This window comes from Escherichia sp. HH41S, from assembly GCF_009820115.1.
In the GTDB taxonomy this organism is placed as follows: domain Bacteria; phylum Pseudomonadota; class Gammaproteobacteria; order Enterobacterales; family Enterobacteriaceae; genus Escherichia; species Escherichia coli_F.
Genome location: NZ_VNXE01000033.1, coordinates 1 through 115,001 on the forward strand (window position 1 = coordinate 1; position 115,001 = coordinate 115,001).

General features: G+C 51.2%; 110 protein-coding genes, 1 tRNA gene, 1 other RNA gene and 1 pseudogene (1 of these 113 running past the window's edge). 66 read left to right on the forward strand and 47 right to left on the reverse strand.

Going from position 1 to position 115,001, the window contains the following annotated elements:
* Positions 1-137: 137 nt before the first annotated feature.
* Complete coding sequence (locus tag FQZ95_RS06505; RefSeq protein ID WP_071821827.1) at positions 138-197, forward strand: type I toxin-antitoxin system Ibs family toxin; 60 nt, start codon at positions 138-140, stop codon at positions 195-197.
* A gap of 120 nt (positions 198-317) precedes the next feature.
* On the opposite strand, the gene hldE is transcribed toward FQZ95_RS06505, so the two are convergent.
* Genes hldE through ygiF form a run of 3 tightly spaced genes read right to left on the reverse strand, consistent with a single transcriptional unit; the run spans position 318 to position 5,963 of the window.
* Positions 318-1,751: a bifunctional D-glycero-beta-D-manno-heptose-7-phosphate kinase/D-glycero-beta-D-manno-heptose 1-phosphate adenylyltransferase HldE gene (hldE, locus tag FQZ95_RS06510; RefSeq protein ID WP_000869189.1), complete on the reverse strand. Its 1,434-nt coding sequence runs from the start codon at positions 1,749-1,751 to the stop codon at positions 318-320.
* A 47-nt stretch (positions 1,752-1,798) separates the two neighbouring features.
* Positions 1,799-4,639 carry a bifunctional [glutamate--ammonia ligase]-adenylyl-L-tyrosine phosphorylase/[glutamate--ammonia-ligase] adenylyltransferase gene (gene glnE / locus FQZ95_RS06515; RefSeq protein ID WP_088541763.1) on the reverse strand — a complete coding sequence of 947 codons (2,841 nt, stop codon included), beginning with the start codon at positions 4,637-4,639 and terminating at the stop codon, positions 1,799-1,801.
* A gap of 22 nt (positions 4,640-4,661) precedes the next feature.
* Entirely contained in the window at positions 4,662-5,963 is a 1,302-nt protein-coding gene (gene ygiF / locus FQZ95_RS06520) for an inorganic triphosphatase (RefSeq protein WP_088541764.1), read from the reverse strand.
* 241 nt (positions 5,964-6,204) lie between these two features.
* Here ygiF and FQZ95_RS06525 point away from each other — a divergent pair, with 241 nt between their 5' ends.
* The gene (locus FQZ95_RS06525) at positions 6,205-6,825 is read left to right on the forward strand and encodes a TIGR04211 family SH3 domain-containing protein (RefSeq protein WP_001125332.1); all 621 of its coding nucleotides are present in this window, start codon (positions 6,205-6,207) and stop codon (positions 6,823-6,825) included.
* Between the two features lie 63 nt (positions 6,826-6,888).
* The gene (gene cca, locus FQZ95_RS06530) at positions 6,889-8,127 is read left to right on the forward strand and encodes a fused tRNA nucleotidyltransferase/2',3'-cyclic phosphodiesterase/2' nucleotidase/phosphatase Cca (protein ID WP_088541765.1); all 1,239 of its coding nucleotides are present in this window, start codon (positions 6,889-6,891) and stop codon (positions 8,125-8,127) included.
* A gap of 80 nt (positions 8,128-8,207) precedes the next feature.
* Here the strand turns inward: cca and bacA are convergent, their stop codons facing one another.
* Positions 8,208-9,029, reverse strand: a complete 822-nt coding sequence (bacA, locus tag FQZ95_RS06535) for an undecaprenyl-diphosphate phosphatase (RefSeq protein ID WP_088541766.1) — start codon at positions 9,027-9,029, stop codon at positions 8,208-8,210.
* 90 nt (positions 9,030-9,119) lie between these two features.
* Positions 9,120-9,488, reverse strand: a complete 369-nt coding sequence (folB, locus tag FQZ95_RS06540) for a bifunctional dihydroneopterin aldolase/7,8-dihydroneopterin epimerase (RefSeq protein WP_001295541.1) — start codon at positions 9,486-9,488, stop codon at positions 9,120-9,122.
* A gap of 104 nt (positions 9,489-9,592) precedes the next feature.
* On the opposite strand from folB, the gene plsY reads away from it, so the two are divergent.
* Entirely contained in the window at positions 9,593-10,210 is a 618-nt protein-coding gene (gene plsY / locus FQZ95_RS06545) for a glycerol-3-phosphate 1-O-acyltransferase PlsY (RefSeq protein WP_001272796.1), read from the forward strand.
* A 12-nt stretch (positions 10,211-10,222) separates the two neighbouring features.
* Here the strand turns inward: plsY and ttdR are convergent, their stop codons facing one another.
* The gene (gene ttdR, locus FQZ95_RS06550; RefSeq protein ID WP_000935203.1) at positions 10,223-11,155 is read right to left on the reverse strand and encodes an L-tartrate utilization transcriptional activator TtdR; all 933 of its coding nucleotides are present in this window, start codon (positions 11,153-11,155) and stop codon (positions 10,223-10,225) included.
* A 206-nt stretch (positions 11,156-11,361) separates the two neighbouring features.
* Here ttdR and ttdA point away from each other — a divergent pair, with 206 nt between their 5' ends.
* The 3 genes and pseudogenes from ttdA to ttdT all read left to right on the forward strand — a co-directional run bounded on the left by ttdA (position 11,362) and on the right by ttdT (position 14,387).
* Entirely contained in the window at positions 11,362-12,273 is a 912-nt protein-coding gene (ttdA, locus tag FQZ95_RS06555; RefSeq protein WP_000986806.1) for a L(+)-tartrate dehydratase subunit alpha, read from the forward strand.
* A pseudogene (gene ttdB, locus FQZ95_RS06560) lies at positions 12,270-12,875 on the forward strand (L(+)-tartrate dehydratase subunit beta). The gene ttdA and the pseudogene ttdB overlap by 4 nt, the downstream one beginning before the upstream one ends.
* A 48-nt stretch (positions 12,876-12,923) precedes the next feature.
* Complete coding sequence (gene ttdT, locus FQZ95_RS06565; protein ID WP_088541767.1) at positions 12,924-14,387, forward strand: L-tartrate/succinate antiporter; 1,464 nt, start codon at positions 12,924-12,926, stop codon at positions 14,385-14,387.
* Positions 14,388-14,429: 42 nt separating this feature from the next.
* Here the strand turns inward: ttdT and tsaD are convergent, their stop codons facing one another.
* Entirely contained in the window at positions 14,430-15,443 is a 1,014-nt protein-coding gene (tsaD, locus tag FQZ95_RS06570; RefSeq protein WP_088541768.1) for a tRNA (adenosine(37)-N6)-threonylcarbamoyltransferase complex transferase subunit TsaD, read from the reverse strand.
* A gap of 237 nt (positions 15,444-15,680) precedes the next feature.
* On the opposite strand from tsaD, the gene rpsU reads away from it, so the two are divergent.
* The 3 genes from rpsU to rpoD all read left to right on the forward strand — a co-directional run bounded on the left by rpsU (position 15,681) and on the right by rpoD (position 19,788).
* Positions 15,681-15,896: a 30S ribosomal protein S21 gene (rpsU, locus tag FQZ95_RS06575; RefSeq protein WP_001144069.1), complete on the forward strand. Its 216-nt coding sequence runs from the start codon at positions 15,681-15,683 to the stop codon at positions 15,894-15,896.
* 110 nt (positions 15,897-16,006) lie between these two features.
* Positions 16,007-17,752 carry a DNA primase gene (gene dnaG / locus FQZ95_RS06580; protein WP_160530023.1) on the forward strand — a complete coding sequence of 582 codons (1,746 nt, stop codon included), beginning with the start codon at positions 16,007-16,009 and terminating at the stop codon, positions 17,750-17,752.
* Between the two features lie 194 nt (positions 17,753-17,946).
* Positions 17,947-19,788, forward strand: a complete 1,842-nt coding sequence (gene rpoD, locus FQZ95_RS06585; protein ID WP_000437371.1) for an RNA polymerase sigma factor RpoD — start codon at positions 17,947-17,949, stop codon at positions 19,786-19,788.
* 78 nt (positions 19,789-19,866) lie between these two features.
* Here the strand turns inward: rpoD and mug are convergent, their stop codons facing one another.
* Positions 19,867-20,373 carry a G/U mismatch-specific DNA glycosylase gene (gene mug / locus FQZ95_RS06590; protein ID WP_000228932.1) on the reverse strand — a complete coding sequence of 169 codons (507 nt, stop codon included), beginning with the start codon at positions 20,371-20,373 and terminating at the stop codon, positions 19,867-19,869.
* 124 nt (positions 20,374-20,497) lie between these two features.
* On the opposite strand from mug, the gene FQZ95_RS06595 reads away from it, so the two are divergent.
* Positions 20,498-20,573: transfer RNA gene (locus tag FQZ95_RS06595), tRNA-Ile, on the forward strand.
* A 53-nt stretch (positions 20,574-20,626) separates the two neighbouring features.
* Here FQZ95_RS06595 and nfeF read toward each other — a convergent pair.
* Positions 20,627-21,391 (reverse strand): NADPH-dependent ferric chelate reductase NfeF, encoded by a 765-nt coding sequence (gene nfeF / locus FQZ95_RS06600; protein ID WP_160530024.1) that lies wholly within the window; start codon positions 21,389-21,391, stop codon positions 20,627-20,629.
* A 269-nt stretch (positions 21,392-21,660) separates the two neighbouring features.
* Between nfeF and nfeR the strand changes: the two genes are divergently transcribed.
* The gene (gene nfeR, locus FQZ95_RS06605) at positions 21,661-22,284 is read left to right on the forward strand and encodes a DNA-binding transcriptional regulator NfeR (RefSeq protein WP_000018005.1); all 624 of its coding nucleotides are present in this window, start codon (positions 21,661-21,663) and stop codon (positions 22,282-22,284) included.
* A gap of 106 nt (positions 22,285-22,390) precedes the next feature.
* Here the strand turns inward: nfeR and aer are convergent, their stop codons facing one another.
* A complete protein-coding gene (aer, locus tag FQZ95_RS06610) occupies positions 22,391-23,911 on the reverse strand; it encodes an aerotaxis sensor receptor Aer (RefSeq protein ID WP_032303806.1) in 1,521 nt (506 codons plus the stop codon).
* A gap of 417 nt (positions 23,912-24,328) precedes the next feature.
* Here aer and ygjG point away from each other — a divergent pair, with 417 nt between their 5' ends.
* On the forward strand, positions 24,329-25,708 hold the full coding sequence (gene ygjG / locus FQZ95_RS06615) for a putrescine aminotransferase (protein WP_202384105.1): 1,380 nt from the start codon (positions 24,329-24,331) through the stop codon (positions 25,706-25,708).
* A gap of 41 nt (positions 25,709-25,749) precedes the next feature.
* Here ygjG and FQZ95_RS06620 read toward each other — a convergent pair whose 3' ends face one another.
* Positions 25,750-26,082 carry a tRNA-binding protein gene (locus tag FQZ95_RS06620; RefSeq protein ID WP_000450598.1) on the reverse strand — a complete coding sequence of 111 codons (333 nt, stop codon included), beginning with the start codon at positions 26,080-26,082 and terminating at the stop codon, positions 25,750-25,752.
* Between the two features lie 219 nt (positions 26,083-26,301).
* Here FQZ95_RS06620 and ebgR point away from each other — a divergent pair, with 219 nt between their 5' ends.
* From ebgR to fadH, 7 genes are all read left to right on the forward strand, one after another.
* Positions 26,302-27,285, forward strand: coding sequence for a transcriptional regulator EbgR (gene ebgR, locus FQZ95_RS06625; protein WP_160530026.1), 984 nt, complete (start codon positions 26,302-26,304; stop codon positions 27,283-27,285).
* Between the two features lie 183 nt (positions 27,286-27,468).
* The gene (ebgA, locus tag FQZ95_RS06630; RefSeq protein WP_160530027.1) at positions 27,469-30,561 is read left to right on the forward strand and encodes a beta-galactosidase subunit alpha; all 3,093 of its coding nucleotides are present in this window, start codon (positions 27,469-27,471) and stop codon (positions 30,559-30,561) included.
* Positions 30,558-31,007 carry a beta-galactosidase subunit beta gene (locus FQZ95_RS06635; RefSeq protein ID WP_001219950.1) on the forward strand — a complete coding sequence of 150 codons (450 nt, stop codon included), beginning with the start codon at positions 30,558-30,560 and terminating at the stop codon, positions 31,005-31,007. The genes ebgA and FQZ95_RS06635 overlap by 4 nt, the downstream gene beginning before the upstream one ends.
* A 62-nt stretch (positions 31,008-31,069) precedes the next feature.
* On the forward strand, positions 31,070-32,503 hold the full coding sequence (locus FQZ95_RS06640) for an amino acid permease (RefSeq protein ID WP_001285446.1): 1,434 nt from the start codon (positions 31,070-31,072) through the stop codon (positions 32,501-32,503).
* A gap of 133 nt (positions 32,504-32,636) precedes the next feature.
* A complete protein-coding gene (gene ygjJ / locus FQZ95_RS06645; RefSeq protein WP_160530028.1) occupies positions 32,637-33,707 on the forward strand; it encodes a protein YgjJ in 1,071 nt (356 codons plus the stop codon).
* A gap of 15 nt (positions 33,708-33,722) precedes the next feature.
* Positions 33,723-36,074, forward strand: a complete 2,352-nt coding sequence (gene ygjK, locus FQZ95_RS06650) for an alpha-glucosidase (RefSeq protein ID WP_160530029.1) — start codon at positions 33,723-33,725, stop codon at positions 36,072-36,074.
* Positions 36,075-36,297: 223 nt separating this feature from the next.
* Positions 36,298-38,316: an NADPH-dependent 2,4-dienoyl-CoA reductase gene (gene fadH / locus FQZ95_RS06655; protein ID WP_160530030.1), complete on the forward strand. Its 2,019-nt coding sequence runs from the start codon at positions 36,298-36,300 to the stop codon at positions 38,314-38,316.
* A gap of 44 nt (positions 38,317-38,360) precedes the next feature.
* Here fadH and higA read toward each other — a convergent pair whose 3' ends face one another.
* The 3 genes from higA to rlmG form a co-directional block, all read right to left on the reverse strand.
* Positions 38,361-38,777: a type II toxin-antitoxin system antitoxin HigA gene (gene higA / locus FQZ95_RS06660; protein WP_000560266.1), complete on the reverse strand. Its 417-nt coding sequence runs from the start codon at positions 38,775-38,777 to the stop codon at positions 38,361-38,363.
* Complete coding sequence (gene higB, locus FQZ95_RS06665) at positions 38,774-39,088, reverse strand: type II toxin-antitoxin system toxin HigB (RefSeq protein ID WP_000550189.1); 315 nt, start codon at positions 39,086-39,088, stop codon at positions 38,774-38,776. The genes higA and higB overlap by 4 nt, the downstream gene beginning before the upstream one ends.
* Positions 39,089-39,372: 284 nt before the next feature.
* Positions 39,373-40,509, reverse strand: a complete 1,137-nt coding sequence (rlmG, locus tag FQZ95_RS06670) for a 23S rRNA (guanine(1835)-N(2))-methyltransferase RlmG (protein WP_032185165.1) — start codon at positions 40,507-40,509, stop codon at positions 39,373-39,375.
* A gap of 84 nt (positions 40,510-40,593) precedes the next feature.
* On the opposite strand from rlmG, the gene FQZ95_RS06675 reads away from it, so the two are divergent.
* The 5 genes from FQZ95_RS06675 to sstT all read left to right on the forward strand — a co-directional run bounded on the left by FQZ95_RS06675 (position 40,594) and on the right by sstT (position 45,893).
* Positions 40,594-41,097, forward strand: coding sequence for a M48 metallopeptidase family protein (locus FQZ95_RS06675; protein ID WP_001295542.1), 504 nt, complete (start codon positions 40,594-40,596; stop codon positions 41,095-41,097).
* 76 nt (positions 41,098-41,173) lie between these two features.
* Entirely contained in the window at positions 41,174-41,866 is a 693-nt protein-coding gene (locus tag FQZ95_RS06680; RefSeq protein ID WP_160530031.1) for a SanA/YdcF family protein, read from the forward strand.
* A 78-nt stretch (positions 41,867-41,944) separates the two neighbouring features.
* Positions 41,945-42,931, forward strand: coding sequence for a Gfo/Idh/MocA family protein (locus tag FQZ95_RS06685; RefSeq protein ID WP_105276825.1), 987 nt, complete (start codon positions 41,945-41,947; stop codon positions 42,929-42,931).
* A gap of 282 nt (positions 42,932-43,213) precedes the next feature.
* Positions 43,214-44,179: a TerC family membrane protein Alx gene (gene alx, locus FQZ95_RS06690; RefSeq protein WP_001098830.1), complete on the forward strand. Its 966-nt coding sequence runs from the start codon at positions 43,214-43,216 to the stop codon at positions 44,177-44,179.
* 469 nt (positions 44,180-44,648) lie between these two features.
* On the forward strand, positions 44,649-45,893 hold the full coding sequence (gene sstT, locus FQZ95_RS06695) for a serine/threonine transporter SstT (protein WP_000211655.1): 1,245 nt from the start codon (positions 44,649-44,651) through the stop codon (positions 45,891-45,893).
* Between the two features lie 4 nt (positions 45,894-45,897).
* Here the strand turns inward: sstT and FQZ95_RS06700 are convergent, their stop codons facing one another.
* From FQZ95_RS06700 to uxaC, 3 genes are all read right to left on the reverse strand, one after another.
* Positions 45,898-46,452, reverse strand: coding sequence for a YgjV family protein (locus FQZ95_RS06700; RefSeq protein WP_088541779.1), 555 nt, complete (start codon positions 46,450-46,452; stop codon positions 45,898-45,900).
* A gap of 82 nt (positions 46,453-46,534) precedes the next feature.
* Entirely contained in the window at positions 46,535-48,022 is a 1,488-nt protein-coding gene (gene uxaA, locus FQZ95_RS06705) for an altronate dehydratase (protein WP_001199376.1), read from the reverse strand.
* A 14-nt stretch (positions 48,023-48,036) separates the two neighbouring features.
* Complete coding sequence (gene uxaC, locus FQZ95_RS06710) at positions 48,037-49,449, reverse strand: glucuronate isomerase (RefSeq protein ID WP_000187442.1); 1,413 nt, start codon at positions 49,447-49,449, stop codon at positions 48,037-48,039.
* 482 nt (positions 49,450-49,931) lie between these two features.
* Here uxaC and exuT point away from each other — a divergent pair, with 482 nt between their 5' ends.
* The gene (exuT, locus tag FQZ95_RS06715) at positions 49,932-51,230 is read left to right on the forward strand and encodes a hexuronate transporter ExuT (protein WP_001298326.1); all 1,299 of its coding nucleotides are present in this window, start codon (positions 49,932-49,934) and stop codon (positions 51,228-51,230) included.
* 87 nt (positions 51,231-51,317) lie between these two features.
* Here the strand turns inward: exuT and FQZ95_RS06720 are convergent, their stop codons facing one another.
* The 4 genes from FQZ95_RS06720 to FQZ95_RS06735 form a co-directional block, all read right to left on the reverse strand.
* Positions 51,318-52,403: a CfaE/CblD family pilus tip adhesin gene (locus tag FQZ95_RS06720; protein WP_160530032.1), complete on the reverse strand. Its 1,086-nt coding sequence runs from the start codon at positions 52,401-52,403 to the stop codon at positions 51,318-51,320.
* A complete protein-coding gene (locus tag FQZ95_RS06725) occupies positions 52,400-55,084 on the reverse strand; it encodes a TcfC E-set like domain-containing protein (protein ID WP_160530033.1) in 2,685 nt (894 codons plus the stop codon). Before FQZ95_RS06725 ends, FQZ95_RS06720 begins: the two co-directional genes overlap by 4 nt.
* Before the next feature lie 90 nt (positions 55,085-55,174).
* Entirely contained in the window at positions 55,175-55,675 is a 501-nt protein-coding gene (locus tag FQZ95_RS06730; RefSeq protein WP_032185169.1) for a CS1 type fimbrial major subunit, read from the reverse strand.
* Positions 55,676-55,704: 29 nt separating this feature from the next.
* Positions 55,705-56,421 carry a fimbria/pilus periplasmic chaperone gene (locus FQZ95_RS06735; RefSeq protein WP_157943789.1) on the reverse strand — a complete coding sequence of 239 codons (717 nt, stop codon included), beginning with the start codon at positions 56,419-56,421 and terminating at the stop codon, positions 55,705-55,707.
* A gap of 295 nt (positions 56,422-56,716) precedes the next feature.
* On the opposite strand from FQZ95_RS06735, the gene exuR reads away from it, so the two are divergent.
* The 11 genes from exuR (at position 56,717) to FQZ95_RS06785 (ending at position 62,906) form a co-directional block, all read left to right on the forward strand.
* Positions 56,717-57,493, forward strand: a complete 777-nt coding sequence (gene exuR, locus FQZ95_RS06740; RefSeq protein WP_000406496.1) for a transcriptional regulator ExuR — start codon at positions 56,717-56,719, stop codon at positions 57,491-57,493.
* A gap of 239 nt (positions 57,494-57,732) precedes the next feature.
* Positions 57,733-57,816: a protein YqiM gene (gene yqiM / locus FQZ95_RS26310; RefSeq protein ID WP_211180508.1), complete on the forward strand. Its 84-nt coding sequence runs from the start codon at positions 57,733-57,735 to the stop codon at positions 57,814-57,816.
* A gap of 21 nt (positions 57,817-57,837) precedes the next feature.
* Positions 57,838-58,500, forward strand: coding sequence for a DedA family general envelope maintenance protein YqjA (gene yqjA / locus FQZ95_RS06745; protein WP_000422149.1), 663 nt, complete (start codon positions 57,838-57,840; stop codon positions 58,498-58,500).
* Positions 58,501-58,503: 3 nt separating this feature from the next.
* A complete protein-coding gene (mzrA, locus tag FQZ95_RS06750; protein ID WP_001166773.1) occupies positions 58,504-58,887 on the forward strand; it encodes an EnvZ/OmpR regulon moderator MzrA in 384 nt (127 codons plus the stop codon).
* A gap of 146 nt (positions 58,888-59,033) precedes the next feature.
* Positions 59,034-59,402, forward strand: a complete 369-nt coding sequence (yqjC, locus tag FQZ95_RS06755; protein WP_001352920.1) for a DUF1090 family protein YqjC — start codon at positions 59,034-59,036, stop codon at positions 59,400-59,402.
* A gap of 37 nt (positions 59,403-59,439) precedes the next feature.
* Positions 59,440-59,745, forward strand: a complete 306-nt coding sequence (locus FQZ95_RS06760; RefSeq protein ID WP_000031415.1) for a DUF883 family protein — start codon at positions 59,440-59,442, stop codon at positions 59,743-59,745.
* 2 nt (positions 59,746-59,747) lie between these two features.
* Positions 59,748-60,152, forward strand: a complete 405-nt coding sequence (locus FQZ95_RS06765; protein ID WP_000785722.1) for a phage holin family protein — start codon at positions 59,748-59,750, stop codon at positions 60,150-60,152.
* Positions 60,142-60,441: a YqjK-like family protein gene (locus tag FQZ95_RS06770; protein ID WP_000096086.1), complete on the forward strand. Its 300-nt coding sequence runs from the start codon at positions 60,142-60,144 to the stop codon at positions 60,439-60,441. The genes FQZ95_RS06765 and FQZ95_RS06770 overlap by 11 nt, the downstream gene beginning before the upstream one ends.
* A gap of 186 nt (positions 60,442-60,627) precedes the next feature.
* On the forward strand, positions 60,628-61,020 hold the full coding sequence (locus tag FQZ95_RS06775) for a DoxX family protein (RefSeq protein ID WP_000732238.1): 393 nt from the start codon (positions 60,628-60,630) through the stop codon (positions 61,018-61,020).
* Positions 61,021-61,267: 247 nt separating this feature from the next.
* The gene (gene yqjG / locus FQZ95_RS06780) at positions 61,268-62,254 is read left to right on the forward strand and encodes a glutathionyl-hydroquinone reductase YqjG (RefSeq protein WP_000531185.1); all 987 of its coding nucleotides are present in this window, start codon (positions 61,268-61,270) and stop codon (positions 62,252-62,254) included.
* Between the two features lie 283 nt (positions 62,255-62,537).
* Entirely contained in the window at positions 62,538-62,906 is a 369-nt protein-coding gene (locus FQZ95_RS06785; RefSeq protein WP_032185170.1) for a DUF805 domain-containing protein, read from the forward strand.
* A gap of 206 nt (positions 62,907-63,112) precedes the next feature.
* Here the strand turns inward: FQZ95_RS06785 and yhaJ are convergent, their stop codons facing one another.
* Entirely contained in the window at positions 63,113-64,009 is an 897-nt protein-coding gene (yhaJ, locus tag FQZ95_RS06790; RefSeq protein WP_001041008.1) for a DNA-binding transcriptional regulator YhaJ, read from the reverse strand.
* A gap of 104 nt (positions 64,010-64,113) precedes the next feature.
* Here yhaJ and FQZ95_RS06795 point away from each other — a divergent pair, with 104 nt between their 5' ends.
* The gene (locus tag FQZ95_RS06795) at positions 64,114-64,815 is read left to right on the forward strand and encodes a pirin family protein (protein WP_000633563.1); all 702 of its coding nucleotides are present in this window, start codon (positions 64,114-64,116) and stop codon (positions 64,813-64,815) included.
* A 22-nt stretch (positions 64,816-64,837) separates the two neighbouring features.
* The gene (gene yhaL, locus FQZ95_RS06800; RefSeq protein ID WP_001306007.1) at positions 64,838-65,002 is read left to right on the forward strand and encodes a protein YhaL; all 165 of its coding nucleotides are present in this window, start codon (positions 64,838-64,840) and stop codon (positions 65,000-65,002) included.
* Positions 65,003-65,134: 132 nt separating this feature from the next.
* On the opposite strand, the gene cyuA is transcribed toward yhaL, so the two are convergent.
* The 9 genes from cyuA to tdcA form a co-directional block, all read right to left on the reverse strand.
* Positions 65,135-66,445 carry a cysteine desulfidase gene (cyuA, locus tag FQZ95_RS06805; protein WP_032185172.1) on the reverse strand — a complete coding sequence of 437 codons (1,311 nt, stop codon included), beginning with the start codon at positions 66,443-66,445 and terminating at the stop codon, positions 65,135-65,137.
* A gap of 27 nt (positions 66,446-66,472) precedes the next feature.
* Positions 66,473-67,804, reverse strand: coding sequence for an amino acid permease (locus FQZ95_RS06810; protein WP_032185173.1), 1,332 nt, complete (start codon positions 67,802-67,804; stop codon positions 66,473-66,475).
* A gap of 273 nt (positions 67,805-68,077) precedes the next feature.
* Positions 68,078-69,442, reverse strand: coding sequence for an L-serine ammonia-lyase (gene tdcG / locus FQZ95_RS06815; RefSeq protein ID WP_000622095.1), 1,365 nt, complete (start codon positions 69,440-69,442; stop codon positions 68,078-68,080).
* Between the two features lie 71 nt (positions 69,443-69,513).
* Positions 69,514-69,903: an enamine/imine deaminase gene (locus FQZ95_RS06820; RefSeq protein WP_032185174.1), complete on the reverse strand. Its 390-nt coding sequence runs from the start codon at positions 69,901-69,903 to the stop codon at positions 69,514-69,516.
* Between the two features lie 13 nt (positions 69,904-69,916).
* Positions 69,917-72,211, reverse strand: coding sequence for a 2-ketobutyrate formate-lyase/pyruvate formate-lyase (gene tdcE, locus FQZ95_RS06825; RefSeq protein ID WP_032185175.1), 2,295 nt, complete (start codon positions 72,209-72,211; stop codon positions 69,917-69,919).
* A 33-nt stretch (positions 72,212-72,244) separates the two neighbouring features.
* The gene (gene tdcD / locus FQZ95_RS06830; RefSeq protein ID WP_032185176.1) at positions 72,245-73,453 is read right to left on the reverse strand and encodes a propionate kinase; all 1,209 of its coding nucleotides are present in this window, start codon (positions 73,451-73,453) and stop codon (positions 72,245-72,247) included.
* A 25-nt stretch (positions 73,454-73,478) separates the two neighbouring features.
* A complete protein-coding gene (gene tdcC, locus FQZ95_RS06835; protein ID WP_000107721.1) occupies positions 73,479-74,810 on the reverse strand; it encodes a threonine/serine transporter TdcC in 1,332 nt (443 codons plus the stop codon).
* 21 nt (positions 74,811-74,831) lie between these two features.
* Positions 74,832-75,821 (reverse strand): bifunctional threonine ammonia-lyase/L-serine ammonia-lyase TdcB, encoded by a 990-nt coding sequence (gene tdcB / locus FQZ95_RS06840; protein WP_000548345.1) that lies wholly within the window; start codon positions 75,819-75,821, stop codon positions 74,832-74,834.
* Between the two features lie 96 nt (positions 75,822-75,917).
* Positions 75,918-76,856, reverse strand: coding sequence for a transcriptional regulator TdcA (gene tdcA, locus FQZ95_RS06845; protein WP_000104211.1), 939 nt, complete (start codon positions 76,854-76,856; stop codon positions 75,918-75,920).
* 314 nt (positions 76,857-77,170) lie between these two features.
* Between tdcA and tdcR the strand changes: the two genes are divergently transcribed.
* From tdcR to FQZ95_RS06860, 3 genes are all read left to right on the forward strand, one after another.
* Entirely contained in the window at positions 77,171-77,407 is a 237-nt protein-coding gene (gene tdcR, locus FQZ95_RS06850; protein ID WP_050009867.1) for a transcriptional activator TdcR, read from the forward strand.
* Positions 77,408-77,645: 238 nt separating this feature from the next.
* A complete protein-coding gene (locus FQZ95_RS06855; protein WP_088541802.1) occupies positions 77,646-78,185 on the forward strand; it encodes a hypothetical protein in 540 nt (179 codons plus the stop codon).
* A 21-nt stretch (positions 78,186-78,206) separates the two neighbouring features.
* Entirely contained in the window at positions 78,207-79,376 is a 1,170-nt protein-coding gene (locus FQZ95_RS06860; RefSeq protein ID WP_088541782.1) for a hypothetical protein, read from the forward strand.
* 272 nt (positions 79,377-79,648) lie between these two features.
* Here the strand turns inward: FQZ95_RS06860 and rnpB are convergent.
* From rnpB to garP, 5 genes are all read right to left on the reverse strand, one after another.
* Positions 79,649-80,025: RNase P RNA component class A (gene rnpB, locus FQZ95_RS06865), an RNA gene on the reverse strand.
* A gap of 32 nt (positions 80,026-80,057) precedes the next feature.
* Positions 80,058-81,203 carry a glycerate 2-kinase gene (garK, locus tag FQZ95_RS06870; RefSeq protein WP_088541783.1) on the reverse strand — a complete coding sequence of 382 codons (1,146 nt, stop codon included), beginning with the start codon at positions 81,201-81,203 and terminating at the stop codon, positions 80,058-80,060.
* Between the two features lie 96 nt (positions 81,204-81,299).
* A complete protein-coding gene (garR, locus tag FQZ95_RS06875; RefSeq protein WP_088541784.1) occupies positions 81,300-82,190 on the reverse strand; it encodes a 2-hydroxy-3-oxopropionate reductase in 891 nt (296 codons plus the stop codon).
* Between the two features lie 29 nt (positions 82,191-82,219).
* Positions 82,220-82,990 (reverse strand): 2-dehydro-3-deoxyglucarate aldolase, encoded by a 771-nt coding sequence (gene garL / locus FQZ95_RS06880; RefSeq protein ID WP_160530034.1) that lies wholly within the window; start codon positions 82,988-82,990, stop codon positions 82,220-82,222.
* A 15-nt stretch (positions 82,991-83,005) separates the two neighbouring features.
* Positions 83,006-84,340, reverse strand: a complete 1,335-nt coding sequence (gene garP, locus FQZ95_RS06885) for a galactarate/glucarate/glycerate transporter GarP (protein ID WP_000599651.1) — start codon at positions 84,338-84,340, stop codon at positions 83,006-83,008.
* 375 nt (positions 84,341-84,715) lie between these two features.
* Here garP and garD point away from each other — a divergent pair, with 375 nt between their 5' ends.
* The 3 genes from garD to yhaV all read left to right on the forward strand — a co-directional run bounded on the left by garD (position 84,716) and on the right by yhaV (position 87,235).
* On the forward strand, positions 84,716-86,287 hold the full coding sequence (gene garD / locus FQZ95_RS06890) for a galactarate dehydratase (protein ID WP_001273763.1): 1,572 nt from the start codon (positions 84,716-84,718) through the stop codon (positions 86,285-86,287).
* 148 nt (positions 86,288-86,435) lie between these two features.
* Positions 86,436-86,771 (forward strand): type II toxin-antitoxin system antitoxin PrlF, encoded by a 336-nt coding sequence (prlF, locus tag FQZ95_RS06895; protein ID WP_001296435.1) that lies wholly within the window; start codon positions 86,436-86,438, stop codon positions 86,769-86,771.
* On the forward strand, positions 86,771-87,235 hold the full coding sequence (yhaV, locus tag FQZ95_RS06900; protein WP_000347250.1) for a type II toxin-antitoxin system ribonuclease toxin YhaV: 465 nt from the start codon (positions 86,771-86,773) through the stop codon (positions 87,233-87,235). The genes prlF and yhaV overlap by 1 nt, the downstream gene beginning before the upstream one ends.
* Positions 87,236-87,289: 54 nt before the next feature.
* On the opposite strand, the gene agaR is transcribed toward yhaV, so the two are convergent.
* Positions 87,290-88,099, reverse strand: a complete 810-nt coding sequence (agaR, locus tag FQZ95_RS06905) for an aga operon transcriptional regulator AgaR (RefSeq protein ID WP_000072187.1) — start codon at positions 88,097-88,099, stop codon at positions 87,290-87,292.
* A 248-nt stretch (positions 88,100-88,347) separates the two neighbouring features.
* Between agaR and kbaZ the strand changes: the two genes are divergently transcribed.
* From kbaZ to FQZ95_RS06965, 12 genes are all read left to right on the forward strand, one after another.
* Positions 88,348-89,628, forward strand: a complete 1,281-nt coding sequence (gene kbaZ / locus FQZ95_RS06910) for a tagatose-bisphosphate aldolase subunit KbaZ (protein ID WP_104917761.1) — start codon at positions 88,348-88,350, stop codon at positions 89,626-89,628.
* A 22-nt stretch (positions 89,629-89,650) separates the two neighbouring features.
* Positions 89,651-90,124: a PTS N-acetylgalactosamine transporter subunit IIB gene (gene agaV / locus FQZ95_RS06915; RefSeq protein ID WP_160530035.1), complete on the forward strand. Its 474-nt coding sequence runs from the start codon at positions 89,651-89,653 to the stop codon at positions 90,122-90,124.
* 10 nt (positions 90,125-90,134) lie between these two features.
* Positions 90,135-90,914 (forward strand): PTS N-acetylgalactosamine transporter subunit IIC, encoded by a 780-nt coding sequence (gene agaW, locus FQZ95_RS06920; RefSeq protein ID WP_000406214.1) that lies wholly within the window; start codon positions 90,135-90,137, stop codon positions 90,912-90,914.
* Positions 90,904-91,782 (forward strand): PTS N-acetylgalactosamine transporter subunit IID, encoded by an 879-nt coding sequence (gene agaE, locus FQZ95_RS06925; RefSeq protein WP_001295548.1) that lies wholly within the window; start codon positions 90,904-90,906, stop codon positions 91,780-91,782. The genes agaW and agaE overlap by 11 nt, the downstream gene beginning before the upstream one ends.
* 17 nt (positions 91,783-91,799) lie before the next feature.
* Positions 91,800-92,234: a PTS galactosamine/N-acetylgalactosamine transporter subunit IIA gene (gene agaF, locus FQZ95_RS06930; protein ID WP_032303830.1), complete on the forward strand. Its 435-nt coding sequence runs from the start codon at positions 91,800-91,802 to the stop codon at positions 92,232-92,234.
* Positions 92,231-93,364 carry an N-acetylglucosamine-6-phosphate deacetylase gene (gene nagA / locus FQZ95_RS06935; RefSeq protein ID WP_160530036.1) on the forward strand — a complete coding sequence of 378 codons (1,134 nt, stop codon included), beginning with the start codon at positions 92,231-92,233 and terminating at the stop codon, positions 93,362-93,364. The genes agaF and nagA overlap by 4 nt, the downstream gene beginning before the upstream one ends.
* 350 nt (positions 93,365-93,714) lie before the next feature.
* Positions 93,715-94,869 (forward strand): AgaS family sugar isomerase, encoded by a 1,155-nt coding sequence (locus FQZ95_RS06940; protein WP_160530037.1) that lies wholly within the window; start codon positions 93,715-93,717, stop codon positions 94,867-94,869.
* A gap of 12 nt (positions 94,870-94,881) precedes the next feature.
* Positions 94,882-95,742, forward strand: a complete 861-nt coding sequence (kbaY, locus tag FQZ95_RS06945; protein WP_000022773.1) for a tagatose-bisphosphate aldolase subunit KbaY — start codon at positions 94,882-94,884, stop codon at positions 95,740-95,742.
* 166 nt (positions 95,743-95,908) lie between these two features.
* The gene (agaB, locus tag FQZ95_RS06950) at positions 95,909-96,385 is read left to right on the forward strand and encodes a PTS galactosamine transporter subunit IIB (protein WP_000098012.1); all 477 of its coding nucleotides are present in this window, start codon (positions 95,909-95,911) and stop codon (positions 96,383-96,385) included.
* A gap of 38 nt (positions 96,386-96,423) precedes the next feature.
* Positions 96,424-97,227 carry a PTS galactosamine transporter subunit IIC gene (gene agaC / locus FQZ95_RS06955; RefSeq protein ID WP_000544464.1) on the forward strand — a complete coding sequence of 268 codons (804 nt, stop codon included), beginning with the start codon at positions 96,424-96,426 and terminating at the stop codon, positions 97,225-97,227.
* A complete protein-coding gene (agaD, locus tag FQZ95_RS06960; RefSeq protein WP_000534351.1) occupies positions 97,217-98,008 on the forward strand; it encodes a PTS galactosamine transporter subunit IID in 792 nt (263 codons plus the stop codon). The genes agaC and agaD overlap by 11 nt, the downstream gene beginning before the upstream one ends.
* Entirely contained in the window at positions 98,009-98,776 is a 768-nt protein-coding gene (locus FQZ95_RS06965; RefSeq protein ID WP_077782412.1) for a galactosamine-6-phosphate isomerase, read from the forward strand.
* Between the two features lie 49 nt (positions 98,777-98,825).
* Here the strand turns inward: FQZ95_RS06965 and rsmI are convergent, their stop codons facing one another.
* On the reverse strand, positions 98,826-99,689 hold the full coding sequence (gene rsmI, locus FQZ95_RS06970) for a 16S rRNA (cytidine(1402)-2'-O)-methyltransferase (protein ID WP_160530038.1): 864 nt from the start codon (positions 99,687-99,689) through the stop codon (positions 98,826-98,828).
* 64 nt (positions 99,690-99,753) lie between these two features.
* On the opposite strand from rsmI, the gene lpoA reads away from it, so the two are divergent.
* Genes lpoA through dolP form a run of 4 tightly spaced genes read left to right on the forward strand, consistent with a single transcriptional unit; the run spans position 99,754 to position 103,338 of the window.
* Entirely contained in the window at positions 99,754-101,790 is a 2,037-nt protein-coding gene (lpoA, locus tag FQZ95_RS06975) for a penicillin-binding protein activator LpoA (RefSeq protein WP_160530039.1), read from the forward strand.
* Complete coding sequence (locus tag FQZ95_RS06980) at positions 101,748-102,143, forward strand: YraN family protein (RefSeq protein WP_000246844.1); 396 nt, start codon at positions 101,748-101,750, stop codon at positions 102,141-102,143. Before lpoA ends, FQZ95_RS06980 begins: the two co-directional genes overlap by 43 nt.
* A gap of 19 nt (positions 102,144-102,162) precedes the next feature.
* On the forward strand, positions 102,163-102,753 hold the full coding sequence (gene diaA, locus FQZ95_RS06985) for a DnaA initiator-associating protein DiaA (protein ID WP_001158035.1): 591 nt from the start codon (positions 102,163-102,165) through the stop codon (positions 102,751-102,753).
* Between the two features lie 9 nt (positions 102,754-102,762).
* Complete coding sequence (gene dolP / locus FQZ95_RS06990) at positions 102,763-103,338, forward strand: division/outer membrane stress-associated lipid-binding lipoprotein (protein ID WP_000646033.1); 576 nt, start codon at positions 102,763-102,765, stop codon at positions 103,336-103,338.
* A gap of 113 nt (positions 103,339-103,451) precedes the next feature.
* Here dolP and FQZ95_RS06995 read toward each other — a convergent pair whose 3' ends face one another.
* Together FQZ95_RS06995 and FQZ95_RS07000 are read right to left on the reverse strand one after the other, a co-directional pair.
* A complete protein-coding gene (locus tag FQZ95_RS06995) occupies positions 103,452-104,492 on the reverse strand; it encodes a permease (RefSeq protein WP_032185189.1) in 1,041 nt (346 codons plus the stop codon).
* A gap of 72 nt (positions 104,493-104,564) precedes the next feature.
* Positions 104,565-105,200 (reverse strand): NAD(P)H-binding protein, encoded by a 636-nt coding sequence (locus tag FQZ95_RS07000; RefSeq protein ID WP_001352912.1) that lies wholly within the window; start codon positions 105,198-105,200, stop codon positions 104,565-104,567.
* A gap of 127 nt (positions 105,201-105,327) precedes the next feature.
* Here FQZ95_RS07000 and yhbO point away from each other — a divergent pair, with 127 nt between their 5' ends.
* Complete coding sequence (gene yhbO, locus FQZ95_RS07005) at positions 105,328-105,846, forward strand: protein/nucleic acid deglycase (protein ID WP_160530040.1); 519 nt, start codon at positions 105,328-105,330, stop codon at positions 105,844-105,846.
* Here yhbO and FQZ95_RS07010 read toward each other — a convergent pair.
* A complete protein-coding gene (locus FQZ95_RS07010) occupies positions 105,826-106,269 on the reverse strand; it encodes a YhbP family protein (protein ID WP_000449454.1) in 444 nt (147 codons plus the stop codon). The two genes, yhbO and FQZ95_RS07010, sit on opposite strands and share 21 nt — an antisense overlap.
* A 50-nt stretch (positions 106,270-106,319) precedes the next feature.
* Between FQZ95_RS07010 and yhbQ the strand changes: the two genes are divergently transcribed.
* A complete protein-coding gene (gene yhbQ / locus FQZ95_RS07015) occupies positions 106,320-106,622 on the forward strand; it encodes a DNA damage response exodeoxyribonuclease YhbQ (RefSeq protein ID WP_032303838.1) in 303 nt (100 codons plus the stop codon).
* Here yhbQ and FQZ95_RS07020 read toward each other — a convergent pair.
* Both FQZ95_RS07020 and ubiT read right to left on the reverse strand, forming a co-directional pair.
* On the reverse strand, positions 106,609-107,112 hold the full coding sequence (locus tag FQZ95_RS07020; RefSeq protein WP_000908554.1) for a GNAT family N-acetyltransferase: 504 nt from the start codon (positions 107,110-107,112) through the stop codon (positions 106,609-106,611). The genes yhbQ and FQZ95_RS07020 overlap by 14 nt on opposite strands.
* Complete coding sequence (gene ubiT / locus FQZ95_RS07025; RefSeq protein WP_001295552.1) at positions 107,106-107,630, reverse strand: ubiquinone anaerobic biosynthesis accessory factor UbiT; 525 nt, start codon at positions 107,628-107,630, stop codon at positions 107,106-107,108. Before ubiT ends, FQZ95_RS07020 begins: the two co-directional genes overlap by 7 nt.
* A gap of 208 nt (positions 107,631-107,838) precedes the next feature.
* On the opposite strand from ubiT, the gene ubiU reads away from it, so the two are divergent.
* The 3 genes from ubiU to FQZ95_RS07040 all read left to right on the forward strand — a co-directional run bounded on the left by ubiU (position 107,839) and on the right by FQZ95_RS07040 (position 110,809).
* Positions 107,839-108,834 (forward strand): ubiquinone anaerobic biosynthesis protein UbiU, encoded by a 996-nt coding sequence (ubiU, locus tag FQZ95_RS07030; protein WP_160530041.1) that lies wholly within the window; start codon positions 107,839-107,841, stop codon positions 108,832-108,834.
* A gap of 8 nt (positions 108,835-108,842) precedes the next feature.
* Complete coding sequence (locus FQZ95_RS07035) at positions 108,843-109,721, forward strand: U32 family peptidase (protein ID WP_001296442.1); 879 nt, start codon at positions 108,843-108,845, stop codon at positions 109,719-109,721.
* An 80-nt stretch (positions 109,722-109,801) separates the two neighbouring features.
* Entirely contained in the window at positions 109,802-110,809 is a 1,008-nt protein-coding gene (locus FQZ95_RS07040) for a luciferase-like monooxygenase (RefSeq protein WP_046081284.1), read from the forward strand.
* 117 nt (positions 110,810-110,926) lie between these two features.
* Here FQZ95_RS07040 and mtr read toward each other — a convergent pair whose 3' ends face one another.
* The 4 genes from mtr to nlpI form a co-directional block, all read right to left on the reverse strand.
* On the reverse strand, positions 110,927-112,171 hold the full coding sequence (gene mtr / locus FQZ95_RS07045; protein WP_160530042.1) for a tryptophan permease: 1,245 nt from the start codon (positions 112,169-112,171) through the stop codon (positions 110,927-110,929).
* A gap of 153 nt (positions 112,172-112,324) precedes the next feature.
* A complete protein-coding gene (gene deaD / locus FQZ95_RS07050) occupies positions 112,325-114,214 on the reverse strand; it encodes an ATP-dependent RNA helicase DeaD (protein ID WP_001295553.1) in 1,890 nt (629 codons plus the stop codon).
* A complete protein-coding gene (yrbN, locus tag FQZ95_RS07055) occupies positions 114,207-114,287 on the reverse strand; it encodes a protein YrbN (protein WP_010723222.1) in 81 nt (26 codons plus the stop codon). The genes deaD and yrbN overlap by 8 nt, the downstream gene beginning before the upstream one ends.
* 106 nt (positions 114,288-114,393) lie before the next feature.
* Positions 114,394-115,001: the 3' portion of a lipoprotein NlpI gene (nlpI, locus tag FQZ95_RS07060; RefSeq protein WP_000802080.1), read on the reverse strand. 277 nt of this gene lie beyond the right edge of the window; 608 of the gene's 885 nt are visible here — the last part of the coding sequence; its start codon lies beyond the right edge, outside the window; the stop codon is at positions 114,394-114,396.

Below are 115,001 nucleotides of genomic sequence, written 5' to 3' on the forward strand. Positions count from 1 at the left end.
GCCAACTCGGGGAAGAGAAAACTGCATAAGAGAAAGCATTGCGCGGGGTCTGGCGCTCATCAACAATCGGGGAGTCAGCAAGGGGCTGAAACGGGAAAGCCCCTCCCGAGGAAGGGGCCTTATAGAAGGAAAGGGTTATGATGAAGTTCGTCATCATACTGATTGTGTTGTTACTGTTAAGTTTCCCGACTTACTAACAACCAATTCAGAGGGGGGAGAAATCCTCCCTTACCCTTGTTCCTTTACTTTAGGTTGAAAAAACAACAGCGTCAATAGACCTGCCTGGTTCGAAGCGAGATCTGTGAACCGCTTTCCGGTTAGCCTTTTTTATCCTGTTGGATCTTCTTGATGATGTTGGTCGTTGAGCAACCGTCTTCAAAGTTGAGCACCAGCACTTCGCCACCATTGGCCCAGACTTCTTTACTCCCGGCAATCTCTTCTGGTTTATAATCGCCGCCTTTCACCAGCAGATCGGGCAGGATCCCGGCGATCAGACGCTGCGGCGTGTCTTCTTCAAACGACACCACCCAGTCGACTGCTTCCAGGGCACCCAGCACAATCATACGCTGTTCGAGCGGGTTTACCGGGCGAGAATCCCCTTTCAGCCGTTTGGTGGAGGCATCGCTGTTGACGGCGACAATCAGGCGGTCACCCAGTTTGCGGGCATTTGCCAGATAGGAGACGTGCCCGGCGTGCAGGATGTCGAAGACGCCGTTGGTCATCACCACTTTTTCACCGCGTTTACGCGCCGCCGCTACCGCCAGCTTCAGCTCCTCTTCGGTCATCACACCAAAGCCGGTATCTGCACGTCCACGTACTGCATTTTCCAGCTCGATCGGCGAAACCGTGGATGTCCCCAGTTTGCCGACCACCACGCCTGCCGCCGCATTGGCAAAGAAGCAGGCTTCTTCCAGCGAATTACCCGCAGCCAGCGTTGCCGCCAGCACACCAATCACCGTGTCGCCCGCACCGGTAACGTCATACACTTCCTGCGCCTGGGTTGGCATATGCAGCGGCGCTTTACCCGGTTGCAGCAGGGTCATCCCTTGTTCGGAACGGGTCACCAACAGAGCCGAGAGTTCGTAATCGGCAATCAGTTTCATTCCGCGCTCAACAATCTCTTCTTCGGTCTTACATTTACCGACAACAGCTTCAAATTCCGAGAGATTCGGCGTTAACAGCGTAGCGCCGCGGTAGCGCTCAAAATCGGTGCCTTTTGGATCAATCAGCACCGGAACGCCCGCTTTACGCGCCAGTTGGATCATCTGCTGCACGCTTGCCAGCGCACCTTTCGCGTAGTCAGAGAGCACCAGCGCGCCAATCGAACTCAGCGCCTGATTAATCCGCTCGTGCAGCGGCTGCGGATCAACCCCTTCGAAACCTTCTTCAAAATCCAGACGGATCAGCTGTTGGTTGCGGGAAAGTACCCGTAATTTGGTGATGGTCGGATGCGTCGGTACAGAAACGAAGTCGCATTTGACGTTGACGTCGGCCAGAGATTTACTCAGCGCGCGCGCCGCATCGTCAATGCCCGTCAACCCGACCAGGCGTGCATTAGCACCGAGAGAAGCGATATTCATCGCCACGTTAGCCGCGCCGCCCGGACGTTCTTCGATGGTATTCACTTTAACCACGGGCACCGGCGCTTCCGGCGAGATACGGCTGGTGGGACCGTACCAGTAACGATCCAGCATCACATCACCAACCACCATCACTCCTGCACGTTCAAACTCTGGCAGCGTAACTTTCATTCCTGTCTCCTGAGAGATTCAAAATTTGCGCGCGATAATACCATACTTCATTCTTCCACCAGCCACTTCTGCCAGCTTGCCCGCACCAGATCACGCTCTGCGGTGAAGCAATCCTCCGACACATGGCCCGGCAATTCCTGTAATGCCAGATGATGAAGTTCATCGCGCAGCGTAGTGTAAGCACAGGTCAGCACCATCGCTTCCTGCTCTTCCATAATGTCGTTTTGCGCCAGCAGCTCCAGAATACGCACGTTGTCTGACCAGCGCGTTAACTTCGGTTTTTCATGAGCGTAGCGCAACACCAGATATTGGGTAATAAATTCGATATCGGTAATTCCGCCTTCATCGGCTTTGATATCAAAGCGATCGCGATGTTTATTGCCGAGATGAGCGCGCATTTTCTCGCGCATTTCCCGCACTTCCGTTTGCAGAGTTTTACCTTCACGCGGCAGCGTCATAATCTCGCGACGCACCGCGTCAAAGTGCGCGGTGAGCTGTGGATCGCCATATACTACGCGCGCACGCACCAGCGCCTGATGTTCCCACGTCCAGGCCTCGTTTTTCTGATAATCGGAAAACGCTTCTGCAGAGGTGACCAGCATTCCCGCCGCCCCGGACGGACGCAGTCGAGCATCCACTTCATACAAAATGCCGGAAGAGGTTCGCGTACTGAACAGATGCATAATGCGTTGCGCCAGACGCAGATAAAACTGTCGCCCGTCGATTTCCCGCTCGCCGTCAGTCATCGCATCCATTGGGCAATCATGGAGGAAGATCAGGTCAAGATCGGAACTGTAGCCTAACTCCCAGCCGCCCAGCTTGCCGTAGCCGACCACCGCAAAACCACGCCCTTCGCGTTCGTTCAGGTGATTTGGCTTACCGTAGCGGGCAACCATTTGAACCCATGCCTGTTGTACGACAGCATCTATCATGGCTTCTGCCAGCCAGGTTAAGTGATCGCTCACTTTCATTACCGGTAGCGTACCGGCGATATCCGCCGCCGCGATGCGTAAAAGTTGCGCCTGTTTGAACTGACGCAGCGCCTCAAGCTGTTGCTCTTCGTCATCTTCCGGCACGCGCAGCAAATACTGGCGCAGTTCATCACGGTAGGCATCCGTCGCCGTCGGCTGGTAGAGAGTGTTTGGATCGAGCAGTTCGTCCAGCAATAATGGATAACGCGCCAGTTGGCTGGCAATCATCGGCGATGCGGCACACAGAGAAATCAAATGCTTAAGCGCCGCGGGGAATTCACTAAGCAATTCTAAATAGGTAGTGCGGGTAACAATCCCCACCAGCAAGGCGGTAATGCGCGACAGCGTGACAGCAGCGTCTTCACGCGCACAGACATCACTTAGCAGATGCGGCATCAGATGGTCGAGCACCTGACGTCCTCGCGGCCCAATAGTGCGCTTATCCAGCTCTTTGCGGAAATCAGCAATCAGCGTCAGCACCTGTTTGCGATCATCTTCGCTAAGATGCGCCAGCACTGGCGTAGTGTCATCTTCCTGCAACGCATCCTGCCACAGCTCACGCCACTGTTCCGACAGCGACTCTTCCTGAGTTTCGCTTTCGTCGTCGCCAATCAATTCGTTAAACACCCGGCGCACATTGGTCATATGTCCGGTCAGCGCCCCGGTTAGTTGCGGCCAGTCCGCGAAATCCATTGCCCATGCCAGCCGCGCACGGTTAAGCTCATCCGAAGGAAGCGTCTGAGTTTGTTCGTCGTTAATGCTTTGCAGCAGGTTTTCCAGACGCCGCAGGAAGAGATACGCCACTCGCAATTGTTCGGCATCGTTTTCAGAAAGCAGATGCAGCGCGGCAATGGTGCTGAGAGTGGGTAGTAAAGAGCGGGATTGCAGCGACGGCTCGCGCCCACCGCGAATGAGCTGGAACACCTGAACGATAAATTCAATTTCGCGAATGCCACCCGCGCCAAGTTTGATGTTGTCGGTCAAACCGCGTCGGCGCACTTCACGGGCAATCATCCCTTTCATGTTGCGCAGCGACTGGATGACGCTGAAATCGATGTAACGGCGGAAAACAAACGGGCGCAGCATCGCACGCAACTCGTTAGCATAGACGCCTTCGCTATCCCCCATAATCCGCGCCTTGACCATCGCGTAACGCTCCCAGTCGCGCCCCTGCTCCTGGTAATAATCTTCCAGCGCCGCAAAGCTCAGCACCAGCGGGCCACTTTCGCCAAACGGACGCAGTCGCATATCCACGCGATAGACGAAGCCATCCTGCGTTGGTTGATCCAGCACTTTAATCAGCCGCTGGCCCATGCGGGTAAAAAACTGCGCATTATCCAGTTCCCGGCGTCCGCCCTGCGTACAACCATGTTCCGGCCAGGCAAAAATCAGATCGATATCTGAGGAGAAATTCAGCTCCCCACCGCCCAGCTTACCCATGCCTAAAATCAGCAGCGGTTGCGCTTCGCCCTGCGCATTGCACGGCGTTCCCCATTCGCGGCAGCAGGCGTCATACAGCCAGTCACGCGCCGCAACAATCAGCGTCTCCGCCAGATGACTGAGCTGCTGCAAAATGCTCTCTTCAGTAACCAGTGCCAGCGTTTGCGCCCAGGCAATGCGCACCATAATGCGCCGCCGGAACAGACGCAGCTCGCGCATTAACCCAGCTTCGTCGCTTACATCACTGAGCGCCTTCTGCAACCATGCAGCGTAATGCTGCCATTCGTCGGCCTGCGGCGGCTGGCTTTCCAGTTCCGTCAGCCACTCTGGATGCGCAATTACGCTGTCCTGCACAAAATCACTGAAGGTAAGTACTGACTTCGCCTGTGCGCTAAGTGATTCCTCAGCTAAAGGCGCTGGCAGCCGCTCAACAACGGTCTGCCAGTACTGCTGTAACGGTGAAGAGAGCGGCTTCATAAGCGATTTTATCCTTGCCTGATTAACGTTTTCCGCTGTGCAACCAGAACGGTTCCTGATTGTTTGCCTCATTACGGAAATGTTCAATTTCAATGCGTTGCCCGGTCGCAATGGCATGACGCAGTCCCTGCCAGTTCTCCAGCCAGGCTTGCGCGACGAGAGGATCGTAGTAACCCGCCAGCAACAATATTGAGTCAATGTCACGCGTCAGGCGCGGCAATTGGTCACGGTAGCGATCGCCTAATGGCTGGCAGAAAACGCTTTTCAGTTCAGCGGCATGGCGGGAAAGATGGATATCGGCAAAGCGTTTGAAAGAATCGCTGATTTTGCCCTGCGCTTTGGCATCTAAAAACGGCTGCCAGGCTTTGCTTACCAGCCATTCGGTCAACGCCAGCTTCGCCATCGCCGTTTCGGTAGAGTAGACCGCCGTTACGGCAGACACCGCTGAAGCGATGGTCGCTTCGCATTGAGTCAGCAAATCACGTAAGTGAGTGCTCGCTTTACGCGGCACAATACCGCCGAACAGCATCAGCGTATGACGGACCAGACCGATGGCTGCCAGCACCTGCTCTTTCGCCGTATCGTTGCCACGTACCCACAGTTCTTCATGATACTGCCATTGCGCTAACGCCAGCTCGAGCGCCGCTTCCAGCCCCTGTTCCACATCGGCTTTTGCCGCAACATGCAAAATGGTGGTCGGTTTGATTTCACGCGCGGGATTGCCCTGCGCCAGATGATAGCCACGCGCCGCTTTGCTCAGGCTGCCCTGGCGTAATCCGGTTTGCGATACCAGTTGGTTCGCCAGTTTCAGCACCGCGCGCGTGTCGCCGCTAAGCAGTTCCAGTTCAAGCTCGCAGATAGGCTCAGCAAATTCCCCCGCTTTCACTTCCCCCTGGTCGAGAGCGATTTCAATTTGGCTACCATCGACCTCTACCAGCCACTTTTCGCGATAAAAATCGGTGCTGAACAGTGGCTTCACGCGGGACGCGAGATCGGCTGGTAACTCACCGTTCGGCCAGACTTCCGTCGGTAACTGCGCCAGCTCGAGCGTCGGTTCGCTCAACGCCACGTTATATTCCGGGCGCTGGTGTAAACCGCCAGTCACTCTTCCTGCGACTTTCATGGTCATCTCATAGCGGCCGTTTTCGCCACGAATACGTAAGCCCATATCGTGTTCACGCAACCAGTTATCCGGCGTTTCGTAGTAAATATTCAGCAACTGCACGGGGTCATGGTGCTCGCCGCCCAGCGTATTGAGATGGTCACGCAGCGTCTCAACGGCACTGTGATTAACAATAAACTTTAATTCGATTTCCTGAGCCATGGCCTTTACTTATCGGTTATGTCACATAAGTGACGATGAACGGCGAACTTAATGCGATCTTTTTTGTCAGTAGATAGTATTTTGCGCCAAATTGCCATGCAACGGGCAATTTGACGGGCGTAAAAGTTTGAAGCAGTGGCAAGACCTGACACAGAGGATTCCGATTGATGTCGAATGCTTTGCGTAGCGACACTGATGCCACTACTATCGTTCCACTTTCCATGACAATAACGACAGCCTGATGCCAAAATTACGCCTGATCGGATTAACTTTACTCGCACTTAGCGCGACTGCCGTCTCACACGCTGAAGAAACGCGCTATGTTTCCGACGAACTGAATACCTGGGTCCGTAGCGGTCCGGGAGACCATTATCGCCTCGTGGGCACGGTTAACGCCGGCGAGGAAGTGACCTTATTACAAACTGACGCCAACACCAATTATGCCCAGGTGAAAGACAGCTCTGGCCGTACCGCCTGGATCCCGTTGAAACAACTTAGCACAGAGCCAAGCCTGCGCTCCCGTGTGCCAGATCTGGAAAATCAGGTCAAAACCCTGACCGATAAGCTCACCAATATCGATAACACCTGGAATCAGCGCACCGCAGAAATGCAGCAAAAAGTGGCGCAGAGCGACAGCGTGATCAACGGGTTAAAAGAAGAAAATCAGAAACTGAAAAACGAGCTGATTGTCGCGCAGAAAAAGGTCGATGCCGCCAGCGTGCAGCTGGATGACAAACAGCGCACCATCATCATGCAGTGGTTTATGTATGGTGGCGGCGTGCTGGGGCTTGGCTTGCTGCTCGGTCTGGTACTGCCGCACCTGATCCCAACGCGCAAACGTAAAGATCGCTGGATGAACTAAATCGCCTTCTTCGTTGCACTGTCTTATTATTAGGAATTGTGTATTTGACGAAGGGATGATGGCGTGAAGATTTATCTGGTCGGTGGTGCTGTTCGGGATGCATTGTTAGGGCTACCGGTCAAAGACAGAGATTGGGTGGTAGTCGGTAGTACGCCACAGGAGATGCTCGACGCGGGCTACCAGCAGGTAGGCCGCGATTTTCCTGTTTTTCTGCATCCGCAAACGCATGAAGAGTATGCGCTGGCACGTACCGAACGGAAATCCGGTTCCGGTTACACCGGTTTTACCTGCTATGCCGCACCGGATGTCACGCTGGAAGATGATCTTAAGCGGCGCGATCTGACCATTAATGCGCTGGCCCAGGACGATAACGGCGAGATTATCGACCCGTACAACGGTCTGGGCGATCTGCAAAATCGTCTGTTGCGCCATGTTTCCCCCGCTTTTGGCGAAGATCCGTTACGTGTACTGCGCGTGGCGCGTTTTGCTGCACGTTATGCCCACCTCGGTTTTCGTATTGCTGATGAAACTCTGGCGCTGATGCGCGAGATGACCCACGCGGGTGAACTGGAACACCTGACGCCTGAACGGGTGTGGAAAGAGACGGAAAGCGCCCTCACTACCCGCAATCCCCAGGTGTTCTTCCAGGTACTGCGCGATTGCGGCGCACTGCGCGTTTTATTCCCGGAAATTGACGCCCTGTTTGGCGTTCCGGCCCCTGCCAAGTGGCATCCGGAAATCGACACCGGTATTCACACCTTAATGACGCTCTCAATGGCGGCGATGCTAAGTCCGCAGGTCGATGTCCGTTTCGCAACGCTATGCCACGATCTCGGTAAAGGACTGACGCCGCCAGAACTTTGGCCGCGTCATCATGGTCATGGCCCGGCGGGTGTGAAGTTAGTGGAACAACTATGCCAGCGTCTGCGCGTGCCAAATGAAATTCGCGATTTAGCCAGACTGGTGGCTGAGTTTCACGATCTCATCCACACCTTCCCAATGCTGAACCCAAAAACCATCGTCAAACTATTTGATTCCATCGACGCCTGGCGTAAACCGCAGCGTGTCGAGCAACTGGCGCTGACCAGCGAGGCTGATGTGCGCGGCAGAACCGGTTTTGAATCAGCGGACTACCCGCAAGGCCGCTGGTTGCGCGAAGCCTGGGAAGTGGCACAGTCAGTGCCGACAAAAGCCGTCGTTGAAGCGGGATTTAAAGGTGTGGAGATTCGCGAGGAGCTGACCCGACGGCGGATTGCGGCGGTATCCAGCTGGAAGGAACAACGTTGTCCAAAGCCTGATTAAGCACTTGAATTTCAATTTATTGCAAACACCGGCCAGGTCGGATAAGACGCACAAGCGTCATATCCGACACTATTCCTCAATCAAAAGAACACGACATACACCACAGCCGCCACAATAAAGCGATAAATGGCGAAAGGGATAAACGAAATGCGCTTAATCAATTGCAGGAAGGTTTTAATCGCTATCAGCGCCACCACAAAAGCGGTGATAAACCCAACGGCAAACATCGGGATATCGCCGGTTGTCAGGAAGCCCCAGCTTTTGTAGAGATCGAGCGCCGTTGCGCCCATCATCATCGGCACCGCCAGCAGGAACGAGAACTCAGAAGCCGCATAACGGCTCACACCCATCAGCATCCCACCTGAAATGGTCGCCCCGGAACGGGAGAAACCTGGCCACAGCGCCAGACACTGGAAGCAGCCAATCATAAACGCCTGACGATAGGTCATATCATCGAGACCCGGCGCACGCGGTTCTTTTGGTTTCAGGCATTCGGCGGCAATCAGCAACAGACCGCCAACGACCAGCGCATACATCACATTTATTGGATTAAACAACGACTTAATCGTGTCGTGGAACAACAGCCCCAGTACTACCGCTGGGATCATGCCAAGCAGAATGTGGATCAGCGTTAAACGGCCTTTGCTTTCTCCTTCGTGTTGCAGCGGACGACCAAAGTGAATGCCAATCAGGCCAAACAGACGCCGCCAGAACATCACTACTACCGCCAGAATTGATCCTAACTGGATCACGACTTCAAAGGTTTTCGCCGTGTCGCCCTCAAATCCCAACAAGTGACCGACAATAATCATATGGCCCGTGCTGGATACCGGCAGAAATTCTGTCAATCCTTCGACCACACCCAATATTGCCGCTATCAGCAGCGAGTGCATATCGCTCATCAATAAACCCCTAAATTATAAAAATGTAACGCTTGTCCAAACTACTGCAGTATGACCAGGTTATAACCGTTTGGTTTAACAGCTGTAAAATTAATTATTTTCTTTCAGATTATTGCCACGCTCAATGATGACGCCAACATTCGCCGCCCGCGCCACTGCGCCTGGCTTGCTGAGTTTGATACGCACCCACGGCGAGTTGAAGCGTGCTAACAGCAGCTCCGCCACCTCTTCCGCCACACGTTCCACCAGCGCAAAACGCGCGCCCTCGACGTGGCTGACTACCGTTTCTGCAATGTCAGCGTAACTGAGGCAATCCGCCACATCATCACTTTTCGCCGCTTTACGGTTATCCCACGCCATTTCGATATCGAACACTAACTTCTGTTCGATGGTCTGTTCCCAGTCGTAAACACCAATAGTGGTGATTACCGAAAGTTGCTCTATAAATACAATATCCATCACGTCCTGCCTGCTTTTTGGCTAACCGGATACCACTTCCGGCGAAATGTGCGTATTATCCACAGATTCATCGTTGAACACGAATTTTCAAAACGGAACAGCTTATGAGTGCAATCGCGCCTGGAATGATCCTCATCGCGTACCTCTGCGGCTCCATTTCCAGTGCCATTCTGGTTTGCCGCTTGTGTGGGCTGCCCGATCCGCGAACCAGCGGCTCCGGTAATCCTGGCGCAACCAATGTGTTACGTATCGGTGGCAAGGGAGCAGCCGTAGCAGTACTGATTTTCGACGTTCTGAAAGGAATGTTGCCCGTCTGGGGCGCGTATGAATTAGGTGTCAGCCCCTTCTGGCTAGGCTTAATTGCCATCGCCGCCTGCCTTGGACACATCTGGCCTGTTTTCTTCGGTTTTAAAGGAGGAAAAGGCGTTGCTACCGCTTTTGGTGCCATCGCACCAATTGGCTGGGATCTCACCGGAGTAATGGCGGGAACCTGGTTACTGACCGTGCTATTGAGCGGATACTCGTCGCTGGGAGCGATTGTCAGCGCACTGATTGCTCCATTTTACGTCTGGTGGTTTAAGCCACAATTCACCTTCCCGGTTTCGATGCTCTCATGCCTGATCCTGCTGCGCCATCATGACAACATCCAGCGTCTGTGGCGTCGTCAGGAGACAAAAATCTGGACGAAATTCAAAAGAAAGCGCGAAAAGGATCCTGAGTGATTTTTCGCGAGTCTACATAACCTGATAGCCTTCGTCGGGCTTGCCCAGCCGCTGCTGGCACCATGCCGCCAGAAATTCCACGCAGACACGTAATTTCATGCTGCGATAGAGCGGCTCCCGGTAAACAGCCCAGATATTGGCGCTTTGTGCATACTCCGGCAATACTCGCACCAGTTTGCCACTCTCCAGAAACGGTAAAACATCCCACTCAGAACGCAGCATAATTCCTTTTCCTTCCAGCGCCCATTGCAGCACAATCTCGCCGCTATTGGAGGAAAGGTGCCCGCTTACCTTCACCGATTTTTTCTCCTGACCGTTCCCCAACTCCCATATTCCGTGGGTCATATCACGCTCTTTGGTCACCAGACAGTCATGACGACTTAATTCCTGCAAAGATAGTGGCTGCGGATATTTTTGCAGATACTCAGGTGCTGCACATAATATTCGTTTATTTTTTGTCAAAAGATGCGCAATATAATAATCAGGAATTTCGTCATTAATACGAATATCCAGATCAATATTATCCTGCACTAAATCAATTTGCCGATCGAACAATTCAAAATGCACCTGTAACTCAGGATAATTGCGCATCAGTTCGGTAATAGCTGGCGCAATATGGCTGCGCCCAAAACCAAAACTACAGCCAATACGAATCATCCCCTCCGGGCGCGTTTTGATTTGCGTGACGTCATCGACCAGTCTCTGATATTGGGTGAGGATTTCCAGCGCATGCTCGTAACAACGTTGGCCACTTTCAGTCAGCGCCACGCCGCGAGCGGAGCGGTTCAGCAGCGTTGTTGCCAGCGTATTTTCAAGGATTTGGATCCGCTTGGTGACAAATGCAGGCGTCTGCCCAAGCGTCGCCGCTGCGGCGCTAAAACTCCCGCTGTGGACGATTTCTACCAGTACCTGCAAATCTTTGGCTAAAGGCCAGCTATTCAGCATCGTTAATTATCCGCAGTTGTGATAAGCGCAGTGTATTTCGCAAAACATTGCCATTCCCTGCTCTGGCGCAATATTCATTCTTATTTTCGCGTTGATTCACGAACTGTGAATTACATATTCACGGCGGCAAAAAATATAAAACCACATTTTTAGTGGTAGTTTGTGGCGGTGAATTTTTCCAGACAAATACATAAACTGGAGTTGCCATGATGAGCGAAAGTAATAAGCAACAGGCAGTGAATAAGTTGACGGAGATTGTCGCTAACTTTACCGCCATGATTTCTACCCGAATGCCCGATGACGTGGTGGACAAACTAAAACAGCTAAAGGATGCCGAAACGTCGTCGATGGGGAAAATCATCTACCACACGATGTTCGACAACATGCAAAAAGCAATCGACCTGAATCGTCCTGCCTGTCAGGACACCGGCGAAATCATGTTTTTTGTTAAGGTCGGTTCCCGTTTCCCACTGCTTGGCGAGCTGCAAAGCATTCTTAAGCAAGCCGTGGAAGAGGCAACCGTCAAAGCGCCACTGCGTCACAATGCGGTAGAAATTTTTGACGAAGTGAACACCGGCAAAAATACCGGCAGCGGCGTACCGTGGGTCACCTGGGATATCGTCCCCGACGGTGACGATGCGGAAATCGAAGTTTACATGGCAGGCGGCGGCTGCACGTTGCCTGGTCGTTCGAAAGTGTTAATGCCGTCGGAAGGCTACGAAGGCGTAGTGAAATTCGTCTTCGAAAATATCTCCACCCTCGCCGTAAACGCCTGTCCACCGGTACTGGTAGGCGTGGGCATCGCCACCTCGGTGGAAACCGCCGCTGTGCTCTCACGTAAAGCCATTTTGCGCCCAATTGGCAGCCGCCATCCCAATCCAAAAGCGGCAGAGCTGGAACTACGCCTGGAAGAAGGACTCAACCGTCTGGGGATTGGTCCACAGGGGCTGACTGGCAACAGTTCAGTGATGGGCGTACATATCGAATCTGCCGCCCGCCATCCGTCAACCATCGGCGTTGCTGTTTCTACCGGCTGCTGGGCGCATCGTCGCGGCACACTGCTGGTTCATGCCGATCTCACCTTTGAAAATCTGTCTCACACCCGGAGCGCGTTATGAAAAAGATCCTGACAACCCCGATCAAAGCTGAAGATCTGCAAGATATTCGCGTCGGCGATGTGATCTACCTGACCGGTACGCTGGTAACCTGCCGTGACGTTTGTCACCGTCGCTTGATCGAACTCAAACGTCCGATCCCTTACGATCTCAACGGCAAAGCGATTTTCCACGCTGGCCCCATCGTGCGCAAAAACGGCGACAAATGGGAGATGGTATCCGTCGGCCCGACAACCAGTATGCGTATGGAAAGTTTTGAACGTGAATTTATCGAACAGACCGGCGTGAAACTGGTGGTCGGCAAAGGCGGAATGGGGCCGCTGACCGAAGAAGGCTGCCAGAAATTCAAGGCGCTGCATGTGATTTTCCCGGCAGGCTGCGCAGTACTGGCGGCAACCCAGGTGGAAGAGATTGAAGAGGTGCACTAGACAGAACTCGGGATGCCGGAGTCGCTGTGGGTCTGCCGGGTCAAAGAGTTCGGTCCGCTGATTGTCTCTATTGATACCCACGGCAACAACCTGATAGCCGAAAACAAAAAGCTGTTCGCCGAACGCCGCGATCCCATCGTGGAAGAGATTTGCGAGCACGTCCACTACATCAAATAACCCTCCCGGAGAGGCTCACCCCCTCTCCTTTTTCGCAGGCATAACACGATGAAACCTTCCACTGAATGGTGGCGATACCTTGCGCCGCTGGCGGTCATCGCCATTATTGCTCTAATTCCGGTTCCCGCAGGGCTGGAGAGTCATACCTGGCTCTACTTTGCCGTTTTTACTGGCGTGATCGTTGGACTGATCCTCGAACCCGTGCCGGGCGCCGTGGTGGCGATGGTGGGTATCTCCATTATCGCCATTCTCTCGCCGTGGCTGCTGTTTAGCCCGGAGCAGCTCGCCCAGCCAGGTTTTAAGTTCACCGCCAAATCCCTCTCCTGGGCGGTTTCTGGTTTTTCTAATTCGGTTATCTGGCTGATTTTCGCCGCCTTTATGTTTGGCACAGGCTATGAAAAAACCGGCCTGGGGCGACGTATCGCGCTGATTCTGGTGAAAAAGATGGGGCATCGTACGCTGTTTCTCGGCTATGCGGTGATGTTCTCCGAGCTGATCCTGGCACCTGTAACACCGTCCAATTCGGCGCGCGGTGCGGGGATTATCTATCCCATCATCCGTAACCTGCCACCGCTCTATCAATCACAACCAAACGACAGCAGTTCGCGCAGCATTGGCTCGTACATCATGTGGATGGGGATTGTTGCCGACTGCGTGACCAGCGCCATTTTCCTGACAGCGATGGCACCAAACTTGCTGTTAATTGGCCTGATGAAAAGCGCATCTCACGCCACGCTGAGTTGGGGCGACTGGTTTCTCGGCATGTTGCCGCTCAGCATTTTACTGGTTCTGCTGGTTCCCTGGCTGGCTTACGTGCTGTACCCACCGGTACTGAAGTCTGGTGATCAGGTGCCGCGCTGGGCAGAGACGGAACTGCAGGCAATGGGCCCGCTCTGTTCTCGTGAAAAACGGATGCTGGGGCTGATGGTAGGCGCACTGGTGCTGTGGATTTTCGGCGGTGATTATATCGATGCCGCGATGGTCGGTTACAGCGTGGTGGCACTGATGCTGCTTCTGCGCATTATCTGCTGGGACGATATTGTCAGTAATAAAGCGGCGTGGAACGTTTTCTTCTGGCTGGCCTCGCTTATCACCCTCGCTACCGGACTCAACAACACCGGTTTTATTAGCTGGTTTGGCAAACTGTTAGCAGGCAGCTTAAGCGGTTATTCGCCAACGATGGTGATGGTGGCGTTGATTGTGGTGTTTTATCTGCTACGCTACTTCTTTGCCAGCGCCACGGCGTATACCTCCGCTCTCGCGCCGATGATGATTGCCGCCGCGCTGGCGATGCCGGAAATCCCGCTTCCCGTGTTCTGCCTGATGGTTGGCGCGGCCATTGGTCTGGGGAGCATTCTTACACCATACGCCACCGGACCCAGTCCGATTTACTACGGTAGTGGTTATCTGCCAACGGTGGATTACTGGCGACTGGGTGCAATTTTTGGGCTGATATTCCTCGTGTTGCTGGTGATTATCGGCTTACTGTGGATGCCCGTGGTGTTGCTTTAAGTGAGGACGGTGCCGGAAGTGACTCTCCGGCACCTAATAGTTTTACGCGGCCGGTAACTCTGCCAGCGGCCAGCGCGGACGCACGCTAACGCCGAGATCCGCCGTCGCGCCTGCTTTAAACCGCACCATTCCGGCATAGGCGATCATCGCGCCGTTATCAGTACAAAATTCCGGACGCGCGTAGAACACTTCGCCACGACGCTTTTTCATCATTTCAGCCAGCTTCGCCCGTAACGTGCGGTTAGCACTCACGCCGCCTGCCATTACCAGTCGCTTAAAGCCCGTCTGATCCAGCGCTCGCTTACACTTAATCATCAACGTATCGACCACCGCATCTTCAAAGGCGCGGGCGATATCAGCACGCGTCTGGTCGTCGGTGCCGTTGTCACGAATCGTGTTCGCCGCAAAGGTTTTCAGACCAGAAAAGCTGAAATCCAGCCCTGGGCGGTCAGTCATCGGGCGCGGGAAGACAAAGCGCCCGGCTGTACCCTGCGCCGCCATTTTCGACAGTAACGGACCACCAGGATAATCCAGCCCTAACAGTTTCGCGGTTTTATCAAAGGCTTCACCGGCGGCATCATCGATAGACTCGCCGAGCAGCTCGTACTGACCAATGCCTGTGACGCTGATTAACTGCGTATGGCCGCCGGAAACCAGCAACGCGACAAACGGGAATTCTGGCGGATTATCTTCAAGCATCGGCGCTAACAGATGCCCTTCCATATGGTGTACCGGGATCGCCGGAACGTTCCAGGCAAACGCCAGTGAACGCCCAACCGTTGCGCCAACCAGCAGTGCGCCGACTAATCCAGGGCCTGCGGTATAGGCCACGGCGTCAATGTCTTTGGCCATTAAACCGGACTCCTTTAGCGCTGCCTGGATCAGCGGTACGGTTTTACGCACGTGGTCGCGGGAGGCCAGTTCAGGCACTACACCACCGTAGTCAGCGTGCAATTTCACCTGACTATACAATTGGTTGGCTAACAAACCTTTTTCATCGTCGTAAATGGCGATGCCGGTTTCATCGCAGGAAGTTTCAATACCCAGTACACGCATGACTTGTTTTACCTCGCTTTATTACCGCGCAGTGTAGGACCAATGCGGGTTGATGTAAAACTTTGTTCGCCCCTGGAGAAAGCCTCGTGTATACTCCTCACCCTTATAAAAGTCCCTTTCAAAAAAGGCCGCGGTGCTTTACAAAGCAGCAGCAATTGCAGTAAAATTCCGCACCATTTTGAAATAAGCTGGCGTTGATGCCAGCGGCAAACCGAATTAATCAAAGGTGAGAGGCACATGCCGGTAATTAAAGTACGTGAAAACGAGCCGTTCGACGTAGCTCTGCGTCGCTTCAAGCGTTCCTGCGAAAAAGCAGGTGTTCTGGCGGAAGTTCGTCGTCGTGAGTTCTATGAAAAACCGACTACCGAACGTAAGCGCGCTAAAGCTTCTGCAGTGAAACGTCACGCGAAGAAACTGGCTCGCGAAAACGCACGCCGCACTCGTCTGTACTAATTCCCCGAGAGCGTTGCTCTCCGATCAGACCGAGTTGTAGTTGTAAGGCCGTGCTTCCGAAAGGAATGCGCGGCTTATTTTCGTTTATGAATTGCTAAAAATCGGGGCCTATGGCTGGACGAATCCCACGCGTATTCATTAATGATCTGCTGGCACGCACTGACATCGTCGATCTGATCGATGCCCGTGTAAAGCTGAAAAAGCAGGGCAAGAATTTTCACGCGTGTTGTCCATTCCACAACGAGAAAACCCCGTCATTCACCGTTAATGGTGAGAAACAGTTTTACCACTGCTTTGGATGTGGCGCGCACGGCAACGCGATCGACTTCCTGATGAACTATGACAAGCTCGAGTTCGTCGAAACGGTCGAAGAGCTGGCGGCAATGCACAATCTTGAAGTGCCATTTGAAGCAGGCAGCGGCCCCAGTCAGATCGAACGCCATCAACGGCAAACGCTTTATCAGTTGATGGACGGTCTGAATACGTTTTACCAACAATCTTTACAGCAACCTGTTGCCACGTCTGCGCGCCAGTATCTGGAAAAACGCGGACTAAGCCACGAGGTTATCGCCCGCTTTGCGATTGGTTTTGCGCCCCCCGGCTGGGACAACGTCCTGAAACGGTTTGGCGGCAATCCAGAAAATCGTCAGTCATTGATTGATGCGGGCATGTTGGTCACCAACGATCAGGGTCGCAGTTACGATCGTTTCCGCGAGCGGGTGATGTTCCCCATTCGCGATAAACGCGGTCGGGTGATTGGTTTTGGCGGGCGCGTGTTGAGCAACGATACCCCCAAATACCTGAACTCGCCGGAAACCGATATTTTCCATAAAGGCCGCCAGCTATACGGTCTTTATGAGGCGCAGCAGGATAACGCTGAACCCAATCGTCTGCTTGTGGTCGAAGGCTATATGGACGTGGTGGCGTTGGCGCAATACGGCATTAATTACGCCGTTGCGTCGTTAGGTACGTCAACCACTGCCGATCACATTCAGTTGTTGTTCCGCGCGACAAACAATGTCATTTGCTGTTATGACGGCGACCGTGCCGGTCGCGATGCTGCCTGGCGAGCGTTGGAAACGGCGTTGCCTTACATGACAGACGGACGGCAGCTACGTTTTATGTTTTTGCCTGATGGCGAAGACCCTGACACGCTGGTGCGCAAAGAAGGTAAAGAAGCGTTTGAAGCGCGGATGGAGCAGGCGATGCCGCTCTCCGCTTTTCTGTTTAACAGTCTGATGCCGCAAGTTGATCTGAGTACCCCTGACGGGCGCGCACGTTTGAGTACGCTGGCACTGCCATTGATATCGCAGGTGCCGGGCGAAACGCTGCGAATATATCTTCGTCAGGAATTAGGCAACAAATTAGGCATACTTGATGACAGCCAGCTTGAACGATTAATGCCAAAAGCGGCGGAGAGCAGCGTTTCTCACCCTGTTCCACAGCTAAAACGCACGACCATGCGTATACTTATAGGGTTGCTGGTGCAAAATCCAGAATTAGCGACATTGGTCCCGCCGCTTGAGAATCTGGATGAAAATAAGCTCCCTGGACTTGGCTTATTCAGAGAACTGGTCAACACTTGTCTCTCTCAGCCGGGTCTGACCACCGGGCAACTTTTAGAGCACTATCGTGGTACAAATAATGCTGCCACCCTTGAAAAACTGTCGATGTGGGACGATATAGCAGATAGGAATATTGCTGAGCAAACCTTCACCGACTCACTCAACCATATGTTTGATTCGCTGCTTGAACTGCGCCAGGAAGAGTTAATCGCTCGTGAGCGCACGCATGGTTTAAGCAACGAAGAACGCCTGGAGCTCTGGACATTAAACCAGGAGCTGGCGAAAAAGTAATTTAACGGCTTAAGTGCCGAAGAGCGATCGGGAAGCCCCCGACAGCCGCACTGAGAGGCAGCGGCAAATATATAAGTACGCCCTCGTAATTATCGTTGGCGGTAAATAACCGTTGGATTTCAGCGTTAACGGCTGAAGGACAGCGGGTCAATCGCCCAACACCAACCTCATGAAATAAGTGTGGATACCGTCTTATGGAGCAAAACCCGCAGTCACAGCTGAAACTTCTTGTCACCCGTGGTAAGGAGCAAGGCTATCTGACCTATGCCGAGGTCAATGACCATCTGCCGGAAGATATCGTCGATTCAGATCAGATCGAAGACATCATCCAAATGATCAACGACATGGGCATTCAGGTGATGGAAGAAGCACCGGATGCCGATGATCTGATGCTGGCTGAAAACACCGCGGACGAAGATGCTGCCGAAGCCGCCGCGCAGGTGCTTTCCAGCGTGGAATCTGAAATCGGGCGCACGACTGACCCGGTACGCATGTACATGCGTGAAATGGGCACCGTTGAACTGTTGACCCGCGAAGGCGAAATTGACATCGCTAAGCGTATTGAAGACGGGATCAACCAGGTTCAATGCTCCGTTGCTGAATATCCGGAAGCGATCACCTATCTGCTGGAACAGTACGATCGTGTTGAAGCAGAAGAAGCGCGTCTGTCCGATCTGATCACCGGCTTTGTTGACCCGAACGCAGAAGAAGATCTGGCACCTACCGCCACTCACGTCGGTTCTGAGCTTTCCCAGGAAGATCTGGACGATGACGAAGATGAAGACGAAGAAGATGGCGATGACGATAGCGCCGATGATGACAACAGCATCGACCCGGAACTGGCTCGCGAAAAATTTGCGGAACTGCGCGCTCAGTACGTTGTAACGCGTGACACCATCAAAGCGAAAGGTCGCAGTCACGCTGCCGCTCAGGAAGAGATCCTGAAACTGTCTGAAGTATTCAAACAGTTCCGCCTGGTGCCGAAGCAGTTTGACTACCTGGTCAACAGCATGCGCGTCATGATGGACCGCGTTCGTACGCAAGAACGTCTGATCATGAAGCTCTGCGTTGAGCAGTGCAAAATGCCGAAGAAAAACTTCATTACCCTGTTTACCGGCAACGAAACCAGCGATACCTGGTTCAACGCGGCAATTGCGATGAACAAGCCGTGGTCGGAAAAACTGCACGATGTCTCTGAAGAAGTGCATCGCGCCCTGCAGAAACTGCAGCAGATTGAAGAAGAAACAGGCCTGACCATCGAGCAGGTTAAAGATATCAACCGTCGTATGTCCATCGGTGAAGCGAAAGCCCGCCGTGCGAAGAAAGAGATGGTTGAAGCGAACTTACGTCTGGTTATTTCTATCGCCAAGAAATACACCAACCGTGGCTTGCAGTTCCTTGACCTGATTCAGGAAGGTAACATCGGCCTGATGAAAGCGGTAGATAAGTTCGAATATCGCCGTGGTTACAAGTTCTCCACCTACGCAACCTGGTGGATCCGTCAGGCGATCACCCGCTCTATCGCGGATCAGGCGCGCACCATCCGTATTCCGGTGCATATGATTGAGACTATCAACAAGCTCAACCGTATTTCTCGCCAGATGCTGCAAGAGATGGGCCGCGAGCCGACGCCGGAAGAACTGGCTGAACGTATGCTGATGCCGGAAGACAAGATCCGCAAAGTGCTGAAAATCGCCAAAGAGCCAATCTCCATGGAAACGCCGATCGGTGATGATGAAGATTCGCATCTGGGGGATTTCATCGAGGATACCACCCTCGAGCTGCCTCTGGATTCTGCGACCACCGAAAGCCTGCGTGCGGCAACGCACGACGTGCTGGCTGGCCTGACCGCGCGTGAAGCGAAAGTTCTGCGTATGCGCTTCGGTATCGATATGAACACCGACCACACGCTGGAAGAAGTGGGTAAACAGTTCGACGTTACCCGTGAACGTATCCGTCAGATCGAAGCGAAGGCGCTGCGTAAACTGCGTCACCCGAGCCGTTCTGAAGTACTGCGTAGCTTCCTGGACGATTAATCGGTAGGCCGGATCAGGCGTTACGCCACATCCGGCACTTTTCCCTTTGCACAAACGCCACCTTTTCGGTGGCGTTTTTTATCGCCCACGCACTACCAGCGCCTGGTCCAGTTCCCGATACGCCTCAACCAGTTTCTCCAGTGAAACGCGACTTAAACCGCTGGGATTTGGCAGTACCCAAATCTGCGTCGAACCAATAGTGAGCGTTTGCTTCCCCCACTGTGCACCGCGTTGGCTGAATCCTTGCTCAAACGCCTGTTTGCCCAGAATTGCCAACGCTTGTGGTTGGTAATCTTCAATTTTTTCAATCAGCTTACGCCCGCCTGCGTGCAGCTCCTGCTTTGAAACTTCATTGGCTTGCACCGTTGGACGGTCTACCAGTTTGGTGACACCACAACGATAATCCAGCAGATGCTGTGCCTCCTGCGGCTTCAACTGACGGTCGGTAAACCCAGCCTGATATATCACCTTCCAGAAGCGATTTGCCGGATGAGCAAAGGGAAAACCAGTTCCGGCGGATGAAAGACCAGGATTGATACCGCAAAACACAACCCGTAACCCTGGAGCCAAAATATCCTCAACCATATTTACTCCTTTCTAACATCACCAGGAAAAGTATAACGGATTGAAAATACATTGTTTATAAAAACAGCAGGCGAGCGGCAATGGCTGGATTGCGACACGGAGTTACTTTATAATCCGCTACCATGGCCCCTTAGCTCAGTGGTTAGAGCAGGCGACTCATAATCGCTTGGTCGCTGGTTCAAGTCCAGCAGGGGCCACCAGACATAGCAAAGGCTGACGAGAAATCGTCAGCCTTTTTCTTTTTATATATCAGTTACTTTTCGTGCCAGTAAGCCGCTGCGCGTACCCGCTGTGGGTCATACTGTTCCGCTTCAAAGCGGCTGCTTAAATTCTTAACGACTTTGCCTTCGCCGGTTATCCAGATGAAGTAATCATCGGCAGGGATTTGCAGCTGCGCCAGGCGTGCGTCTACCGCCTCCTCATCATGCGCCAACCATTCGATATTAAAACCATCAAGGTGCGCGAGATAATCCTGACAGGCGTTATCCTGTACGCTGACCAGCGCGGTAACTTGCGGTTTAACGGCAAGTTTACTCAACGTTTCCAGGCGGCGGCGCAGTGCCGGCATTCCGGACTCATCGCAAACATACACCTGATACGCGTAATCTTCCGGCACCACCAGCGAACCGCGCGGCCCTGCCACCGTGAGTTTATCGCCCGGTTGCGCCTGCATCGCCCAGCTGCTGGCGACTCCGCCGTCGTGAATAAAGAAATCGATCGCCAGTTCATGACGTTGTTCGTCATACAGTGGCGTATAGTCACGCGACGGTGGGCGTGGTCCTTCCGGCCAGACGATCCCCTCTTCCGTTACCGTTGGCGGCACAAAGTGAACGTCAGATTGAGGAAAGAAGAGTTTGCTGTGATCGTCAAAGCCGCGCGATGTAAAACCGTCCAGCGCCTCGCCGCCGAGGACAATGCGCTGAAAACCGGCACTGATACGCTCAACGCGTAACACAGTCAGTTCACGGAAACGCAGATCATTGCGAACGCGCTGTGGGTAGCGGGGGGAGTTATTCATTGTTATCGCCTTCGTGATGATAATCAGATATATCTAAATAAAATTATTAAATGATAATGATTGTTAATCGTGATAAATGCAAGCGATTTGTAGAACTGATATGTCTATAGTCTGATAAGACGAACCGCCTCTTCTCAGGCATCATTACTCAACGCCTTATCCGGCCTACGTGTGAGATGAGTCCACGTTTAAAAATCATTTTTACACTTGCACTAATGCTTACATCAGATATAAATTAGATATATCTAATTAAGCAAAAGGAGGCTGATATGAGCCATCATCACGAAGGGTGTTGTAAACATGAAGGCCAGCCACGCCATGAAGGCTGCTGCAAAGGTGAGAAATCAGAACATGAACACTGCGGACACGGTCACCAGCATGAACACGGTCAATGCTGTGGTGGTCGCCACGGTCGCGGCGGCGGTCGTCGGCAACGTTTCTTTGGTCACGGCGAATTGCGTCTGGTGATTCTGGATATTCTCTCGCGCGATGACAGCCACGGTTACGAATTGATTAAAGCGATTGAAAATCTGACCCAGGGAAATTACACCCCAAGCCCGGGCGTCATCTACCCGACGCTGGATTTTCTGCAGGAGCAGTCGCTGATTACCATCCGCGAAGAGGAAGGTGGTAAGAAGCAGATTGCGCTGACCGAACAGGGCGCGCAGTGGCTGGAAGAAAACCGCGAACAAGTGGAGATGATTGAAGAGCGCATCAAAGCGCGTTGCGTTGGCGCTGCGCTGCGCCAGAACCCGCAAATGAAGCGGGCGCTGGATAATTTTAAAGCGGTGCTGGATTTACGCGTCAACCAGAGCGATATCACTGATGCACAAATAAAAAAGATCATTGCGGTGATCGACCGCGCCGCTTTTGATATTACCCAACTGGATTAATCACCGATTGCCGGATGCGGCGTACCCTACACACCCCGTAGGCCTGATAAGATGCGCCAGCATCGCATCAGGCATTGTGTACAAACGGCTATATCCGGCATACCGATTAATGCAGCACCGTCACCGCGTCTTCCAGTCGGCTGGCGCGGTGTTTCACCATCGCCGACACCTGCGCACTCTCTTCCACTAACTCGGCGTTTTTCTGGGTGATCAGGTTAAGCTCATCCACTGCACGGGTCAGGCTGGAAAGCCCATCGGACTGTTCCAACGTTGAATGGCTAATCTGAGCTATCAACTGGGTGACGTTTTTTACCTGCGCCACAATATCTTCCATCGTCCGTCCGGCGGCGTGTACCTGCTGCGAACCGGATTGCACCTTATCAGCACTGGCATCAATCAGCTTGCGAATATCGTTGGCGGCATTAGCACTGCGGCTGGCTAAATGACGCACTTCCCCTGCCACCACTGCAAAACCTTTGCCTTGTTCTCCGGCACGCGCCGCTTCCACCGCCGCATTCAGGGCGAGAATATTGGTCTGAAACGCAATATCGTTAATCAGCGAAGTAATGGTGCCAATGCGCTGGGTACTGTCAGCAATATCGTCCATCGTTTTGATCACCGTGGACATCGCCTCCCCGCCCTGCACGGCCGCATTACTGGCGGTGATCGAAAGTTTATCGGCAGCCGACGCCGTGGCAGAGTTCTGTTTCACCGACGCCGCCATCTGGTTCATGGTCGCCACCGTTTGCTGAACATTATCAACCGTCTGTTGGGTATGTTCGTTCAGTTCATCAGTGCCTTTCGCCAGCGTCTCGCTGCCGTTTCTGACACTGGACACCTGGCTCGAGACATCGTTAATTAGCCAACGGCACATCAGGCCAAGCTGCCCTACCGCGCGTAATGTCAGCCCCAGCTCATCGCTGCGATTCAGATGCTCAACACTATTACGTTCTCCGGTCGCCACCTTCAGTGCCTGACGGGCGACATTTTCTATCGGGCGCACAATCTGCCATTCAAAACAGGCGATTACTAACAATACCACTAACGCACAGAGGAAATATGACACCACCGGGGCAGCAACAAACCAAAGCATAGCCGCCAACAAGATAAACATCAGGGTCATCACTCCACGCGCCCGCCAGCGAAGCGGCAATGAAGGCAGTTTTCCCAGCCAGCCTTTACGCACCACCAGGCCTTTATGAATACGCTTACTGGTACGTCCGGCGTTCAACGCTTTGTACAGTGGCTCCACCGCCGCAATCTCTTCATCCGTCGCCCGGGTACGAATCGACATATAGCCACTGATTTTTCCCTCGCGCACCATCGGTACCGCATTGGCCCGCACCCAATAATGGTCGCCATTTTTGCGGCGATTTTTCACGATGCCGCTCCAGGGCTCCCCTTTTTTCAGGGTGAACCACATATCCGCAAACGCCGCTTTTGGCATATCGGGATGACGCACCATATTGTGCGGCTGCCCCTGTAACTCCTGCAAGGTATAGCCGCTCACCTGCACAAAAGTGTCATTAGCATGAGTGATATAGCTTTGCAGATCGGTAGTGGACATCAGAGTGGTATCGTCCGCCAGCGGGGTATTTTGCTGGGTGACATACGGATGAGAAGACATGTTCGCGTCCTGTGCAGGTTATATGGTTGTTAACTTCTTGTCAGAGTTTATGTCGGCCCCGCTGCGGTTATCTTTAACCGATTAATTTGATTTAGATCGCAATTTGCGATTAAAGCACAAATCTAATTCCTTGATTTAAAATACTTTCACTCTGTTACTATACGAAAACGTTAATTATCTTGCCCAAAAATCAGGCATTTATTGCCCTAAAAGCGTGCATTTGCGCAGCGATCACCACATTCATACCCAATATAGACCGTGCAAAATAACAGCAAATGTTAACAAATAGCATTAAATATTGCGTAAATGATAACCACATTTGTGTTTATCCCGATTTTCGCGATTGCAGCCGGAGTGGCGCAATCCCTGCAATACTTAAATCGGTATCATGTGATACGCGAGCCTCCGGAGCATATTTTGAACAGGTTACCTTCGAGCGCATCGGCTTTAGCGTGCAGCGCCCACGCCCTGAATCTCATTGAGAAGCGAACGCTGGATCATGAGGAGATGAAAGCACTTAACCGAGAGGTCATTGAATACTTCAAAGAGCATGTCAATCCGGGGTTTTTAGAGTATCGCAAATCTGTTACCGCCGGCGGGGATTACGGAGCCGTAGAGTGGCAAGCGGGAGGTTTAAATACGCTTGTCGACACCCAGGGACAGGAGTTTATCGACTGCCTTGGAGGTTTTGGAATTTTCAACGTGGGGCACCGTAATCCAATTGTGGTTTCCGCCGTACAGAATCAACTTGCGAAACAACCGTTGCACAGCCAGGAGCTGCTCGATCCGTTACGGGCGATGCTGGCGAAAACCCTTGCTGCGCTAACGCCAGGTAAACTGAAATACAGCTTCTTCTGTAATAGCGGCACCGAGTCCGTTGAAGCAGCGCTGAAGCTGGCGAAGGCTTATCAGTCGCCGCGCGGCAAGTTTACTTTTATTGCCACCAGCGGCGCGTTCCACGGTAAATCGCTTGGCGCGCTGTCGGCCACGGCGAAATCGACCTTCCGCAAACCGTTTATGCCGTTACTGCCGGGCTTCCGTCATGTACCGTTTGGCAATATCGAAGCCATGCGCACGACCCTTAGCGAGTGTAAAAAAACCGGTGATGATGTTGCTGCAGTGATCCTTGAGCCGATTCAGGGCGAAGGTGGCGTAATTCTGCCGCCGCCGGGCTATCTCACCGCCGTGCGCAAGCTGTGCGATGAGTTCGGCGCACTGATGATCCTCGATGAAGTACAAACGGGCATGGGGCGCACGGGCAAAATGTTCGCCTGCGAGCATGAGAACGTACAGCCGGACATTCTGTGTCTGGCAAAAGCCCTCGGCGGCGGCGTGATGCCGATTGGCGCGACCATCGCCACTGAAGAGGTGTTCTCAGTTCTGTTCGACAACCCGTTCCTGCATACCACCACCTTTGGCGGCAACCCGCTGGCCTGTGCGGCGGCGCTGGCGACCATCAATGTGTTGCTGGAGCAGAACTTACCGGCTCAGGCTGAGCAAAAAGGCGATATGTTGCTGGACGGTTTCCGTCAACTGGCACGGGAATATCCCGATCTGGTACAGGAAGCGCGTGGTAAAGGGATGTTGATGGCGATTGAGTTTGTTGATAACGAAATCGGCTATAACTTTGCCAGCGAGATGTTCCGCCAGCGCGTCCTGGTGGCCGGAACGCTCAATAACGCCAAAACGATCCGCATTGAACCGCCACTGACACTGACCATTGAACAGTGCGAACTGGTGATCAAAGCGGCGCGTAAGGCGCTGGCGGCCATGCGAGTAAGTGTCGAAGAAGCGTAATATCAAATCGGATGGCGATACGACGTCGCCATCCGATTGTTTTATACGATACGTACGCCCGCAGGCATCATCCGCTCCGGCGTTAACAGCACGCTTTCACTGCCATCATCGGTTTCCGCACACAACAGCATGCATTCCGACGTTTCACCGCGCATTTTCGCTTTTTGCAGATTGCATAAGACCACCACCGTTTTTCCCATCAGCTCTTCTTCGCTGTAGTACGGCACCAGGCTGGTCACGGTTTGCAGCGTTTTTTCCCCCACATCAACCTGTACGATGTACAGCTTGTCGGCGTTTTCATGGCGTTTAACTTCCACAATCTTTCCAACGCGCATTTCCAGACGCGCGAAATCGGTATAAGCCACGGTTTCCATTGTTATCCCCCTTCAAGTAAAATTTTACTAAACTATAGCAAAAAAATTTTCTCAATCCTGTAGGCTAAAAATGGAGAATGCAGGCATGATCACATTCGTAAGCCGCTGTGTTACCGTTACAGCGTCAAAGAACCGCGCTTTATTTACTGAAAACAGGTGACCCGATAAGCACTTCCTCTACAATGGGGGCGCACATCAGGGAAAGTAAAAAAGGTAAACATGGCAACACTAAAAGACATCGCAATCGAAGCTGGCGTATCCCTGGCGACAGTATCCAGGGTCTTAAATGACGATCCGACATTGAATGTGAAAGAAGAGACGAAACATCGCATTCTCGAGATCGCCGAAAAGCTGGAGTACAAGACCAGTAGCGCCCGTAAACTACAGACAGGCGCAGTCAACCAGCACCATATTTTGGCTATCTACAGCTACCAACAAGAGCTGGAAATCAACGATCCTTACTATCTGGCGATCCGCCACGGCATTGAAACCCAGTGCGAAAAACTGGCGATCGAACTGACCAACTGTTATGAACACAACGGTTTGCCAGACATTAAAAACGTCACCGGTATTTTGATTGTCGGCAAACCCACGCCAGCCCTGCGCGCCGCCGCCTGCGCACTGACTGACAATATCTGTTTTATCGACTTTCACGAACCCGGCAGCGGTTACGATGCGGTGGATATCGATCTGGCTCGCATCAGTAAAGAAATCATCGACTTCTATATCAACCAGGGCGTTAATCGTATTGGTTTTATTGGCGGTGAAGATGAGCCTGGCAAGGCGGATATTCGTGAGGTCGCCTTTGCGGAATATGGCCGACTGAAACAAGTGGTACGCGAAGAGGATATCTGGCGCGGCGGTTTTTCCAGTTCGTCGGGCTATGAACTGGCAAAACAGATGCTGGCGCAGGAAGACTATCCGAAGGCACTGTTTGTTGCTTCCGATTCCATTGCTATCGGCGTACTGCGGGCAATTCATGAACGTGGCCTGAACATCCCACAGGATATTTCGCTTATCAGCGTTAACGATATCCCCACCGCACGATTTACCTTTCCGCCGCTCTCCACCGTGCGCATCCATTCCGAGATGATGGGAAGCCAGGGCGTTAACCTGGTGTATGAAAAAGTCCGGGATGGTCGCGCGCTGCCGCTGTTAGTCTTCGTTCCCAGCAAATTAAAACTGCGCGGCACGACCCGTTAAATCCCCTTACACACTGTCCGGCAATCGTTTTTGCCGGACAGTGCTGCCGTTTATTTTCGTGATCCAGTTAAAGTAAATGCATTTACTCGCTACATTTTAGTAAAAATTTTACTAAACTCCCCAGCAATTACACAAACTACCATCACCATGAATGGTTCCGATTTCTCTCTACCGGGAGGCCCTATGAATCGCTGGGAAAACATTCAGCTCACCCACGAAAACCGACTTGCGCCGCGTGCGTACTTTTTTTCATATGATTCTGTTGCGCAAGCGCGTACCTTTGCCCGCGAAACCAGCAGCCTGTTTCTGCCCTTAAGTGGTCAGTGGAATTTCCACTTTTTTGACCATCCGCTGCAAGTGCCAGAAGCCTTCACCTCTGAGTTAATGGCTGACTGGGGGCATATTACCGTCCCCGCCATGTGGCAAATGGAAGGCCACGGCAAACTGCAATATACCGACGAAGGTTTTCCGTTCCCTATTGATGTGCCGTTTGTTCCCAGCGATAACCCAACCGGTGCCTATCAACGTATTTTCACCCTCAGTGACGGCTGGCAGAGTAAACAGACGCTGATTAAATTTGACGGCGTCGAAACCTATTTTGAAGTCTACGTTAACGGTCAGTATGTGGGTTTCAGCAAGGGCAGCCGCCTGACCGCAGAGTTTGACATCAGCGCAATGGTAAAAACCGGCGACAACCTGTTGTGTGTGCGCGTGATGCAGTGGGCGGACTCCACCTACGTGGAGGACCAGGATATGTGGTGGTCGGCAGGGATTTTCCGCGATGTTTATCTGGTCGGAAAACAACTCACGCATATTAACGATTTCACCGTGCGCACTGACTTTGACGAAGCCTATTGCGATGCCACGCTTTCCTGTGAAGTAGTGCTGGAAAATCTCGCCGCCTCCCCTGTCATAACAACGCTGGAATATACCCTGTTTGATGGCGAACGCGTGGTACACAGCAGCGCCATCAATCATTTGGCAATTGAAAAACTGACCAGCGCCAGCTTTGCTTTTACTGTCGAACAGCCGCAGCAATGGTCAGCAGAATCCCCTTATCTTTACCATCTGGTCATGACGCTGAAAGACGCCGACGGCAACGTTCTGGAAGTGGTGCCACAACGCGTTGGCTTCCGTGATATCAAAGTGCGCGACGGTCTGTTCTGGATCAATAACCGTTATGTGATGCTGCACGGCGTCAACCGTCACGACAACGATCATCGCAAAGGCCGCGCCGTTGGAATGGATCGCGTCGAGAAAGATCTCCAGTTGATGAAACAGCACAACATCAACTCTGTGCGTACCGCTCACTACCCCAACGATCCGCGTTTTTACGAACTGTGTGATATCTACGGCCTGTTTGTGATGGCGGAAACCGATGTCGAATCGCACGGCTTTGCTAACGTCGGCGATATCAGCCGTATTACCGACGATCCGCAGTGGGAAAAAGTCTACGTCGAGCGCATCGTTCGCCATATTCATGCACAGAAAAACCATCCGTCGATCATCATCTGGTCGCTGGGCAACGAATCCGGCTATGGCTGTAACATCCGCGCGATGTACCACGCAGCGAAAGCGCTGGATAACACGCGACTGGTGCACTACGAAGAAGATCGCGATGCTGAAGTGGTCGATATTATTTCCACCATGTACACCCGCGTGCCGCTGATGAATGAGTTTGGTGAATATCCGCATCCGAAGCCGCGCATCATCTGTGAATACGCCCATGCGATGGGGAACGGTCCGGGCGGGCTGACGGAGTACCAAAACGTATTCTATAAGCACGATTGCATTCAGGGACATTATGTTTGGGAATGGTGCGACCACGGGATCCAGGCGCAGGATGACAACGGCAATGTCTGGTATAAATTCGGCGGTGACTACGGCGACTATCCCAACAACTATAACTTCTGTCTTGATGGTTTGATCTATTCCGATCAGACGCCGGGGCCGGGACTGAAAGAGTACAAACAGGTTATCGCGCCGGTAAAAATCCACGCGCTGGATCTGACTCGCGGCGAGCTGAAAGTCGAAAATAAACTGTGGTTTACCACGCTTGATGACTACACCCTGCACGCAGAGGTGCGCGCCGAAGGTGAAACGCTCGCGACGCAGCAGATTAAACTGCACGACGTTGCGCCGAACAGCGAAGCCCCCTTGCAGATCACGCTGCCACAGCTGGACGCCCGCGAAGCGTTCCTCAACATTACGGTGACCAAAGATTCCCGCACCCGCTACAGCGAAGCCGGGCATTCTATCGCCACTTATCAGTTCCCGCTGAAGGAAAACACCGCGCAGCCTGTATCTTTCGCGCCAAATAATGCTCGTCCGCTGACGCTGGAAGACGATCGCTTGGGCTGCACCATTCGCGGCTACAACTTCGCGATCACCTTCTCAAAAATGAGTGGCAAACCGACATCCTGGCAGGTGAATGGCGAGTCGCTGCTGACCCGCGAGCCAAAGATCAACTTCTTCAAGCCAATGATCGACAACCACAAGCAGGAGTACGAAGGACTGTGGCAACCGAACCATTTGCAGATTATGCAGGAACATCTGCGCGACTTTGCCGTTGAGCAAAGTGATGATGAAGTGTTGATCATCAGCCGCACGGTTATTGCCCCACCGGTGTTTGACTTCGGGATGCGCTGTACCTACATCTGGCGCATCGCTGCCGATGGTCAGGTTAATGTGGCGCTTTCCGGCGAACGATACGGCGACTATCCGCACATCATTCCGTGCATCGGTTTCACCATGGGGATTAACGGCGAATACGACCAGGTAGCATATTACGGACGTGGACCGGGCGAAAACTACGCCGACAGCCAGCAGGCTAACATCATTGATATCTGGCGCAGTACCGTCGATGCCATGTTCGAGAACTATCCCTTCCCGCAGAACAACGGCAACCGTCAGCATGTCCGCTGGACGGCACTCACTAATCGCCACGGCAACGGTCTGCTGGTGGTTCCGCAGCGCCCCATTAACTTCAGCGCCTGGCACTACACCCAGGAAAACATCCACGCTGCCCAGCACTGTAACGAACTGCAGCGCAGTGATGACATCACCCTGAATCTTGACCACCAACTGCTTGGCCTCGGCTCTAACTCCTGGGGCAGCGAAGTGCTGGACACCTGGCGCGTCAGGTTCCGTGACTTCAGCTACGGCTTTACGTTGCTGCCAGTTTCTGGCGGGGAAGCTACCGCGCAAAGCCTGGCGTCGTATGAGTTCGGCGCAGGGTTCTTTTCCACGAATTTGCACAGCGAGAATAAGCAATGAGGATCATCGATAACTTAGAACAGTTCCGCCAGATTTACGCCTCTGGCAAAAAGTGGCAACGCTGCGTTGAAGCGATTGAAAATATCGACAACATTCAGCCTGGCGTCGCCCACTCCATCGGTGACTCATTGACTTACCGCGTGGAGACAGACTCCGCGACCGATGCGCTATTTACCGGGCATCGACGCTATTTTGAAGTACATTACTACCTGCAAGGACAACAAAAAATTGAATATGCGCCGAAAGAGACATTACAGGTAGTGGAATATTATCGTGATGAAACTGACCGTGAATATCTAAAAGGCTGCGGAGAAGCCGTTGAGGTCCACGAAGGGCAAATCGTTATTTGTGATATCCATGAAGCGTATCGATTTATCTGTAATAACGCGGTCAAAAAAGTGGTTCTCAAAGTCACCATCGAAGATGGTTATTTCCATAACAAATAACAATTACGGCGGCATAAGGAGTTTGCCGCCACCGCTACCCTACTCATTTTCGGAGATGTGTTATGTCTGATACCAAACGTAATACAATCGGCAAATTCGGCTTGCTCTCGCTGACTTTTGCCGCCGTTTACAGCTTTAACAACGTTATCAATAATAATATTGAGCTTGGACTGGCCTCAGCACCAATGTTTTTCCTCGCGACGATTTTTTATTTTATTCCCTTCTGTCTGATCATCGCAGAATTTGTTTCGTTAAATAAAAACTCGGAAGCCGGTGTCTACGCGTGGGTAAAAAGTTCGCTGGGCGGACGTTGGGCATTTATTACTGCCTATACCTACTGGTTCGTAAACCTGTTCTTTTTCACCTCATTATTGCCGCGCGTTATTGCTTACGCCTCGTATGCTTTCCTCGGCTACGAATATATTATGACACCGGTTGCCACCACCATTATCAGTATGGTGCTGTTCGCCTTCTCCACCTGGGTTTCCACCAACGGGGCGAAAATGCTGGGGCCAATCACCTCCGTCACTTCAACGCTGATGCTGCTGTTAACGCTCTCCTACATTTTACTGGCAGGCACGGCGCTGGTTGGCGGCGTACAGCCTGCCGATCCGATCACCGTTGACGCGATGATCCCGAACTTTAACTGGGCGTTCCTCGGCGTTACTACCTGGATCTTTATGGCCGCAGGTGGCGCGGAATCTGTCGCGGTGTACGTTAACGACGTCAAAGGCGGTTCAAAATCGTTTGTTAAAGTGATCATTCTCGCCGGGATTTTTATCGGTGTACTATATTCCGTCTCCTCGGTGCTGATTAACGTCTTCGTCAGCAGCAAAGAGTTGAAGTTTACCGGCGGATCGGTGCAGGTATTCCATGGCATGGCGGCGTATTTTGGTCTGCCGGAAGCGTTGATGAATCGCTTTGTCGGTCTGGTGTCCTTTACCGCGATGTTCGGCTCCCTGCTGATGTGGACCGCTACGCCGGTAAAAATTTTCTTCTCCGAAATCCCGGAAGGCATCTTTGGTAAGAAAACCGTCGAACTGAACGAAAACGGCGTTCCGGCGCGCGCAGCGTGGATCCAGTTCCTGATCGTCATCCCGCTGATGATTATCCCGATGCTCGGTTCCAATACCGTGCAAGATCTGATGAATACCATTATTAATATGACCGCCGCAGCATCCATGCTTCCACCGTTATTCATCATGCTGGCTTACCTGAATTTACGCGCCAAATTAGATCACCTGCCACGCGATTTCCGCATGGGCTCCCGTCGTACCGGTATTATCGTTGTTTCAATGCTGATTGCGATATTTGCCGTAGGGTTTGTCGCTTCGACATTCCCGACTGGCGCGAATATTCTGACCATCATTTTTTATAACGTCGGCGGTATTGTTATCTTCCTCGGCTTTGCGTGGTGGAAATACAGTAAATATATAAAGGGATTAACGGCTGAAGAGCGCCATATTGAAGCGACGCCAGCCAGTAATGTTGATTAAGCAGAATAATAAAAAATGAGCAGGCATTTTCCCTCTTCCTGGATGGGGAGAGGGAAAATAGTTTCTGCCTTTATATTTTTATAATTACAACGATAAAAGGCTGTACTTTTTCTTTAGCTCATGGATTAACACAATGAAATTAATCACTGCACCATGCAGAGCATTACTTGCTCTGCCGTTTTGCTACGCCTTTTCTGCGGCTGCTGAAGAAGCACGTCCGGCAGAACATGACGACACAAAAACACCCGCAATTACCTCGACATCTTCTCCTTCATTTCGTTTTTACGGCGAATTAGGGGTTGGTGGATATATGGATTTAGAGGGTGAGAATAAACATAAATACAGCGATGGCACCTATATAGAGGGTGGCCTGGAGATGAAGTACGGCTCCTGGTTCGGCCTGATTTACGGCGAAGGCTGGACCGTGCAGGCCGACCACGACGGTAATGCCTGGGTGCCTGACCATAGCTGGGGCGGTTTCGAAGGTGGGATTAACCGTTTCTATGGCGGTTATCGTACCAATGATGGCACCGAAATCATGCTCAGTCTGCGTCAGGATTCCTCGCTGGATGATCTGCAATGGTGGGGCGACTTCACCCCCGATCTGGGCTACGTCATTCCCAATACCCGCGACATTATGACTGCGCTGAAGGTACAGAACTTAACCGGCAACTTTCGTTATAGCGTCACCGCCACACCAGCCGGACATCATGACGAAAGCAAAGCCTGGCTACATTTTGGCAAATACGATCGCTACGACGACAAATACACTTATCCGGCAATGATGAACGGTTACATCCAGTATGATCTTGCCGAAGGCATCACCTGGATGAACGGTCTGGAAATCACCGACGGTACCGGACAACTCTATCTCACTGGCCTGCTTACCCCTAACTTTGCCGCTCGCGCCTGGCACCATACCGGACGCGCCGACGGACTGGACGTACCGGGAAGTGAAAGTGGGATGATGGTGAGCGCCATGTATGAAGCGTTCAAGGGGATTTATCTCTCTACCGCTTACACGTACGCCAAACATCGCCCTGACCACGCTGACGATGAAACCACCTCTTTCATGCAGTTTGGTATCTGGTACGAATACGGCGGCGGACGTTTCGCAACGGCTTTTGATAGCCGCTTCTACATGAAAAATGCCTCTAACGATCCCAGCGACCAACTCTTCCTGATGCAATATTTCTACTGGTAAAAGGACAATAATCTCATGAAAATCAAAACTATTTTAACGCCAGTAGCCTGCGCTCTACTGATGAGTTTTTCCGCCCATGCCGCTAATGCCGACAATTACAAAAACGTGATTAACCGTATCGGCGCACCGCAGTACATGAAGGATTACGATTACGACGATCACCAGCGTTTTAATCCGTTTTTCGATCTCGGAGCCTGGCATGGTCATCTGTTGCCAGACGGCCCGAACACCATGGGCGGTTTTCCAGGCGTTGCGCTGCTGACGGAAGAATACATCAACTTTATGGCCAGCAATTTCGACCGCCTGACCGTCTGGCAGGACGGCAAGAAAGTCGACTTCACGCTGGAGGCATACAGTATTCCCGGCGCGCTGGTGCAAAAACTGACAGCAAAAGATGTGCAGGTTGAAATGACTCTGCGCTTCGCCACGCCGCGCACGTCACTACTGGAAACCAAAATCACCAGCAATAAACCGCTGGATCTGGTGTGGGACGGCGAACTACTGGAAAAACTGGAAGCGAAAGAAGGGAAACCGATTTCCGATAAAACCATTGCTGGCGAGTACCCTGATTATCAGCGCAAAATCAGCGCCACCCGTGATGGCCTGAAAGTCACCTTTGGCAAAGTGCGTGCCACCTGGGATCTGCTGACCTCTGGCGAATCAGAATATCAGGTGCATAAATCCCTGCCAGTGCAGACTGAAATCAACGGTAATCACTTTACCAGTAAGGCGCATATCAACGGGTCGACGACGCTCTATACCACCTACTCCCACCTGCTGACCGCTCAGGAAGTTAGCAAAGAGCAAATGCAGATCCGCGATATTCTGGCGCGTCCGGCGTTTTATCTCACCGCCTCGCAGCAACGCTGGGAAGAGTACCTGAAGAAAGGGTTAACCAATCCGGATGCGACGCCGGAACAGACGCGCGTCGCGGTGAAAGCCATCGAAACACTCAACGGTAACTGGCGCTCACCGGGCGGGGCGGTGAAATTTAATACCGTCACACCGTCGGTGACCGGGCGCTGGTTCTCCGGCAATCAGACCTGGCCGTGGGATACCTGGAAACAGGCGTTTGCGATGGCGCATTTCAATCCGGAGATCGCCAAAGAGAATATCCGCGCGGTCTTCTCCTGGCAGATCCAACCTGGCGACACCGTGCGTCCACAGGATGTGGGATTTGTCCCCGACCTGATTGCGTGGAACCTTAGCCCCGAGCGTGGCGGCGATGGCGGCAACTGGAACGAACGCAATACCAAGCCCAGCCTTGCCGCCTGGTCGGTGATGGAAGTGTACAACGTCACCCAGGATAAAACCTGGCTGGCAGAGATGTACCCGAAACTGGTGGCCTATCACGACTGGTGGTTACGTAACCGCGATCATAACGGCAACGGCGTGCCGGAATATGGCGCGACCCGCGATAAAGCCCATAACACCAAGAGCGGCGAGATGCTGTTTACGGTGAAAAAAGGCGATAAAGAAGAGACGCTGTCTGGGCTGAACAACTACGCCCGCGTGGTGGAGAAAGGCCAGTACGACAGTCTGGAAATTCCGGCACAAGTTGCTGCGTCGTGGGAATCGGGCCGTGATGACGCCGCCGTCTTTGGGTTTATCGACAAGGAACAGCTGGATAAATATGTCGCTAACGGCGGCAAACGTAGCGACTGGACGGTGAAATTCGCCGAGAACCGCAGCCAGGACGGAACGTTGCTGGGCTACTCGCTATTGCAGGAGTCGGTGGATCAGGCCAGCTATATGTACAGCGATAACCATTATTTGGCAGAGATGGCAACTATCCTCGGTAAGCCGGCAGAGGCCAAACGCTATCGCCAGTTGGCGCAGCAGCTCGCGGACTACATCAATACCTGTATGTTCGACCCGACCACGCAGTTCTACTATGACGTGCGCATTGAAGATAAACCGCTGGCGAACGGCTGTGCGGGCAAACCGATTGTTGAGCGCGGTAAAGGGCCTGAAGGCTGGTCGCCGCTGTTTAACGGTGCGGCAACGCAGGCCAATGCCGACGCGGTGGTGAAGGTGATGCTGGACACCAAAGAGTTCAACACCTTTGTACCGCTGGGAACGGCGGCGTTAACCAACCCGGCTTTTGGCGCGGATATCTACTGGCGCGGGCGCGTATGGGTAGATCAGTTCTGGTTTGGTCTGAAAGGAATGGAGCGTTACGGTTATCGCGATGATGCCCTGAAACTGGCGGATACGTTCTTCCAGCATGCCAAAGGATTAACCGCCGACGGTCCGATTCAGGAGAATTACAACCCTCTGACTGGCGCGCAGCAAGGGGCTCCAAATTTCTCCTGGAGTGCCGCACATTTGTATATGTTGTATAACGATTTTTTCCGTAAGCAGTAATTTGCAACGGCTGGCGGATGTGGCGTAAACACCTTATCCGCCCTACATGTACGTTCCCCCAGGCCGGATAAGACGCGGCAAGCGTCGCATCCGGCATTACCACCAGCGTATTCTTTTTGATTCCCATCACAAACCCCGCATTCCCCTTTTCCCTTTTCCCCGGCGACGGCTAAATTAGAACTCATCCGACCACATAACAATTATTTTACATACTGGATAATTTATGAGCTACCTGTCGCTGTTTGCCCCGCTTGATTTAGGTTTTACCACGTTAAAAAACCGCGTGTTGATGGGTTCAATGCACACCGGGCTGGAGGAATACCCGGACGGTGCCGAGCGGCTGGCGGCGTTTTATGCTGAACGCGCCCGTCACGGCGTGGCGCTGATCGTTAGCGGCGGTATTGCACCTGATTTAACAGGCGTTGGCATGGAAGGCGGTGCAATGCTCAATGACGTCAGCCAGATCCCGCACCATCGCACCATTACCGAAGCGGTACATCAGGAAGGCGGCAAAATCGCCCTGCAAATTTTGCATACCGGACGCTACAGCTACCAACCGCATCTGGTAGCGCCCTCCGCGTTGCAGGCCCCCATCAACCGTTTCGTTCCTCATGAACTCACCCATGAAGAGATCCTGCGACTGATCGACGATTTCGCCCGCTGCGCGCAACTGGCGCGGGAGGCCGGATACGATGGCGTCGAAGTGATGGGCTCTGAAGGGTATTTGATCAACGAGTTTCTGACTCTGCGCACCAACCAGCGTAGCGACCAGTGGGGCGGCGATTACCGCAACCGGATGCGGTTTGCCGTCGAAGTAGTGCGTGCGGTGCGCGAGCGCGTCGGCAACGACTTCATTATTATCTATCGGCTGTCGATGCTCGACCTGGTAGAAGGCGGCGGGACTTTAACCGAAACGGTAGAACTGGCGCAGGCCATTGAAGCGGCGGGCGCAACCATTATCAACACTGGAATAGGCTGGCATGAAGCGCGGATTCCGACCATCGCCACGCCAGTGCCGCGCGGCGCATTTAGCTGGGTCACACGCAAACTGAAAGGTCACGTCTCATTGCCGCTGGTGACCACCAACCGGATTAACGATCCGCAGGTTGCCGACGATATTCTCTCGCGCGGTGATGCCGATATGGTATCGATGGCGCGACCGTTTCTTGCTGATGCGGAGCTGCTGTCAAAAGCGCAATCGGGGCGAGCCGATGAGATCAACACCTGCATTGGCTGCAATCAGGCCTGTCTCGATCAGATCTTTGTCGGCAAAGTCACCTCGTGCCTGGTGAATCCTCGCGCCTGCCACGAAACCAAAATGCCGATCCTTCCCGCCGTGCAGAAAAAAAATCTGGCGGTGGTCGGCGCAGGTCCGGCGGGGCTGGCGTTTGCCATCAATGCGGCGGCGCGTGGTCATCAGGTAACGTTGTTTGATGCACATAGCGAGATCGGCGGGCAGTTTAATATCGCCAAACAGATCCCCGGCAAAGAGGAGTTTTACGAAACATTGCGCTACTACCGCCGGATGATCGAAGTGACTGGCGTGACACTGAAACTTAATCACACCGTGACCGCAGATCAGTTAAAGGCGTTCGATGAAACGATCCTCGCCAGTGGGATCGTACCGCGCATTCCGCCCATCGACGGGATCGATCATCCGAAGGTGTTGAGTTATCTCGACGTACTGCGCGACAAAGCGCCGGTGGGCAACAACGTCGCCATCGTCGGTTGTGGTGGGATTGGCTTTGATACAGCGATGTATTTGAGTCAGCCAGGGGAGTCCACCAGCCAGAATATCACCGAGTTTTGTAATGAGTGGGGAATCGACAGTAGCCTGCAACAGGGTGGTGGGTTAAGCCCGCAGGGAATGCAGATCCCCCGTAGCCCGCGACAGATTGTGATGCTTCAACGCAAAGCCAGCAAACCAGGGCAAGGGTTGGGCAAAACTACGGGCTGGATCCATCGCACCACCCTGCTCGCGCGCGGCGTGAAAATGATCCCAGGCGTAAGTTACCAGAAGATCGACGATGACGGGCTGCATGTGGTGATCAACGGCGAACCGCAAATTTTGGCGGTAGATCATGTGGTGATCTGCGCGGGGCAGGAGCCAAACCGCACGCTGGCGCAACCGCTCATTGATAGCGGGAAAACCGTGCATTTAATTGGCGGCTGCGATGTGGCTATGGAGCTGGACGCACGACGGGCGATCGCGCAGGGAACACGGCTGGCGCTGGAGATTTAAATCGTTGTTTGAAGCGCCGGATGCGACGCATCCGGCACGTCGCGTTAATCAATAAACAAGGCGGGAGAAATGCCGAATCGCGTTGCCAGTTTTTTAGCGTGTTCCAGCGTTAATTTCCTCTTCCCGCTCAAAACGCGTGACACCATCGATTTACTGCCAATTTCCGGCAGATCGGAAAGGGTTAAACCATATTGATCCATAAGGGTACGAATCACAGCTATACCGCCAGGCATGGCTTGAGCCATGGCATTAAATTCAGCAAATTCGGGCGCTGATTCTTCCCACGCGGTTATTTTGGCACACACCAGATCCAGCAAGGGGTTTTCAGGATCGTTGAGCAGCAGATGATCTACCAGTTCCAGCGCCTGGGTGTATTGTTCCTCGTTCTGAATACCCGCCAGAAAAGGTGCCACAGCAGTTAGCTTTTCTCCTGCTTGCAAGATGTCGGCAATCGCAATCATTTTTTCCCCTTAGTACGATGAACGGCGGTAAAGAAATCGTATTCTTTATGCGTCATAACTTCACGTATGTAGCACTTTTGCGATTCAAAAAAGACCATTGCTACAACACGTAATTCATTGCCCCCGACATTGAAAACATAATGCTTATCCAGATATTTGAAGTTATCCAGAGAAGGGAATACTGCTTTTAATGACTCAGGTTTTTTGAAATATCCCTTAGCAATCGTGTTCCCCAGAGCCACCAACTCCGTTTTATGTTGCGGGTATTTTTCCGCAGCATCTTTCAATGCTTTTTGAGTTATCAGGTGCATTCTTCATCACGTCCGTTGACAAATTGGCAATATGATAACATCCGTTGACAGATTGGCAACGGATGAATTTATCTGTGTGACGGAAGAATAAACGTAGAAAAACGCTAAACAAGAGAATGTAGAGGATGGTGACAGGGATTTTTTGTTTTATGGAAGCGCGATTCCAGAACTGGGCAGACATTGCCGGATGCGACGCTTGCCGCGTCTTATCCGACCTGGGGGTAATGTGCTGAACGTATGCCGGATAAGGCGTTTACGCCGCATCCGGCAGGTAGCTGTCAATCTTACCGACGACGCCCCAGCTTCACCGCTTTCAGCACCACAAATTTATTATTGGTGGCAATGGTGGTGCAGTTGCCAAAAATTTTCTTCAGTTTATGGAAGTAATCCAGGTGACGGTTGGCAACGATATACAGCTCGCCGTTGATTTTCAGGCAGCGGCGCGCGTGGTGGAACATTTCCCAGGCAACGTTATCGGTCAGTGCATGTTGCTGGTGAAACGGCGGGTTGCAGAGCACAGCATTAAAGCGGAACGGCTCCACGCCGGAGAGCGCGTTGTTGATCATAAACTCGCAGCGATCCAACGCCTCTGGCATGTTGGTTTCAACATTCAAACGGCTGGAAGCAACCGCCATCGGTGATTCATCGACAAACACCACTTTCGCCTGCGGGTTTTTATCAAGCAGCTTCAGGCCAATAACGCCGTTACCACAACCGAGATCGACAACCTCACCCTCGAGATTCTCTGGCAGATGCTGCATAAAGAAGCGCGCGCCAATATCAAGCCCGGTGCGTGAGAAGACATTCGCATGGTTGTGGATAGTCCAGTCAGTACCCTCCAGCTTCCAGCTAACGGTTTGCGGTGCATCAACCAGCGGCGGCTCGTTGAAAGTGCAGTTAATCAGGCGCGCTTTCTTCCATGCCAGCGTGGTGGTGGTCGGGCCGAGCACTTTTTCGAACAGTTCCAGCGTGGAGGTGTGAATGTCACGGGCTTTAGCACCGGCAATAATACGTGTATCCGGCGTGACTACTTTGCGCAATGCGCGCAGTTGCTGTTCCAGCAATGCCAGTGTTTTCGGCACTTTGATCAGTACCACGCCCGGCTGTTGCGGGTAGTCAGCGGTGCTGTCGAGAAACTTCACGCTCGATTCATCAATCCCGTTGAGGCGTAAATTCTCGCGCGTCGCCAGTTCGCTGATGTATGAGTCGCCAATACTGTACGGCTTATGTTCCGCCAGCGCACAACTTAACGCCCCAAAGGCATCATTCAGGATTAACACCGGGCCGCGGATTTCTGTGTCGTCCAACTGTTGCAGCAAATATTCATCTGCCGCTTCCCACGCCTGTAGCGGGTTAACGTCATCCGTCGCCGGAAAACGTTGTAGTGTCAGTGAACGGAAACCGTTGTCTAAGTGGCTCATCGGCCCTCCTGAATGATAAAATTTCGACGTTGCCCCTGAAAAGGGTGCGTGAGTATACCCTTTTTCTCTTTTTCGTGGGCGGTTATGAGCAATCTTACTTATCTTCAGGGTTATCCCGAACAGTTGCTTTCCCAGGTGCGCACGCTGATTAATGAACAGCGTCTGGGCGATGTGCTGGCAAAACGCTATCCAGGAACGCACGACTACGCCACCGATAAAGCCCTCTGGCAATATACTCAGGATCTGAAGAATCAGTTTCTGCGCAATGCCCCGCCGATCAATAAAGTGATGTATGACAACAAGATCCATGTGCTGAAAAACGCGCTCGGGTTACATACCGCTGTTTCGCGTGTGCAGGGCGGCAAGCTGAAAGCAAAAGCAGAGATCCGCGTCGCTACCGTGTTTCGCAACGCGCCGGAACCGTTTTTGCGCATGATCGTGGTGCACGAGTTGGCGCACCTGAAGGAGAAAGAGCACAACAAAGCGTTTTACCAGTTGTGCTGTCATATGGAACCGCAGTACCACCAGCTTGAGTTCGACACCCGGCTGTGGCTAACGCAGTTGTCGCTTGGGCAGGACAAAATCTGAAAATAATTTCAGGCGTTATCTTTTCCTCCTTTAGCGCCTAAAATCGACCTCCCCCCTTTCGTTAAGGATAACGACCATGCTGCGCGCCTTTGCCCGCCTTTTTCGCCGCGTTTGTTTTTCTCGCCGGACTCTAAAGATTGCCTGCTTACTGTTACTTGTGGCAGCAGCGACAATTTTTATCGCCGATCGCGCAATGGTCAACGCCAGCAAGCAGCTGACCTGGAGCGATGTTAACGCCGTTCCAACACGTAACGTGGGTTTATTGCTGGGGGCGAGGCCGGGTAATCGCTACTTTACCCGACGTATTGATACCGCAGCAGAGTTGTACCACGCCGGAAAAGTGAAATGGCTACTAGTGAGCGGCGATAACGGACGTAAAAATTACGATGAAGCCTCAGGCATGCAGCAGGCTTTGATCGCTAAAGGCGTACCCGCAAAAGTCATCTTCTGCGACTATGCCGGATTCTCAACGCTTGATTCGGTGGTGCGTGCCAAAAAGGTGTTTGGTGAAAGCCATATCACTATTATTTCGCAAGAATTTCATAACCAACGCGCCATCTGGCTGGCAAAACAGTACGGCATCGATGCCATCGGGTTTAACGCACCAGACCTGAATATGAAACATGGTTTTTATACTCAGCTGCGGGAGAAACTCGCTCGCGTCAGCGCAGTGATTGACGCGAAAATCCTCCATCGACAGCCGAAATATCTCGGGCCGTCGGTCATGATTGGGCCGTTTAGCGAGCATGGCTGTCCGGCGAAAGAATAATGCGTATCTGCGCACGTCGAAGATGAAAAAGGCGTGCTACATTGACGGCAGAATCCCTTTATGGAGTATCCACGCGTTATGATACGTTTCGCTGTGATTGGCACGAACTGGATCACCCGCCAGTTCGTCGAGGCCGCCCATGAGAGCGGTAAATACAAGTTAACCGCTGTCTATTCCCGCAGCCTTGAACAGGCCCAGCACTTCGCCAATGATTTTTCTGTCGAGCATCTGTTTACATCGCTGGAAGCGATGGCAGAAAGTGATGCTATTGACGCGGTGTATATTGCCAGCCCGAATGCCCTGCATTTTCCCCAGACACGACTTTTCCTTAGCCATAAAATTCATGTGATTTGCGAGAAACCGCTGGCGTCGAATCTGGCGGAAGTGGATGCCGCCATTGCCTGTGCGCGGGAAAATCAGGTGGTGCTGTTTGAGGCATTTAAAACCGCCAGCCTGCCGAATTTCCATTTGTTACGCCAGGTACTGCCGAAAGTTGGCAAATTGCGTAAAGTCTTTTTCAACTATTGCCAATATTCCTCGCGATATCAACGTTATCTGGACGGCGAGAATCCCAACACCTTCAATCCGGCATTCTCCAACGGTTCAATTATGGATATCGGCTTTTACTGTCTGGCGTCGGCGGTGGCGTTATTTGGTGAACCGAAAAGCGTGCAGGCAACCGCCAGTTTGCTGGCAAGTGGTGTGGATGCCCACGGCGTGGTGGTGATGGATTACGGTGATTTCAGCGTTACCTTGCAGCACTCAAAGGTCAGTGATTCTGTGCTGGCAAGTGAGATTCAGGGCGAAGCGGGATCGCTGGTGATTGAAAAACTGTCTGAATGCCAGAAAGTTTGCTATGTGCCGCGCGGCAGCCAGATGCAGGATCTTACCCAACCGCAGCATATTAATACCATGCTGTACGAAGCAGAGCTGTTCGCTACCCTGGTGGATGAACATCTGGTAGATCATCCAGGGCTGGCGGTCAGTCGTATCACCGCCAGGCTGCTGACCGAGATCCGCCGCCAGACCGGGGTGATTTTTCCGGCAGATAGCGTAAAACTATAATAGCCAAAGTAAAACAGTGTAAAAGGGATGTAACAGACCATTGACTGACCGAATGGTCTGTCATACTTTGTTACCTGCAAAGGGGAGTAACTTCATTGCCGGTCGATCGTCATTACGATGTGTGAAAAACCACATCCGGTCACCGGGCAACCCGAAAGGAATACGCAGACGTATTCCTTTTTTGTTGTAAGTGAGACCTTGCCGGAAGGCGAGGTCTATGCATAAAAAGCAGCGGCTGACGTCTTCCGACGTTGGCCGTTTTTTTATGTGTAAGGAACTTCTATGAATACTGTCGGCACGCCGTTGCTATGGGGCGGATTCGCTGTTGTTGTCGTCATTATGCTGGCTATCGACCTGTTGTTGCAGGGGCGTCGCGGGGCACATGCCATGACCATGAAACAGGCTGCGGCCTGGTCGCTGGTCTGGGTGACACTGTCGTTATTGTTTAATGCCGCTTTCTGGTGGTATCTGGCGCAGACACAGGGGCGCGAAGTCGCGGACCCTCAGGCATTGGCCTTCCTCACGGGTTATCTGATTGAGAAATCACTGGCGGTCGATAACGTCTTCGTCTGGCTGATGTTGTTCAGCTATTTCTCTGTTCCGGCGGCATTACAACGCCGCGTGCTCGTGTATGGCGTACTCGGGGCGATTGTTCTGCGTACCATCATGATCTTCACTGGCAGCTGGCTGATTTCGCAGTTCGACTGGATCCTGTATATCTTCGGTGCCTTCCTGCTGTTTACTGGCGTGAAGATGGCGCTGGCTCATGAAGATGAATCAGGTATTGGTGACAAGCCGCTGGTGCGCTGGCTGCGCGGTCATTTGCGCATGACCGACACCATCGACAACGAGCATTTCTTTGTGCGTAAGAATGGTTTGTTGTATGCCACGCCGCTGATGCTGGTACTGATTCTGGTGGAGTTGAGCGACGTGATTTTCGCCGTGGATAGCATTCCGGCTATCTTCGCCGTGACCACCGATCCGTTTATTGTGCTGACCTCAAACCTGTTTGCGATCCTCGGCCTGCGTGCGATGTATTTCCTGCTGGCGGGCGTAGCAGAACGTTTCTCGATGCTCAAATATGGTCTGGCGGTGATTCTGGTGTTTATCGGTATCAAGATGCTGATTGTCGATTTCTACCATATTCCGATCGCCGTTTCGCTGGGCGTGGTGTTTGGTATTCTGGTGATGACGTTTATTATCAACGCCTGGGTGAATTATCGGCATGATAAGCAGCGGGTGGGATAATTCGCTGTATATTAAGCCACTACGGGTGATAACTCATTCCAGACAAAGATGAGCGATTAAGTATGTAACCGACTTATAGCTCTTTACAAAAAGATCGCTTGGGTGTTAGTGGCGTCAAAATCACCGAAGCGTTCCCTGGAGGCCGGGGCAGCGGCGATTGGCCGCTCCCTGCGCCAGTGACTTTATGTGGCATCGTACATCACAGGAGCGCAACAGTTCTCATATGCCAAATAGTTTTGCCCATATGTTATCTAATCAGCCTTAGTAGCCAGTCCTTCCCTCTGTTTATGTCAAACAAATGTAACCATTAAGTTGCAAAATATGACCTCTCTTTAAAATCCAGCATTTTTCGCTTCCCGAAGCTGTAACTTTCCTTATACTCGACCTTGCAAACACTTTGTTACATCCTGAAAGATGCGTCGACAGAACGCACCAGGGATGTGCGACAACACAATGAAAGGATCGAAAAATGACTACGCAACGTTCACCGGGGCTATTCCGGCGTCTGGCTCATGGCAGCCTGGTAAAACAAATCCTGGTCGGCCTTGTTCTGGGGATTCTTCTGGCATGGATCTCAAAACCGGCGGCTGAAGCTGTCGGTCTGTTAGGTACTTTGTTCGTTGGTGCCCTGAAAGCTGTAGCGCCGATTCTGGTGCTGATGCTGGTAATGGCATCTATTGCTAACCACCAGCACGGGCAGAAAACCAACATTCGCCCTATTCTGTTCCTCTATCTGCTGGGCACCTTCTCTGCTGCTCTGGCCGCGGTAGTCTTCAGCTTTGCCTTCCCTTCTACCCTGCACTTGTCCAGTAGCGCGGGTGATATTTCGCCGCCGTCAGGCATTGTCGAAGTGATGCGCGGGCTGGTAATGAGCATGGTTTCCAACCCCATCGACGCGCTGCTGAAAGGTAACTACATCGGGATTCTGGTGTGGGCAATTGGCCTCGGTTTCGCACTGCGTCACGGTAACGAGACCACCAAAAACCTGGTCAACGATATGTCGAATGCCGTCACCTTTATGGTGAAACTGGTCATTCGCTTCGCACCGATCGGTATTTTTGGGTTGGTTTCTTCTACCCTGGCTACCACCGGTTTCTCCACACTGTGGGGCTACGCGCAACTGCTGGTCGTGCTGGTTGGCTGTATGTTACTGGTGGCGCTGGTGGTTAACCCATTGCTGGTGTGGTGGAAAATTCGTCGTAACCCGTTCCCGCTGGTGCTGCTGTGCCTGCGCGAAAGCGGCGTGTACGCCTTCTTCACCCGCAGCTCTGCGGCGAACATTCCGGTGAATATGGCGCTGTGTGAAAAGCTGAATCTGGATCGTGATACCTATTCCGTTTCTATTCCGCTAGGTGCAACGATCAATATGGCGGGCGCAGCAATCACCATTACCGTGTTGACGCTGGCTGCGGTTAATACGCTGGGTATTCCGGTCGATCTGCCCACAGCGCTGCTGTTGAGCGTAGTGGCTTCTCTGTGTGCCTGTGGCGCATCCGGCGTAGCGGGGGGTTCTCTGCTGCTGATCCCACTGGCCTGTAATATGTTCGGTATTTCGAACGATATCGCCATGCAGGTGGTTGCCGTCGGCTTTATCATCGGCGTATTGCAGGACTCTTGCGAAACCGCGCTGAACTCTTCAACTGACGTGCTGTTCACTGCGGCAGCTTGCCAGGCAGAAGACGATCGTCTGGCAAATAGCGCCCTGCGTAATTAATTGTTTAACCCCTTTCGTCTACTGCGGAAGGGGTTGTTTTCTCTACTTTAAACGGATCAACTCCCCTTTTCTGCATCCGCCAGAAACGAATGATATTCAGGCCATTCATGAGCAGAAAACTCCCCTCAATCATCGTGCCGCCTATCGACCCCGCCCAGAAGTTGTGAATCACCCAGCAACACGTTGAAAACCACATTACGCAGCGCATGGTCAGCCCTTTACAGCGGAATAGCGCCCAGGTACTGACAATCGTGCCGATAACCGGCAATAGTTCGACAGGATGATGGAACTTCGCGAGGCCAATTCCGCCAGTCAGCACAATAAAAATCGCCATTACCCATAAGCTGCGCGTGCGTAAGGTAATCAATGTACGAATGGCATTAAGGATGGCACTGGCACCAGCGGGATAGGTGCCCAGAAGAAAAAAATGTACGCCAATAACGGCGCTATAGACCGAAAGCTGCTTTTTGAAGCGACGTTCGTCACGATTGAAAAATGTTGTGATACCAATCAGAAAGGCGATGACACCCACGCCCTGGGCCAGCCAATACGCGGTCATGATAAATCCTTAGCAGGTATGGAAAAGCAAACGGCGCTTCACATTATGAAACGCCGTTTTTTATTAACAACTCATTTCGACTTTATAGCGTTACGCCGCTTTTAAAGATCGCCAGTTCACGGAAGTCGTTACGCTCGTTACAGGTTTGCTTACCGTTGGCAAACTCAACGATGGTATCGATGAATTCTTCCAGCAACTGCGGCATCGCTTTACCGTGGATCAGCTGACCCGCGTCAAAGTCGATCCAGTGTTTTTTCTTCGCCGCCAGTTCACTGTTGGTGGCGATTTTCACCGTCGGCACAAATCCACCATACGGCGTGCCACGACCCGTACTGAACAGCACCATATGGCAGCCCGCACCCGCCAGGGCGCTGGTCGCTACGGCATCGTTACCCGGCGCACTTAACAAGTTCAGCCCCGGCGTTTTCAGACGCTCGCCGTAACGCAGCACGTCAACCACGACGCTGGAACCCGCTTTCTGGGTACAGCCAAGTGATTTGTCTTCCAGCGTGGTGATACCGCCCGCTTTGTTCCCCGGCGATGGGTTTTCATAGATCGGCTGGTCATGGGCAATAAAGTACTGTTTGAAGTCGTTGACCATAGTGACCAGTTTTTCAAACGTTGCTTCGTCGCGGCAATGGTCCATCAGCAACTGCTCTGCGCCAAACATCTCCGGCACTTCGGTCAGTACGGTAGTACCGCCGTTAGCAATCACGTAGTCAGAGAAACGCCCCAGCATCGGGTTAGCAGTAATACCAGAAAGACCGTCAGAACCACCGCACTCCAGACCAAACTTCAGTTCGCTGAGTTTGCCTGGCTCACGCTTGTCGTTGCGCATTACGTTATACAACTGATGCAAATGCTCGATCCCGGCTTCGATCTCATCATCCTGCTGTTGGCAGATCATGAAATGAACGCGTTCAGGATCGATATCACCCAGCGTTTCACGGAATGCGGCAACCTGGTTGTTTTCACATCCCAGACCAATGACCAACACGGCGCCTGCGTTCGGGTGGCGCACCATGTTTTGCAGCATGGTGCGGGTATTGATGTGATCGTCGCCCAGCTGCGAGCAGCCGTAGGTGTGGCTGAAGAGGAACACGCCGTCAGTACCTTCGGCGTTGTTGGTCTCTTTCAGGAAACGGTTCTGGATCTGCCGCGCGATGCCGTTAACACAACCCACGGTTGGCAGGATCCACAGCTCATTACGCACCCCGACATCGCCGTTCGCGCGACGATAGATCTGCACTTCACGATCTGCCGCTTGCGCAGGCAGATCCTGAAAATCAGGTTGATAGCGATACTGATCCAGATCGCTCAGATTCGTGCGCGTATTGTGGGCGTGAACGTGTTCCCCCGCCGCAATATCCGCCAATGCATAACCAATCGGCAGGCCATATTTAATGACGTTGGCCCCTTTTGCGATATCCGTTAACGCAAATTTATGTCCACGAGCAACATCCTGGCGCAGCGTAACAGTCTGGTTATCGACACTGACTTCTGTGCCTTCCGCCAAATCTGCTAAAGCAACCGCGACGTTATCCAGCGCATGGATCTTGATGTATTGCATATCAACCCCAGACCTTAGTTCAGTTCAATGGCGAAGTAGTCACGCGCATTGTTAAAGCAAATATTTTTCACCATCTCGCCCAGCAGGTTGATGTCCGCCGGTGCTTCGCCCGCTTCCACCCAGCGGCCAATCATCTGGCACAGAATGCGACGGAAGTATTCGTGACGGGTGTATGACAAGAAGCTACGGCTGTCAGTCAGCATACCGACAAAGCGGCTCAGCAGACCGAGCTGCGCCAGTTGGGTCATCTGACGTTCCATACCGTCTTTCTGATCGTTAAACCACCAGCCGGAACCGAACTGCATTTTGCCTGGCATTCCTTCGCCCTGGAAGTTACCGATCATGGTACCCAGTACTTCGTTATCGCGTGGGTTCAGGCAGTACAGAATAGTTTTCGGCAGCAGGTTTTCTTCGTTCTGTTTGCTCAGCAGCTTAGACAGTTCTTCCGCCATCGGACGGTCGTTGATGGAGTCAAAGCCTACATCCGGCCCCAGCAGTTTGAACTGACGCAGGTTGTTATTACGCAGTGCGCCGATGTGGTACTGCTGTACCCAGCCGCGACGTGCGTATTCGGCACCAAGGAACACCAGCACCGCAGTTTTGAACTGTGCCACTTCGTGCTCGCTCAGGGTTTCGCCTGCCAGACGGCGCGCCAGAATGCTGTCCAGTTCCGCTTCGTTCGCTTCAGCAAACATCACCACGTCCAGCGCGTGGTCAGACACTTTACAGCCGTGAGCGGCGAAGTGATCCAGACGTTTGGTCAGGGCAGTTTGCAGATCAGCAAAGCGGCGGATGTCGGTATCAGAGACTTCACCCAGCTTCGCCATGTAGTCGTTAAAGGTCGCCTGTTCGATGTTGAAGGCTTTGTCCGGACGCCAGCTCGGTAGCACTTTAATGGTGAAAGAGCCGTCTTTGGCGATCTCAGCGTGATGCTCCAGTGAATCGATCGGGTCATCGGTAGTGCCGACCATTTTCACGTTCATCTGCTGCATGATGCCGCGCGCAGAGAAATTATCCTGCGCCAGCAGTTCGTTACATTCGTTCCAGATTTCGTCAGCGGTAGACGGGGAAAGCAATTTGCCGGTAATACCAAATGGACGACGCAGTTCGAGGTGCGTCCAGTGGTATAACGGGTTGCCGATAGTGTGCGGAACGGTCGCCGCCCAGGCGTCAAATTTTTCACGGTCAGACGCATCACCGGTACACAGACGCTCAGCCACGCCATTAGTGCGCATAGCACGCCATTTGTAGTGATCACCTTTCAGCCAGATGTCATACAGGTTTTTAAAACGATAGTCTTCCGCAATCTGCTGCGGTGGCAAATGGCAATGGTAATCGAAAATCGGCTGGTCTTTTGCGTAGTCGTGATACAGACGGCGGGCAAATTCGGTATCTAACAGGAAATCTTCAGTCATAAACGGAGTCATTTTCGTCTTCCTCTCAACGAGTGAGCTAGCTTGCTTATGGTGCGATGCTGACAAAGTTATCACACCAATTTCCAGAGTCCGAAGATATTTTCGTGAGATAGATCAATAAACGTAGTTAAAAAAATTACTCTCAAAGTGGTAAATCTCGCTGCAAGCCGCGCCAGTACTGGCCTCGCTGTCATCAGGTAATGTCCCTACAAATATTCCCACATTTGTGATGGCTCTCACCTTTTAAAGTTGTATGACAAGTTATCTTTCTGCCGTCGCAAATCATAAGTCGACGGAATGCAAATTGCCGATTCATTCATTTGTTAGATGAATCGGGTTAACCGGTACGGAAGCCGAATTAGCACGAAACTTTCATGGCAACGTTCGGGGCGTGCCGGTTTTTTTTCGGTTACCCGGTCGTAACTAACATCTTCAGCCTCTGGCGGGATGATGGCCGCGCTTCCTGCGGATATAACAAAACGATGAGGTTTTACATGCGTAAAATTAAAGGGTTACGTTGGTATATGATCGCACTGGTGACGCTCGGCACCGTGCTTGGTTACCTGACGCGTAACACTGTGGCGGCAGCTGCGCCAACTCTGATGGAAGAGTTAAACATCTCCACCCAACAGTATTCCTATATCATCGCAGCCTATTCTGCTGCTTATACGGTCATGCAACCGGTAGCAGGTTATGTACTGGATGTGCTGGGTACGAAAATCGGTTACGCAATGTTTGCTGTACTGTGGGCTGTGTTCTGTGGCGCAACCGCGCTGGCAGGTAGCTGGGGTGGCCTGGCGGTTGCTCGTGGTGCGGTAGGTGCTGCAGAGGCGGCGATGATCCCGGCGGGTCTGAAAGCCAGTTCCGAATGGTTCCCGGCAAAAGAGCGTTCCATCGCGGTCGGCTACTTTAACGTAGGTTCTTCGATTGGTGCCATGATTGCGCCGCCGCTGGTGGTATGGGCAATCGTGATGCACAGCTGGCAGATGGCATTTATCATCTCCGGTGCGCTGAGTTTTATCTGGGCGATGGCATGGCTGATTTTCTACAAGCATCCGCGCGACCAGAAACATCTGACCGATGAAGAACGTGACTACATTATTAATGGTCAGGAAGCCCAGCACCAGGTTGACACAGCGAAGAAAATGTCCGTTGGTCAGATCCTGCGTAACCGTCAGTTCTGGGGTATCGCGCTACCGCGTTTCCTGGCTGAACCGGCCTGGGGTACTTTTAACGCGTGGATCCCGCTGTTCATGTTTAAAGTTTACGGCTTTAACCTGAAAGAGATCGCGATGTTCGCCTGGATGCCGATGCTGTTTGCTGACCTTGGTTGTATCCTCGGTGGTTACCTGCCGCCGCTGTTCCAGCGTTGGTTTGGCGTGAACCTGATCGTTTCCCGTAAGATGGTAGTAACGCTGGGTGCGGTGCTGATGATTGGCCCAGGTATGATCGGTCTGTTCACTAACCCGTATGTCGCGATTATGCTGCTGTGTATCGGTGGTTTTGCTCACCAGGCCCTGTCTGGCGCATTGATTACGCTCTCTTCTGACGTGTTCGGTCGTAACGAAGTGGCGACGGCGAACGGTTTAACCGGGATGTCCGCATGGCTGGCAAGTACGCTGTTTGCACTGGTAGTCGGTGCACTGGCTGACACTATCGGCTTCAGCCCGCTGTTCGCAGTTCTGGCAGTATTCGACCTGCTGGGTGCGCTGGTTATCTGGACTGTGTTGCAGAACAAACCGGCGATTGAGGTGGCGCAGGAATCACATAACGATCCCGCACCGCAACATTAAGGCTTAACGTAAGTTGTAATGACGAAGCCGCCTGTTCAGGCGGCTTCGTTGTTTGTAGAGAACAAACCGTTTATCCGGGTTACAGGATTAATTGATAGTTGGCAAGGATGGGGTAAATATTACCGACAATTTACCCATGTAATATCCAGCCTGTTTTGCCGTCACGTTAAATTTATCCACCACCAACGTCAGTGGTGTGGGGACACACATCACTGCGTAACGAATGCCGGGCAACACTACCGGACGTACACGTTTAAGATTGATATTGTTCCAGACCATATTTTCATTGTTGCGCACATCAATTTGCCCGCCCGTTTCCGGGTTATACATTTTTACCCGATAATCAATGCGTTCTGAGGCATCTGTCGATGTTCCTCCCTGACGATAGATCGAGAAGTCGCCATCTCTTCGTCCGGCAGCCGGGCGACCTTCATCTTTAAGCTGGATTTCATAACTGATAGCGTTGCCGTTAAAACCATCGTACAGGCACATATCCAGCGTGGTCAGATCCTGAGCATAGTTACTGCCATTGACGCTCCCAGTCGGGTGTAGATCCAACTGTACCCGTGGCGTGGCGTGGGCAAACTCAGGAAAGAAGATATCGATATGGTTGGGATCGAGCGTATTAAGCGTGATATCCGCAACATAATCTGTTCCAGGAGTGGAAAAACGTAATTTAGCAGAACCTTCCCAGACGCCGCCGATTGGTAATTTTTTCATTTCGGCTTGTTCAAGATACAGGGTTACCGGCTTTGCAGTGGCAAGATGTTGAACATTATCATTACCCTTGCAGTAATAGCCATTACCATCAGTCAAATTCAGTTGCTTGCTCCATCCCTTGCATGGCCCTTCATCCCAGACTTCTGCGTTCATATAGCCCGTCAGTTTCACAGGCCAACGCATACCGCTGCGCTTTTCAGTCAAGTAAATCTGCACTTTTGTCGTGTTGCCAGATGATGTGCAGGTCTGCTGCATATCAGAGAAGTTGCACTGATACCATGCCCATGTAGTGTTGTAGTTGCGCGCCGGAGGATCTTCTCTGTTCCAGAAATAGTAATTCGCCCTCCCCGTCGCCAGATCGTAAGTTACATCCGCCGTAACATTTCGGGCTGCCTGCACACCAGCAACTGAGCCAAAAAAGCAAAATAGTATGGCAATCAATCGATTTCTCATGGTGCAACCTCCCTTTGCGCCGTCTGAACGTTTCCACGTAATTTAGGCTGTTTTAACTGTGCCTGAACCTGAATGGACTCCGGTAATTGCGAATAACTCACGACACTACAATTCACATCCCCGCTGTAACGAATGCTGGCGCGTTTCTTCACAACACTCAGCGGACACTTAAGGAATTGCTGCCCCGACAGGAGATATAGCTCTTTTTCGCTACCGTTAATCTCAAGTGTAAATCCGCCATCTTCGGCGACCAGTAACATGGCGCTGTTCAGACCAACCAGCGGGAATTTCTCTACCGAAGCAGGCAATAACAAGCGGCCAATATAGTTGTAGCTAAAGCTGGCTGATACTTCTCGGTAGCGTAATTTGCCTGGTAACAACATTAACTCACGATTACCCGCACCGTTAATAATGTTGGTTGTTCCTTGCTGATTACCCTGGCTGCTGTCGTTAACTTCCACAAAGCCCGACTGGAATCCAGGATAAGGGAACAACACACTATCGCTTTGACCAAGTTGCAATGTTCTGCTGCCTGCTACCCGCGCTTCGAGTTGCAGCTCCTGACTCTGTTCATCCTGCTCAGAGAAACCTTTCACATCCACCAACACCGCCCCCAGCAGATCATCTGAGCCGCTGGCCCCCACATTAATGCCATAGCGACTCACCGCTAGTGTGGAACTATATGTACCGGTAAAGGCTGAGATATGATCATGATTCTGGCGATCATAACTGTCCGAAACAGTAGCGCAGACATTTCCATATTGACCATCCCAACGCCCATTAACCGCGCTGTTTATGGTATCGGTGTTCAGACCGCCGACGGTCACGCCAAGCTCTTTATGGCTGAATGAGTCGTTATAAAAGGTATGAGATAACTGCCATGACGTTTGATCGCCATCCTGATCGCTATAACGATAGTCAGTAGAAACATTGGTTAAATAGCTGTTGTTATTGCTATCCATCGTTGGCGTATCAGATAACGAAAACGATAAGTACAAGCCGTTATCGTCGTTATCATCCCCATTGTCATTACGATGGAAAACACCAACAGTAGTACTCAAAATCCAGTCACGCATCACGAAAGCGCGGGAAGCACTGAGTTGTAAAGTTTCGGAAATACTTTGCGCCGTCGTCTGGCGAAGATAGTTATTTTCAAAGCTCTGCTGTTTGTCCCAACGCAGATTGTCATTCGTGTTATTTTGCGTACGGGTATAACCCAGCATCATGTTCCAGCCTACAAGATTCTGTGAAATCGTCGCGGAGATGCTTTCATAACAGCTTAAGGCGTTGTAGCTTTCTCGGTTGTCGGTTGTACAAACATCACCATCAGAGTTGGTACGATAAAAGCCCAATGTCGGCCATCCCGATTGACTCCAGTTAGCCTGTTGCATATCACCTTTGCCACCATCATCGTTACGGAACACGCTGGCGTTGATGAGTAGATTCCCTGCCACGCCTAAATCTGCTGTCCAGTTATTGCCTAACTCGAAGGCACTAACATCATCTGCATTCGCCAGCCCTGCATAGAGCTCATATTGCGGATGTAATGGCAGGCGCACACCCAGCTGATAAGCCGAACTTTCATCATCAGAAGCTTGAGATGTGGTTTTCCCCGCCTGTAAAAACCACTGGGCATTTCCGTCTGTCAGACCGCCGGTTTTGGTAAATGGCACGAGCTCAGTGCGGGTGAGTTGGTTATTTTCATAGACTTTTAACGCCACGCTGTAACTGCCTGGCGGAAAGGAATTGGTATCAATAAATTGCGAACCGCTATTGAGGTAAAACGACCCCAAAAGTTGTTCATTACGATAAGCATCAACACGTGAATTGCGCGAAAGCAAAACCATTACCGGGGTTCCCTGCTGGCTTTGCGTCTGGTTTAAATAACTGAGCGTCGACCCGATACGCATTCCGTCGATTGCACCGAGTGGCAGAAAGTTAAACGTAAAGTTACCACCTTGTGCATTAAATAATGTGCGGTTGTCCATCCGCCCCGCCTGCACATAATAACGACGTAAAAAATCGTAGCGATAATAGAGATCGCTGACATCAGCATTACTGTCACTGATATCATCACCATCATAACCGTTGAAATTCCAGTGGGCGCCAATATAACTATTTTCTGTTATTCCCTGCGCACCATTACCTTGAATTGACAACGATTGGTAATCGTCCTGTACCAGCACATTAATATCTTGCTGATGTATAAACGCGTTAACCGTATTTTGGTCAGGATTTAAATACAATGATTTCGTATCAAACGCAGAACTCCATTGCGGATTGAGAAAGAGCGTTGCTGAACTTTCCTCATCATTGAAGATTATTTCTACCGTCTCAGTATTAAGAAAACCACAGCCTGAATCAGTACGTACAAAGCCACAAGCCAGTTCACCATGGCGAGCTAACGGTTGCGATAGTTTTTCTTTCACTGTACGTGCGATTTTTTGATCGTCGGTGTTCAATTCCAGTTTACTGTATAAACTCGATGAGTCCAGAAATGTTATGGTATCAAGATTAACCATTGCATAGTATTTACCGAGACTTTTCCCTGCAAAATAAACCTCGATATACTCCTGCTGTCCTTGAGCAATAATCTCGAAACCAGCGGGGATTTTTGTTAATGTTGCCTTTGCCGGGCTGATACTCGCCAGGATCAAAAGAGCCAGTAGTTTTTTATCCATGGCAGTCCTGTAATCCATAATAAATACTAAAATAGTTAAAAGAAGGGAGGAATTTCCTCCCTTTATTACATGTTAATTCTGTTATTAGGATTAGATATCCTGGGACAGATAAATGCTGACTACGCCACTGTAAATACCTGTTTCCAGAACACCTTTGGTGGCTTGAGCAAACATCAGTGGTTTAGCCAGCGAACCGTTAGTTAACGCATCGGAAGCAAAGATTTTTGTTGCAGTAAAAGTGGTTGCCGCATCAGCTTTAATCTCTTCACCGCCCCAGGTTACAGTCAGCGGAACAACTTTAGTAGCGTCCAGGCTTTGAACCAGTTGTGCAGGAGAAACTAACTGCATTTTCACGTCTTTGGTCGTGTCATTTGACCAGATTTTGGTCATTAACTGGTAAGATTGCAGGCCCTGCCCCGGCAGATATTGCATTTCAACTGCTTTCGGCAGTGCGCTGTTATCTGTCTGAGTCATATCCAGAGCAGCATCAACGTTAGCAGTAACAGTGATATCTTTTTGTACTGCTAATGCAGAACCTGCAACGGAAAACATTGCCGCTACCAGAAGAGATTTTGCGAATACCTTTTTCATTACTATTCCTTTGTTTATTACAATGATAATTAATGAACCGCCAGTTCAAACTCGCCATTATCCTTGGTGATCCAGTTATTATATTTGACAACGATTTTATCGTAGCCAGATATGCCTTCTAAACTTCTTTCCTGACCAGGGAAAATGTTTTTATTGACGGTCTGTATCTTGCAATTATTTTTGCTATTATTTTTACAATAAGCGATCGTTAAAATTTTCAAGCGCTGATTCCCTGCATTTAATAATTTTTGGGCAGGGCTTACTTCTAACTTAGCAATAGGTTGCTGAGGTGGAACACTAACAACAATCCCCCAAATTAAATTAACTGTTAACTGCATAGAGAGATCTTTTTTATCCGTGTCAACGTCATCAATACTGGGAACCGCTTCAAATTTAACGCGATAGTTTTTCTCTTTTTGCTCTGGTTCCATCGCGACAAAGCGCACGGTTTTGCTACTACCGGCTGGTAAGGCGAATTTGGGTGGCATCACAACCAGATGATTTGCATCACCGGATTTAATCTCAACTTCATTTTCCTGAGGCGTCGATGGATTATCGATACGGAATACTGTCGCCTTAATATACTGAACTTCATTACTTTTAGATATAACGCGAACGTTGCCTTCACCCAGGCTATTAATGGAAACAGCCATAGGATAAACAGTCATATTTGACTGTGCAAAAAAAGGAGCGAACACGAATAAAAGCGGCGTAAGCCGTGATAAGAAGTTAATTTTCGCCACCATATAAATTTGATCTTATAGTATTGTTTCCAAAAAGTTAGTGCATTAGAAATGTAGACCTATTGTAAGTCAATATAAAAAAGCATTTTTAGTGAAGATTAAATTTAAAAGTAAAGAATTAAGTTACTGAAACATAGTGATTTTCACAATGGCAACACTTAATTTTTAGGAATTTATAAATATTCACAATATTAATTTATTATATTAATTCAATCACCATAATTATATATGAACGATGGCATACCCTTGAATAAAGTGGTATGATAACTTTGTCCGCATTCCACTCCGGGAGACGCATATGGAAATCACTGAACCACGCCGTTTGTATCAACAACTTGCCGCTGATCTGAAAGAGCGCATCGAACAGGGCGTCTATCTGGTGGGTGATAAACTGCCTGCTGAGCGCTTTATTGCCGATGAAAAAAACGTCAGTCGCACCGTGGTTCGTGAAGCCATCATCATGCTTGAAGTTGAAGGCTATGTAGAGGTGCGTAAAGGCTCGGGTATTCATGTGGTTTCCAACCAGCCGCGCCATCAGCAGTCGGCTGACACTAATATGGAATTCGCCAATTACGGTCCGTTTGAGCTGCTTCAGGCACGTCAGCTCATCGAAAGTAATATTGCCGAGTTCGCAGCGACCCAGGTAACTAAACAGGACATCATGAAACTGATGGCCATCCAGGAGCAGGCGCGCGGCGAACAATGCTTCCGTGATTCCGAATGGGATTTACAGTTCCATATTCAGGTTGCCCTGGCGACGCAGAACTCCGCCCTGGCAGCCATCGTTGAAAAAATGTGGACCCAACGTAGCCATAACCCATACTGGAAAAAACTGCACGAGCATATTGATGCCCGTACTGTCGATAACTGGTGCGATGACCACGATCAGATCCTCAAAGCGTTAATTCGCAAAGATCCCCATGCCGCGAAGCTGGCAATGTGGCAGCATCTGGAAAACACCAAGATCATGTTATTTAACGAAACCAGCGACGATTTCGAGTTCAATGCCGACCGCTATCTGTTCGCCGAAAATCCCGTTGTGCATCTTGATACGGCCACCAGCGGCAGCAAATGAAATCCCCATTCGGCAGGCGCAACGACGCGCCTGTTTGCCTCGTCGGTAAGCGAAAAGTATAAAGTGTCAGCCTGTGTAAATCCTCTCGCCACCCTCCCCTGCATTCAGCAAAATCAGACACCACGGACATGTAATTTTGATAACGAACAACGTTGACCTTTGTTACAATTAGATTCAATTTGAATTTATGCTTTTGAATGCTTTCTTATCTCACGATTTAACAGGGAATAGTTCAGGCTGTGTTGATGTATCAAACCCGCAGAACATACCAAAACAGCAATAACATTGCGGTAGTGCATCTTTTAAAACCAGCGTGGCGTTAACCGATTCACCAGGAATAATGAATGGAACTTTTGACCCAATTGCTGCAAGCCCTGTGGGCGCAGGATTTTGAAACCCTGGCCAATCCGTCGATGATTGGCATGCTCTATTTTGTTTTATTTGTAATTTTGTTCCTTGAAAACGGCTTGCTTCCGGCGGCCTTTTTACCAGGCGACAGTTTACTGGTGTTGGTCGGCGTATTGATTGCGAAAGGCGCGATGGGCTATCCGCAAACGATTCTGCTACTGACCGTTGCCGCCAGCCTCGGCTGCTGGGTCAGCTATATTCAGGGGCGATGGCTGGGCAATACCCGCACCGTACAAAACTGGCTATCTCATTTACCCGCGCATTATCATCAACGCGCACACCATCTTTTTCATAAACACGGTTTATCGGCGCTGTTAATTGGTCGCTTTATTGCGTTTGTCAGAACACTGCTGCCGACGATTGCCGGGTTATCAGGGCTGAATAACGCGCGCTTTCAGTTCTTCAACTGGATGAGCGGTCTGCTGTGGGTATTAATCCTGACAACTCTGGGTTACATGCTCGGCAAAACGCCGGTATTTTTAAAGTACGAGGACCAGCTGATGTCATGCCTGATGCTGCTCCCGGTGGTGCTGCTGGTGTTTGGCCTGGCAGGTTCTCTGGTCGTGTTATGGAAAAAGAAATATGGAAATCGGGGGTAAGGGATGCAAATACCTCGCATGTCGCTTCGCCAGCTAACCTGGTCCGGCGCTGTTTTACTTCTGGTCGGCACGCTGTTGCTGGCCTGGTCCGCGGTTCGCCAGCAAGAGTCTACGCTGGCGATTCGTGCCGTTCATCAAGGCACAACGATGCCAGACGGTTTTTCAATCTGGCATCACCTTGACGCTCACGGCATTCCTTTCAAAAGCATCACCCCTAAAAACGACACTCTGTTAATTACGTTTGACTCCAGCGACCAGAGTGCCGCAGCAAAAGCGGTTCTCGACAGAACATTGCCCCATGGCTACATCATTGCGCAGCAGGACAATAATAGTCAGGCTATGCAGTGGCTAACCCGATTGCGGGATAACTCTCATCGCTTCGGATAACTTCCTGTTATCCGAAACAGATCACTCACTTTGGTGATTTCACCGTAACTGTCTATGATTAATGAGGCGGTGGTCAACACTACCGCTTCGTTGTCTGGACAATCGTTCCTTTGTAATAGGTCCGAATCACAATGGAAGGTTCAAGAATGAAATACCGCATCGCTTTAGCTGTTTCTCTTTTTGCTCTTAGTACCGGTAGTTATGCCACTACCCTGTGTCAGGAAAAGGAGCAAAATATCCTTAAGGAGATCAGCTATGCCGAAAAACACCAAAACCAGAATCGTATTGACGGTCTGAATAAAGCCCTGAGTGAAGTCCGGGCCAACTGTTCAGATAGCCAGCTGCGTGCCGATCATCAGAAGAAAATCGCAAAGCAGAAAGATGAGGTGGCGGAACGCCAGCAAGATTTAGCCGAGGCGAAGCAAAAAGGCGATGCCGATAAGATTGCCAAACGCGAACGGAAACTGGCAGAAGCGCAGGAAGAGCTGAAAAAGCTGGAAGCGCGCGACTACTAACTCACAATAGTCACTACTTACTCACCTGGAGAAAACTATGTCGAAAGAACACACTACGGAACATCTGCGTGCTGAGTTGAAATCCCTTTCCGATACGCTGGAAGAGGTGCTTAGCTCATCTGGCGAGAAGTCGAAAGAAGAGTTGAGTAAGATTCGTAGCAAAGCGGAGCAGGCACTGAAACAGAGCCGTTATCGCCTGGGTGAAACCGGTGATGCCATTGCCAAACAAACCCGTGTCGCGGCGGCGCGTGCCGATGAGTATGTGCGTGAAAATCCATGGACGGGCGTGGGCATTGGCGCTGCAATCGGTGTAGTGCTCGGCGTTCTGCTGTCGCGTCGTTAATTATGGCGGACACTCATCACGCGCAAGGGCCCGGTAAAAGCGTTCTGGGCATCGGGCAGCGAATTGTTTCCATCATGGTTGAAATGGTGGAGACACGTCTGCGGCTGGCGGTGGTGGAGCTGGAAGAGGAAAAAGCCAATCTCTTTCAGCTTTTACTGATGCTGGGCCTGACGATGCTTTTCGCTGCATTTGGTCTTATGAGCCTGATGGTGCTGATTATCTGGGCGGTTGATCCGCAATATCGCCTGAATGCGATGATTGCCACCACCGTGGTGTTGCTGCTACTGGCACTCATTGGCGGTATCTGGACGTTACGTAAATCGCGTAAATCCACCTTACTGCGCCATACGCGCCATGAGCTGGCAAACGATCGGCAACTGCTCGAGGAGGAGTCCCGTGAGCAGTAAAGTCGAACGTGAACGACGTAAGGCGCAACTGCTTAGCCAGATCCAGCAACAACGGCTGGATCTTTCCGCCAGTCGTCGTGAATGGCTGGAGGCGACAGGCGCTTATGATCGTCGCTGGAATATGCTGCTGAGTCTGCGCTCCTGGGCGCTGGTTGGCAGTAGTGTGATGGCTATCTGGACGATTCGTCATCCCAATATGCTGGTCCGCTGGGCCAGACGCGGTTTTGGTGTATGGAGCGCCTGGCGTCTGGTGAAAACAACCCTCAAGCAACAACAGCTTCGCGGTTAACTTCCTTTCTGGCCGGAGACATTCCGGCCTTATTCCTCAAATTTTTTGAAAATATTTGACAGTTTTCCTTGCTAACAATCACGCTTCGCCACGTTTATGATTCTCTCCATCGAAAGCAACGACGCTAATACCGCGCCCTTGCACAAAAAAACAATCAGCAGCCTGAGCGGCGCAGTGGAGAGTAAGATGAAAAAATTAGAAGATGTTGGGGTACTGGTCGCACGCATTTTAATGCCGATTCTGTTTATTACGGCAGGTTGGGGAAAAATTACTGGCTACGCGGGTACGCAACAATATATGGAAGCGATGGGTGTCCCTGGCTTTATGTTGCCACTGGTGATTCTGCTTGAGTTTGGTGGTGGTCTGGCAATCCTGTTCGGTTTCCTGACACGTACCACTGCCCTGTTTACTGCGGGCTTTACGCTGCTGACGGCATTTTTATTTCACAGCAATTTTGCAGAAGGCATGAACTCGCTGATGTTTATGAAAAATCTGACTATTTCTGGCGGATTCCTGCTGCTGGCGATTACCGGTCCGGGCGCGTATAGCATCGACCGTCTGTTGAATAAAAAGTGGTAAGTACGCGCTATACTTAACGATAAAAAACGAGGGGGAACACTCCTCGTTTCAGATTGTTGACAAAGTGCGCGTTGTTCATGCCGGATGCGGCGTGAACGCCTTATCCGGCCTACAAAAACATGCAAATTCAATACATTGCAGAAACCTCGTAGGCCTGATAAGCATAGCGCATCAGGCAGTTTTGCGTTTGCCATCAGTCTCAAACGAGGAGAAACGCTCCTCGTTTTTGCTATTGGAGGAGAGAAAAATGGGTCAACTGATTGACGGCGTCTGGCATGACACCTGGTACGACACCAAATCCACCGGCGGTAAATTTCAACGTTCAGCTTCCGCATTTCGTAACTGGCTCACTGCCGATGGCGCGCCAGGCCCCACTGGCAAAGGCGGTTTTGCCGCAGAGAAAGATCGTTATCATCTCTATGTTTCACTCGCCTGCCCGTGGGCGCACCGCACGCTGATCATGCGTAAACTCAAAGGACTGGAACCGTTTATTTCCGTTTCCGTAGTGAACCCGTTAATGCTGGAAAACGGCTGGACCTTTGATGACAGTTTTCCGGGAGCAACCGGCGATACACTCTATCAACATGAGTTTCTGTATCAGCTTTATCTCCACGCCGATCCACACTACAGCGGACGAGTTACTGTTCCCGTACTGTGGGACAAGAAGAACCACACCATTGTCAGCAACGAATCAGCGGAAATCATCCGCATGTTCAATACCGCGTTTGATGCGCTGGGTGCGAAAGCTGGAGATTACTACCCTTCAGCCCTGCAAACGAAAATTGACGAACTTAATGGCTGGATTTACGACACCGTTAACAATGGCGTGTATAAAGCCGGTTTTGCCACCAGCCAGGAAGCCTACGACGAGGCAGTGGTGAAAGTGTTTGAATCGCTGGCGCGGCTGGAACAGATTTTAGGTCAGCATCGTTACCTGACCGGCAACCAGCTAACCGAAGCCGATATTCGCCTGTGGACCACACTGGTGCGTTTTGATCCAGTGTATGTGACCCACTTTAAGTGTGATAAGCACCGCATCAGCGATTACCTGAATCTGTATGGCTTCCTGCGCGATATCTACCAGATGCCGGGAATTGCCGAAACAGTCAATTTCGATCACATCCGTAATCATTACTTCCGCAGCCATAAGACCATCAACCCTACGGGGATTATTTCAATTGGTCCGTGGCAGGATCTCGATGAACCGCATGGACGAGATGTTCGCTTCGGTTAAAAAAAGGCACCTTACGAGGTGCCTCTGATAATTAGCTAAGTGCGTGTTGTTCATGTCGGATGCGGCGTAAACGCCTTATCAAACCTACAAAACATTGTATATTCAATATATTGCAATGACCGCGCAGGCCAGATAAGCGTAGCGCATCTGGCAATTTTGCGCTTGCCCTTATCCTTCACAGCGCCTTATTAATTCATAGAGATAATATTTACTGCCATTTCATTCACGTCTATTCTTAATTTGCTGCTTTAAAAACAAGTGATTGAGCAAAATTGAGGCAAAAATGGACTGGTATCTGAAAGTACTAAAAAATTATGTCGGTTTCAGGGGACGTGCACGGCGCAAAGAGTACTGGATGTTTATTCTGGTCAACATCATCTTTACGTTCGTGCTGGGGCTGCTGGATAAAATGCTGGGCTGGCAACGCGCCGGTGGCGAAGGCATTTTGACGACTATCTACGGCATTCTGGTGTTTTTGCCGTGGTGGGCAGTACAGTTCCGTCGCCTGCATGACACCGACCGTTCGGCGTGGTGGGTGTTACTGTTCTTAATTCCGTTTATCGGTTGGCTGATTATCATCATCTTTAACTGCCAGCCAGGGACGCCAGGCGAAAACCGTTTTGGATCTGATCCAAAACTGGAACAGGAATAATAATTAAGCACCTGTGAAAGGTGCTTCAGATTGTTGACAAAGTGCGCTTTGTTTATGCCGGATGCGGCGTAAACGCCTTATCCGGCCTACAAAATCGTCAAAATTCAATATATTGCAGTGACTGCGTAGGCCTGATAAGCGTAGCGCATCAGGCAGTTTTGCGTTTGTCAGCAGTCAGAAGCACCTTGTAAAAGGTGCTTAATCGTTTATTTTCCGGCGAACAACTTTGGAATTTCCCGCAGACACCAGGATTTCGCTTCCCCCATACTGTCACGACGCCAGGCCATAATAATATCGATCTCGCTGGTAGATTCCGGGCTGACGACACGCAACCGCCCTTCCGCAATATCTTTTTCGACCATCGGATACGGCATCGTCGCCACGCCAAGCCCCGCCAGTAACGCCTGACGTTTATCTTCAATTGTGCTCACCGTTAAGCGCGGCTGTTTGTCCAGCAGCTGTACGGTCAATACCGGGCGCTCACGAGCGGTATCCGCCACCGCAATACCACGATATTTCACACGCGTCACTTCAGAGAGCGGTTCTGGCTCTTGATGAATCGGGTGATCTGGCGCGGCAACGTAGACGTTCATTAAGGTATAGAGCTTGCGCGAGTTAATCTCCGACGAGGAACGAAAATGCATATCCGGCGCGATAACAATATCCGCGCGCCCCTGCTCCAGCCGTTCCCACGCCCCCGCCAGCACTTCGGTGATGATTGCCAGTTGGGTATTGGCTTTTGCCGCCAGTTTGTCGATTAACGGGAAAAAGGCGGGTGTCGGTACCAGCGCCTCAGTCACAATGGTGAGATGCGTTTCCCAACCGCGCGCGAGGGCTTCCGCATCGGTAGTCAGTTTATCTGCGGCTTCCAGCAAAACGCGCCCTCGCTCCAGCAACATTCGCCCGACATTGGTGAATTTGGTGCGATGGCCCGAGCGGTCAAACAACACCACATCCAGCTCTTCTTCTAGTTTTTGCATGGTGTAGCTAAGTGCGGAAGGCACGCGTCCCAGCTCATCCGCCGCCGCCGCAAAACTGCCCCGGCGATCGATCGCATCCATAACCCGTAGTGCTTCCAGCGTTAATGCCCTTTCTTTGGCCATTTCGTTCTCATTCAGGAAATTTGAACATACCGGGCAGAATATCTGGCTAACAATGTAGCGTCCAGCCCCTTACCATAAAAGGAAGTAAAGAGAGGTCAAGAATTATGATTACTACCCGAACTGCCAGGCAGTGTGGACAAGCAGACTACGGATGGTTGCAGGCCCGGTATACTTTTTCCTTTGGACACTACTTCGACCCGAAATTGTTAGGTTATGCCTCCCTGCGTGTGCTTAACCAGGAAGTTCTGGCCCCAGGTGCCGCCTTCCAGCCGCGTACCTATCCTAAAGTCGATATTTTAAATGTGATTCTGGATGGAGAAGCTGAGTATCGTGACAGCGAAGGCAATCATATTCAGGCCTACGCAGGTGAAGCGTTGCTGCTCTCTACCCAGCCGGGTATCAGCTATAGCGAACACAATCTCAGCAAAGACAAACCGTTAACACGGATGCAGCTTTGGCTGGATGCCTGCCCGCAGCGAGAGAATCCGCTGATTCAAAAACTGGCGCTTGATATGGGCAAGCAGCAATTAATCGCCTCGCCAGAGGGGGCGATGGGAAGCCTGCAGTTGCGCCAGCAAGTGTGGCTGCATCATATCGTGCTAGACAAAGGCGAAAGTGCGAATTTCCAGTTGCATGGGCCACGCGCGTATTTGCAATCGATTCACGGGCAATTTCATGCGCTTACGCATCATGAAGAGAAAGCGGCGCTGACCTGCGGTGATGGGGCGTTTATTCGTGACGAGGCTAACATTACGCTGGTTGCCGATTCCCCACTGCGCGCTTTGCTGATAGATTTGCCTGTCTAGTTGTTTTTACAGGGAGATGAAGATGAGTAAAAAATCGGCCAAAAAGCGTCAGCCGGTGAAGCCCGTGGTGGCGAAGGAACCGGCTCGCACCGCCAATAATTTTGGCTATGAAGAGATGTTGAGCGAACTGGAAGCCATTGTCGCGGATGCTGAAACGCGTTTAGCCGAGGATGAAGCTACCGCGTAAAGACAGGTTGCCGGATGCGGCGTAAACGCCTTATCCGGCCTACAAAACCAGCAACATCAACAAATTGCACAACTCGTAGGCCAAATAAGATGCACCAGCATCGCATCCGACACGATACCCAAAACCAGGTGTTTATCTGGCCTTGCTCGCCATAATCTCGATAATCTGCCGATCCGTTTGCTGCATCGAATGGCTTGCCAGCGCACACAGGTTGGCAATCGACTGCTCAACATCATGCGCCACAATACCTTCATTACCGGTCACAGCGGTATCATCCAGCGCCATTAACACTGCTTTCCACGCAGCCGAAGCACTGGTCGAAACCTTCATCGCGCAGCTGTTGGACGCACCATCGCAAATCATGCCGCTGACATCGCCGATCATACTGCTGATCGCCATCGAGATGGTTTCATAACGCCCATCCACCAGCCATGCCATCCCGGCGGCTGCCCCCATTGCTGCGGTCGTTGCGGCACAAAGCGCAGACAAACGCGGTAACTGGTTATGGATGTAAATCGCGCTCAAATGCGAAAGCATCAGCGCACGCGCCAGCCGTTCATCATCGGCCCCGAAGTGTTCTGCTACCACCACCACAGGCATTGTTGCAGTGATCCCCTGGTTACCCGAGCCGGAGTTACTCATTGCCGGAAGCGTAGCGCCGCCCATACGCGCATCGGATGCCGCGCTGGTACGAATCACAATGGATGAAGAGAGATCTTTCGCCAGCAAACCGCGTGCACACTGTTTCTCCAGCGTCGCGCCAATATGCAGCCCCCAGTTACCGCTCAAGCCTTCCTGCGATAACGCACAATTTAACTTCGCAGAATCGAGAATAAAGCGGATCGCCGCAAACGGCACTTCATTGACGAACTTCAGGATCTCGGCCAGCGTCGTTCTGGAGAGCACCGTCAGTGGCGACTCTTGCTCGCCCTCTGCCACACTGGCCTGCTGGGTAAACACCACGCCATTGTGCGTCTCAATATGCACAATGTTGGTATGCCCGCCAACGATGGTGACACACGCCCACTTCTCACCGCTCCAGACTTTGGCGCGTGAGAAGAGGATTTCATCGCAAGGTTCCTGGATTTTAACCGAGACTTTCCCCGCCGCCAGCAACGCTTTGGCATCGGCAATTGCCTGCGCCGTTGCGTCTTTCAGCACCTCCAGCCCGGCATTGGCATTCCCACCTAACGCGCCCAGCGCCGCCGCAATCGGCAGCCCCACCATTCCCGTGCCAGGAACGGTGACGCCCAGACCGTTCTTCATCAGATTTGGCGAAACCCAGGCTTCTACACGTTCAACCGGACCTTCCAGTTTTGCCGCAGCAACCGCCGCCGCCAGCGCCAGTGAAATCGGTTCAGTACATCCCAGCGCCGGTTTTACTTCCTCCTGAACGGCGAGGATGTAACGCTGCCATAACGGATTTAAAGTCGAATCAAACATATTAAAAACCTTAAAATTTCAGGTAAATCAAGAAAATGCCAGGAACGGAGAAACACAAAGCAACAAACCAGTGACGATAATCAGGTACAGAGACATCCCTTTGTATTTGTGCAATGCCGGTACTTTGTAAACCAGCCACGCCGGGATCAAGCACCCTACCATGCCGAAAATCGGGCTACAGATAGAGGTGAAGCTCAACACCGGTGCGTTCAGTACGATGGCGCTCCAGGCCAGCAAAATGGCGAAAATCATGATGCCGCGCTGAACGAGATTTTCGTTAATCTTCTCGGCGGGCATCTTACGACGCAGGATGTTCATTACGATCCCTTGCGTTGCTTCGCGAAAACCTAAATAGACACCAAAGAATGCAGTCATTACGGCAAAAATATTAAGAATGACGCTAACCACTTTCACCCACGCTGCGCCGTCACCGCTAATAAACTGTGCGGCAATTGCCAGCGCAGAAATATTCTGCTCGTAGGCTTTTACCGCTTCGTCATGTCCCATCGCCAGCGTGAACGACACGGCGTAGAAAAAGACGGTGACAAACAAAATGCCAAACGCGATATTCATTGCCCGCAATGCTTTATGCCGCGCCACTTCAATGGATTTTTCCCGTGAGCGATAAGAGATCACCATCGGGCTTAACGTCTGGATAAACAGAATCGACGTCAGGGTAAACGGCAGCGTAATAATGGCGTTTTTCACCAGCAGCCCCAGCGGCGGCAGCGAACCGACGTTGTACAGATGCCACATTCCGACCATCGACACGCCCAGCGCCGCAACCACCAGCAGCTTAGTCAGCACCATGCCAGTCGAAATTTTGAATAACAATTTCTCGCCGCGTGAGGAGATCGCCACCAGAATGCAAATCAGTACCAGACCATAAAAGGGACTGTCTGACAGCAACCCTTCCGTCACACCGAAGGTATGCAGGTAGGAAGCACTATCGTTGGTGATGGCGGTGGAATAGACGAACATCCAGATCACCAGCATCACGAAATAGAGCGCACCTAACATGATGCCCCAGTTTTTACCTAAATAACCGCTGATGACGCTGGGGTAATCTTTACACTCTGGTGATTCTGCCAGCGTATTAATAAACAACCGCTGAAACAGATACATTGCCGGGTAACCAATCACCGATGAGAGCAAAAATACCCACAATCCCATCAAACCGACCTGCACCGGGAGAAAAACAATCCCCGCGCCAATCGCCATCCCGATACTCATAATCACCCAGCCGGTGTCAGTACTGTCGAATTTGATCGCTTCTCGCCACTCGCTCTCACTCATTCCAGCACGACCTGCCGGGGTCGAAGCGTCTGCAATGACGCCTTTATTCGATGCAATTTCCATAATTTCTCGCTCAATATTTTGTAGGGCTTATTATTTTTTTCCGAGCCGCATCAAGGCGATATGCGGTCTACATTTTTGCAGGCGAGTTATTAGAATAAGGAAATGATACGCGCGAGGTCAGAGAAAATCTTCACAATCAAGACTTTGAAATAACGGAGATGGATAAGAATTTTCTACTAAATTAACCGCAAGAGAATATTCATTCTCTATTTGCGGCAGATCACAAAAAAAGGTGCACATTTGTGCACCCAAGGATGAAAGCTGACAGCAATGTCAGCCGCAGACCACTTTAATGGCCAGTCCTCCGCGTGATGTTTCGCGGTATTTATCGTTCATATCTTTGCCGGTTTCATACATCGTCTCGATCACTTTATCGAGTGAAACACGCGGTGCCGAGGTGCGGCGCATCGCCATCCGCGCAGCGTTTACTGCTTTCACGGCATTAATGGCATTACGTTCAATACATGGGATTTGCACCTGTCCGGCAACCGGATCGCAGGTCAGCCCAAGGTTATGCTCCATAGCAATTTCCGCCGCATTGCATACCTGCGCAGGACTGCCGCCCAGTAGTTCAGTTAACCCTGCCGCCGCCATTGAACAGGCCACGCCAATTTCCCCCTGACAGCCGACTTCCGCGCCAGAGATGGAAGCGTTCATTTTATACAGCGCGCCAATAGCCCCCGCTGCCAGTAGATAGCGGGCAATCGACCGCTCATTTACTGGGCGACGGAACTTATCATAATAAGCCAGCACAGCCGGAATAATGCCGCACGCCCCATTGGTCGGCGCTGTTACTACGCGCCCACCGGCTGCGTTTTCTTCACTCACTGCCAGCGCGTACATGTTGATCCAGTCGATGACGTTCATCGGATCGTTAGAGATGTTATCGCTGGAAACCAGCTGGCGACGCAACGCAACGGCACGACGAGGCACATTAAGCGGTCCTGGCAGCACGCCTTCGGTATTCATCCCGCGTTCAATGCCGTCATGCATCACTTGCCAGATACGGGCAAACCCGGCATCAATTTCCGCTTTGCTGCGCAGCGCCAGCTCGTTGTGCATCATTAGGCCAGAAATAGACAGGCCGTTGTAATCACACATTTTCAGCAGTTCACCTGCTGAGTGAAAATCGTAAGGTACGAGGGTTTCGACATCGTGCGACAGACCGAAGTGTTCTTCTTCAACGATAAATCCGCCACCGACTGAGTAGTAAGTTTTGCTTAATAGCTCTTTCTGCCCATTCCAGGCAGTAATCCGCATCCCGTTCTCATGACGAGGCAACATTTCAGGATGGAAAACAATGTTCTTTGCTACAGGAAAATCAACAACATGCGCCCCAGAAGCCACCGGCAACCGCCCGCTGCGCGTCACTAACTCAATAAATGCAGGGATCTCATCAATAACAACATCCTGCGGACTGTTTCCTGCTAGTCCCATGATGATGGCGACATCCGTGGCATGGCCTTTGCCCGTCAGTGACAACGACCCGTACAGATCGACCATAATATGGCTCGTCGCGGTTAATAAGCCGCTATTTTCCAGCCGATCAATAAAACTTTTCCCGGCATTCATCGGCCCCACGGTATGCGAACTGGAGGGTCCAATCCCAATTTTGAAAATATCGAATGCACTAATCATATCCACACCCTCGGATTGCCGTTCAGTGAAGTGGAGCGGAACGACCTTGCGACCGTCCCGCTCACGAGGCTTTACGCACTACGTACTGCGATGGCTTCAATTTCCAGCTTCACATCTTTCGGCAAACGCGCGACCTGCACACAGCTCCGGGTCGGGTAGGTCGCCTGATGCTCATCGAAGAACTGCTTATAGACTTCATTGATGGTGGCAAAATCATTCAGATCGGTGATGAACACGGTCATCTTGATGATATCACCCACGCTCAGCCCGGCAGCAACCACGATCGCTTTGACGTTTTCGAGGCTTAAACGCGCCTGATCTTGCACATCAGCCGGGATCTCACATGTCTGCGGGCAAACCGGAATTTGCCCGGAGGTGAAGACCATGCTGCCTAAATCAACACCCTGAACATAAGGGCCGATTGCGCCTGGGGCACGTTGCGTTTCGATAATCTTTTTCATACATCCTCCGGCGTCAGAGCGCCTGGGTAAAAGTACGTGAAATAACATCTTGTTGCTGTTCACGGGTCAGTGCGTTGAAGCGCACGGCGTAGCCAGAGACACGGATTGTCAGGTTAGGATATTTTTCCGGGTGCTCGATGGCATCCAGCAGCATTTCCCGATTCATTACGTTGACGTTGAGGTGTTGACCGCCTTCGACATCCGCTTCGTGGTGGAAATACCCATCCAGCAGGCCGACAAGGTTGGTTTTACGTACTGGATCTTCTTTGCCCAACGCCGCCGGGACAATTGAGAAGGTGTACGAGATACCGTCTTTGGCGTAAGTGAACGGCAGTTTCGCCACCGACGTCAGCGAGGCCACGGCACCTTTACGGTCACGACCGTGCATCGGGTTAGCGCCCGGTGCGAACGGTGTTCCGGCGCGACGACCGTCCGGCGTGTTACCGGTTTTCTGCCCGTACACCACGTTAGAAGTGATAGTCAGAATCGACTGGGTAGGGACGGCGTTGCGATAGGTTGGCAGCGCTTTAATTTTCTTCATAAAGCGTTCAACCAGGTCGCAGGCAATACTGTCTACACGCTCATCATTGTTGCCGTACTGCGGATATTCGCCATCGATTTCAAAGTCCACCGCCAGGCCGTTTTCGTCACGGATTGGTTTCACGCGGGCATATTTGATGGCAGACAGGGAGTCCGTCGCCACTGACAGGCCCGCGATGCCACACGCCATAGTGCGATAGACATCACGATCGTGTAGCGCCATCAGCGAAGCTTCGTAGCTGTACTTGTCGTGCATGTAGTGAATGATATTCAGCGCGCTGATGTACTGCACCGCCAGCCAGTCCATAAAGTGGTCGAGGCTGTCCATCACTTTGTCGTAGTCCAACACGTCGTCCATCAGCGGTGCTGTTTTTGGGCCGACCTGAATCTTCAGCTTCTCGTCCACCCCGCCGTTAATTGCGTAGAGCAGCGTTTTCGCCAGGTTAGCGCGTGCACCAAAGAACTGCATTTGCTTACCAATCACCATCGGGCTAACGCAGCAGGCAATCGCGTAATCGTCGCTGTTGAAGTCAGTACGCATCAGATCGTCGTTTTCATACTGCAAGGAAGAGGTGACGATAGACACCTGTGCGGCATATTTTTTGAAGGCGATCGGTAATTCTTCCGACCACAGAATGGTCAGGTTTGGTTCCGGTGCTGGCCCCATAGTGTGCAGGGTGTGCAGATAACGGAAAGAGTTTTTGGTCACCAGCGTACGACCGTCCAGCCCCATCCCACCGATCACTTCCGTCGCCCAGATCGGGTCGCCAGAGAACAGCGAATCAAATTCCGGCGTACGCAGGAAGCGCACCATACGGATCTTCATAATGAAGTGGTCGATCAGTTCTTGTGCCTGCTGTTCATTGAGCACGCCAGCTTTAAAGTCGCGCTCAATGTAGATATCGAGGAACGATGCCGTACGGCCAAGAGACATTGCGCCGCCGTTCTGTGATTTCACTGCCGCCAGGTAAGCGAAGTAGAGCCACTGCACCGCTTCCTGCGCATTCTGCGCCGGACGGGAGATATCAAAACCGTATTTCGCCGCCATTTCCTGAATCTGCAACAGCGCACGACGATGTTCCGCCAGCTCCTCACGCAGACGGATAGTGGCTTCGAGATCTTCGCCTTTTTCCAGACGAGACTGGAGATCGGCAAATTGCAGTTCGCGTTCACGTACCAGATAACTGATGCCGTAAAGCGCTACGCGGCGGTAGTCACCGATAATACGCCCACGACCATAACCGTCTGGCAAACCAGTCAGTACACCCGATTTACGGCAGCGCAGCATATCCGGTGAGTACGCATCAAATACGCCCTGATTATGGGTTTTACGCAGATCGGTAAAGATGTACTCAAATTCACTGTCCATTTCACGGCCATATGCGTGGAATGAACTTTTAATCATATTAATACCGCCGAACGGATGCAGCGCGCGCTTTAATGGTGCATCCGTTTGCAGGCCAACAATTTTTTCCAGCGGCTGGTCAATATATCCCGCATCATGAGCGGTAATGGTGGTGGCAATATTAGTATCGAAATCCAATGGCGCGTGAGTCGCGTTTTCGATACGGATGCCTTCCATTACTTTTTCCCACAATTCTGTGGTGGCTGGCGTCGCTTCGGCGAGAAAAGATTCATCGCCTTCATACGGTGTATAGTTATGTTGAATAAAATCGCGGACATTAATTTCGTTTTTCCAGTCCGTACCTTTAAAGCCAAGCCATGCGTCGGCGTACAGCTTATCGCTGGTATCAATATCTACCTTCATGAAAAATAATCTCTCTACAATACTTCAACTAAATTATGCAAATTCTGCGGGCGCGTTAACTTTGCCTAAATGAATGGCATCCAAAGCAATCATTTTTTCTTCGTTAGTCGGAATAACGGCGCAAATGACACGCGCATTTTCACTGGAAACAATTCGCTCACCAAAGGAGTTAGAGCGATTATTCATTTCTGTATCAATCTCTACGCCTAATACAGCCAAATGTTCCATGACCAGACGACGAATTAAACTTGAATTTTCTCCTATTCCGCCGGTGAATATAATTCCATCCAGGCGACGTAATGAGGCTGCGTGTCCGGCAATATGACGGGCAATTCGGTGAACAAAGGTTTTAATTGCCAGTTGCGCGCGTTCGTGACCTTCATGCCAGGCTTTTTCCAGAACACGTAAATCCGAAGAAAGACCGGAAATACCTAATAATCCCGACTCTTTATTCACTACGCGTTCCAGGTCACCCAGGCTCTGGTTGGTTTGGCTGGCGACCCAGGACATCGCCCCGAAGTCGACATCACCACTGCGGGTACCCATCATCAAGCCTTCCAGCGGCGTCATTCCCATTGAAGTGTCAACACTCTGACCGTTGCGAACTGCGCAGATTGACGCGCCATTGCCAAGATGCGCCACGACCAGGCCGGAGTCATCTTCCGCCAGATTCAGCAAAGAATGCGCGCGCTGGGAAACGTAGCGGTGCGACGTGCCGTGGAAACCATAACGGCGTACACCTAACTCTTCATAATATTTCCACGGCAGGCCGTATAAATAAGCTTCCGGAGCCATCGTCTGGTGGAAACTGGTATCAAATACCGCCACCTGAGTTACGCCCGGGAATAATTGCTGCGCCGATTCAATACCACTTAAATTGGCGTAATTATGCAGGGGTGCCAGTGGAGAAACGCGACGGATATTATCAATGACTTCATCGGTAATAATGGCGGACTCGGTAAAAATACTGCCGCCGTGAGCGATGCGGTGGCCAATTAAGGCCACGCAGTCATTTAAATTCCGTTTTTCCAGTTCAAATGCAATTGCCTTCAATGCACCTTCGTAGCTGTGGTGAGCCAGCGGTGCTGGCTCTCCCCCATTTACGGATAAGAATGCATTTTCCGAGTTAATACCGTCGGCAATACCTGACATTAATACTTCACAGTCGCTGGCATCGAGCACGGAAAACTTAATCGAAGACGAACCACAGTTAATAACCAAAACAACCGGAAATTCATTCATCTCTTTTCTCATCCTGAGTTACGGATTAAAACAGTTTGTATACGATGTTCAGGATGGTCAGCAGACCAATCACGGTAACAAACACGTTATCCAGACGACCACGGTATTTCGCCAGAGACGGCGCTTTACGGATGGCATACATCGGCAACAGGCACAGCAGTGATGCGATAATCGGTGCGCCCATGGCTTCAATCAGGTCGAGGATGTTCGGGTTGGCGTAGGCAACAACCCAGGTGGAGCCCATGATGAAAATCATGCTGAGAGTATTCAGTTTACCCAGCGACACTTTGGTTTTGTCACCTTTATAACCGAACTTCAGAATCAAACCATTCAGGCCTTCCAGCGTCCCCAGATAGTGACCGAAGAAAGATTTGAAAATAGCCACGAGTGCGATAATGGAAGCTGCATATTCCAGTGTAATTGCAAACGTTGTTTTGGTACCGGTCATGGACGCAAAGTGGTTAGCCAGATAAGAAAGCACTGGAATATTCTGCGCTTTCGCTTCAGCCATATTCGCCGGAGACAGCGTAAACAGGCAGCTAAAGGCAAAGAACATCACCACTGCAACCATCAGCATACTGGCGCGAGAGATGATTTGTGAACATTTACGCTCGGTGAAATCGCGACCAAAATCTTTCTCATACTCTTCACGTTTAGAAACCACGAAGGAAGAGACGATTGGCGAGAAGTTAAAGGAGAAAACCATGATGGAAATCCCCAGCCAGACAGTGATCAGGATACCGTCATGACCGGTTAACGACAGCGAACCGAGGTCAACCTGGTCGATAACTGCAGAGTTCCAGTAAGGGATCAGCGACAGAGAAATCAGCACCAGGCTGGCGATAAACGGCCATACCAGGTAGCTCATCACTTTAACCATCAAATCCTTACCAAACCAGATGACGAAAGCCATCAGCAGCAACAGGAACAGCGCCACAAAGCCGCGATTCAGCGGTGCAAAGCCGAGCTGGTTTTCCCAGAACGTCATAAAGGTATTGGTAATAGTAACGCCATAAATCCACAGCAGTGGGCAAATCGCGAAGAAGTACAGGAACGTGATAACCACGCCGCCAGTTTTACCAAAATGCTCTTCCACCGTTTCCGTAATGTTGCCGGAAGGGTTAGAGCCAGAAAGACACAGACGCGCCAGCGCCCGGTGGCAATAAAATGCAATGGGGTATGCCAATACCAACATCAGAAGAATCGGGATCAGTCCGCCAAAACCTGCGCGGATAGGGAAGAACAGCACCCCGGCGCCGATTGCCGTACCAAACAAGCCTAACGTCCATGTGGTATCTGATTTACGCCAGGACGATTGTTTTGTCTGGCTGGATACAATGCTATCTGAAGTACTCATATCCTATCCTCAACGAATTAATTAAGCGTCAACGAAACCGGTGATTTGAGAGACGCGAGAAAGATCGATATTGCCGCCGGAAATAATACTGACGGTTTTTCTGTTTTGAATATATTGGTCTAATTTACCGCTTAATAATGCAGCACATGCCAGAGCGCCTGCGCCTTCGGTGACGACTTTATTGCGCTGAATTAAGGCAATCATACTGTTTCTGATTTCGTCTTCGCTGACCAGCACGATGTCATCGACTAATTCACGAACGATTTCGTAAGTTAAATTACCCGGGCGGGCGACATCACAACCATCCGCCAGGGTGCCGGTAGTTCGGTGCGTGGTTATTTCTCCGGAGTGGAAAGAAGCCGCCATGCCGTGAACGTTTTCTGACTGTACACCAATAACACGAATAGTCGGGTTAATTGATTTAATCGCTACCGCAATACCAGCAATTAAACCGCCACCGCCAATTGGCACAATCACGTTATCGACATCATAGAGATCTTCCATAATTTCCAGACCAATCGTTCCCTGACCGGCAATCACTTTCGGATCATCATAAGGTGGGATAAAAATACGGCCTTCCATTTCGACAATTTCGCTCACTTTAGCGATAGTGTCGTTGAAGTTATCACCATGCAAAACAACTTCAGCGGAGTAGTCGCACGTTGCCGCTACTTTGGATTTCGGCGCGCCTTTTGGCATCACCACTTTACCGTCGATACCCAGCATCGCGCAGGAGAGCGAAACCCCTTGCGCATGGTTGCCCGCAGAGCAGGCCACTACACCTTTACGTTTTTCCGCATCGGTCAGTGAACTTAATTTATTAAATGCGCCACGAATTTTAAATGAACCGGTACGCTGCATGTTTTCGAATTTGAGGAATATTTCACCTTTGCAACGTTCACTAAAATAGTTGGAGCGAGGCATGCCTGTTTTATAAATTCGCCCAGCCAGTCGTTGTTTTGCTTCAATGATGTCATCAATAGCAACCGGGAGATCGTATGTAATATGCATTATAAAACCTCTTAGCCTGAATTAAATATGTAGGTAACCGTAACCGACACCTGCAAAACAGACAGGTGGATTATTTATGTTTAAATAAAAAAATAACTAACCAACTTCTATTAATTGCCTTCGTCTACACCCATTATAAGATGAATACTCTTTGGCTAATTCCACCAAAACCGATGCTGCTTTTTTAATACGATAATTTTTCGACCATACCGCGGCATATTGTGCCACAGGTAATGTTTCTTCAACCGGAATAGTAATAAATTGATTAGAACCAAAAGGTGAAGTCATATCACAAGGAATTACAGTTAAGAAATCAGCATTGAGAACAAGATTATAAATTGTCACGACTGAGTCGGTTTTAACGATGTTTTCAATACTGATGCCATTTCTTTGTAACGTGGTGAGCAGCTCGCTGTAGTACCCCATATTGGTTTGTGGCAACACCCACTGTTCGTTCTTCAACGACTCCAGCGTGGTGGTGCCGGTGCATGTTCGGGACTTACTGGCTACCAACACAAACTCGGACTCGAACAGCGGCTCAACATGTAAATCCTGAAGCTTCATTTCTGCGCTTAACGTACCAATCGCAAAATCCAGTCGACCGTCGCGGATTGCCGGTAAGAACGAAGACAGTTGCGCTTCATACATAGAAACCTGCGCTTTCGGAAACACCTCTTTGAACTTGTTGATCATCCCGGACATAAAAGTAAAACCAATCAATGAAGGAAAACCGAATGAGACTTCCACCACCGCCTCAGAAGACATACCGCTTATCTCATTAACCATATTTTTCATTTCACGGGTAATGGATTCGGAACGGGAGAGTAACAATTGACCGGCAGGTGTTAATGTTACACCGGTATTTTTCCGCACCACTAATTCCACACCAAAATAATCTTCAATATCGTTAATGATTTTACTGACGGCGGGTTGAGTTAACCCTAATTCTTTTGCAGCCGAGCCGATAGAGCCACTTCTAATGACTTCCTGAAAGACTACCAGATGCTGCGTTTTCGGAAGAAGAATAGTGCTCATAACTACCTACGTTAATAACCTCATTGACGGCATGAAGTGTATCAAAATGAAATGAACAGGATGTGTGCGACCACTCACAAATTAACTTTCAATACTTTTCTGGATATCACTGCATCAATTAAATGCTTTTATATATCAATAAGTTAAAGTATATAAATCAGCATAAACCCTGATTTTTGTCAAAAAAAATGACAGGGATAACCATATTTTATGGCGATAACATCATTCGTTATGTGGTTAATAAAAAAAAGCAGCTGCGACCATATTTCAAGCAATTAGCGGATAATTACCAGGCAAATTTTGAGTTAAATTTTATGAGCAAGTTATCAAATTTTATTATAAATAAATCATTTTCAGCGATAAATAATGCGGCACGTCACATTTTTTCTCGCTATTTGTTGGAGGGCAAACATTTATTTTATCAATGTTTTAAAATTTCGAATACAGATATTGATCATCTCGAACAATTGATTAACATCAACTTTCACCCTTCTTACAGGACGTCATTTTGTGAATGCAATCGTTTCCCCTCGTTTCTACTGTCACCATAGTTACTAAATAGCATTTTGTGTTGATGATCACAAAACGAATAATTGATGTTCATCGCTATACGATCAGAATAAGAGAACAAGGAGGATTTTCGTTGTGCTTTACATCGTTGTAGACCACAGAATTTTGCTTCGTTGACTGTAATGCCGGGTAATTGAGCGTTTTTTGATAGTTGTGAGCGAACCGTGCAAGGAAAATAAGCATTGATTATTGTTTGTCATGATGACAAGGCAGGCATCAATGAAAGGTTATTCGGTTTCACATTTTTTACCCCCTTCGATACCACCAATGTACGAAACTGTTAACACTTATAATAGAAACATTGATTATTGGAAGGTAAAAATAAAATTTGCCGAGATTATATCGACAAATGACGTTAATGAAGTTTACAGCATAAGCAATGAATTGCGGAGAATATTATCTGCGATTACTGCATTGAATGTCTATAAAGGTGATGTTTCTTCTGTAATGATCCGAATCCAACCGGAAAATAGAAGTCCATTCATCATAGATATTTCTACAGGAGTAAATGATGATTATATAATACAAACTTTAGATGTAGGCACATTTTCACCTTTTGGCGAAAAATGTACTTGTTCAGCCATCAATAGAAAAGATCTGGAGTGTATCAAGGAGACAATTTTTAAGTTTTGCGCAAAGTTCACGCAAAAAGAAGTTATCTTAACGGAATTTAATCATTTTAATAAAACTGACAATGTTTCAGATTGTTGGCAAATTCTCTTTTTTTCACCAGATCATTTTAATCATGATTCTCATTGATTATTTAAAAAGGATAAAATAATGTTCCCGGTTTCATCAATAGGTAATGACTTAGGTAATAATTTAGTATGTATAAAAATGAATGACCTTCCTGAAAACCCCATAATAAATGACCTCAAAGCACTAGCACCAGGTGTAGTAAAACTAATACAGACTTCTAAACAAATGGTCACGTTAATCAGCGCGTTGCAACCTGGTGGGACATGTATTATCGATGGTGATTTCCAACAAGAATTAGCATACTTAAAAAATGTAATACTTTATAATGACTCGTCTCTTCGCATAGACTTTTTAGGTTATAATGCCCAAATAACGCAACGATCAGACAATACTTGCGAACTTATAATTTGTGAACCGTTAAATAACAAAAAAATTTCAACAGACATCATGAACATAAATTGTTCATTAAAGGAAATTTATAATGAAATCAGAAGACTAAATGTAATCTTTAGCTCTGGAGCAGGCGACGTAATAGATTTATCCTATCTGGACTTGCATAACGTCGATTTAACTGGTTATGATTTTTCAAATAAACATATGGCTTACGCGACTTTAGATCCCTTTACATTGTTTGCAACAAAGTTTACTAAAACCAATATGTACAATATAAATTTTATGCGTTCGACACACAATGGTACTATCTCATGGAATTCTTTATTAAAAATCACCCCAGCGTTAACAAGTATCAGCGATGATTATTCCAGAGAAAAAATCGACTTTGTCGAAAGTTGTTTAAATGAGCTTGGAGATTTAACCGAAGATCAATTAAAAATCATGAGATATGCGATTATAAAATCCATACCAACAGCAAATATAACAGACAAATTAGAAAAAGAATTAACAAAAAGCATATATAAAAACTCCTCAAAAATTAATAATTATTTGAGCAAAGTTAAATTACCAGAGATGAAAAACTTCTCCTTAGAAAAAGCATATGATTACATCGACAAAATTATTGAAGAATATGATTGCGTCAAAAAAAATGATTACCAAACCGATCCAGAAATTAATTATACTGTCGATTACAACCTGGATTACACTAACTCAAACGACTTGCTTTCAGATAATAGCCTGGAGGAAGAGAGAGATTCTGTTGACAATTCCTTTTCGGACGATGAATTTAGCTTCAACGAGTGTCGTTTTATTAGCAAAGAATATACGTATGATTACGATCTTTTAAATGAAATATAAATGTAATGATTTCTTACAAAGTCTATTATTAATAGCTTAGATATTCGTTCATCTTTCCGTCTGCACCAAAAGTAAAAGCTTGCCGAAGCAGGTTCGAGACTGATGATAAACACAAAATTGCCTGAGGCGCTACGCTTATCAGGCCTACATTGCCTCTGTGCAATATATTGAATTTTCGTTGTTTTGTAGGCCAGATAAGACGTTCATCTTTCCGACCACCCTCCTCAAAAGCAAAAACCCGCCAGTTTACGCTGGCGGGTTTTCGTTAAAATAGGTGAAACTGACCGATAAGCCGGGTTCTGTCGTGGACAGTCATTCATCTAGGCCAGCAATCGCTCACTGGCTCAAGCAGCCTACCCGGGTTCAGTACGGGCCGTACCTTATGAACCCCTATTTGGCCTTGCTCCGGGTGGAGTTTACCGTGCCACGGACTGTTACCAGCCGCGCGGTGCGCTCTTACCGCACCCTTTCACCCTTACCTGATCCCGCTTGCGCGGGCCATCGGCGGTTTGCTCTCTGTTGCACTGGTCGTGGGTTTCCCCCCCAGGCGTTACCTGGCACCCTGCCCTATGGAGCCCGGACTTTCCTCCCCTCCGCCCGTCTCCCCCGAAGAGGACGACGACGAAGCGGCGACTGTCTGGTCAGCTTCGGCGCGCAGTATAGAGGGTTTGCGCGCCCTTGTCACCCCGCGTTGCGCATTCCAATCGCCAGTGTCGCGGCGATATTACGTGAAGCACGGTAAATATTGTCATAAGCCCCGCGGAATGCTTCGTCCAACGTACCAATACTGGTCAATACGCTGAAGACCGCATCAATGCCATGCTGATGTACAACGCCAACATCATTGGTCAGGCTACCCGCAATGCCAATCACCGGTTTATGGTACTTTTTCGCCACGTTTGCGACGCCAATCGGAACCTTGCCGTGTATACTCTGGCTGTCAATACGCCCTTCACCGGTGATCACCAGCGTACAATCGTGAATATGTTCCTCCAGATTCAGCGCCGTCGTGACGATTTCAATACCACTTTTCAGTTCCGCACCAAGAAACGCCATCAGCGCCGCGCCCATACCGCCCGCAGCTCCTGCGCCGGGGACATCTTTCACATCAACATGCAGCGCTTTTTTAATGACATCGGCATAGTGAGAGAGGTTATTGTCCAGCTCGACAATCATCGCTTCACTGGCTCCCTTTTGTGGGCCAAAGATGCGCGATGCGCCGTTATCGCCCACCAGCGGATTGGTGACATCACAAGCGACGCGAATAGCACAATATTTTAAGCGCGGATCGAGGCCGGAAATATCAATATCATTCAGAGTATTAAGGCTACCGCCGCCAAAACCAATTTCATTGCCGTTGGCATCGCATAATTTCGCCCCCAGCGCCTGCACCATGCCTGCGCCGCCGTCGTTGGTGGCGCTGCCGCCAATGCCGATAATAATGTTTGTCGCGCCGCTCTCCAGCGCCTGCAGGATTAATTCGCCAGTACCGCGTGAAGTGGTCACAAGTGGATCGCGTTTTTCCGCAGGTACCAGTTCCAGCCCACTGGCCGCCGCCATTTCGATAAACGCGGTTTTGCCATCGCCGGAGATCCCCCAACTGGCATTCACTTTCTCGCCCAGCGGCCCTGTAACCCAGGCGTGACGTTCAGCCCCCTGGGTGGCTGCAATCATGGCTTCCACCGTTCCTTCACCACCGTCGGCAACCGGAACGGAAACATACTGTGCATCAGGAAAAATTTCCCGAAATCCTTTTTCTATCGCCTGCGCAACCTCGCTGGCAGATAAACTTTCTTTATAAGAGTCTGGGGCGATTACGATTTTCATACCTATGCCTGTTACCACATGACGCCGGAGGGCGTTTCTCTTATTCGGCCTGGATTCCAGGCCCGGATTGCAATACGCCATCCGGGCACGACGTCATTAGCGAGTAACTTCGACTTTCGCCAGTTTTTCGTAGTAGCACGCCAGGGCGCTATGATCCGCCGTTCCTAAACCATCGGCACGCAGTGCCTGCATCATCTCCATAACCGCAGCAGTCAGCGGCAGTTGCGCGCCAACGCCATGGGAAGTATCCAGCGCATTTGCCAGATCCTTAATATGCAGATCAATACGGAAGCCCGGCTTGAAGTTGCGGTCCATCACCATCGGCGCTTTGGCATCCAGCACGGTACTGCCCGCCAGTCCACCGCGAATTGCCTGATACACCAGATCCGGGTTAACGCCCGCTTTGGTTGCCAGCGTTAACGCTTCTGACATCGCGGCAATATTCAGCGCCACAATGACCTGATTTGCCAGTTTGGTGACGTTACCTGCACCGATTTCCCCGGTATGCACCACGGAACCCGCCATCGCTTTCATCAAATCATAGTATTTGTCGAAAATAGCCTTGTCGCCGCCCACCATCACTGACAGCGTACCGTCGATGGCTTTCGGTTCACCGCCGCTCACCGGGGCGTCCAGCATATCAATGCCTTTCGCTTTCAGCGCTTCGCTTATTTCACGGCTTGCCAGCGGTGCAATAGAACTCATATCGATCAATACCGTACCAGGCTTCGCGCCTTCAATAACGCCATTCTCACCCAGCGCCACCTCTTTCACATGAGGGGAGTTTGGCAGCATGGTTATGATGACGTCGCACTGTTCAGCGATCGCTTTAGCCGTAGAAGCTGTTTCTGCACCTGCAGCAATCACGTCAGCAATAGCTTCTGGGTTACGGTCAGCAACCACCAGCGAGTAACCTGCTTTCAGAAGGTTTTTACTCATTGGTTTACCCATAATCCCCAGGCCAATAAAACCAACTTTCATAGTCATATCAATTATCTCTCTTGTTGCGGTGGTGGTTATTTTTTAAAGGTATCAGCCAGTTTCTGAGTGGCAGAGCGGAAGACGCCGAGATCGCTGCCGACAGCCACAAACGTCGCGCCCCATTCCAGATAACGACGCGCATCGGCTTCGACCGGCGCGAGGATACCGCTGGGTTTGCCGTACGCACTGGCACGGTTAAAAATATGCTGGATTGCTTTTTGTACATCCGGGTGCGAGGCATTGCCGAGATGGCCTAATGCCGCAGCCAGATCGCTGGGGCCGACGAAGATACCGTCTACACCTTCGGTAGCGGCAATGGCATCGACGTTATCTACGCCCTGCTGACTTTCTATCTGGACCAGAATGGTGATGTTCTTGTTCGACTGAGCGAAATAATCCGCCACGGTGCCAAACATATTGGCGCGGTGAGAAACGGAGACGCCGCGAATGCCTTCCGGTGGGTAACGGGTTGATGCCACCGCCTGCTCTGCTTCCTCTTTTGTTTCTACAAAAGGAATCAGGAAGTTATAGAAACCGATATCCAGAAGACGCTTTATAATTACCGGCTCGTTGGTCGGCACTCGCACTACTGGCGCGCTGGCGCTGCCTTTCAGGGCCATTAACTGCGGAATAAACGTGGAGATATCGTTTGGCGCATGTTCGCCATCCAGCACCAGCCAGTCAAACCCAGCCAAACCAAGAACTTCAGTGCTAATCGGGTTAGAGAGTGCTGACCAGCAACCAATTTGTACCTGTTTCGCAGCCAGTGCGGCTTTGAATTTATTCGGGAAAACATCGTTATTCATCGCTTATACCTTTGCTTATTTCTGCAATTCCATACGTTTAATGTCGCCAACTACGAAGAGGTAGCAGACCATCGCCATCAGCGCTGAACATCCCACGAAAACCAGTGCTGCATTGAAGGAGTGCAGTTCACTTACCAGGTAGCCAATCACCAGTGGAGTGACAATGGAGGCAACATTTCCAAAGACGTTAAAGACGCCGCCGCAGAGGCCAACAATCTCTTTCGGCGCGGTGTCAGAAATCACCGGCCAGCCCAGCGCGCCAAATCCTTTGCCAAAGAAGGCCAGCGCCATCAGCATGACCACCAGCGTGGTATTATTGGTGTAGTTACATAAGATGATGGTGGAAGCCAGCAACATTCCCAGCACAATCGGTAGCTTACGTGCCAGGGTCAGGGACAAACCGCGTTTGATCAGATAATCCGAGAAGACACCTCCCAGCACGCCGCCCGCAAAACCACACAGTGCCGGAATCGAGGCGACCAGACCCACTTTCAGAATCGACATGCCTTTTTCCTGCACCAGATAAATCGGGAACCAGGTGAGGAAGAACCAGGTGATGGTGTTGATAAAATATTGTCCGAAAAATACGCCCAACATCATGCGGTTAGAGAGCAATTGCTTGATGTAATGCAGTTTGGGACCGCTTGCTGCCGCGCTGCCCGGCTTTTTGTGGTCCATATCGACCACCGCGCCATTTTCAGATATAAACTTCAGCTCTTCCGCAGACATACGTGGGTGATCTGTCGGGTTATGAATCAACTTGATCCACAGCGCCGTCAGCACAAAACCAATCACCCCCATAACGGTAAAGACGTGCTCCCATCCCCAGGCGAAAGTCAGCCAGCCAAGCAGAGGCGAAAAGAGCGCCAGCGAGAAATATTGCGCCGAGTTAAAGATGGCGGAGGCAGTACCACGTTCTTTCGTCGGGAACCAGGCGGCGACAATACGGGCGTTCGCCGGGAATGATGGCGCTTCCGAGAAGCCGAGCATAAAGCGCATAAAGAACATGGAGATCCCTGCCCAGGCCAGCGGGAACATATCAACAAAGCCTTGCAGGAAGGTGAATAGCGACCAGAAAAAGAGGCTGTAGGTGTAAACTTTTTTCGAGCCAAACTTATCAAGCAGCCAGCCGCCGGGGATTTGCATCAGCAAGTAGGCCCAGCCAAAAGCAGAAAAGATGTAACCCATCGAAACCGCACTTAACTGCAACTCTTTTGCCACTTCGGTACCAGCAATAGACAGCGTTGCACGATCGGCGTAGTTAACGGCGGTAACAATAAAAATAATCAGTAATATTAAATAGCGGGTATGCACGCCTTTCTTTTTTACGTCAACGGTGTCCAGAATCATTTTATTTACCTCGGGTACTTATGCTGATTTTTATTATTATGGGGAAGGTGTTATTTATGAGTTTTATTTATGCCGTTACGACAATGAACTCAGGAATTAGTATAAGCAGCGAGAGAATAATAATCATTGTGCAAATGCTAATTTAATTATTACTATTTAAATATTATTTTGAGCATATGCACATAAGGTTGCGCGCTAAAGCACAGATTTGCGCTTTACCCTGCCGGGCGGCACTGCAATCCCTGAAATGATTGACATTGATCACATTTCTGCGTTTAAACTCCTGACATTCTTATTTCACCCAATGAAGTCATTTATTTTTTAAATGAGACCAGGTCCTCATTTTAATAACCCCTGGCTGGAGAATATTGCACAATGGCCAACATCGAAATCAGACAAGAAACGCCAACTGCGTTTTATATAAAAGTTCACGACACAGATAATGTGGCAATTATTGTTAATGATAATGGCCTGAAAGCAGGAACGCGTTTTCCGGATGGGCTGGAATTAATTGAACATATTCCCCAGGGGCATAAAGTCGCATTGCTGGACATTCCGGCTAATGGTGAAATTATTCGTTATGGCGAAGTGATTGGTTACGCCGTGCGCGCAATCCCACGCGGAAGCTGGATCGACGAATCAATGGTTGTACTACCGGAAGCGCCGCCGTTACACACGCTGCCACTGGCAACCAAAGTCCCGGAACCCTTACCGCCGCTGGAAGGATACACCTTTGAGGGCTATCGCAATGCTGATGGCAGCGTGGGCACCAAAAACCTGCTCGGCATCACCACCAGCGTCCACTGTGTGGCAGGCGTGGTGGACTACGTAGTAAAAATCATTGAACGCGATCTGCTACCGAAATACCCGAACGTCGATGGCGTGGTGGGGCTGAATCATTTGTACGGTTGTGGCGTGGCGATTAACGCACCGGCGGCAGTTGTGCCTATTCGTACCATTCACAATATTTCGCTGAACCCTAACTTTGGCGGCGAAGTAATGGTGATTGGTCTGGGTTGTGAAAAGTTGCAGCCTGAACGCCTGCTGACTGGAACGGATGATGTGCAAGCTATTCCAGTAGAAAGCGCCAGCATTGTCAGTTTGCAGGATGAAAAGCATGTCGGTTTTCAGTCCATGGTCGAGGATATTTTGCAGGTCGCCGAACGCCATCTACAAAAACTGAATCAACGTCAGCGAGAAACCTGTCCGGCTTCAGAACTGGTTGTCGGCATGCAGTGCGGTGGCAGCGATGCGTTTTCTGGCGTAACGGCAAATCCAGCCGTGGGTTATGCATCTGATCTACTGGTGCGCTGCGGTGCAACAGTGATGTTCTCGGAAGTCACAGAAGTGCGTGACGCGATCCATCTGCTGACGCCGCGCGCAGTGAACGAAGAGGTCGGCAAGCGTCTGCTGGAAGAGATGGAGTGGTACGATAACTATCTCAATATGGGAAAAACCGACCGCAGCGCCAACCCTTCGCCGGGCAACAAGAAAGGCGGTCTGGCAAATGTGGTGGAGAAAGCGCTCGGCTCCATTGCTAAATCGGGTAAAAGCGCAATTGTTGAAGTGCTGTCGCCCGGTCAACGCCCGACTAAACGCGGATTAATTTACGCCGCGACACCAGCCAGCGATTTTGTCTGTGGCACGCAACAGGTGGCATCAGGGATTACCGTGCAAGTGTTTACGACCGGTCGCGGCACGCCATATGGCCTGATGGCAGTACCCGTCATTAAAATGGCGACCCGCACCGAACTGGCAAACCGTTGGTTTGACTTAATGGATATCAACGCAGGCACCATCGCCACCGGCGAAGAAACCATAGAAGAAGTGGGCTGGAAGCTGTTCCACTTTATTCTCGACGTCGCCAGCGGGAAGAAGAAAACCTTCTCGGATCAATGGGGGCTGCATAACCAGCTGGCGGTGTTTAACCCGGCACCGGTGACCTGATTTCTTTTGGAACGTCCCTCGCAAAACATGGCCTTAGTGCCATGTTTTTATTGTTTAAAGTCCACACATCCATTAATAATGCATTTGCATTACCTTAGTTCAAGCTTATAATTTGAGCAGAAAACAGGCTGTAAAAGGACAGTAAATAATGCCCGCTAATGCTCGCTCTAACGCTGTACTGACCACTGAATCAAAGGTCACGATACGCGGACAAACAACTATCCCCGCGCCAGTGCGTGAGGCCTTAAAACTGAAGCCAGGCCTGGACAGCATTCATTACGAAATTCTGCCTGGTGGGCAAGTATTTATGTGCCGACTGGGAGATGAACAGGAGGATCATACTATGAATGCATTTTTGCGTTTTCTGGATGCAGATATCCAGAACAACCCGCAAAAAACTCGTCCATTCGACATTCAACAAGGAAAGAAACTTGTCGCTGGCATGGACGTCAACATTGACGATGAGATTGGCGACGACGAATAATGGATTTTCCACAAAGGGTTAATGGTTGGGCGCTATATGCTCATCCCTGTTTTCAGGAAACCTACGATGCTTTAGTTGCCGAAGTCGAGGCATTAAAGGGAAAAGATCCTGAAAATTATCAGAGAAAAGCTGCCACAAAGTTATTGGCGGTGGTCCATAAAGTGATTGAGGAGCATATCACGGTCAATCCATCATCACCGGCATTCCGTCATGGCAAGTCGTTAGGCTCTGGGAAAAATAAAGACTGGTCACGGGTAAAATTTGGTGCTGGTCGCTATCGTCTCTTCTTTCGTTACAGTGAAAAAGAGAAAGTCATCATTCTGGGATGGATGAACGATGAAAACACGCTGCGCACCTACGGTAAAAAAACAGATGCCTATACCGTATTCAGTAAAATGTTAAAAAGAGGACATCCTCCTGCCGACTGGGAAAGCCTCGCCCAAGAGACAGAAGAAAACCATTGATGGTGTTCACAATGCCCGCCGAACGCATTGGTGTTGACCAGCGGGCATCCTTTCTCATTCCCCGACCAGAATCACTTCAACCCCAGCCTTTCGCAGTCCTTCCAGACTATCCGCAGGAATGCCTTCATCAACAATGATCATGTCGATACGTTGAGTATCAATGATCTTATGTAAACTGGAACGATTGAACTTACTGGAATCGGTGACCACGATGATCCGTTCCGCAACTTCGCACATCCGACGGTTTAAACGGGCTTCATCTTCATTATGCGTGCTGACGCCGCGCTCCAGATCGATCGCATCTACGCCGAGAAAAAGCATATCAAAGTGGTAATTTTGTAGCGATTGTTCAGCCTGATCGCCGTAAAAAGATTGCGACTGACGCCGCAAATGCCCGCCGGTCATCAGCAGCTCAACGCCTTCCGCTTCCAGCAACGCATTAGCCACGTTCATACCATTGGTCATCGCAATTACGTCAGTGTGCTTGCGCATCAGACGAGCAATCTCAAAAGTGGTGGTCCCGGAATCGAGGATCACCCGATGACCTGGCTGAATCAACTCAACGGCAGCTTTCGCAACGCTGCGTTTCATCGCAGTGTTCAGCGCGCTTTTATCTTCCACTGATGGCTCGACTGACGGCGTCGTGCTATCGCAGATCAACGCGCCGCCATAGGCCCGCACAGCGATCCCCTGCTTTTCCAGAAACGCCAGATCGTTGCGGATCGTCACAGTAGATACGCCATACAATGCCGACAGATCGTTAACCTGCACACTCCCTTGCTGTCGCAGGCGCTGAATGATTTGTTCTCGTCGCTCGCTGGTGCCTGTCACTCGCTTCTCGCCTGAAGCGTCGGTATTACTCATAGTAAGTCCTTTCGTAAAACTTTCGTTTCATTTCGTTTTGCCTATTAACGCCTTTCTATTAAGCAAATGCAAGCCCACATTGCCCCCAGCCGCAAGCTACTCTCGTTTTAGAGACTTTCATTATGTTTCTTTTGTGAATCAGATCAGAAAACTATTATCTTTCGTTTTATTTTTATCTCACCATGACGCAGTATCAACTGAAACAAAACGAAAGATTAATATCGCAGCAATCTGAACTGGAGAGGAAAGTGAAACATCTGACAGAAATGGTGAGGCAGCACAAAGAGGGCAAAACAAATGGGATTTATGCCGTTTGTTCCGCACACCCGCTGGTGCTGGAAGCTGCAATCCGCTACGCCAGTGCAAACCAAACACCGTTACTGATTGAAGCGACATCCAATCAGGTGGACCAGTTCGGCGGTTATACCGGAATGACACCCGCCGATTTTCGCGGCTTTGTTTGTCAGCTCGCCGACTCATTGAATTTCCCACAAGACGCGTTGATTCTGGGTGGTGATCATCTGGGGCCAAACCGCTGGCAAAACCTGCCTGCCGCTCAGGCGATGGCCAATGCCGATGATTTGATTAAAAGCTACGTGGCGGCAGGATTCAAAAAAATTCACCTTGATTGCAGCATGTCCTGTCAGGACGATCCGGTTCCCTTAACCGATGACATCGTGGCTGAACGCGCCGCCCGACTGGCTAAAGTGGCGGAAGAAACCTGCCGTGAACACTTTGGCGAAGCCGATCTGGTGTATGTCATTGGTACCGAAGTGCCGGTACCTGGCGGCGCGCATGAAACCTTAAGCGAGCTGGCGGTCACCACGCCGGATGCCGCCCGCGCCACGCTGGAAGCCCATCGTCACGCCTTTGAAAAGCAAGGTCTGAATGCCATCTGGCCACGCATCATTGCTCTGGTGGTACAACCCGGCGTCGAATTCGATCACACCAACGTTATTGATTATCAGCCAGCTAAAGCGACCGCCTTAAGCCAGATGGTCGAAAACTACGAAACGCTGATTTTCGAAGCGCACTCTACCGATTACCAAACGCCGCAATCGCTGCGCCAGCTGGTGATTGACCACTTTGCCATTCTGAAAGTTGGTCCGGCGCTAACCTTCGCCCTGCGTGAAGCTCTGTTCTCTCTGGCGGCGATTGAAGAAGAACTGGTACCAGCAAAAGCCTGTTCCGGTCTGCGTCAGGTGCTGGAAAACGTGATGCTCGACCGCCCGGAATACTGGCAAAGCCACTACCACGGTGACGGCAACGCGCGTCGTCTGGCGCGTGGTTATAGCTACTCGGATCGCGTGCGCTATTACTGGCCGGACAGCCAGATTGATGACGCTTTCGCTCATCTGGTTCGTAACCTGGCGGATGCGCCAATTCCGCTGCCGCTCATCAGTCAGTACCTGCCGCTGCAATACGTGAAAGTTCGCTCCGGCGAGCTGCAGCCAACGCCACGGGAACTCATTATCAACCATATTCAGGACATCCTGGCGCAGTACCACACAGCCTGTGAAGGCCAATAAGCAAAACAAAGAGGAACACGCTATGCCAAATATTGTTTTAAGCCGGATTGATGAACGCTTGATTCACGGTCAGGTCGGCGTTCAGTGGGTCGGATTTGCGGGGGCAAATCTGGTGCTGGTAGCCAATGATGAGGTTGCCGAAGATCCGGTACAACAAAACCTGATGGAAATGGTACTGGCAGAAGGGATCGCCGTACGTTTCTGGACGCTGCAAAAAGTGATCGACAACATTCACCGCGCCGCCGATCGGCAGAAAATTCTGCTGGTTTGTAAAACACCTGCCGATTTCCTGACGCTGGTTAAAGGTGGGGTCCCGGTGAGTCGCATTAACGTTGGCAACATGCACTATGCCAATGGCAAGCAGCAAATCGCCAAAACGGTTTCTGTGGATGCGAGCGATATCGCGGCATTTAACGACCTGAAAGCCACTGGGGTGGAATGCTTCGTTCAGGGCGTTCCGACAGAACCTGCTGTGGACCTCTTTAAATTACTTTGAGGGATTCATTATGGAAATCAGTCTGTTGCAGGCATTTGCGTTGGGCATTATCGCCTTTATCGCTGGCCTGGATATGTTTAACGGCTTGACCCATATGCACCGCCCGGTGGTCCTCGGCCCGTTAGTTGGGTTGGTGCTTGGCGATCTGCATACCGGTATTTTAACCGGCGGTACGCTGGAACTGGTGTGGATGGGGCTGGCACCGCTGGCGGGCGCACAGCCGCCTAACGTGATTATCGGAACTATCGTCGGCACGGCGTTTGCCATTACTACTGGCGTGAAACCGGATGTCGCGGTCGGTGTCGCCGTACCTTTCGCTGTCGCAGTACAGATGGGGATTACCTTCCTGTTCTCGGTGATGTCTGGCGTAATGTCCCGCTGCGACCGGATGGCGGAGAACGCTGATACTCGCGGCATTGAACGCGTGAACTATCTGGCACTGCTGGCACTCGGCACTTTCTATTTTCTCTGCGCTTTCCTGCCTATCTACTTCGGCGCGGAACATGCAAAAACCATCATTGATGTCCTGCCGCAACGATTAATCGACGGCCTCGGCGTCGCGGGCGGCATCATGCCAGCAATCGGTTTTGCCGTGCTGCTGAAAATCATGATGAAAAACGTCTACATCCCCTACTTCATCCTGGGCTTTGTTGCCGCAGCCTGGCTCAAGTTACCGGTGCTGGCTATTGCTGCCGCTGCGCTGGCGATGGCGCTGATCGACCTGCTGCGTAAATCTCCTGAACCGACTCAACCTGCGGCACAGAAAGAGGAATTTGAAGATGGCATCTAATCAAACCACCCTGCCGAACGTCAGCGAAAATGAAGAAACACTGCTGACTGGCGTCAATGAAAACGTGTATGAAGATCAGAGCATTGGCGCAGAGCTGACGAAAAAAGATATCAACCGCGTCGCCTGGCGTTCCATGCTGTTACAAGCGTCTTTTAACTACGAACGTATGCAGGCTTCCGGCTGGTTGTACGGTCTGCTGCCTGCTCTGAAAAAGATCCACACTAATAAACGCGACCTGGCGCGCGCCATGAAGGGGCATATGGGTTTCTTCAATACCCATCCGTTTCTGGTGACGTTTGTTATCGGCATTATCCTTGCGATGGAGCGTTCTAAGCAGGACGTTAACAGTATTCAGAGCACCAAAATTGCCGTCGGTGCGCCTCTCGGCGGGATTGGCGATGCGATGTTCTGGCTAACGTTACTGCCGATTTGTGGCGGGATTGGTGCCAGTCTGGCATTGCAAGGCTCTATTCTTGGCGCAGTCGTGTTTATTGTGCTGTTTAACGTGGTACACCTGGGGCTGCGTTTTGGTCTGGCGCATTATGCTTACCGCATGGGCGTGGCGGCGATCCCACTCATTAAAGCGAATACCAAAAAAGTCGGCCATGCAGCGTCTATCGTTGGGATGACGGTGATCGGCGCGCTGGTGGCAACCTATGTTCGTTTAAGCACCACGCTGGAAATCACGGCGGGCGACGCAGTGGTTAAGCTGCAGGCTGACGTTATCGACAAACTGATGCCTGCCTTCTTACCGCTGGTCTACACCCTGACCATGTTCTGGCTGGTACGCCGCGGCTGGAGTCCGCTGCGCCTGATTGCGGTTACCGTGGTTCTTGGCATCGTCGGTAAATTCTGTCATTTCCTTTAAATACAATGAGGTATTAGATGTTAAGTATTATTTTGACAGGGCATGGCGGATTTGCCAGCGGCATGGAAAAAGCAATGAAGCAAATTCTCGGTGAGCAATCGCAGTTTATCGCCATCGATTTTCCGGAAACCTCAAGCACCGCGCTGCTTACATCGCAGCTTGAAGAGGCCATCGCCCAACTGGATTGTGAAGACGGCATTGTTTTTCTGACAGATTTGCTGGGCGGCACACCGTTTCGCGTGGCTTCAACGCTGGCGATGCAAAAACCGGGCTATGAAGTGATCACCGGCACCAATTTGCAACTGTTACTGGAAATGGTGCTGGAGCGCGAAGGGTTAAGCGGTGAAGAATTCCGTGTACAGGCGCTGGAGTGTGGACACCGTGGGCTGACCAGTCTGGTGGATGAATTAGGCCGCTGCCATGAAGAATGTCCGGTCGAGGAAGGAATATGACACACGTTCTTCGCGCCAGAAGACTGCTGACTGAGGAGGGCTGGCTTGATGATCATCAGTTGCATATTGCTGACGGTGTAATTGCAGCAATCGAACCGATTCCAGTGGGCGTGGCTGAACGCGATGCGGAACTGCTCTGCCCCGCTTATATCGATACCCATGTACACGGTGGTGCGGGCGTTGATGTTATGGATGACGCGCCGGATGTGCTCGACAAGCTGGCAATGCACAAGGCACGGGAAGGTGTCGGCAGTTGGTTGCCGACTACCGTAACCGCGCCGCTTAATACCATTCATGCGGCGCTGGAACGTATTGCTCTACGCTGCCAGCGCGGTGGACCTGGTGCGCAAGTGCTGGGGAGTTATCTCGAAGGGCCGTACTTCACGCCGCAGAATAAAGGCGCACATCCGCCGGAGCTGTTTCGCGAACTTGAAATTGCCGAGCTGGATCAATTGATTGCTGTTTCACGGCATACCTTGCGCATGGTGGCGCTGGCACCAGAGAAAACGGGCGCGTTACAAGCCATTCGTCATCTTAAACAGCAGAACGTGCGGGTAATGCTGGGACATAGCGCAGCAACCTGGCAACAAACCCGCGCCGCATTTGATGCTGGCGCAGACGGCCTGGTGCATTGCTATAACGGGATGACAGGATTACATCACCGCGAACCGGGAATGGTTGGCGCGGGTTTAACGGACAAGCGCGCCTGGCTGGAATTGATAGCCGATGGGCATCATGTTCATCCGGCGGCGATGTCACTGTGTTGTTGCTGTGCGAAAGAGAGGATAGTTCTGATCACCGACGCGATGCAGGCAGCCGGGATGCCGGATGGTCACTATACGTTATGTGGTGAAGAAGTGCAGATGCGCGGTGGCGTTGTCCGTACCGCGTCCGGTGGGCTGGCGGGCAGTACGCTGTCTGTTGATGCGGCTGTTCGCAATATGGTCGAGCTGACGGGCGTAACGCCAGCGGAAGCCATCCATATGGCGTCGCTGCATCCGGCGCGAATGCTGGGTGTTGATGGTGTTTTGGGATCACTTAAACCGGGCAAACGCGCCAGCGTCGTTGCGCTGGATAGCGGACTGCATGTGCAACAAATCTGGATTCAGGGTCAATTAGCTTCGTTTTGATGGTTTGCTCCTTTATTGGGCCTTCACTTCCCCCGTAAGGCCTTTCTTTTTCTTTCGTTTTAATCTGTGCAGTGGTGTCGAATGCGACGCTGGCGCGTCTTATCCGCTCTACGGTACGCCGCTTCCAGCAATCGGTACACATAGCGACGTCATCACGCAATCCTTTAATCTTCCCTTGTCTTTTCTTTCAACGATCACAAATTTCGTTTTATTTCTTTTTTCTCCATTGAACTTTCGATTTCTTTTCTATAGATTTTAATCAACGAAACGAATCACCAAGTGAAATGAAACGAAAGGCAAGCGAAACCTGCAATGCCGGAAGTCAAGTTCATCAGACTAAGGATTGAGTTATGCCAGAAAATTACACCCCAGCGGCCGCCACCACCGGCACATGGACTGAAGAAGAGATCCGCCATCAGCCTCGCGCATGGATCCGTTCACTCACCAACATCGACGCGTTACGTACAGCTCTCAATAACTTCCTTGAACCGTTACTGCGCAAAGAGAATCTGCGGATCATTCTGACCGGAGCCGGAACCTCGGCATTTATCGGTGACATCATCGCGCCGTGGCTCGCCAGCCATACTGGTAAAAACTTCAGCGCCGTACCAACCACCGATCTGGTCACCAATCCGATGGACTACCTGAATCCAGCTCATCCGCTGCTGTTGATCTCCTTCGGTCGATCTGGCAACAGCCCGGAAAGCGTCGCCGCCGTGGAACTGGCGAATCAGTTTGTACCGGAATGCTATCACCTGCCGATCACCTGCAACGAAGCGGGCGCTCTTTACCAAAACGCGATCAACAGCGACAACGCGTTTGCCCTGCTGATGCCCGCAGAAACGCACGATCGCGGCTTTGCAATGACAAGCAGCATTACCACTATGATGGCCAGCTGCCTCGCGGTTTTCGCACCTGAGGCAATCAATAGCCAGACCTTCCGCGACGTAGCGGATCGTTGCCAGGCGATCCTGACCTCACTGGGCGATTTCAGCGAAGGTGTGTTTGGTTACGCACCGTGGAAACGGATCGTTTATCTCGGCAGCGGTGGCTTACAGGGCGCAGCACGCGAGTCGGCGCTGAAAGTACTGGAACTGACGGCGGGTAAACTGGCGGCCTTTTATGATTCCCCGACCGGATTCCGTCATGGCCCGAAATCGCTGGTCGATAACGAAACGCTGGTGGTGGTGTTTGTCTCCAGCCACCCCTATACGCGTCAGTATGATCTTGATCTGCTGGCAGAACTCCGCCGTGACAACCAGGCAATGCGCGTAATCGCCATCGCCGCGGAAGGCAACGACGTTATTACCGCCGGTCCACATATCATCCTGCCGCCGTCACGTCACTTTATCGACGTTGAGCAGGCATTTTGCTTCCTGATGTACGCCCAGACGTTTGCACTGATGCAGTCGCTGCACATGGGCAATACGCCGGATACCCCATCAGCCAGCGGCACCGTTAACCGTGTGGTGCAAGGCGTAATCATTCATCCGTGGCAGGCATAAGAGGATCGCATTATGAGCATTATCTCCACCAAATATCTGTTACAGGACGCCCAGGCCAATGGCTACGCGGTGCCTGCTTTTAACATTCATAACGCCGAGACGATCCAGGCGATCCTCGAAGTGTGCAGTGAAATGCGATCGCCGGTGATCCTCGCCGGGACGCCGGGGACCTTTAAACATATCGCGCTGGAAGAGATCTACGCCCTGTGTAGTGCCTATTCCACAACCTACAACATGCCACTGGCGCTGCATCTCGACCACCACGAATCGCTGGATGATATTCGCCGTAAAGTCCACGCAGGCGTGCGCAGTGCGATGATCGACGGCAGCCACTTCCCGTTTGACGAGAACGTGAAGCTGGTGAAATCGGTTGTCGACTTCTGCCACTCACAGGATTGCAGCGTGGAAGCAGAACTGGGCCGCCTGGGCGGTGTTGAAGATGACATGAGCGTTGACGCCGAAAGTGCATTCCTGACCGATCCACAAGAAGCTAAACGCTTTGTCGAACTGACTGGCGTCGACAGCCTGGCGGTAGCGATTGGTACGGCGCACGGCTTATACAGCAAAACGCCGAAGATTGATTTCCAGCGGCTGGCGGAAATTCGTGAAGTGGTGGATGTTCCTCTGGTGCTGCATGGTGCCAGCGATGTTCCAGATGAATTTGTCCGCCGCACTATTGAACTTGGCGTCACAAAAGTAAACGTTGCCACAGAATTAAAAATAGCTTTCGCTGGCGCGGTTAAAGCCTGGTTTGCGGAAAATCCGCAGGGTAATGATCCTCGTTATTATATGCGCGTCGGTATGGATGCGATGAAAGAAGTTGTCAGAAATAAAATTAATGTCTGTGGTTCAGCGAATCGAATTTCAGCATAATCATTAGTTTTTTATGATTTATCCCAATGTACTTCCCGATTAATATCGGGGAGTGCCTTAATGGTAAAGGAGATAACTAAACCTTAATAAATACATCAGTAAAATATCGCAACAATAATATATTTAAAAAAATTATATTATTCAACTTTATGGTGAGGATTACACAATGAGCAGTCCAAATATTCTCTTAACCCGTATTGATAACCGTCTGGTTCACGGTCAGGTTGGTGTGACCTGGACATCTACCATCGGTGCAAATCTGCTGGTGGTCGTGGATGATGTTGTCGCTAACGATGATATTCAACAGAAATTAATGGGTATTACCGCGGAAACCTACGGCTTTGGCATTCGTTTCTTTACTATCGAAAAAACCATTAACGTCATCGGCAAAGCTGCACCGCATCAGAAGATCTTCCTGATTTGCCGTACGCCACAAACGGTACGTAAATTGATAGAAGGTGGCATTGACCTGAAAGATGTCAACGTCGGCAATATGCATTTCTCGGAAGGTAAAAAGCAAATCAGCAGTAAAGTTTATGTCGATGACCAGGATCTCACGGACTTACGCTTTATTAAACAACGCGGTGTGAATATTTTTATTCAGGACGTCCCCGGCGATCAAAAAGAACAAATCCCTGACTAAATTTAAAATCGCCTTAATACTGGTTTGAGGTAATAAAAATGCATGAAATAACCCTAATTCAGGGATTATCCCTGGCGGCGTTAGTTTTCGTTCTGGGGATTGATTTTTGGCTGGAAGCCTTATTTTTATTCCGCCCGATAATCGTTTGTACCCTTACAGGTGCTATTCTCGGTGATATTCAGATTGGCTTAATTACCGGTGGCCTAACAGAACTGGCTTTCGCCGGATTAACCCCCGCAGGTGGTGTACAGCCGCCCAACCCAATTATGGCGGGTCTGATGACTACCGTCATTGCGTGGTCTACTGGCGTCGATGCCAAAACGGCAATTGGCCTTGGTCTGCCGTTTAGTTTGTTAATGCAGTACGTCATTCTGTTCTTCTATTCGGCATTCTCATTATTTATGACCAAAGCCGATAAATGTGCGAAAGAGGCGGATACAGCAGCGTTTTCCCGACTTAACTGGACAACGATGCTCATCGTCGCTTCAGCGTATGCGGTGATTGCTTTCCTCTGTACTTACCTGGCACAGGGGGCGATGCAGGCGCTGGTGAAAGCGATGCCCGCCTGGCTGACCCACGGCTTTGAAGTGGCTGGCGGTATTCTGCCTGCCGTTGGTTTTGGCTTGCTGCTGCGCGTAATGTTCAAAGCGCAATATATCCCTTACCTGATCGCCGGTTTCCTGTTTGTTTGCTACATCCAGGTCAGCAACCTGTTGCCAGTTGCCGTACTGGGTGCAGGCTTTGCGGTGTATGAGTTTTTCAATGCGAAATCCCGGCAGCAAGCGCAACCGCAGCCCGTTGCCAGTAAAAATGAAGAAGAGGACTACAGCAATGGGATCTGAAATCAGTAAAAAAGATATCACCCGTCTGGGCTTTCGTTCGTCACTCCTGCAAGCGAGCTTTAACTACGAAAGGATGCAGGCGGGCGGTTTTACCTGGGCGATGTTGCCGATCCTGAAAAAGATTTATAAGGACGACAAACCGGGCCTAAGCGCGGCGATGAAAGATAACCTCGAATTTATTAATACTCACCCGAATCTGGTCGGATTCCTGATGGGGTTATTAATTTCGATGGAAGAAAAAGGAGAAAACCGCGACACCATTAAAGGCCTCAAAGTGGCGCTGTTTGGCCCAATCGCCGGGATTGGTGATGCGATTTTCTGGTTTACCTTATTGCCGATTATGGCGGGAATTTGCTCATCATTTGCCAGCCAGGGAAACTTGCTGGGGCCGATTCTATTTTTCGCCGTTTACCTGCTTATCTTCTTCCTGCGCGTCGGCTGGACCCACGTCGGTTATTCAGTCGGCGTGAAGGCGATCGATAAAGTGCGAGAGAACTCGCAGATGATTGCTCGTTCGGCAACCATCCTCGGGATCACGGTAATCGGCGGGCTGATCGCTTCGTATGTGCATATTAACGTGGTGACATCGTTTGCCATCGACAGTACCCACAGCGTCGCGCTGCAGCAGGATTTCTTCGATAAAGTCTTCCCGAACATTTTACCGATGGCCTACACCCTGTTGATGTATTACTTCCTGCGGGTGAAAAAAGCGCATCCGGTGCTGTTAATCGGCGTGACTTTTGTGCTCTCTATTGTTTGTTCCGCATTCGGCATTTTGTAAATGGAACGAGGCACTGCGTCTGGTGGTGCCTCTTTACTAAAGGAATTTCATCCTGTGCAAACCCTTCAACAAGTTGAAAACTATACGGCGTTAAGTGAACGTGCCAGCGAATATTTATTGGCCGTGATCCGTAGCAAACCGGATGCCGTGATTTGCCTGGCGACCGGAGCCACGCCATTACTGACGTATCATTATCTGGTAGAAAAAATCCACCAGCAGCAGGTTGATGTCAGCCAGCTCACCTTCGTGAAGCTCGACGAATGGGTGGATCTGCCATTAACGATGCCTGGCACCTGCGAAACTTTCCTTCAACAGCATATCGTGCAGCCGCTGGGGCTACGTGAAGACCAGCTCATCAGCTTTCGCTCCGAAGAGATAAATGAGACAGAGTGCGAACGGGTAACGAACCTGATTGCGCGCAAAGGCGGTCTGGATTTATGCGTTCTCGGATTGGGGAAAAACGGTCATCTTGGGCTGAACGAACCGGGAGAAAGCCTGCAACCGGCCTGCCATATCAGTCAACTTGATGCCAGAACACAGCAACATGAGATGTTAAAAACCGCGGGTCGCCCCGTGACTCGTGGGATCACCTTAGGCCTGAAGGATATTCTCAATACCCGCGAAGTTTTGCTACTGGTGACTGGCGAAGGAAAGCAGGATGCGACAGAACGTTTTCTCACGGCTAAAGTCTCTACCGCTATCCCAGCTTCGTTTTTATGGCTGCATAACTATTTCACATGCATGATTGATGAGATGTGTCGTCGTTAAATCGCCCGGTGTAGGCGTTGCAGCTCTATTCTTGCTGCGACGCCTGTAATCACTCCCCCTGCTGTTCCAGCGCATACTTATACAGCGCGTTTTTTTTCACGCCGTGAATCTCTGCCGCCAGCGCCGCCGCTTTCTTCAGCGGAAGCTCAGCCTGTAACAACGCCAGCGTGCGCAGGGCATCGGCGGGTAAGTCTTCTTCCTGCGCTTTATGGCCTTCAACAATCAGCACCATTTCGCCTTTGCGACGGTTTTCATCGTCTTTTACCCACGCCAGCAGCTCGCCAACGGGCGCGCCGTGAATGGTTTCCCAGGTTTTGGTGAGCTCACGCGCCAGCACCACGTAACGGGACTCACCCAGCACAGCAACGATATCTTCCAGGCTATCTAACAGACGGTGGGTGGATTCATAAAAAATCAGCGTGCGCGGCTCCGCTTCAATGGCTTTTAGCGCATCACGACGGCCTTTTGATTTGGCAGGCAGGAAACCTTCATAACAAAAACGATCGGATGGTAAACCCGCAGCACTTAATGCAGTGATAGCAGCACACGGCCCCGGTAGTGGCACCACGCGAATCCCCGCTTCTCGGCAGGTACGCACCAGATGATAGCCGGGATCGTTAATTAGTGGCGTTCCGGCATCGGACACCAGCGCAATGTTTTGCCCTTCCTGCAGCTTCGCCAGTAACGTTTCGGCTTTCTGTTGTTCGTTATGGTCGTGCAAGGCGAACAACCTGGCGTTAATTCCAAAATGTTGCAGCAGTAAACCGGTATGACGCGTATCCTCGGCGGCAATCAGATCAACGGCCTGTAAAACCTCCAACGCACGCTGGGTGATATCTGCCAGATTGCCGATTGGCGTCGGTACAATGTAAAGCTGGCCCTGAGAATTATCCGCCGATTGGTGTTGTTTCATTGTGTCGTCCGTATTGCCGATTTAATATTGAGCATTGCGTAAAAAAAATATCACTGGATACATTATGGTACCCTCAACATTTTCTCGTTTGAAAGCCGCGCGTTGTCTGCCTGTTGTTCTGGCAGCCCTGATTTTCGCCGGTTGTGGCACCCATACTCCCGATCAGTCCACTGCCTATATGCAGGGCACGGCGCAGGCTGATTCTGCCTTTTATCTTCAGCAGATGCAGCAAAGCGCTGATGATACCAGGATCAACTGGCAATTACTCGCCATTCGTGCACTGGTGAAAGAAGGTAAAACCGGGCAGGCGGTGGAGCTGTTTAACCAACTGCCGCAGGAACTGAACGATTACCAGCGTCGCGAGAAAACTCTTCTGGCAGTAGAAATTAAGCTGGCGCAGAAAGATTTTGCTGGCGCACAAACCCTGCTGGCGAAAATCACACCTGCCGATTTAGATCAAAACCAGCAGGCGCGTTACTGGCAGGCAAAAATCGATGCCAGTCAGGGGCGTCCTTCCATTGATTTACTGCGCGCCTTAATTGCTCAGGAACCCCTGCTCGGCGCGAAAGAAAAGCAACAGAATATTGATGCTACATGGCAGGCACTCTCCTCCATGACTCAGGACCAGGCGAATACGCTGGTGATCAACGCCGACGAAAATATTCTGCAAGGCTGGCTTGATCTGCAGCGCGTCTGGTTTGATAACCGTAACGATCCCGACATGATGAAAGCTGGGATCGCCGACTGGCAGAAACGTTATCCGAACAACCCGGGCGCGAAAATGCTGCCTACGCAGTTGGTAAACGTAAAAGCATTTAAACCCGCATCGACCAACAAAATCGCCCTGCTGTTGCCACTGAATGGCCAGGCAGCGGTATTTGGCCGCACTATTCAGCAAGGCTTTGAAGCGGCGAAAAATATCGGCACTCAGCCAGTGGCGGCACAGGCAACTGCCGCACCAATCGCAGACGTTGCAGAACAACCCCAGCAGCAAACTGTTGACGGCGTTGCCAGCCCGGCACAAACCTCGGTTAGCGATCTGACAGGCGAAGAAACCGCGGCTCAACCAGTGCCTGTAAGCGCCCCGGCGGCAAGCACTGCGGCGGTAAGCGCCCCCGCGAATCCATCCGCAGAGCTGAAAATTTATGATACCTCATCACAACCGCTTAGCCAGATCCTCAACCAGGTTCAGCAGGATGGCGCGAGTATTGTGGTCGGTCCGTTGCTGAAAAATAACGTTGAAGAGTTACTGAAAAGCAACACCCCGCTGAACGTGCTGGCACTGAACCAGCCGGAAAATATCGAAAACCGCGTCAATATTTGTTACTTCGCGCTTTCACCGGAAGACGAAGCGCGCGATGCAGCGCGTCATATTCGTGACCAGGGTAAACAAGCGCCACTGGTGCTGATCCCTCGCAGTTCGCTGGGCGATCGCGTAGCCAATGCGTTTGCGCAAGAGTGGCAGAAGCTGGGCGGCGGCACCGTTTTGCAACAAAAATTTGGTTCCACCAGCGAATTACGCGCGGGAGTTAACGGTGGTTCTGGTATCGCTTTAACCGGTAGCCCGATTACTCCCAGAGCGACAACCGACTCAGGCATAACGACCAACAATCCAACGCTGCAAACCACGCCAACCGATGACCAGTTCACCAATAATGGCGGTCGTGTCGATGCGGTGTACATTGTGGCAACGCCGGGTGAAATCGCTTTTATCAAACCGATGATCGCCATGCGTAACGGTAGCCAGAGCGGTGCAACGCTGTACGCAAGCTCCCGAAGCGCACAAGGCACCGCGGGTCCGGATTTCCGTCTGGAAATGGAAGGTTTGCAATATAGCGAAATCCCGATGCTGGCGGGCGGTAATCTGCCATTAATGCAGCAGGCGCTCAGTGCGGTGAATAACGATTATTCGCTGGCTCGCATGTATGCGATGGGCGTTGATGCCTGGTCGTTGGCAAATCATTTCTCACAGATGCGCCAGGTTCAGGGTTTCGAAATCAACGGTAATACCGGAAGTCTGACGGCTAACCCGGATTGCGTAATTAACAGGAAGTTATCATGGCTACAGTACCAACAAGGTCAGGTAGTCCCCGCCAGTTAACCACTAAACAGACCGGCGATGCGTGGGAAGCACAAGCGCGTCGCTGGCTGGAGAGCAAAGGACTGCGGTTTGTCGCCGCTAACGTGAACGAGCGTGGCGGCGAGATCGATCTGATAATGCGTGAAGGCAGGACCACCGTTTTTGTCGAGGTGCGTTACCGCCGCTCAGCCCTTTACGGTGGTGCGGCAGCCAGTGTGACCCGCAGCAAACAACACAAATTATTACAGACTGCCCGCTTGTGGCTCGCGCGTCATAATGGGAGTTTTGATACTGTGGATTGCCGGTTCGATGTGGTAGCCTTCACCGGGAATGAAGTTGAGTGGATTAAGGATGCCTTTAATGACCACTCATAATTAAGGTTTAAGGATTAGCGTGCAAGAACGAATTAAAGCTTGCTTCACTGAAAGCATTCAAACTCAAATTGCGGCAGCAGAGGCGCTTCCGGATGCCATCTCCCGTGCAGCCATGACGCTGGTTCAGTCTCTGCTCAATGGCAACAAAATCCTCTGTTGTGGTAATGGAACTTCCGCTGCCAATGCACAGCATTTTGCTGCCAGCATGATCAACCGATTCGAAACGGAGCGGCCCAGCTTACCTGCCATTGCACTAAATACTGATAATGTTGTCTTAACGGCGATTGCCAACGATCGCTTACATGACGAAGTGTATGCAAAACAAGTGCGGGCGCTGGGGCATGCGGGAGATGTGTTGTTAGCCATTTCCACCCGTGGCAACAGCCGCGATATCGTAAAAGCAGTAGAAGCTGCTGTTACGCGTGATATGACCATTGTGGCATTGACTGGCTATGACGGCGGTGAACTTGCAGGGTTGTTAGGGCCACAGGATGTGGAGATCCGCATTCCTTCGCATCGTAGTGCTCGCATTCAGGAAATGCATATGCTGACGGTAAATTGCTTGTGCGATCTGATCGATAACACGCTTTTCCCTCACCAGGATGTTTAAGGAGAATACATGAAGGCATTATCGCCAATCGCAGTCCTTATTTCCGCACTGCTGTTGCAAGGTTGCGTTGCTGCCGCCGTAGTGGGCACCGCGGCTGTGGGTACAAAAGCCGCAACTGACCCACGCAGTGTCGGCACCCAGGTGGATGATGGAACCCTGGAAGTGCGCGTGAACAGCGCATTGTCGAAAGACGAACAAATCAAGAAAGAAGCACGCATTAATGTCACGGCCTATCAGGGCAAAGTGCTGCTGGTTGGGCAGTCACCAAATGCTGAACTTTCGGCTCGCGCCAAACAGATTGCTATGGGCGTAGACGGTGCCAACGAAGTGTATAACGAGATTCGTCAGGGCCAGCCGATTGGTCTGGGCGAAGCGTCTAACGATACGTGGATCACCACCAAAGTGCGTTCGCAGCTCTTAACCAGCGACCTGGTGAAATCGTCCAACGTGAAAGTGACCACCGAAAACGGTGAAGTGTTCCTGATGGGACTAGTGACTGAACGTGAAGCGAAAGCGGCGGCAGATATTGCCAGCCGGGTAAGCGGCGTGAAGCGGGTAACCACGGCGTTTACGTTCATTAAATAACAACGCCTTGTAATGCCTGATGCGACGCTTGCCGCGTCTTATCAGGCCTACAACGATGCAAACCGTAGGTCGGATAAGGCGTTTACGCCGCATCCGACATGTTTTCCCTCAAATCAGAACAACAGCGCCAGCCCGCCGACAATCACACCAGACACCGCCACCATCGCACCCGTCAGCCATAAGGCTTTCGCCGGGAACGCTTTACGCAACATTATCAGCGACGGCAAACTTACAGCAGGAAGCGTCATCAACAATGCCAGCGCCGGAGCGGTTCCCATACCTGCCAGCATCATCGTTTGTACAATCGGAATTTCTGCTGCCGTGGGAATGACAAACAAGCATCCCGCTACCGCCATCGCAATCACCCACATCAGGCTGTTATCGACAGCACCATCGGCATGGGGGAATAACCAGACGCGTGCGGCACCCAACGCCAGCACCGCCAGGATATAAACCGGGATCGTACTCCAGAAAAGCGTCCATAGCGCCCTGCCCCAGCGGCTAAAAAATCCGCCCTGCACTTCCGGCATGTCAATTTCGACCGGTGCCTGTGTTTGCGGTGTTTCACGCACCCATTTTTGCACCAGGGTCGCAATCAGCAACACCATCACCAGTCCCGCCACCAGACGAATCGCCGCAAAGCCCCAGCCGAGGACAAAACCCATAAACACCAGCGTCGCCGGGTTTAACAACGGATTGCCCATCCAGAATGCCAGCGCCCCGCCCATCGACACCTGTTGGCGACGCATCCCCGCCGCGACCGGTGCCGCACAGCAAGTACACATCATGCCCGGCAGCGAAAACAGCGTTCCCAGCAGCGTGCCGCGAAAGCGCGATTGCCCAAGCGTGCGTAGCAGCCAGTCACGAGGGATCAGCACCTGAATCAACGACCCGAGGATCACTCCCAGCACCGCCGCTTTCCATACCGCGAGGAAATAGACCATCGCGTAATCCAACGCCGCCTGCCACGGATTAGCATCCGCCTGTGAGAGTATTGATTTACCGATGTTGTGAGTTTCGGCGGCGGTAAACGCTTTGCCGTAGTAAGGTTGCCATTTCACATACCAGAGACCAGCAATGACAACGAGAAAGAAAAGCGCGGGTTTCCACCACTGAATGGGCGTTGCCGCCTGAGATGAAGACTGACCAGTCATAGCATTCCCCAGGAATTAGTTATGATAATTGAGCGCGTGAATATTACGCTCACTATCAATTCTTGGGAATAATTATTCAGCTCTTTTGCGTAATTCTGAAGAGCTTAAAATAGTCACACCTTCATGCTCAGGCCGCATCGCCTCTGCCAGCATGACCCGCGCCACGTCTCGCGCATCAATGGATTTCCAGTTACCCGGTAGCAGACGAAACAACGGTGCAAAAAGCGTTTCGTTCATCCGCTGCTTGCTGCGATCGCCCAGCAACATCGACGGACGGGCAATGGTCAGTTTCGGCCAGTTCTGGGCGATTAACGCTTCTTCCATCTCCCCTTTGACACGGTTATAGAAAAACGGCGAGTGGGGATTGGCCCCCATAGCACTGACTACCAGCATATGCTGAGCACCCAGTCGCCGTCCGGTTAATGCGGTATCCACAACCAGCGTGTAATCGGCATGAATAAACGCTTCTTTGCTCCCCGCTTCCCGCCGCGTGGTGCCGAGACAACAAAACACAATGTCGATAGGATCAGTGACCTGTGCCAGCGCGTCGGTCAGTTGCGGATCATGGGGATTGAACACTCCTGGCATATCTCCCAACGGACGTCGCGTCGGTGCAGCAATAGCGTTAACTTTCGGTTCGTTAATCAACATCCGCAGCAGGTGACCGCCCACCAGCCCCGTTGCGCCTGTAATCAGTACCTGACTCATCTTCGCTCCTTTACAGAATTGTCTGCCTTGCGCTCCCCGGCTCATGCACCAGGCTTAATAGACCATGAGGTAATTATCCCCGATTGTGAGAAATTCGCCTCATCCAATGCAACAACGCGGAGGAAGCATGAGTAAGAAAATTGCCGTTTTAATCACTGATGAATTTGAGGATTCAGAATTTACTTCACCCGCAGACGAGTTCCGTAAAGCCGGACACGAAGTGATTACCATTGAAAAACAAGCGGGTAAAACGGTGAAAGGGAAAAAAGGAGAAGCCAGCGTGACCATCGATAAATCCATCGATGAAGTGACGCCAACCGAGTTTGATGCCCTGCTGCTACCGGGCGGTCATTCACCGGATTATCTGCGTGGCGACAACCGTTTTGTCACCTTTACCCGTGATTTTGTGAATAGCGGCAAACCGGTGTTTGCCATTTGCCACGGTCCGCAGCTGCTGATCAGCGCCGATGTCATTCGGGGACGCAAACTGACCGCGGTTAAACCGATTGTGATTGATGTTAAAAACGCGGGCGCGGAATTTTACGATCAGGAAGTCGTGGTCGATAAAGATCAGCTGGTTACCAGTCGGACACCGGACGATTTGCCCGCGTTTAACCGCGAGGCGTTACGCCTGCTCGGTGCCTGAGCTACGTAGCCAAATCATTTTTTTACCAAAGCCCAGCGTGTTGTCAGTGAATTTGATTTCATCAAGCCGGATTTCCCACACCGGCGCCGACAGCATTCTGGCAACCGGAAAGCGACGATTATACGCCTTGCGCGCAAGGTCGCTTTCCTCACCTTCCAGTCTGCGGATCTCACCTTTAAACTGCACGCCGCGAATTAACGCTACCGTTTTCGGCTGACCGTTTACCGTTCCAGCAACTGCCGCCTGCGGCCCACTCATCTGCGCGTGACGCGTTTTTTCCTCCGTCAAAATGTAGAAGGCAACTTTCTGTGCATCAAAAAGATAAAAGGCATTGGCGCACCACAATTCCCCTTCCTGCTGCACACACCAGGTGACAACATGTTGTTTTGCCAGCCAACGGCTGATGGCGGTGAGTGTTTCCATAGCTGTTCTCTTTTATACTGTGGGCCTGACCTTAACATGTGACGCAGACGATGACACCCTGGTTTCTTTACTTGATCCGTACCGCCGACAATAAGCTTTATACCGGGATCACCACGGATGTCGAACGCCGCTATCAGCAACATCAAAGCGGCAAAGGCGCAAAAGCACTGCGCGGGAAAGGAGAACTGACGCTGGCATTTTCCGCGCCAGTGGGCGACCGTTCGCTGGCACTACGGGCGGAATATCGCGTTAAACAACTGACCAAACGGCAAAAAGAACGTCTGGTAGCGGAAGGCTCAGGGTTTGCAGAGCTGATAAGCAGCCTGCAAACCCCAAAGATTAAAAGCGATTGAAGTGCTCGTGATACTCAACCAGACCGGTTACGCCGTTCAGCGCGTCATCCGCTAAACGATGTACCTGGAAGGCGCTTTCAGTGCCCGGCCAGCGGCAACGCAGATCGTGATGCGCCGCCAGTTCAAAGCCGAAACGGCTGTACAGCGCCGGATCGCCCAGCGTCACCACTGCGGCATAGCCGAACTCATTAAGCGAATCGAGTCCTTCATAGACCAGTTGGCGTGCCAGCCCCTGTCCACGGTATTTTTCATCTACCGCCAGCGGTGCCATGCCGACCCATTGTAGATCTTCGCCCTGCACATCAACCGGACTAAATGCCACATAGCCAATGACCTGACCTTCGTCATCTGTCGCCACCAGCCCCAGCGTCAGAAAGCCATCTTCACGCAGATCGTGAACCAGCTTCGCTTCCGCATCACTTTCGAATGAACGACGCAGCAGGGCATCAATACCCGGCGCATCAATGGGAATTTCTACTCGAATTAGCATGGTTCACCTACCGATGTCTGTTTGGTTTCAGGCGCGGTTTTCATTCCCGCCTCAACAAAATCCGCCAGTTGCAGCAGCATCATGCGTAAGGCTTTCGGCATTTGCTCCAGTTCAATGGCGTCCATCAGGTTTTTCACATACAGCCCCAGCTCCGTATCGCCTTCAATCACCAGCCGACGCTGGAAGAAGAGCGTATCCGGATCCTGTTTACGCGCCGCAATCATCAGCAGATCGCTGGCGTCGGCACTAAAACTCACATCAGCTTGCGCGTTCTGGCTAACGACCAGTTTGCCATTCACCACCGAGGTAAACCATTGCAGATCAATATCACGCACATGAATACTTAACCAGCGGCCTTCAAGAAACTCCAGCTCGCCATCATCCAGCGCCTGACGGAATTGCCAGCTTAAGACCTGCTCAAGAACCTGGCGTTTTAGCGCAAATGGCGTCAGTTTTACCGGTACACTCAACAGAGATGGCCCCAAATGCACAATACGGGAACGCAGTTTATCCAACACGAGTTTTACTCCCTGTTTCAACAATCATCCTATTTTGCCATATCAGAAAAATAACATAGCGGTATAAATCAACAATTCCATATGAAATTGCTGCTACCACCAATACAACTTTAACTGCCTTAAATCAAAAATTGTCGCTGCAAGGTTAACTAAAATCCCAGTTCGTTAACATTTTTGCGTTTTGATAGCGCACCCTTCAGGAAAAATTATGGAGCTGCTCTGCCCTGCCGGAAATCTCCCGGCGCTTAAGGCGGCCATCGAAAACGGCGCAGATGCTGTTTATATCGGGCTAAAAGATGATACCAATGCCCGTCACTTCGCCGGCCTTAACTTTACCGAGAAAAAATTGCAGGAAGCGGTGAGTTTTGTCCATCAACATCGCCGCAAACTTCACATCGCGATTAACACTTTTGCGCATCCGGACGGTTACGCCCGCTGGCAGCGCGCCGTGGATATGGCGGCGCAGCTGGGTGCCGACGCGCTGATCCTCGCCGACCTCGCCATGCTGGAGTACGCCGCCGAGCGATACCCGCATATTGAACGTCATGTGTCAGTGCAGGCTTCAGCAACCAATGAAGAGGCGATTCACTTTTATCATCGCCATTTTGACGTTGCCCGCGTGGTGCTGCCGCGCGTGTTATCGATTCATCAGGTGAAACAACTGGCGCGGGTCACGCCTGTACCGCTGGAAGTGTTCGCTTTCGGCAGTCTGTGCATTATGTCGGAAGGTCGTTGCTATCTGTCGTCGTATCTGACGGGTGAGTCGCCCAACACAGTGGGGGCATGTTCTCCGGCCCGTTTCGTGCGCTGGCAGCAAACGCCGCAGGGGCTGGAATCTCGCCTGAACGAAGTGCTGATCGACCGTTATCAGGACGGCGAAAACGCAGGTTATCCGACGCTGTGTAAAGGGCGTTATCTGGTGGACGGCGAGCGCTATCACGCGCTGGAAGAACCAACCAGTCTCAATACCCTTGAGCTACTGCCGGAGTTAATGGCGGCGAATATCGCTTCGGTGAAAATTGAAGGCCGCCAGCGTAGCCCGGCGTATGTCAGCCAGGTGGCAAAAGTCTGGCGTCAGGCTATCGACCATTGTAAGGCCGATCCGCAAAACTTCGTACCGCAAAGCGCGTGGATGGAGACGCTCGGGTCGATGTCCGAAGGCACGCAAACCACTCTTGGCGCGTATCACCGTAAATGGCAGTGAGAAGAGCAATGAAATATTCCTTAGGGCCGGTGCTGTGGTACTGGCCAAAAGAGACGCTGGAAGATTTTTATCAGCAGGCCGCCGCCAGCAGCGCAGACGTGATTTATCTCGGTGAAGCGGTCTGTAGCAAACGCCGGGCAACCAAAGTTGGCGACTGGCTGGAGATGGCAAAATCGCTCGCCGGAAGTGGCAAGCAGATTGTGCTCTCCACGCTGGCGCTGGTGCAGGCATCCTCCGAACTGGGCGAACTGAAACGCTATGTTGAGAACGGTGAGTTTCTGATTGAAGCCAGCGATCTTGGCGTGGTGAATATGTGCGCTGAGCGCAAACTGCCGTTCGTCGCCGGACACGCGCTGAACTGCTACAACGCGGTGACGCTGAAAATATTGCTCAAACAGGGCATGATGCGCTGGTGTATGCCGGTGGAACTTTCCCGCGACTGGCTGGTGAATCTGCTTAATCAGTGCGATGAGCTGGGCATTCGCAACCAGTTTGAAGTGGAAGTCTTGAGCTACGGTCATCTGCCGCTGGCCTACTCCGCCCGCTGCTTTACCGCGCGTTCGGAAGACCGCCCAAAAGATGAGTGTGAAACCTGCTGCATTAAGTATCCGAACGGGCGCAACGTGCTGTCGCAGGAAAACCAACAAGTGTTTGTGCTCAATGGCATTCAGACCATGAGCGGCTACGTGTACAACCTCGGTAACGAGCTGGCATCCATGCAGGGGCTGGTTGATGTGGTCCGCCTGTCACCGCAGGGTACTGACACTTTCGCTATGCTCGACGCCTTCCGCGCTAATGAAAATGGTGCTGCACCACTCCCGTTGACGGCAAACAGCGACTGTAACGGCTACTGGAGACGGCTGGCTGGGCTGGAACTGCAAGCCTAAGCAAATAGCTCACTTTGTTAACAACTTTAACTACTCTTTAATGCAGTATTAAAGATTAATCGGTAACAAAGTGAGCTGTTATGACTGATAAAACCATTGCGTTTTCGCTACTCGATCTGGCCCCCATTCCCGAAGGCTCTTCAGCGCGAGAAGCGTTCTCCCACTCTCTCGATCTCGCCCGTCTGGCTGAAAAGCACGGCTATCATCGCTACTGGCTGGCAGAACACCACAATATGACCGGTATTGCCAGTGCTGCAACATCAGTTTTGATTGGCTATCTGGCGGCGAATACCACTACGCTGCATCTGGGGTCTGGCGGCGTGATGTTACCAAACCACTCACCGTTGGTGATCGCCGAACAGTTCGGCACGCTCAATACGCTCTATCCGGGGCGAATCGATTTGGGGCTGGGCCGTGCTCCGGGTAGTGACCAGCGAACCATGATGGCTCTACGTCGTCATATGAGCGGCGATATTGATAATTTCCCCCGCGATGTCGCGGAGCTGGTGGACTGGTTTGACGCCCGCGATCCCAATCCGCATGTGCGCCCTGTACCGGGCTATGGCGAGAAAATCCCCGTGTGGTTATTAGGCTCCAGCCTTTACAGTGCACAACTGGCGGCGCAGCTTGGTCTGCCGTTCGCGTTTGCCTCACACTTCGCGCCGGATATGCTGTTCCAGGCGCTGCATCTTTATCGCAGCAACTTCAAACCGTCGGCACGGCTGGAGAAACCGTACGCGATGGTGTGCATCAATATTATCGCCGCCGACAGCAACCGCGACGCCGAATTCCTGTTTACCTCGATGCAGCAAGCCTTTGTGAAGCTGCGCCGCGGTGAAACCGGGCAACTGCCGCCACCGATTCAAAATATGGATCAGTTCTGGTCACCGTCTGAGCAGTATGGCGTGCAGCAGGCGCTGAGTATGTCGCTGGTGGGTGATAAAGCGAAAGTGCGTCATGGTTTGCAGTCGATCCTGCGCGAAACCGACGCGGATGAGATTATGGTTAACGGGCAGATTTTCGATCACCAGGCGCGCCTGCATTCGTTTGAGCTGGCGATGGATGTTAAGGAAGAGTTACTGGGATAGTGTGTTTTAACGTGGGAAGCCTTATCCGAGCTGGCAACGCTGTCCTACGTAGGCCTGATAAGCGAAGCACATCAGGCATTGTGTAGGCAGCAGAAATGTCGGATAAGGCACCGCTGATTACTGATACACCGGCAGCAAATTAAAGCTCGATAAAATATGCACCAGTGCGTTGCCAACACCAAACACCAGAATCAGTGCAATCATCGGCTTGCCGCCCCAGACACGGAATTTCGGGCTGCCAAAGCGTTTACGCGATGCGCGGGCCAACAGCGCCGGAACAATTGCAGCCCAGATGGTAGCCGCTAAGCCAGCATAACCAATGGCGTACAGGAATCCGTTCGGGAACAGCAGGCCACCCACGACAGGCGGTGCAAAGGTCAACAGTGCCGTTTTCAAGCGGCCCAGGGCAGAGTCGTCAAAACCAAACAGATCTGCCAGATAGTCAAACAAACCCAGCGTTACGCCGAGGAACGAACTCGCTACCGCAAAGTTTGAGAACACGACCAGTAGCAGATCCAGACTACGACTGTTCAGCACGCCGCTTAACGCCTGTACCAGCACATCAATATTACCGCCCTTCTCGGCGATGCCGATAAACTCCGGACGAGGGATGTTGCCCATCGTCGCCAGCAACCAGATGGTATACAGCGCCAGCGCCATCAGCGTACCGTAGACCAGGCATTTCACGATAGTTTTCGGATCTTTGCCGTAATACTTCATCAGGCTCGGCACGTTACCGTGATAACCAAATGAGGCCAGACAGAACGGCAGGGTCATCAACAGATACGGTGCATAAGACGCATTGCTTTCCGCGACGTTAAACAATGTCGCAGGCTGCACATGCCCCAGCAAACTGCCGAAAGTGAGGAAGAAGGTAATAACTTTCGCCCCCAGCACAATCGCCGTCATCCGGCTGACGGCTTTGGTGCTCAACCACACCACAAACGCCACCAGTAGCGCAAAACCAAAACCTGCAGCTCGTGCCGGAACATTCAGCGACATCTCCGCGAAGGTGTGATGCAGAATCGAACCGCTGGCAGAAATATAGGCATAGGTCAGGATATAGAGCACAAAGGCAATGGAAATGCCGTTGACCACGTTCCAGCCTTTGCCCAGCAAGTCTTTGGCGATGGTGTCAAAACTCGAACCGATTCGATAATTCAGGTTAGCTTCCAGAATCATCAAGCCGGAATGCAGCATACAGAACCAGGTAAAGATCAGCGCCGCCATTGACCAGAAGAACCACGCCCCGGACATGACCACTGGCAGAGAAAACATCCCTGCGCCAATAATGGTGCCGCCGATAATCACCACGCCGCCAAGTAGCGACGGTGACATTTGGGTGGTGGTTAGTGTTGCCATGAGGGCTTCTCTCCAGTGAAAAATAGTGCGACTGCGTTGTTATGCATTGCACTGTACCAGTACACGAGTACAAAAGACAGAAAAAAAGCCCCGATGGTTAAAATCGGGGCTGTATATATTATTTTACAGATTGTGTTCGCTGTTCAGCGATGATTACGCATCACCACCGAAACGACGACGACCAGTAGAGTCATCACGACGCGGCGCGCGGCCTTCACGACGTTCGCCGCTGAAACGACGACCATCACCACGACCACCTTCACGGCGCTCACCGCTGAAGTTACGACCGCCTTCACGACGTTCGCCACCGAAACCACGACCACCACCACGACGCTCACCACCAGTATGCGGCTGTGCATCGCCCAGCAACTGCATGTTCATCGGCTTGTTGAGAATGCGAGTACGCGTAAAGTGTTGCAGCACTTCACCCGGCATACCTTTCGGCAGTTCGATGGTGGAGTGAGAAGCAAACAGCTTGATGTTACCGATGTAACGGCTGCTGATGTCACCTTCGTTAGCAATCGCGCCAACGATATGACGAACTTCAACACCATCATCGCGGCCCACTTCAATACGGTACAGCTGCATATCGCCAACATCACGACGTTCACGACGCGGACGATCTTCACGGTCGCCACGTGGGCCACGGTCGTTACGATCGCGCGGACCACGGTCGTCACGGTCGCGGAATTCACGTTTCGGGCGCATCGGCGCATCTGGCGGAACAATCAGAGTACGTTCACCCTGTGCCATTTTCAGCAGTGCGGCGGCCAGAGTTTCGAGATCCAGCTCTTCACCTTCTGCCGTCGGCTGAATTTTGCTCAGCAGTGCACGGTATTGATCCAGATCGCTGCTTTCCAGCTGCTGCTGTACTTTAGCGGCGAATTTTTCCAGACGACGTTTGCCCAGCAGTTCTGCGTTCGGCAGTTCAACTTCCGGAATGGTCAGCTTCATGGTACGTTCAATGTTACGCAGCAGACGACGCTCACGGTTCTCAACGAACAGCAGCGCACGACCAGCACGCCCCGCACGGCCGGTACGACCAATACGGTGAACGTAAGACTCGGAATCCATCGGGATATCGTAGTTAACTACCAGGCTGATACGCTCAACGTCCAGGCCACGGGCCGCAACGTCGGTCGCAATCAGGATATCCAGACGACCATCTTTCAGGCGTTCCAGCGTCTGCTCACGCAGCGCCTGGTTCATGTCACCGTTCAGTGCAGCGCTGTTGTAGCCGTTACGCTCAAGAGCTTCTGCCACTTCCAAAGTCGCGTTTTTAGTACGAACGAAGATAATCGCCGCATCAAAATCTTCCGCTTCCAGGAAACGTACCAGTGCTTCGTTTTTACGCATCCCCCACACAGTCCAGTAGCTCTGGCTGATGTCAGGACGGGTAGTCACGCTGGACTGAATGCGCACTTCCTGCGGCTCTTTCATAAAGCGGCGGGTAATACGTCGAATCGCTTCCGGCATAGTTGCAGAGAACAGAGCGGTCTGATGACCTTCCGGGATCTGCGCCATAATGGTTTCAACGTCTTCGATGAAGCCCATGCGCAGCATTTCGTCAGCTTCATCCAGAACCAGACCGCTCAGTTTAGAGAGGTCCAGAGTGCCACGTTTCAGGTGGTCCAGCAGACGGCCAGGAGTACCGACAACGATCTGCGGCCCCTGACGCAGGGCGCGTAATTGCACGTCATAACGCTGGCCGCCGTACAGGGCAACCACGTTTACGCCGCGCATGTGTTTAGAGAAATCCGTCATTGCCTCAGCAACCTGTACCGCCAGTTCGCGGGTCGGTGCCAGCACCAGAATCTGTGGCGCTTTCAGCTCAGGATCAAGATTTTGCAGCAGAGGTAAAGAGAATGCTGCCGTTTTTCCGCTCCCCGTCTGGGCCATACCCAGAACGTCGCGGCCATTCAGCAGATGTGGAATACACTCTGCCTGAATTGGAGATGGTTTTTCGTAACCCAGATCGTTAAGGGCTTCAAGGATAGGAGCCTTCAGGCCCAGATCTGCAAAAGTGGTTTCGAATTCAGCCATGTAGTACGTGTGCCTCAAAATTAATGGCGGCCAGTCTACATAACTCATCATGAAATTGATCAGCAATTTTCATTGAAAAGTGTGAACCGGCTCAAAGTAGGTGTATTAACGAACAACAACGCCCTCACCCGTTAAGGTGATGGCAATCAAAAAAGATTACGGGCTGATGTGTACGTCAGCTATTGCTGGTCCGATTCTGCCAGGTCATCTTGGTCCTGGCCCAGGAGCGATAATTCCAACAATGCGTATCGGTGCTCAACAAAGTTATGAACGTTGTTGGCAACCGCCAGTTTGAACAGTGCCGTGGCGCTGTCCAAATCCCCCAGACTTAGGTAGTACTTACCTAAATAGAAGTTGGTTTCACTGAGATGCTCAGCGAGCGAGGTGTTATCCGTTGCGTCCGCCTTGAGCCTTTCCATTAACGTTTGTTCGCTAATGTTGCCCAGGTAGAACTCGACAATGTTCCATCCCCACTGCTCCTTATCCGATTTTTCGAAGTGCTGTTTTAACACTTCTTTAGCCTGCTTCTCATCGAGCTTCTGCTCGGCGAGATAAAGCCACAGACTACGGAAAGGATCATTGGGATCGTCTTGATAAAACGCCAGCAGATCATCTTGCGCTAACTTGTCACGACCGCCGTAATATAATGCGATCCCGCGATTCAAGTGCGCGTAGTTGTAAGTTGGATCAAGCTCAAGTACAGAATCAAACGCTTCATAGGCAGCATCAAAATTGCCTGCCTGCGTTAAATATATGCCTAAGTAATTGAATACTTCAGGCATATCCG

Coding starts and splice junctions, on each gene's coding strand:
- hldE (WP_000869189.1), bottom strand. CDS start 1,751: ATGAAAGTTACGCTGCCAGAGTTTGAACGTGCAGGAGTGATGGTGGTT.
- glnE (WP_088541763.1), bottom strand. CDS start 4,639: ATGAAGCCGCTCTCTTCACCGTTACAGCAGTACTGGCAGACCGTTGTT.
- ygiF (WP_088541764.1), bottom strand. CDS start 5,963: ATGGCTCAGGAAATCGAATTAAAGTTTATTGTTAATCACAGTGCCGTT.
- FQZ95_RS06525 (WP_001125332.1), top strand. CDS start 6,205: ATGCCAAAATTACGCCTGATCGGATTAACTTTACTCGCACTTAGCGCG.
- bacA (WP_088541766.1), bottom strand. CDS start 9,029: ATGAGCGATATGCACTCGCTGCTGATAGCGGCAATATTGGGTGTGGTC.
- folB (WP_001295541.1), bottom strand. CDS start 9,488: ATGGATATTGTATTTATAGAGCAACTTTCGGTAATCACCACTATTGGT.
- plsY (WP_001272796.1), top strand. CDS start 9,593: ATGAGTGCAATCGCGCCTGGAATGATCCTCATCGCGTACCTCTGCGGC.
- ttdR (WP_000935203.1), bottom strand. CDS start 11,155: ATGCTGAATAGCTGGCCTTTAGCCAAAGATTTGCAGGTACTGGTAGAA.
- ttdA (WP_000986806.1), top strand. CDS start 11,362: ATGATGAGCGAAAGTAATAAGCAACAGGCAGTGAATAAGTTGACGGAG.
- ttdT (WP_088541767.1), top strand. CDS start 12,924: ATGAAACCTTCCACTGAATGGTGGCGATACCTTGCGCCGCTGGCGGTC.
- tsaD (WP_088541768.1), bottom strand. CDS start 15,443: ATGCGTGTACTGGGTATTGAAACTTCCTGCGATGAAACCGGCATCGCC.
- rpsU (WP_001144069.1), top strand. CDS start 15,681: ATGCCGGTAATTAAAGTACGTGAAAACGAGCCGTTCGACGTAGCTCTG.
- dnaG (WP_160530023.1), top strand. CDS start 16,007: ATGGCTGGACGAATCCCACGCGTATTCATTAATGATCTGCTGGCACGC.
- rpoD (WP_000437371.1), top strand. CDS start 17,947: ATGGAGCAAAACCCGCAGTCACAGCTGAAACTTCTTGTCACCCGTGGT.
- mug (WP_000228932.1), bottom strand. CDS start 20,373: ATGGTTGAGGATATTTTGGCTCCAGGGTTACGGGTTGTGTTTTGCGGT.
- nfeF (WP_160530024.1), bottom strand. CDS start 21,391: ATGAATAACTCCCCCCGCTACCCACAGCGCGTTCGCAATGATCTGCGT.
- nfeR (WP_000018005.1), top strand. CDS start 21,661: ATGAGCCATCATCACGAAGGGTGTTGTAAACATGAAGGCCAGCCACGC.
- aer (WP_032303806.1), bottom strand. CDS start 23,911: ATGTCTTCTCATCCGTATGTCACCCAGCAAAATACCCCGCTGGCGGAC.
- FQZ95_RS06620 (WP_000450598.1), bottom strand. CDS start 26,082: ATGGAAACCGTGGCTTATACCGATTTCGCGCGTCTGGAAATGCGCGTT.
- ebgR (WP_160530026.1), top strand. CDS start 26,302: ATGGCAACACTAAAAGACATCGCAATCGAAGCTGGCGTATCCCTGGCG.
- ebgA (WP_160530027.1), top strand. CDS start 27,469: ATGAATCGCTGGGAAAACATTCAGCTCACCCACGAAAACCGACTTGCG.
- FQZ95_RS06635 (WP_001219950.1), top strand. CDS start 30,558: ATGAGGATCATCGATAACTTAGAACAGTTCCGCCAGATTTACGCCTCT.
- FQZ95_RS06640 (WP_001285446.1), top strand. CDS start 31,070: ATGTCTGATACCAAACGTAATACAATCGGCAAATTCGGCTTGCTCTCG.
- ygjJ (WP_160530028.1), top strand. CDS start 32,637: ATGAAATTAATCACTGCACCATGCAGAGCATTACTTGCTCTGCCGTTT.
- ygjK (WP_160530029.1), top strand. CDS start 33,723: ATGAAAATCAAAACTATTTTAACGCCAGTAGCCTGCGCTCTACTGATG.
- fadH (WP_160530030.1), top strand. CDS start 36,298: ATGAGCTACCTGTCGCTGTTTGCCCCGCTTGATTTAGGTTTTACCACG.
- higA (WP_000560266.1), bottom strand. CDS start 38,777: ATGATTGCGATTGCCGACATCTTGCAAGCAGGAGAAAAGCTAACTGCT.
- higB (WP_000550189.1), bottom strand. CDS start 39,088: ATGCACCTGATAACTCAAAAAGCATTGAAAGATGCTGCGGAAAAATAC.
- rlmG (WP_032185165.1), bottom strand. CDS start 40,509: ATGAGCCACTTAGACAACGGTTTCCGTTCACTGACACTACAACGTTTT.
- FQZ95_RS06675 (WP_001295542.1), top strand. CDS start 40,594: ATGAGCAATCTTACTTATCTTCAGGGTTATCCCGAACAGTTGCTTTCC.
- FQZ95_RS06680 (WP_160530031.1), top strand. CDS start 41,174: ATGCTGCGCGCCTTTGCCCGCCTTTTTCGCCGCGTTTGTTTTTCTCGC.
- FQZ95_RS06685 (WP_105276825.1), top strand. CDS start 41,945: ATGATACGTTTCGCTGTGATTGGCACGAACTGGATCACCCGCCAGTTC.
- alx (WP_001098830.1), top strand. CDS start 43,214: ATGAATACTGTCGGCACGCCGTTGCTATGGGGCGGATTCGCTGTTGTT.
- sstT (WP_000211655.1), top strand. CDS start 44,649: ATGACTACGCAACGTTCACCGGGGCTATTCCGGCGTCTGGCTCATGGC.
- FQZ95_RS06700 (WP_088541779.1), bottom strand. CDS start 46,452: ATGACCGCGTATTGGCTGGCCCAGGGCGTGGGTGTCATCGCCTTTCTG.
- uxaA (WP_001199376.1), bottom strand. CDS start 48,022: ATGCAATACATCAAGATCCATGCGCTGGATAACGTCGCGGTTGCTTTA.
- uxaC (WP_000187442.1), bottom strand. CDS start 49,449: ATGACTCCGTTTATGACTGAAGATTTCCTGTTAGATACCGAATTTGCC.
- exuT (WP_001298326.1), top strand. CDS start 49,932: ATGCGTAAAATTAAAGGGTTACGTTGGTATATGATCGCACTGGTGACG.
- FQZ95_RS06720 (WP_160530032.1), bottom strand. CDS start 52,403: ATGAGAAATCGATTGATTGCCATACTATTTTGCTTTTTTGGCTCAGTT.
- FQZ95_RS06725 (WP_160530033.1), bottom strand. CDS start 55,084: ATGGATAAAAAACTACTGGCTCTTTTGATCCTGGCGAGTATCAGCCCG.
- FQZ95_RS06730 (WP_032185169.1), bottom strand. CDS start 55,675: ATGAAAAAGGTATTCGCAAAATCTCTTCTGGTAGCGGCAATGTTTTCC.
- FQZ95_RS06735 (WP_157943789.1), bottom strand. CDS start 56,421: ATGGTGGCGAAAATTAACTTCTTATCACGGCTTACGCCGCTTTTATTC.
- exuR (WP_000406496.1), top strand. CDS start 56,717: ATGGAAATCACTGAACCACGCCGTTTGTATCAACAACTTGCCGCTGAT.
- yqjA (WP_000422149.1), top strand. CDS start 57,838: ATGGAACTTTTGACCCAATTGCTGCAAGCCCTGTGGGCGCAGGATTTT.
- mzrA (WP_001166773.1), top strand. CDS start 58,504: ATGCAAATACCTCGCATGTCGCTTCGCCAGCTAACCTGGTCCGGCGCT.
- yqjC (WP_001352920.1), top strand. CDS start 59,034: ATGAAATACCGCATCGCTTTAGCTGTTTCTCTTTTTGCTCTTAGTACC.
- FQZ95_RS06760 (WP_000031415.1), top strand. CDS start 59,440: ATGTCGAAAGAACACACTACGGAACATCTGCGTGCTGAGTTGAAATCC.
- FQZ95_RS06765 (WP_000785722.1), top strand. CDS start 59,748: ATGGCGGACACTCATCACGCGCAAGGGCCCGGTAAAAGCGTTCTGGGC.
- FQZ95_RS06775 (WP_000732238.1), top strand. CDS start 60,628: ATGAAAAAATTAGAAGATGTTGGGGTACTGGTCGCACGCATTTTAATG.
- yqjG (WP_000531185.1), top strand. CDS start 61,268: ATGGGTCAACTGATTGACGGCGTCTGGCATGACACCTGGTACGACACC.
- FQZ95_RS06785 (WP_032185170.1), top strand. CDS start 62,538: ATGGACTGGTATCTGAAAGTACTAAAAAATTATGTCGGTTTCAGGGGA.
- yhaJ (WP_001041008.1), bottom strand. CDS start 64,009: ATGGCCAAAGAAAGGGCATTAACGCTGGAAGCACTACGGGTTATGGAT.
- FQZ95_RS06795 (WP_000633563.1), top strand. CDS start 64,114: ATGATTACTACCCGAACTGCCAGGCAGTGTGGACAAGCAGACTACGGA.
- yhaL (WP_001306007.1), top strand. CDS start 64,838: ATGAGTAAAAAATCGGCCAAAAAGCGTCAGCCGGTGAAGCCCGTGGTG.
- cyuA (WP_032185172.1), bottom strand. CDS start 66,445: ATGTTTGATTCGACTTTAAATCCGTTATGGCAGCGTTACATCCTCGCC.
- FQZ95_RS06810 (WP_032185173.1), bottom strand. CDS start 67,804: ATGGAAATTGCATCGAATAAAGGCGTCATTGCAGACGCTTCGACCCCG.
- tdcG (WP_000622095.1), bottom strand. CDS start 69,442: ATGATTAGTGCATTCGATATTTTCAAAATTGGGATTGGACCCTCCAGT.
- FQZ95_RS06820 (WP_032185174.1), bottom strand. CDS start 69,903: ATGAAAAAGATTATCGAAACGCAACGTGCCCCAGGCGCAATCGGCCCT.
- tdcE (WP_032185175.1), bottom strand. CDS start 72,211: ATGAAGGTAGATATTGATACCAGCGATAAGCTGTACGCCGACGCATGG.
- tdcD (WP_032185176.1), bottom strand. CDS start 73,453: ATGAATGAATTTCCGGTTGTTTTGGTTATTAACTGTGGTTCGTCTTCG.
- tdcC (WP_000107721.1), bottom strand. CDS start 74,810: ATGAGTACTTCAGATAGCATTGTATCCAGCCAGACAAAACAATCGTCC.
- tdcB (WP_000548345.1), bottom strand. CDS start 75,821: ATGCATATTACATACGATCTCCCGGTTGCTATTGATGACATCATTGAA.
- tdcA (WP_000104211.1), bottom strand. CDS start 76,856: ATGAGCACTATTCTTCTTCCGAAAACGCAGCATCTGGTAGTCTTTCAG.
- tdcR (WP_050009867.1), top strand. CDS start 77,171: ATGAGCAAGTTATCAAATTTTATTATAAATAAATCATTTTCAGCGATA.
- FQZ95_RS06855 (WP_088541802.1), top strand. CDS start 77,646: ATGAAAGGTTATTCGGTTTCACATTTTTTACCCCCTTCGATACCACCA.
- FQZ95_RS06860 (WP_088541782.1), top strand. CDS start 78,207: ATGTTCCCGGTTTCATCAATAGGTAATGACTTAGGTAATAATTTAGTA.
- garK (WP_088541783.1), bottom strand. CDS start 81,203: ATGAAAATCGTAATCGCCCCAGACTCTTATAAAGAAAGTTTATCTGCC.
- garR (WP_088541784.1), bottom strand. CDS start 82,190: ATGACTATGAAAGTTGGTTTTATTGGCCTGGGGATTATGGGTAAACCA.
- garL (WP_160530034.1), bottom strand. CDS start 82,990: ATGAATAACGATGTTTTCCCGAATAAATTCAAAGCCGCACTGGCTGCG.
- garP (WP_000599651.1), bottom strand. CDS start 84,340: ATGATTCTGGACACCGTTGACGTAAAAAAGAAAGGCGTGCATACCCGC.
- garD (WP_001273763.1), top strand. CDS start 84,716: ATGGCCAACATCGAAATCAGACAAGAAACGCCAACTGCGTTTTATATA.
- prlF (WP_001296435.1), top strand. CDS start 86,436: ATGCCCGCTAATGCTCGCTCTAACGCTGTACTGACCACTGAATCAAAG.
- yhaV (WP_000347250.1), top strand. CDS start 86,771: ATGGATTTTCCACAAAGGGTTAATGGTTGGGCGCTATATGCTCATCCC.
- agaR (WP_000072187.1), bottom strand. CDS start 88,099: ATGAGTAATACCGACGCTTCAGGCGAGAAGCGAGTGACAGGCACCAGC.
- agaV (WP_160530035.1), top strand. CDS start 89,651: ATGCCAAATATTGTTTTAAGCCGGATTGATGAACGCTTGATTCACGGT.
- agaW (WP_000406214.1), top strand. CDS start 90,135: ATGGAAATCAGTCTGTTGCAGGCATTTGCGTTGGGCATTATCGCCTTT.
- agaE (WP_001295548.1), top strand. CDS start 90,904: ATGGCATCTAATCAAACCACCCTGCCGAACGTCAGCGAAAATGAAGAA.
- agaF (WP_032303830.1), top strand. CDS start 91,800: ATGTTAAGTATTATTTTGACAGGGCATGGCGGATTTGCCAGCGGCATG.
- nagA (WP_160530036.1), top strand. CDS start 92,231: ATGACACACGTTCTTCGCGCCAGAAGACTGCTGACTGAGGAGGGCTGG.
- FQZ95_RS06940 (WP_160530037.1), top strand. CDS start 93,715: ATGCCAGAAAATTACACCCCAGCGGCCGCCACCACCGGCACATGGACT.
- kbaY (WP_000022773.1), top strand. CDS start 94,882: ATGAGCATTATCTCCACCAAATATCTGTTACAGGACGCCCAGGCCAAT.
- agaB (WP_000098012.1), top strand. CDS start 95,909: ATGAGCAGTCCAAATATTCTCTTAACCCGTATTGATAACCGTCTGGTT.
- agaC (WP_000544464.1), top strand. CDS start 96,424: ATGCATGAAATAACCCTAATTCAGGGATTATCCCTGGCGGCGTTAGTT.
- agaD (WP_000534351.1), top strand. CDS start 97,217: ATGGGATCTGAAATCAGTAAAAAAGATATCACCCGTCTGGGCTTTCGT.
- FQZ95_RS06965 (WP_077782412.1), top strand. CDS start 98,009: ATGGAACGAGGCACTGCGTCTGGTGGTGCCTCTTTACTAAAGGAATTT.
- rsmI (WP_160530038.1), bottom strand. CDS start 99,689: ATGAAACAACACCAATCGGCGGATAATTCTCAGGGCCAGCTTTACATT.
- lpoA (WP_160530039.1), top strand. CDS start 99,754: ATGGTACCCTCAACATTTTCTCGTTTGAAAGCCGCGCGTTGTCTGCCT.
- FQZ95_RS06980 (WP_000246844.1), top strand. CDS start 101,748: ATGGCTACAGTACCAACAAGGTCAGGTAGTCCCCGCCAGTTAACCACT.
- dolP (WP_000646033.1), top strand. CDS start 102,763: ATGAAGGCATTATCGCCAATCGCAGTCCTTATTTCCGCACTGCTGTTG.
- FQZ95_RS06995 (WP_032185189.1), bottom strand. CDS start 104,492: ATGACTGGTCAGTCTTCATCTCAGGCGGCAACGCCCATTCAGTGGTGG.
- FQZ95_RS07000 (WP_001352912.1), bottom strand. CDS start 105,200: ATGAGTCAGGTACTGATTACAGGCGCAACGGGGCTGGTGGGCGGTCAC.
- yhbO (WP_160530040.1), top strand. CDS start 105,328: ATGAGTAAGAAAATTGCCGTTTTAATCACTGATGAATTTGAGGATTCA.
- FQZ95_RS07010 (WP_000449454.1), bottom strand. CDS start 106,269: ATGGAAACACTCACCGCCATCAGCCGTTGGCTGGCAAAACAACATGTT.
- yhbQ (WP_032303838.1), top strand. CDS start 106,320: ATGACACCCTGGTTTCTTTACTTGATCCGTACCGCCGACAATAAGCTT.
- FQZ95_RS07020 (WP_000908554.1), bottom strand. CDS start 107,112: ATGCTAATTCGAGTAGAAATTCCCATTGATGCGCCGGGTATTGATGCC.
- ubiU (WP_160530041.1), top strand. CDS start 107,839: ATGGAGCTGCTCTGCCCTGCCGGAAATCTCCCGGCGCTTAAGGCGGCC.
- FQZ95_RS07035 (WP_001296442.1), top strand. CDS start 108,843: ATGAAATATTCCTTAGGGCCGGTGCTGTGGTACTGGCCAAAAGAGACG.
- FQZ95_RS07040 (WP_046081284.1), top strand. CDS start 109,802: ATGACTGATAAAACCATTGCGTTTTCGCTACTCGATCTGGCCCCCATT.
- mtr (WP_160530042.1), bottom strand. CDS start 112,171: ATGGCAACACTAACCACCACCCAAATGTCACCGTCGCTACTTGGCGGC.
- deaD (WP_001295553.1), bottom strand. CDS start 114,214: ATGGCTGAATTCGAAACCACTTTTGCAGATCTGGGCCTGAAGGCTCCT.
- yrbN (WP_010723222.1), bottom strand. CDS start 114,287: ATGAAAATTGCTGATCAATTTCATGATGAGTTATGTAGACTGGCCGCC.